The following is a 103,508-nucleotide window of genomic DNA, read 5'->3' on the forward strand; positions in this document are numbered from 1 at the left end:
GCTATTTGTGCGACACAGGCACCGGGTAAAAGAGTTTGCTGAACAAGTCTCCATTTAAACTCCGTTGAAAATCGGTTCCGGCGGGGTTTCTCTGCTTTCACAGGCTGAGTCACGGTCGGGGCTGAAGGGTATCGCCCCGGGAAAAGAGCCCGGGCCAGTTGCCCGCAGGAATATTCACCGGAAAGAGGCCAGTCAGTGAATACCTGGTGAAATAGCCTCACCAGAGAAAAAATGGCGGTTTTGCTGACACCAGTCTGCGCAGAAATGCGCGGGTACGACAGTGACTCGTCAAATCTCAGCTGTAGCACACGCAGGATCAATTCCGGATTATCTGCCAGTACCGCCTTTCGTGCATTCATCTTAAATGTCCTTTTACTGCGAAAATGGACATTTGTATCGGAAACAGGAAAGGGAGGCGAAAGACGGTTTAAATGATGCGCTTACGAAAAATCTCGTCTTAATACAGAAGGTAATATTGTACCGTCATGAATACCTCATTCGCATAGCTAAACTGGAAAGGCCCCTCTGAACAGGCAGAGAAACGGGTGAACAGCGCCCCGGCAGCGTGGCTCATGAACTTACCGGATCTGCAGGTAAAAAATATCCGGATCAACACCTTCGCCACTTCCAGTGTATCCAGCAGGAGGATATGTTTACAGATTACGATCGGCAGTTCAGTGCTTAACGTGAAGGAGAATCGCTGACGAAAATCCACGATGTGTACATCCGTAGCAAAAGTGCAACAGCGGGAAAATAAAATATATCAATGATACCGTACAGCATTGTGAAATTCGCGGATTACCAGAACCAGAACAACTGACTATCAGGCAGGTGTGGCTCAAACCATTACTGGCTTCGCAACATGCGAGGATAGAGAAAAATGCCACACAGTCGAGTAAATTCAGACTGGAAAAAGTGTTCAGCTATGTTCTGAATCAGATGGGCGCACTCAGTTATTACAGTGAGGTCGATCTGGCAGAGACGGATAATAACCATACGGAAAGAGACCTGCGTGCTGTCTGAACGGTGTTGCACAGAAAGCGTATCAGCACCATGTTCTGAGAGTTCTACCAGACAGACTCACCAACCGGGTTGATAAACTCAGTCATAGCACTCATCCACAAATACTGTATCCGGTTAACACGTACGAACTATTTATTACTAATGTGGCTGAGAGCTACAGTTGGATACTTATGCTCGAAAATCAGGAGGGTAAATAGATGATATTTTATGTCCATCAATCAGCGGAAGCGTTCAGGAAGGAGTGATACAGTAAAGAAACCCCATGATTCCAGCATGGGGATAGTTGCCGGAAACCTGACCAGTTTGAACAGACCGAGCATTGTCAGATTTCCGGCGTTGGATTACAGGCAATTCCAGCTTTCAGACCCAGCTAAGTGGGTACCTGCATATACGAAAATAAACAGATAAATATATCTGTTTATTAAACAAGAATACAGGTTATATGATTTTCTATCTATACTGATGGAAATATCATCAGTATTAACAAAACCGAATTATCCAGAAGGGTATTTTCCTTTTATCAGATGAGCACAATGCACTGTATGCCGTGTAAACGGCATGGAAGGCGGCACTCCATTGTTGCATATGATACCGGAGTAAAACCGCCGAAGCCCGGCGTAAGCCGGTACTGATTGATAGATTTCACCTTACCCACCCCCAGTCCTGCTAAGCCATATCCGCTTTCAGCCATGAGAGAGCTTCTGTGCGCGGTCGGAGTGGTCCCGACGAGGGTTTACCCGAAGTCGGGGCGTATCTCCGCGTTAGCGGGCCGTGAGGGCCGCTTACGAGCGTGTACTGGGGACTTTTAGCCAGAACACTAACAGGCACGATGGGATATAGTTACAACATTCATAATTAAAAGCGATGTTGTTCCCGCCCTTCGGGCGGGGGCGGCCTCGCTTTTCAGTTATGAGGGGTGGGCACGGTGCTGCGTTTATGTGGTGTTTTTTATTCTTGATGTTTTCGCGGTGGTTTCAGAACGGTGAGGTTCGGGGCCCGCGCGTTAGCGTGGGAGGTGCTTTTAAATTCTGAGCGGCGCGGCCTTGGCCGCTGCAAGCGAAGACCTCTTTGTATTTGTTCAGAGTGGCCTCAGAGATAAAGATTTTCCCTGCGGCGAAGCAACGCAGGGGATTAAATAATGGGGTTAAGACTATATTGCAGGTTTGCTGTTTTAGGCTTGCAGCTTCTTAAAGTTCTTTGTTTGCGGATTTATGTGGATAACTGAAACGACGTGACCACGTTCTGATGACTGATGCGTGGTTTTATGGGCATATATGCCCCTCTGAGGGGATTTAAGGTGACTACTACGGATTTTGGGCTGAGCGATACCTGCGCCGAAAGCCCCGAAGGGGCTGGCGATGATTCAGTGCTGAAGGAATGGTGCTGTCTAGTGCGGCGGTGGCGCAGCCAGCGTCAGTTCAAGCTGACGCAACTCCCTGATGGCCAGTCGCTTCAGATGGTCATCGGAACAAAAATAGGCTTCATCCGGCGGCAGACGCTTCCTGAGATACTCTGCCATCTCATGAATCTGCTGGTCGGCAGGCAGTTTCTTCAGGCGTCTGGCGCGCTTACTGGCTGCCGCTTTTGCACGACGGTGTTTCAGTGCATCCTGGCTGCGCTGCAGATACCAGCGTTTTCTGGCCGCATGTACGGAGATATCTTCATCCTCACGCAGAACACCTTCCCGAATGAGCTGCTGGCGGATTTCACTTTCACGCAGTCGTTTCTGCTGCTGTTCGTGAAGTTTTACCATGTCGACACCCAGCATCTGCCAGCCTGCCGGTGTTATCCAGACGTAACGTGGCAGACGCTGGCGGGTTTCACGGTCCCACAGGGTTTCCTCTGAAACACCCAGCACACCAAAACGTACCTGTTCGGCCAGCAAACGGGAAAGGCGGGAGACCGTCACTTCCAGTTCCGGAATAACCTTCCCCTTGCTGTCTTTCGGGCTGATTTCTCTGGCCAGACGGGAAACACTCATGCCTACGGTATGTGTGCCCGCATCACTGAAGCTGACCAGAACCGGCCAGATGGCATCGAGGAGGCGTTGTTTTTCCGGACGGAAAGCATATTTGCGACCGGCATACGTTCGTTTCTGCACGTAAAAAGGATGCAGAGACATGTGCATGCGCAGGCTCTGCTCGCCGGTCACCGGGTCCTTTTTCACCAGACGGTTGTAGGCGTGCCCGAGCTGCCCGCTCAGCGCCTTATAGCGCTCAGGACGATACCAGGACGGATTTTCGCATTTGGGTTTGGTGGAGTGCTCACCGCGACGGCGCTTCGTGCGCTTCCTTTCCGGTTCAACCAGGAAAGTGGTCGCCCTTCCCGCTTCATAGTCTTCCCAGAAACGGATCTGCTCTTCGGGTGCTAACTGACTCCAGTGTACTGCGTTATATGGAGTATTCTTCAGACCTGCCACAAGCTGTCGCTTATGGCGGAGCGATTGTGCCGTGTATTTATACACTGCACAGGGTTGAATCTCTGGTACGGTTTCATTATACTTTACCCGTATTCTGTGAGGCCCCCACTATCTTTCTGCGTCCCGCCAAGTTCGTCGAAAGATTGTGGGGGTTTTCCTTTTATGGCTTCCGGAACATCTTCAGTCTTCTGACTTACTGTCCGTACATGCCATCTCTCCTGAATGCCTTATGGCGCATTCTGCCGTCCGGCTTTCGCCGCTTGCTCCACAGAGTGCCACCCTCTGCACAGCTAATAACAGCCGAAATATACCCGCTTTACGTTAATTTGAAAAGCATTACAACGATCTCTTCTCTTCCAGTGCCTCCTCACTGATACCTCTAATGAGTTAATCTTGACCTGCGTCAAAAAAACAAAATCTATTTTTAAAAGCAGATTTTTCTGCTTTAGATCCTTCTTTTGGATTAAAAGATCGACTTTTGTCCTACTCACGATCATTTATCTTACAACCGATCCACCCAACAGAATAATATTCTGTTTTAAGGCAATTAAACGATCTAAAAAACCTTTAAAAAATCATTTTGTAGATCATTCGATCGTAAATAGAATGATTCTTAGATAATAAAACCATTTGTTACACAGCCCGCCAATTGTGTAACAACAGCCTCTACAAGAGCATATTTGTTCATATGTTCGTCAGAACTGCGGATTGTCTGGACGAGGGTCAGACACCGTTTCGTGCATATGGACCAGCATGTTCGAACGCCACAAAGCAGAAGCATCATGCCTGGATCGCTTCGGCGCGGAGCGTTAAGTTTTGACGCTTTTTTGTATATTTTTTAAGCTGTTAGTTGACTCGGTAAGTTATACTAAGTACCCTTTACTGGTCACAGGCAAAACTGTGATCGGGCGTAGGAACCCGCGTAGTCATCGTCGGCGCAGAAGTTAATTTCTTCATTTGGCGTCGTTTTTTGCCATACCATAAAGACAGGAATTCGTATTTCTTGTCGTCTTCTATGGTAGCTCAGGCGGGGCAGGCATTAGCCTGGCCGGTTTCCGATGACGCCGGTATTCCTACCCCCGTCTGGGCTATCACCAATGAGCGTAGGAACTCGGTGATAGCGTTTTTAGTTGTCATCGGAGACTGTTGCTATGTCACCTCAAATGATACAGAAACTCCCGGCCATCACTCTGTTGGAAGGCATGTTTCCCGAGCTATCAACAAACCAGCTTAAAGTCTGCGTTTTTTACGCAATGGGTGTTCCTTACGACGCCATTGCTCAGAACTGTCGGCTTTCTCCCGAAACGGTACGAACCTACCTGAAGCGAAGCCTGAAGAATTTAAATCTGGAAGGATATGATGCACTTCGCTCTGCTGTGCTGATGCGAACTTTCGTTTTCATGATTAGCAATACAGCTAAAGAAAACGAAAAAATGTGAACAGGTGTCCCCATTAAAGGGGACACTTTCATGGAAATTGCATTTTGCACTTTACAGGCGATCCCAAATTGATAAACATAAACACCAAGCACAAGTTACTTTAATAAAGCAAATCACTTCAGACGGTGTCCCAGTTATTTGTATCTGGCTCATGCCCGATATATGGCGACCTTACTCTGAACTGACGTGCTGATGTTTTATTTCGCGTATCACAATACTGTGCCACTGTATTGCTGATATTAGTGCTTAGCCGTTCTTTATCTGTGAGTTCGCCAAATCACCGATACAGAACGTACTAGAGTCTGCTGGTTATATGCCTGTCAGAACTGCAGTTTATCCAGATATGGGCTGGACACTGCTTCAGACATATGATTTAGCATATTCGCCTGACATCGCAAAATCGTCCATCATGGATCGGTTTTGCGCGGAGCGTTGAACTTCGTGAATATAGAACACCTGAATAACCGGAACTGGTATCTTGCGCAATATAATACAGCCGGCAAAAACAGAGAATCTTTATTCTCATGGCTGAATGAGCAAAACGTCGTACCATGGACTCCATTAATAACAAGAAAGATAAGACGGGCAGACTCCAGGTGCTGTTACCGTGAAAGAATATTCGCTATTTTTCCAGGGTACTTTTTTATTCTGGCTAATTTTGACATTCACCCAGTATCAGCATTACGTCGACATAGCGCCTTCATTGATTTCGTGAAGTTTGGCGGTGAAATAAAACCCGTCAATAAAGATATTGTTGATGGATTAATGAAGATTTACCCGGACCCTGTGCTAAATCCGGGAGCCAGGGAAGAGCTGAATGCGGCTTCCAGCATATGGCTGACAAAAGCACAATATCAGTATCTCCTCAGAATGGAAAATACTCTCCAGCCTGAGTCGAGGATATCCCTGCTCCTGGAACTGGTATCAAATGCCGAACATCACGGCTTTATGGAGCGCCTTGTAAACATCCCATAGCCAGTATTTCCCGGCCTTCGGGCCGGGCTTTTTTCAATTCAAGAGAATATTCCGGAGTGAAGCCTGCACGAAGCCATCCCCACCATGGACTCCCCCTGTCTTTTGATGGAACCGTGTATTTCTTAATGGCGAAAGAAATAAAAGGCTTCACCCCAGAGTATTGATTCGTTTTATCAAAGGCCGGCCCGTGCCATCACGTGTGGCGGAGAGAACGGATACCGGTCTTCTTTTCATCTCACAGTAGGACATTCGCATGACCACGACAGAACATCCCGTGCGCCAGTTGCTCTGGTGTGCACTGAATGCCCTGAAAACGGCACAGGAAAACCACAATATAACCAGTGAAACCGGATTACGGCATTACCTGCTTGAATGGCTTTCTGGTGCCAGCAGACATCCTGAGTTCCGTAGTCTCCCTGGCGAAATCATGGCGTTAAAAGCATTGACCGAAAAAGATCGCAATATTCCCATCATCGGAACGCTGAATACGCTCTTTCTCAGCTCTGCCACTGTCGGGGAATGTCCGTTGTTTCGTTTTCGGGCTGCACTGGGTAAATTACAGAAAGCAGGCTGGCGCACATATGTCTGCCCATGGCCTGAGAGGGTGTTCAATGAATCCATTGAACGGGCCTGTTCCGGGAAACGTCATCTGCTACAACTAAGTCGCACCGAAGAGTGTTTTCTACCGACAGGCGATATGAGGGCACCAGTTACGTTGCAGCTGATCACTCCACTACACCGCAAAACTATGCAGCTTCTGGAAACGGCAGAGTTAATATTCTCCGACGAAGGATTTCAGGTGGTGAGAGGATACGAACATCAATTCGGGATCGAACGCAGAGAAACCCTCTTTCACACCCTATTTATCGGGCTGCCCAGCCTGCCAGAAGATGTCTGGGGTGCAACACAGGAGCAGACGACTATCACATTACACTGAGGAAGAGCAATACATGAAACTCCAATATCGTATTCCATTAGCTATGTATAGCGTCTGGTGCATTATAGCGATTTTGCTCTGCAAGGATGGCTTGTACCAGATGAACATATGGACGCTAGTAGAGATATTGGGGATGATAGCTCTCCCGCTGTTAGTCCGTCCGTTTTTCATTCTGCTTAGAATAATATTTAGGAAAAATAGTTTTAAAACCAAAGACATGTCTGACAATCACACAGTATGTGTTTTCCTGAGCGCACTCGCAGATACTTCCTCAAAGAAGGCGATAAAAAAACACTTCAAGCAATTACTCGAAAAGCTGCCCCCCTTATTACGCCAGAAGAAACGTATCTACATGAAATCCCATCTTCTGACTGAAGCCAGGACACAAAAGCTGATTTGCTCTCTGCGCCGAAAAGGGCTGGATGTAACCGTGGAACGAAGGGAATCCGCCATGAATAGCGTCATGTTCCGCATCCTCATCGTCAGCAGAATCTTATCTCAGTGGAAAGTGCCTCACATAAATCCCCGCTGTGGTATCGTCATTCTGACCCTGAAAAACGATTCTGGAAACAGGGAATAACAGTTATAAGAGCAACACGATTTCCGACAGGAAAACATCCATGAAAATCAACGTAGATGACGCTGGCAAAAAGAGCGTCACTCTCATCACGCCTCACATGCGTTAATTCCCGACACACCCCGTGACCCGTCTTCGCAGCCTGTACCACCCTTTCTGCCGTTCCCGGGATTCTTTCTGTCACTACTCGCTTGTGCCGTTTTTTCGCAACCGGTACGTGCAGTTACGACGGTACAGCTGCTTCTTTTCCCGTTCCGAAAGGAGTCTTTGATGCCACAGCAACATCCCGGACGACTACAGGTACTGGTCGTCGACACGCACTGCAAACGCAAGCTGTTTTCAACGAAAACACAGACAGATCCCGATGAGCTTGCCCGACGCTTCTGCACGCCGGATAACTGCCTTGTGGTGGTACTATGCAACAACCGATTTCTGTTCCGCCTGGAACGTGCACCCGGTAGCCACTGCCGCTGGCGCAAGGGTAGCCGCTCCCGCCATCAGCACCTGCAGGACTGGCTGTCGTAAAAACAACAAAAACAAAAGACCTCGTCAAAACAGGAGGGGACCATGCCGTTTTTATTTAAATTAACCATCGCGATTTTGATTGTCTTTGCAATCCTTTTTCCGATTTTAATTTCATCAGATAACAAACTGTCCGCACTTTTTTGGAAGATACCAAAAGACTTCTGGGTTTTCCTGATTTTCATGTACGGGGCAATCATCACGTTGGTGTTCATAGAAAGCAGTGAACAGGCACGCATCCGCCGCCAACAATATTTGCAACAGTACAAAATGCCAAATGAGATACATGAAAATGTGGTGATAGAAAACAGTATGATTTCAAGAGAAACAACAGATGACGAATCTGACATTAACACCCTGTACCTTGATTCATTTAAAAGTAAAAACAACTGCAAATCTTTTGAAACCAATCCAAATTTACTGGATAAAAATGGTAAGCCAGTGGAAATAATGGTGTGTGATGTTCAGGAACTGCATTTTTTCGTTCCAAAGAATTAAACAGTTAATCCCCCTTACTCTGTTATCTTAGTCGCCGGCATCAACTAACATGAAAAATAATAACGTACCATTATATCTATGGTTACTTTGGTGTACGTTTTGCCTGTACATCACTACCCCGTGGCAATACTTCCGTTATCTATACACTGACCACATATCACTATCTTATATATTATATTTCTGTATAGTGGTTATTATTTGCTTTTCCCCACTACTTTTCAGATGCGTGCTTCTTATCGTAAGGTCTGTATCTAAATACAACTTCACATTCTTTGCAAAAAAAAAGGCAGTAAAGAATCAAGCATACATCTTAGCCCCTATGCCGATACACGTTGTCCGGAGTCAATGAGGAAACACTGGGATGTGTTACTTTCTCTGATATCAAAAGCAATTAATAATGATGAAACCATTGTTATGCATTCACATCTCTTTACTCCTGCAAGAATAAATAAACTTATAAAGAGACTGGAATCTTATGGTTTGAATTTCTCTGTTATTACATGCCCACGGAAAACAAGTCTGTATGAAAAATTATCAATTCCTTTTGTATATCTCTTATTTCAGTGGTCTCTCCCGCATTTGCATTCGGACGGAATGACAGTCGTCATTCGTCCTCTCCAGCCGCCTCACACCAATTAACAAACACGTATATACGAACACGGAGTCTCCGTTATGAAAAAAAACTGTCTGACACTTATACTGCCGTCATTATTGTCCGGCTGTGCCGGAATTTCCGGCAGCAATAACGTGGCACCATCAGATACGCCTGCTCTGGTTTTTGTTGACGGACAAATCAGTGAAAGTGCTGGCGTTCTGGCACTTACGCAACAACGTCTTTCTCCACCTAAAATAACTCCCCCCCCGAGAGTCAGCGTGCCAGAGACAGTAAAAACAGCACAGCCTGTTAGCGAATCCCGACCGTTACCTTCACCAACAATAAGTCAGAATTTCTCCCGGTTAATCATTACAGGCAAGCCTGGTAGCGCCCCTGTAACACTATCGCCGACGGCCCGTAACCGGACCGTCAGTCAGTGGATAAAAACATTACTACCGGAAGGATGGAAATTCAGACAAGAGAATGCAGCCACGCCCAAGCTGAATACCAAACTGGTTTCATGGTCTGCCAATGATCAGTGGACCCGTTCTCTGAATCGGTTGCTGGAAGAACAACACCTATGGGGCCATCTGGACTGGGATAATAAAACGTTGACCGTCACAACATCAGCTGCTGCACCGGCACAGGACACGGCAACCACTATCTCGCCAGCAGCCATGGTAACCACATCCACTTCCCCTGAATCTCCAACAACAGCAAATAGCCAGAATAAACCACGAAATCCATTCAGAGGAAACAGCGTATCTTCGTCAACCCCCGCCGCCCCCCCGACTCCAACCGGCTCCACAGTCAAGTCTATCCCGCTCATGACCGGGACGCCTGTCAAACCGGTATCTCAGGGTAAAGAGTGGCGTGCGCCGGCAGGCACCACATTAAGAGAGAACATTATTAAGTGGGCAGAAGAAACAAAATGCGAAAGCATGGCATCAACGCACTGGATGGTCATATGGCCACTTTCTGTAACCGATTACCGTCTGGATGCGCCTTTAATGTTCCGGGGATCATTTGAATCAGCCATGGAGCAGGTATTTGAGTTATATCGGACTGCGCAAAAACCTTTATACGCACAGGCTTCTCGCATGCAGTGCATCATTACAGTTTCTGATACAAGGGATGGTCGCTAATGGGATGGCTGGTCATGGCCGTCGGCCTGACCATTCTGATTATCACTGGTAGCTACCAGAATCAGAAGATGTCTGAAACCACAAACGCCCAGCAATATGCAAGTGCGTCTGTATGGGCAAGTCAGATACTAATGATTGCTAACAGAATCAATGATATCAGATACGTATCAGGCCAGCAGGACGGAGTAATTTCCTCAGATAAACTGGCTCTCCCTGTCACTCCGGACTCCCGAATTAAACATCAGTTACAACAGGGGCGTCTGTGGGTATGGATGCCTGAACAACCAGGACTTGTTGAAACTTTGCGTTCAAAAAGTCGTGGTTCTGCACTAATAGGGATCTTCCAAAACGGGCAACTCACCTGGCTATCAGGAACTGCAACCGGTCTGACACCCCCGGCAGGCATTACTGCTGGTTCTGTCGTCTACGTTAACTAATCTGGATATATTCATGAAAAAATCACACCAGCGTTCAATGAAGCTGGCGGTGCTCCCCTGCATGATCGCCGTCGCTCTTTCCATCTCCGGATGTACTTTCAGCGAAATCAACAAAATGCAGAAAAAAGCACAGGAAGACTCAGCACATGCACGGGAAAAGGTATCAGCCCTTTCGGCCCGTAAATCGCAGGCTCTCACCTGGCTCGATAATCAATGGATAAACCCTGTTCCGGTCGCTCAGGTATCAAGAGAGAAAAAACAAACAGCTCCGGCCTGCTACATCACGCAGGCAAGAAAAGGAGAGATCACTCTGCAGGAACTGGGGCAACGTATTACTGCCGTATGCGGCATCCCTGTGATCATCACGCCTGACGCAGCCAATTCAACTCTTGAAGGAGGCGCTACCCGCCAGATGACAGGAACACTACCAGCACCAGATGAAAATGGACGTCTACCGTTAAGCAGCCTGGGCAGCACAACAATGACTACCTCCACTCAGCCATTAACGCTGAATAACCTCATGTGGCAGGGAGATATCAATGGTCTTCTGGATCTGATGGCCAGCCGGAGTGGTCTGTACTGGCGCATGGATAATGGTCGGATTGTATTCTACCTGACTGAAACCAGAACGTATCCACTTCATATGCTGAACACCAAAACCAGCAGCAGTTCCAGTGTCAGCTCTGGCTCAACAAGCACAATGGGGGCAACAGGAGGCCAGGATAACTCAGCATCCGGTGATGCAACATCCTCTCAGAGCACAACCGTTGGTCAGGAATACGATCTGTATGAAGATATCCGGAAAACTATTGAAGCAATGCTGACACCAGAAAAAGGCCGTTACTGGTTATCTGCATCGAGCTCAACGCTGACTGTCACTGATACTCCAGCTGTCCAGGAAGCCGTCGCACGATATGTGGACGAACAAAACAGTATTATGAACCGCCAGGTAGCCCTGAACGTACAGGTTCTGAGCGTCAGCAATACCAGAAACGAACAGTTCGGTCTGGACTGGAACCTTGTTTATAAATCGCTACATTCCGCCGGAGCAACGTTGAACAATGCAAGCGGAGATTTTACAGGCGCTACATCTGCAGGCGTATCAATTCTGGATACGGCAACAGGGAATGCCGCCAAATTCAGCGGTTCCAGTCTTCTGATTAAAGCGCTGAGTGAACAGGGCGATGTCAGTGTTGTGACTTCACAAGAAAGCACTGTCACAAACCTGACGCCGGTACCTATCCAGATGGCAGATCAGACGGTTTACGTCGCCCAGTCAGCAACAACAACGACTACGGATGTAGGAGCAACAACAACATTAACGCCGGGCATGATCACCACCGGATTCAATATGACCCTGCTACCTTTAATTCAGAAAACGGGCAATCTCCAGTTGCAGATGAATTTTAATCTGTCAGATCCCCCAACAATCCGTAGCTTTACGTCAAAAGACGGAAACAGTTACATCGAAATGCCGTATACCAAACTGCGTTCACTGAGCCAGAAGGTCAATCTGAAAGAAGGGCAATCACTTGTCGTTACTGGTTTCGATCAGAACAATACGACGACAAGTAAAGCCGGTACGTTTACGCCAGCAAATCCATTATTTGGTGGTTCACAAACCGGGAAAAATGAACGCAGCACGCTTGTAATCATCATTACCCCGACTTTCCCGTCAGGAGGCAACAATGGCTGATGAAGATATCAACCCGGTTGTGCTTCTCGCAGATCCTAAAGTAAATCATCGCGTGTGGGCAGCCTGTCTTAAATGGAGTCCTGTCGTAAAAAAACAGCGAGTCCCTTCTCATCAGAAACACAAGCCCCATGTAAAATCCAGACGGCTTACCTCTCTGAAAGTGACTGTAGGCAGCAGAAATTCCCGTGGAAAGATCAGCCGCCTTACCGGCACAGGAATACTGACCAGGCCAGAATGCAATCATTATTTTTCCCTGGCACTGGCTTTCTGCTCATGGGTCAGAAATGGATACGGTGTCTTCCGGTACAGCGATAAGGAGCTCTTATTCCTTGCTTCCATTAATGGCCAGCCTGCCGTTATGGCTGACTTATCAGGAAATGATGCCGACGTTGCCCAAAAGGTCAGCCTTTTTCTGGCGATGAACGAAGAGCCCCCCGAAAAATGGCAGGTTGTATCGTCTCTGGAACATCCTGATAACTGGGAAAGTATTATTACCCGGTTATCATCAGCAGACCTCCGCCGTTGCAAACTTACTGTCGGCAATCGCAGCAAATTCACACTGCCTGCCGTACTGTTTTTAGTAGCAGCCGGCGCAGGCACTGTATTCTGGATGACTCAGCCAGAGCCAGATGTCGTACCGACGCCCGAGGAGATAGCTGCACGGGCAAGATTACAGTTTAAAAAGCCCGAACCACCACCGGAGCTCCCGCATCCATGGGCTTCACAACCTGTAATCAGTGATTTTCTGAAAGCCTGCGCGGACCTTCGAAAACCATCACCGGTCGCACTGGAAGGCTGGAAACTTACCGGTGGAACATGTACTCCCGAGACATTCACACTGATTTACGAACGACAGCCAGGAGGAACTATTGAAGGCTTTCTGGCAAGAAGCAAAGAAATCTTTCATGTTATTCCTGACTTTAACCTTAAAGATGGTGCACGCCTGGCTTCTGTAACCCGGCCACTGCCTTCCCTGCCCCGCAGGGATGAGGCAGTCCCTGCCCCCTCAGAACAACTGATGCGGGTGTTCACGTGGTTTCAGAAAAAACAGTTAACGCCGGCCATTAATGAAATAGCCATACCGGAACCATTACCAGGTAACGATGGTGAACCAGCCCCTGTTCAGAAATGGAAAGAATATCAGTTCAGTTTATCAACGCCTGTAAATCCTGATGAGTTGTTCCCTTTATTTCAGGATACCGGCGTTCGTCTGAGCAATATCCATTTTGAATTAAACGGCGGTACTTTCAGTTATTCCTCAGAAGGTCATATTTATGCGTCCAGGTAAATTACTCATTATTCCATCCATATTTTTCTTCTCCGGTTTTTCATTTGCAACAACACAACCTCTTGTCACAATAGGAGAACTTGAAGCACAACAAAACCGGAATATTCTTTTACAGGCAAAAGTTCAGGGCGCACAGCTACAGAAACAACTCGAAGAATCAGATGTTAATCTGTCATCTGAAACTATTTCAGGTTTCTCTGGTGTGACTGCCTCTTTGCCATCAGTTTCAGAGCAGCCGACATCTAAAAACAGAAAGGAATTGCCCGTTATTATGGAAATAAACGGCAAAGATAAACGTCTTCATGCCGTTCTTCGCATGGCTGATGGACGTCAGACAAGCGTCACCACTGGCAGCCAGCTTCCGGGTACATCCGTCACGGTGAAGTCGATCTCATTGTCTGGCGTCACGTTAAGTGATGGCACCACCCTTACTTTCTGAGTGATGTGATATGGATAAATATAATCTGAAGGATGCTCTCCTTTTTATATCCCGGGGAGACACCCATGAAATTCTTATAGAAACAAACCAGCGAACAAGGCCTGACGTACAAAGTAATCTCCAGGAGCTGCTAAAATTATATCCGGATATCAACCCAAAAGTAGTTTCGTTGTCGGAGTTACAGGAGGCTGGTCAGGATGAGAAAAACAGAGGCCCGAAAGAACGAATTATTCATCTGAAAGACCTTGCTGATGTCAGTGAAAGTGAGAAGAAAGTTCTATCTTATTTTGAAACGGCCAGAAAACTTGGTGCTTCAGATATTCATTTCTTAATTTCAGAGTCTATTTTCAAAGTTCGCATGAGAATATTCGGTGAACTGCAGACTGTAGATGAAGATCAACCAGCACTGGGCTATTCACTTTGCGCAACAGCCATTCTGTCAATGGCTGATGTCACTGAAACCAGTTTCTTCCCTCAAAGGGAACAGGATGCGCGCCTGTCCCCACAATTAATGCGAAAAATAGGAATATTTGGTGCACGCTACAGTCACAGACCTACGGGAGACGGTCTGATTGCAGTTATGCGCCTGATACCCGATGACGGAGATAAAGTTCCCACGTTTAAACAACTGGGCTTTATCCCGGAACAAATCCGGTTGCTGAACATAATGCTGCGCCGCCCGGAAGGAAAAATAGTCCTGTCAGGTCCAACCGGTTCCGGTAAATCGACAACGTTACGCAGCGCCTGCCGTGTATATCTTGACGATAATCAGGGGCGACACCTGCTAACAATCGAAGATCCGCTGGAAGGACAGATACTGGGAGCAACACAGACTCCGATTATCTGCGACAAATCCGACGAAGATGCCGTCAAACTGGCATGGAGTCGGGCTATTTCATCGGCAATGCGACTTGACCCTGATGCCATCATGGAAGGGGAAATGCGCGATCTTATCTCGATGATGTCAACCACCTACGCGGCACAGACCGGGCACATAGTTCTGACGACATTACATACAAACTCAGCTCTGGGTATACCGGAGCGGATGATTACGATGGGTATGAATGCCGATCTTATTTGCGATGCGCAATTACTGATTGGGATGATCAGCCAGCGCCTTGTACCAACTCTGTGTCCCTCCTGCCGTATTCCATGGGAAACGCGAGCACCTGAACTTAGCGACGACGAGCGTGATTACCTTGAGCGGCACTGCAATAAAGATTCACTCTGCAGTACAGATAATATCTGGTTCCGAAATCCTCACGGATGCTCTGAATGTAATCACGACGTAATCATTAACGGCAGAAAGCGCGGTGAAATAGGTAAAGGCCTCACCGGCAGGACTGTAATTGCTGAGGTGATAGAACCTGATAACCGCTTATTTCAGATTCTGAAAACACGCGGCAAAGTTGCAGCACGTAAATACTGGCTGGAAAACATGAAAGGCATCAGTCGTGTAGAGCATCTTCTTCGCCGTATCAATGAAGGTCTGGTAGACCCTCTTGAAGCCGACAGAATCATCCCTCTGGACGAAGACGAGCGCCTCAGCATCGATGATGTCTAACAGGAGAACAACATGCGTGAAATGAATTTCAGTCAACGGCTGAGGCGTTTCATTGTCAGAAAAACGTTCAGCGCCCCCTACAGGGTGCAGTTTTACGAAGCCCTGCGTTTTCTGCTGGAAAATAAACAGCCATTAAAGACCGCACTGGAACAGATGCGGGATGCCTGGACAGACTTTGGACGAAAATGGCATCCCTTTGCTGAACTGGCCACAGACTGCATTGAGTCTCTTCGTGAAAACAGTGGCGAAAACTCTCTGGAATATACTCTTAGTTTATGGGTTCCTCAGGAAGAGGCCGCAGTAATCAGCGCCGGGATAAGAAGTGGTTCAATTGTGGATGCACTGCAATTCGCCACCACTCTTACAGATGCAAAAGAACAAATCCATCAGGCTATATGGCAAATGGCTATTTATCCGGTGGGATTGTTAATCATGATGACGGGGACATTATATGTTCTGAATACAGAGCTAATACCTGAACTGAGCAAAATAAGTTCCCCCGATTCATGGAGTGGTGCTCTTGGTTTTCTTTATGGATTATCTGTTTTTGTCGATAATTACGGCGCTATATGTGCCGTTCTTTTTGCAGTGATCATAGGTTTAATATCATGGTCTCTGCCAAACTGGAAAAGCCCTGACAGTGTTCGTACTTTTGCCGACAAGATAATGCCATGGAGTATTTATCAGGATATACAGGGAGCAACATTTCTCCTGAATATGGCTGCACTTCTGAAAGCCAAAATGACGACGCTCAACTCACTAAACATTCTTCAGGAGTTTGCATCACCATGGTTAAGCACACGTCTTGACAGCATTATTTACCGCGTCCGCCAGGGGGATCATCTTGGACTGGCTTTGCGTCAGTGCGGTTATCAGTTCCCATCCAGGGAAGCAGCCAACTTCCTGTCTTTATTACAGGGAGATGGCGCAACAGAGCTAATCAGCAATTATGGTCAACGATGGCTTAGTCAAACACTTCAACGTGTAAAGAAACGGGCAAACGTGATTCGTTTAATTATGCTGATATTTCTTGTCATGTCTCTCATGTTACTGGTTTTTGCCATTATGGATATTCAGTCTATTAGTGACAACAGCATGGGTAACTTTTAAACAAAACGAGGATATTTATGTTAGTAGAAAATATTAATGCCACTTTAACTGGAAATAATAAGAAGAATGAGCCTCATGATAAAGGATGGGGAATTTTGGAGCAGGGAACAATAGCGCTCGTTGTTCTTTTTGTTATAGTCGTTGTTCTGGGTAGTTTGTATGCGTTACGTACAAGAACCAATGTGGCAACTGAAACCGCAAATATACAAACAATTATCACAAGTGCCCAGAGCCTGCTAAAAGGTAGCGATGGATATACATTTACCAGCAGTGCCAAAATGACAGGTGCCCTCATTCAGATGGGGGCCGTTCCCTCTGGGATGACAGTACAGGGCGACAAAACATCTGGTACAGCAACGCTCTATAACGCATGGGGCGGTGCTGTAACTGTTGCCCCGGCTTCAACATCAGGGTTCAACAACGGTTTTACCGTTACCTATGATAAAGTCCCACAGGATGCCTGTATCCAGATTGCCACACGGATCAGTAAAACTGGTTTAACTAACGGCATTACCCTGAACAGTACTGCTCACAGTGATGGAAAAGTCACTACTGAAGAAGCCAGTACGCAATGCAAGGCAGATAATGGCAGCACTGGTACAAACAAACTTATCTTCACCATCAATGGTTAAGGAGTTTTAATGTCAGGGGGTACAGTACCCCTCAGACTTATTTCATTAATCCTGCTTTTTTCTCTTATTCCACCCGCCCGAGCTTCATACGTAGCCCCCAAACAGATCTGGACCAACAAGTGGGACAATTGCTTTGCCGCTGCCGGCGCGCGCTATCAAATTGAACCATTATTATTGAAGGCTATTTCTGCCGGGGAATCTTCGTTGAGGCCGGGCGCAATTAATATAAATAAGGACAAAAAAACAGGTAAAGCCAGTAGCACGGATTATGGGTTGATGCAAATAAACTCAACCCATATTCCAAAGCTGATAAATATGGGCGTAATAAAAAAGTATGAGGATTTAATCACCAAACCATGCCTTAATATCCATATAGGAAGCTGGATACTGGCAAGACATTTTCAGATATGTGGCGTCAGCTGGAATTGCCTTGGGTCATACAATGCCGGATTCCGTAAGGACAGACATGAAACAAGAGAGCAATATGCCAATAAAATATGGAGAATTTATCGTGACATGAAAGGGATATGTCTTCCCGGACAGGGAGGCAGGCAATGCAGACAATCGTAGGCATAAGTCTATCCCCTGTTTATATACTGCCATTGATGTTCACATTTTCCATTATTGGACGAACTCTGCTATTCAGAGTTCGTTATTTTTTATCTGATACGGGACATCTCTGGTATAAGACACACCCTGCTGTTCTGTCAGGAATATGGCTATACAGTATAGCTGTGGCGTTAATTATTTTATCATCATCACCACTGCTCTACCGTATTCATGCTGTCCTTATTCTTTCGTTCATACTGCAAATGGCGGTAACGGATGCACTGACAGGTTTATTACCAGGAACATTCACCCGGCGTTTTTTAATTGCAGGAATGCTATCACAAATCACGACTGATATATGGTGGTTCCGTACAACAGAATTTGCCACTGCTGCAATTGTCTTATTCTGCCTTCATAAATTAGTTAACCGCCATCGTCTTAATATTGGCACTGGAGACCTGTGGCTTATTGCAGGTATTACCGCATGGTCAGGGTTATATAACGCCATATGGTGTGTGTTGCTGGGCACAGGAGGATTTGTCTTATGGCATTCAACATGGTGCATAAAAGGGCATAAAGAAGGCCCTCTGGGTCCATGGCTATGTTTTGGCCATGTCCTTTTGCTGCTGGATAATCTTTATCAACCACTATGGGTAATCTGATGAAAAAATATGACCGAGGCTGGGCATCGCTGGAAACTGGCGCGGCTTTACTGATTGTTATGCTCCTGATTGCCTGGGGAGCGGGCATATGGCAGGACTATATTCAAACAAAAGGATGGCAAACTGAAGCACGTCTTGTCAGCAACTGGACCAGTGCGGCCCGCTCTTATATAGGGAAAAACTACACGACTCTCCAGGGCAGTAGTACCACAACAACTCCTGCCGTTATCACGACAACCATGCTGAAAAATACCGGCTTTTTGTCCAGCGGGTTTACTGAGACAAACAGCGAGGGGCAGCGGTTACAGGCATATGTGGTTCGAAACGCCCAAAACCCGGAATTACTACAGGCAATGGTTGTATCCAGTGGTGGCACACCTTATCCAGTGAAAGCACTTATCCAGATGGCTAAGGATATTACCACTGGTCTTGGTGGATATATCCAGGACGGCAAAACAGCCACAGGTGCATTACGTTCCTGGTCAGTAGCTTTAAGTAATTATGGTGCCAAAAGCGGTAACGGGCATATTGCCGTATTGTTATCGACAGATGAACTTAGTGGTGCAGCTGAGGACACTGATCGTCTTTACAGATTCCAGGTCAATGGTCGCCCTGACTTAAACAAAATGCACACGGCCATTGATATGGGATCAAATAACCTGAATAACGTTGGGGCAGTAAATGCCCAGACAGGTAATTTCAGCGGCAATGTGAATGGTGTAAATGGCACTTTCAGCGGTCAGGTAAAAGGCAATAGCGGAAACTTTGACGTAAATGTCACCGCTGGCGGTGATATCAGAAGTAATAATGGTTGGTTAATTACTCGTAACAGTAAAGGCTGGCTCAATGAAACTCACGGTGGCGGATTTTATATGTCCGATGGATCATGGGTTCGAAGTGTAAACAACAAGGGCATCTATACCGGCGGTCAGGTGAAAGGCGGTACTGTTCGGGCTGATGGTCGCCTTTATACTGGTGAATACTTACAACTGGAAAGAACTGCCGTTGCTGGCGCATCATGTTCGCCTAACGGCCTTGTAGGCCGCGATAATACAGGGGCAATACTTTCGTGCCAATCCGGTACGTGGGGGACAATAGGTGGAAAACTCAAAGTTACTCAGCTTTCCACCACAGGTTATCTGGGGCAATTCGACTTCTGTGCCATTGCCAGAATGGGCAACGCAGAGGATGCCCACTACTGCCAGGTAGTTGAGAGCCCAGCAGGTTCACGCAAATGGTACAAATACGAGCATAAGACAGGTTGTATTGCGTCGTGTGTAACGCTCAATTAAGTTTGATATCCAAATACAGAAAATACCCCGGCACCACATGATGTATTTTCTGTTGGATAGGATGTTATCTGATAGGAAGTACCTGCAGGTACAGCAAAGCTGATAAAGGCTGTTTTTCCATATGCAGGGTTATTGCTGGCATTCACGCTAATTAGCGTCCCACCAACATATCCCTGCAGTCGGGATGTATTTGCACATGCACCTCCGGCAGATCCTCCATTACCTCCAGATGCATAAATAAACAATGTACTGCCCCCTGAATTCCGCCCTGAGAATGAACCTCTATGTGAACCTAAGTTTGTGTAAGAACCATTGAGCGAACCTGAAGTCTTCCACGTACCGGATTGGCACTTGCAGAGAATGATTGTTGGCATTATTTTTTGCCTCTTTTGAGGTTAGCATGCCGTCTCCACGCATCCGTAAAATGTCCCTGTCACGCGCACTGGATAAGTACCTGAAAACAGTTTCTGTTCACAAGAAAGGGCATCAACAGGAGTTTTACCGGAGCAATGTTATCAAGCGATATCCCATTGCCCTTCGGAATATGGACGAAATAACAACCGTTGATATTGCTACATACAGAGACGTTCGTTTAGCAGAAATCACCCCCCGAACGGGTAAAGCCATTACAGGTAATACTGTACGTCTTGAACTCGCCCTTCTGTCATCTCTGTTCAATATTGCTCGTGTTGAATGGGGAACCTGTCGTACTAACCCGGTTGAACTGGTTCGCAAGCCGAAAGTATCCTCCGGACGAGATCGCCGGCTAACGTCTTCAGAAGAACGTCGCCTTTCTCGCTATTTCCGCGAAAAAAATCTGATGTTGTATGTCATTTTCCATCTTGCCCTTGAAACAGCCATGCGGCAGGGCGAAATACTGGCCTTACGTTGGGAGCACATTGATTTGCGCCACGGTGTGGCTCATTTACCTGAAACCAAAAACGGTCACTCACGGGATGTTCCTCTGTCCAGACGTGCCCGTAACTTTCTTCAGATGATGCCCGTTAATCTCCACGGCAATGTTTTTGATTACACCGCATCCGGCTTTAAAAATGCCTGGAGAATAGCCACACAACGACTTCGCATCGAGGACCTGCATTTTCACGATCTACGGCATGAAGCAATAAGCCGCTTCTTCGAACTGGGTAGCCTGAATGTAATGGAGATTGCTGCAATATCAGGACATCGTTCCATGAATATGCTGAAACGGTATACTCATCTTCGTGCATGGCAACTGGTCAGTAAGCTTGATGCCCGCCGGCGGCAGACACAAAAAGTGGCAGCATGGTTTGTGCCGTATCCTGCCCATATCACGACCATCGATGAAGAAAATGGGCAGAAAGCGCATCGTATTGAGATCGGTGATTTTGATAACCTTCACGTCACTGCCACAACGAAAGAGGAAGCAGTTCACCGCGCCAGTGAAGTTTTGTTGCGTACACTGGCCATTGCAGCACAGAAAGGCGAACGTGTCCCATCTCCCGGAGCGTTACCTGTTAACGACCCTGACTACATTATGATTTGCCCTCTGAACCCGGGCAGCACCCCGCCGTAAACATCATTCAAAACACATACAGAAAAGCGAGTTGCAACAACTCGCCAAACACATTCGATCTGCATGATCGAAATTATTCGTTTCACCAGAAAAAACACCGAAGATACAATAACCACATGAGCTGAAAAGACTTTTTCAGTCGGAGGAACAATGAGACTGAATACGACCGGTATTGCGGCCCGAATGATGCTCTCGCTGGACAAAAAAGCAATCGGCGAAAAACTCATCAACGGTCGTCAGATAAACCCGACACCTCTGCAGGTCCGTTACCCACAAGGGGTAAGAGAAGTTCTGGGGATAATGAGCGAACAATTAGCCATATCCACCGCTGATTTAACCCGAATCCTGCTTGAGGATGCTCTTCATAATATGTTTATGCCTGCGGATAACACCACAGGAAACATAATAAGCAGAATTGAATACATCATGCTGTCGCATGATATAAATGCGCCATTACTGGCAACATTGCTGTCGCCATGGAATATCCGCTCCACGGTTATACAGGACCCGGCCAGACTTGCAGACTATCTTTCAGCTGACGCTCTCGAACATCTTGCTGAATGTTTTAATCTCAATCCGGACTGGCTGAATGGCCATGAAAACTATCCGATAGCGTTGTCCGGTGAATGGCCAGATACTGCTGATAATTTCAGAATGCTTATTAATGATAGCAGCAACACTGAAGTTATTTTCTGGCATAGTTTCCCCTTCGCAGGAAACACGAAAAGAGAATATTGCGGGGTAATATTGAGACAGAAAAAAGAAATAAATGGCTCTGTAATATATCCAGCACTATCATTATCACCAACACTTCTGAACGATGAAAAAAGAAAATGGTTAACTGAATATACAACCAGGCAGAATACAACAATGTCTTTGCGACGTGTTACGTTGAGACCTGGCCTTGCCGGGAACCTTATTACAGGGCAAATACTACCTGTTAGCTTATTTAATACGTCTTTATTACCCTGGTAAATACCAGATAGTACCAAAGTAAAAATTTACGGCACATCCGTGTCATAGCGTTGTTTTGTCTAAATTCTGATAAACAGGAAATTAAATGATGAAGAAAAATCATATTACCCGCACCATCATTGCATCTGCTGTATTATTTTCCTTTAACGCTGCAGCAGCGACGTCATATTTTGAAGCACGTAACGATGCAATGGGTGGCACCGGAGTAGCATCTTCCCATTATGGTGTGGCACCTCTGGCAAACCCGGCTTTACTGACAAAGCACAACAGCAATGATGATTTCAGCCTTCTTCTGCCGTCTGTTGGGGCACAAGTTGCTGATCCTGATGATGTATCAAATAAAGCTGATGATGTTAAAGATGACTGGGATTTGTTTGATAGTGCTGTAGATAACCAGCATGGCGTACAACAGGCAGCAGCAAATCTTAAACATCGTCTGCAGGAATTCCGCAATATCAATGCAGATGCTCAGGTAGGTGTATCAGCTGTAGCAGCCATGGCAAATGACACTCTGCCGTTTGCCCTTATGGTCAAGTCTTACGGAACTGTCAGCGTAAACGGAAAAGTAAACGATGCAGACCTGGATTATCTGGACAAAGTTGCCAATGGAACAATTACCGACGTCGATAAGAATGCCCTGACCTCACGCGCATTCGGGCGTGCAGCTGTAATTACCGACGTCGGAATTTCATTTGCCAAAGAACTGGAAACGGCCGGACAAAAATGGTCTCTTGGCGTCACACCAAAATATCAGCGTGTGGACCTGTTTAACTACAACGTAACGGTTCGTGATTACGACAAAGACGATTTTGACGGTGACAAGTACCACAACACGAAAAACGGATTCAACGCCGATATTGGTGCTTATACAGACCTGAATGACAACTGGACTGTCGGTCTTGTTGCCCAGAACATCATTCCACGCAGTATTGATACAAAAGTCGTCAATGGCTTTAAAGAAACCTTCAAAGTTCGTCCACAGGCAACCGCCGGTGTATCCTGGCATAATGACCTGTTTACCACTGCTCTTGACGTTGATCTGACTCCTGCCAGTGGCTTCACTTCTGACAGCAAACGTCAGTTTGCAAGTGTTGGTGCTGAATTTAACGCATGGAAATGGGCGCAATTGCGTGCCGGTTATCGTCAGAACATGGCATCAAACTCCGGAAGCGCCTTCACCGCTGGCGTTGGTATCTCTCCATTTGACGTCGTACATATCGATGTTTCCGGCCTGGTAGGAACTGACCACGATTACGGTGCAATGGCACAACTTCAGTTCACTTTCTGATTACTGTCCCCGCCCCCGGCACTAAACCCGGGGGTATTTTTATATTCAGTTTAAATAACATGATGAAACCACGTTCTTCTTATTCAAAGACAGCATTCATTCTTTTATTTTCTGTTTTCCTGGTAGCTGCAGTGACAAAAGCAAAAAGCTCGCTTCCCGATATCACCCTGGAACAGGCAAAAGAAATTAATGCTGATAACACCGTTATTTTCCTTTTCCGCCATGGAGAACGTTGCGACCGTTCAGATATGCCCTGCTATTCGGATAAGAGCGGAATCACTATTACCGGTACAGAGAAAGCACAGCAGGAAGGTATTAAGTTCGCAACAATCTTCAGTGAATATGATATTTACTCCAGCAATGCAGTAAGAACCATACAAACTGCAAAATTCTTCTCCGGTAAAGAACCCGTCGTTATGGACAGTTTATCAGACTGCAATAATGATCTTTATAAGACGCTTGAATCAATCGCAAGAGAATCTCATAAAAGGAACATAGTAATAATGACACATAATCATTGTTTATCATTTCTGGCCAGAGATAGGCTCGGCAAGAAATTCAAACCGGCGTACCTTGATGCCCTGATCATGCATTACGATGGTACCCGGCTCATACTTGACGGAAAATACAACAAAGAGGCATAGAGGATATTTGAATTTACATAAATTCTGATATACTCAGTAAGATACAAGAGTGTACGGGCACATGTGCCTGTCTGAATTGCAGGTTATCCGGACGAGGGCCGGGAACTGTTTCAGGGACAAGCGCCGGTACATTCGATTCATAAATCGTCGAGTCATCCATCATGGATCGATTCGGCGCGGAGCGTTAAAGATTACGCTCATATTCGTTTTATGTCTGACGACACATCAACCAGCCAGTATCAGGAATAATCACCTTCAGTAAACTATGAGGCTATTTACCTGGCCACACTGGCATTTATTTCCGGTAACGCAAGTATAGCCGGAAACAAACATCATCCTGTCTGTACCGGAGCACCGGTATATCCCATTCTGATTTAACTGCTCAGGAATTATTATGAACCGTATTATACCTGCGGGGTGTCTTGCCGCCCTTTTTCTGGCTGGCTGCAACTCCCCTTCTCAGCATACTCCTGTTCCGCGTAACTACGGTGCTGCCTCTGATGTGGCGGTTACCCGGCACACTCAGTACACATTATGGGACAAAGGTGTGTTTTCCGATCAACTTCCGGTTTCAACGGGGTCTCATCTTCTGACAGCTAACAGCGATCGCCTTTCCTTTGACTGGGAAGGTGATGCGATTGAATTACTGAACGAACTGGCCAGAGTCAGGGGGATGCAGTTTAACTACAATGGTGTCCGCCTGCCGTTACCAGTCAACCTTCACGTCCGGGATATGACGTTTTCCAATACGTTGAGACTTATTGAAGCCCAGACAGCCTGGAGAGCAACAATCCATCAATATCCGGGCCTGTTACAGGTCAGCTTCATGCAGCCGGAGAACCGGAAAAAATGAAAGCACTCACCTCTCTCATTTTGCCAGTAATACTGCTTACTGGTTGTTCTTCTTCCCCCACCATCTCGCCAGGTGGTGTCAATACGCCACCACCTGACATTAATGCATGGCTTAAACCACGAAGTGAAAAGCCGGATAGTCTGTCAGAAACCCGCTGGAAAATGCTGACCGACGCGGGTAAAACGCTTGGATTTCGTGGTGGCAAGGCTCAGCGTTCATGGGAGCTGATTCAGGCACTCAACGCCCGGGAAAGCACACTTAATGCCTTATACGATTTCCGGCCACTGATTAGCCCGGAAGGCTGGCTACCACCGGTTATTGATGAAGCACAGGACGTTGCTCATATCACGCCAGATCAAATCCGGACCTCTTCCCGGGTCTGGACCATCATTCGCCCTGAACGCTTTGTCAGCAATCCACCGGGCTGGCGTGACTGGCTTCTCCGGGGGCTTTCAACAACAGCCACTCCGGGTACAGAAGGCAGCGTCGTTCCAGAAGACAGCGTGCAACGAAAAGTGTGGGAAACCGCATTACGGCAGGGATGGCAGGAAGGAAGACAAAACGCCGACCTGACGCTTGAAGCCAACCAGAAAACCCTCACCCGTGATTACCGGGGCATGATGCTGTACTCACTTCTCTGGCGTCAGGGCATGATCACCCGTCCGGATGTTTCTGATCAAATGCAAACCGTTACAGGTGACGGGAAAAAACTGGTCACTGGAGATCGTGTTCGTCGCCTTAAAAATCATGCGGAATTCAATCTTCAGAAATCTCACTGGCGTCCGCTTATAGGCACTGAAGGAGGCTCCCGATGAATATTCCTGATGAGTTTGGTCTTTTTCCGTTTCAGCGTTTCACTGCAGATGAACTACGGCATTTCTTTGTCTGGTGTGCCGCACATAAAGTCAGTGATGTGGATCTGACCGGTGGGTCACCTGTATCTGTCAGTCGCTTTGGCCGACGGGTGCGTTGTTCCAGTGCAACGTTACCAACCACACTCATGTCCTCCCTGATTGATGAACTGTTCGGTCGGGAAGTCATTCCCCGCGTTCTGGCAGGCAATCCGGTTGACAGGACGATACAGATTAACGGGGATGCATCCGGGCGCTATGGTCTTAAACGCGGAGAACGCATCCGGTTACGCTCTCACCTCATTCAGGGCACATCTGGTGCGGAGGAGAAAGCAATCTCAATAACCATGCGTGTCATCCCGACAGAAATACCGGACATTCTCTCCATGAACATTGAACCAGACCTGCTTGAAGCAATGGTCTGCAAAAGCGGTCTGGGATTTGTATGTGGTGAAACCGGGTCAGGAAAATCAACGCTGTGTTCAGCACTGTACCGTTACATTATGGACAATTTCCCCGACGCCAAAATCGTGACATATGAAGACCCGGTGGAATATATCCTGGGAAATGAAAACGATCTGCTCCCACCGCATCAGGCAGAAATCGGGCGTGATGTGGTCAGTTTTGCTGCCGGACTGCGTTCTGCTGTACGACGTAATCCCGAAATTATCGGTGTTGGTGAGATCAGGGATAACGAAACCGCCGACGCAGCGGTACAGGCAGGCAACACCGGGCATTACTGCCTGAGCACCATGCATACGAAATCTCCTGGTGAAACGCTGGCACGTCTTCTTGGGCTGTTTCCCCCTGTCATCAGGGATTCGATGGCCTGGGCTGTCCTGTCACTGTTGCAGTTCATTCTGGTTCAGGTTCTGGTCAGAACAAATGACGGTGGTCGTAAAGCCGTCCGGGAATATATCGTCATTAACGATGAGCTTCGCGACAATCTTTCCGGAATGCCACATGCAGAGTGGGGGCATCACATTGATGCCATAATCCGGCAGGAGAAGCGCCGTATCCGGGACCAGATTCTGGAAATGTATATCCGGAATGAAGTTGACCGAAGAGAAGCGATTCTTTTTATCCCGTCAGGGGAGTTACGGTCATGAAAAGAGAAGGTTTCTGGCGATATGCAACACCGCCAGTCAACATCCAGGGCGTACCTCTGCCGTTCACCATGATTTATCTGTTTATATGCCCCTTTCCCTCCAAAACAACCTTCTGGATTTGCACCGGCATCATTTTATTTTTCGTTATTCTCGACCGTTCAGGCTGGACTGTCAGGACTATCTGTACACGCATTTTCAGCATTCTGAGAGGGGCCATCGCCTCCGGTCGTCCATGGTGGTATCGCCACCATACGGAATCACCACGAGACTGGACTGGCCTCGATTAAATTCTGGAGTCTTTATGTCAGGTAAAAAAACTATCGTTACTCTGCTCCGGGTATCGCTACTGGCATGCCCGTTACTGTTCACGACACCATCGTTTGCAATGATCGACACGCCATCCGTGAAGGTCGGCTTTTCTCCTGAAGGAAGCGCATCCGCTCTGGTGCTTGACACAATCAACAGTGCGGAAAGCTCCATCAGGATGATGGCATATTCCTTCACCGACCCGGATGTAATGCATGCGCTGGCAAAAGCGAAAAAACGCGGAGTGGACGTCCGTATTGTTGTTGATGACAAGGGGAATACGAACCGGGCAAGTCAGGAAGCGATGAAATATATCAACCTGCTGGACATTCCTCTGCGGACTGTAGATACCTTCCCCATCCATCACGACAAAGTCATCATTGTTGACGGAAACACGGTTGAAACCGGCTCCTATAACTTCTCTCGTGCTGCTGCACGCAAGAATTCAGAGAATGTCGTTGTGCTCAAGAATATGCCGGATGTAGCCGCACAATATCTTGAACACTGGCAGGATCGCTGGAATAAGGGTACAGACTGGAGACCCTGACAAACATTTCTCCCCCGATTTTCTATCCCCCCAGCCCCCCCCGGCTTCCGGCGGTGGTTTTTTTCCGTCTTTTTTCAGGAGAAGCACTCATGCCGTCTGTATCCCGCTACCGCACCTGGCTTGCCGTGCCTGCAGATGAAATAGAAGATCTCAAAAAAGCACATCCCCCGATGAACGGGCACACGCCCGTCATCTGGGACAAGGAGCACAAACTCTGGTTCGCCCGCCCGGGGGCAGACCTGTCCAGGCTGGACCGCTGGCTGCCCCGGCCACAGGACGTCTCCATGAACGGCAGTGATCCGGTCACCGAGTTTGCCCAGGTTCTGGAGAATGCCGGACTGGTTCTGAAAGAACTGCCGGTCATGGACGGGAAAATCCACCGTGTCCCGACCGCCGATGACAAAAAAGGACAAAAAAGTGGCGCATATCGCGGCTTCCTGGACGGCAGACCTGCCGGCTGGTACAGGGATTATCGCAGCGCGGATGATTCGCCGATCACCTGGACCTTCTCCGGCGGAGAACAGACAGATCCCCGCGCAAGACTCCACCTGAAAGCGCATTCAATGCAACGCAGGGAGGACGCGGAGCGGGAACTGAAAGCACAGTACAACCGACAGGCCGCGTATGCCCGCCGCTATGTCAACAAATGGCCGCAGGCCACAGCACATGAATACCTGACCCGGAAAGGCATTCAGGCTGCACCGGGGGTGCGGGTAAACAACAAAAATGAACTGGTTATTCCCTTCAGTAACCGTAACGGCGCGATACGCTCTTACCAGCGTATTCCGGTCACCGGGGGGAAAGATGCCCGCATCCTGATAGATTCGGAGAAAACCGGTAACTGGTTTGCGCTGGGCACACCGCGCAACGGTCAGCCGGTACTGTTTGCCGAGGGCTATGCCACTGCGGCCTCCCTGCACGAAGCCACGGGCCTTCCGGTACTGATGACGGTGGATGGAGGCAACATGATTGCCGTTGCCGAAAATGCCCGGCAAAAGTGGACGCAAAGCCCCTTTATCTTCTGTGCCGACAACGATCATGCAATCCGGGTTAACAAAGGTATCGTCAGTGCAACAAAAGCCGCAGAACTGACAGGAGGAACGGTCATCTTTCCTGTGTTCACCGATGCCGAAAAAGCGCAGGGGCTGACCGATTTCAATGACCTGGACGCCAGCCGGGGACGGGCCGCTTTTCAGCATGTCATCAACGCCCAGTTAGAACATATCGGGGTTTCCACCCCCAACAGTAACACCCCGGAAATCCGGGAGGCACTGGTGATCGGCAACCTCGTTTTTACACCGGTCCACACTGAGGAAAAAACCATGACTCCGACAGAATATCCTGAAACATCACCCGATACAGGGCACAGCCATGACCAGGGACCTTCTCTGCCGTCCGCCACGCAGCAGGAACAACCAGCTGCTTCCAGCAGTAACATTGCTGATGAAACACAGTCATTTACCAGTCACGCCACTGAAAATAACGGCAAAGATGAGCGGCACGCTGATAACGTTCAGGCGCAAACGGAAAGCTCTGTAGTTCAGGACTCCCCTGCAGAATCACCGGCGTCCCCGGAAAGTACAACGGCGTCTGCCCCTGATGAACCCGCTCATCCGGCGGAACCTCCGGAAAAAGTTGTCTCGGTGGCCACAGATAAAGACTGGCGTGAATTTGAAGCCGAACTGTCACAACCGGAAAAAAACGAGTCACAACAGGAATCCGGCACTTCACCTGAAATACCGGCCCCTGCTGCCGCCCCCGCATCCCCTGAAGACAGTCCCTCATCTGAAACCATGAATGAATCAGCCGAGCCATCACCTTCCCCTGATGCAGTCAAAGAGGAAATGACCGTGATGACGGAGCCTGATGACAAACAAAGCACCGGAATATCCCCGGATACTCCCCGGGAAAAGGCGGTCAGCCATGTAACTGAAGACATTCCCCTTCAGCCAGAGCCGTTGATTCCTGAGTCAGATGGCCCTGAAGTATACGAAGACTACAGCGCATATCAGGAACTGATGAACAATGAAAATCCTGAGCATCTGCAGGAAAACAGTGATATGCCGTCGCAACCGGACACAGGCCACGTTCAGGCTGATGAGTCAGAACTTCAGGCCACAACAGATACAGTAGAACCGGCTGTCCGGGATGATCCCACTCCACAGCAACCTGTTCAGAGCACATCATCTTCTGATAATACTTCATCGTTTCTCGACAAAGCGCGTGGTTTTTTTACGCGTAAAAAAACGGATTCACAGGCGCATGAATACAGTGATTCCACCTCCTCACCGGAAACCACGACGACCACACCGGCACCTGACAGTATTGTCTACGCCCCGGAACGCCCTGATGCACCGATATCGCTCAATCTGGACGAAATCATTAAATCGCTGGAAGGTGAAGAACGAGCAGACAGAACCGTCCTGTACAAACTGGATGGCAAACCTGCCTTCATTGACCGGGTAAACCGGCTGGAAATGGTCAACGGTGCCAGCAATGACGATCGCAGTGTTCTGGCTGCACTTGCTGTGGCCACTGATTTCTATGGTGGTGTCATTGAGCTGACGGGCAGTGATGCCTTTAAGCAAAAAGCGATGCAGTTGATCATCGAGCACAACATCAAAGTGCGCATGAAATTCCCGGATCAGCGAGCGGCGCTCGAAAAATTACGCAAGGAAATGGCTGTCGGTAAGGATACTGTTGTCACCCATAAGCCAACGCCGGAACTTAACCGGAATACCCCTGAACAACCAGCAGTCCCAGACCCTGTTCAGGAAAAAGAAGCCACACAATCCCCGGCGTCCCCTGCTGCCCCTGAAGCATCAACCGTCAGCACCGCTCCTGCATCATCACCGACTGAACCAGGCAAAACGGCAGATGCAGCACCAGGTGAAGAACCACCAGGAAAACTTCGCCCGGGAGAGAGCGTGACTGCCGTACTGCACAATTTTGGTCGTGCTGAATATGCACCCGGCAAAGGAGAAAGTTTCTTTGTTGAGCTTAAAAACCGCAGTGGCAGCAAACTCTACTGGGGGGAACAACTGGAAAGTCTGGTCAAAAACCATCAGAAAGGTGACGTGGTGACACTGACACTTCAGAACCGCGAACAATTCATCCTCCCGGGAGAGAAAAAAGCACGTTTCCGGAATAAGTGGTCCATGGAGTCAGTTACCAACGGGATCTCGGTATCACATGATAATCCGGATAAAGGTCAGCGTATTCAGGCGATTCCGGTCGAAACCTTTATGAAAGTGGCTGCGCAAATCAGCCAGGGATGGCCGGAAGAGATGAAAGCGTTACGTATGCCAGAAAACGTCAGCTCACATCTGTTTATCGGTGAAGACCGACATCCGGTCTCCGCGCCACAGAACGCGAATCAGGTAACAGAAATAACCAGCGCAGCCCCTGACAAGCTGACACCTGTTCTGGGATCAGTGGATAAGGATACGCGTGAACTCAACCTGTTACTTGTCCAGAGTGCCGATGAACATCTGCAGGGTGTGGTCCGGCTGAACGGCACATTGTATCCGGCACTGGCCACCCCATCGGCCGACAACAGTCAGCTGGTTATCAATGCGCTGACCGACAAAGGTTTACGCTTTGCAGGTTATGGTGAAGCGGTAAACCACGATGCTGACAGCACGAATCGCCCCGCACCGGAGCTTATGCAGTTTCATCTGAAAACCCGGGAAGAACCGCTTTTTGCTGCTGTCTACACGCCGGAAAAACAACCTGATGCGTTGTACCGGAACCTGGGCTTCGAGCAGTCATGGCAGCAGTGGTCCAACAGCCAAAAGCCGGAGGACAGGCAGGAAAAAACTCTGCATCAGGATCTCTCCCACAGCCCCGGCCGATGAGCCGGTAAGGAAGCCATATGAACATGCATAAGTCTCTGGTTGCCGTGCTCGGCCTTATCCTGATTTCATCCACGGCAAGTGCTGCAACCTGTCGTGCGGGTAGCGCGGCACAGGCCGGTAGTAATACAGGATATGAGCGAGCACGTGCAGCTGCGGATGCATGGTCACAACGTGAAAACGATGTTTCCTCATCCCTGCAGTCCTGTCTGTCACGAATCAAAAAAATCAGCATAAACCTCCCCCAGTTCCCCAGCCTTGACGACATTCTGTCGCAGCTGGAAAACCAGGTCTGCGACGCGGTCGTGGACAAGGTGAATGAAAAGCTGCCGGGGAATATTGATCCCTGGAAGGACTACAACCTATGACCGAAAATACCGAGCCATCCTCGCCATCACATCCGGCACCTGACCCGGAAATACTGAAGAGCACAATCAGGGCTATGAAGCAGTCAGAACAGCGGGCAAATAATGTCCCTGCGCTGATAAAAGCGCTTTTATGTACGGGCACATGTCTTCTTGTCAGTATTACTGGTAACGCCATTCAGTACTGGCACTCAACGAATGTGGAGCGCGAATATTTCGCTACAGACAATGGTCGTCTGGTCAGGCTGGCACCAACAAGTCAGCCAGCATGGAGTCAGAATGATGCAATGGCCTTTGGCAGCCAGGCACTGGCGACCGCATTCAACCTGGATTTTGTGCACTATCGTTCACAGATCTCCTCCCTGTCTCCGCGTTTTTCTGACGAAGGTTTTGTCGGATATGTGAATGCATTACAGGCATCTAACATTCTGGAGACGATCAAGAAAGAGAAGATGAATCTGACCGCCACGACAGGTGCTGGCGTTCTGGTACGACAGGGACAAATGTCCGACGGCGTATGGTTCTGGACATTCCAGTATCCTGTCCGTATGCGTCTGGTAGGCCAGACAACCAGCAAGCCAGAACAGTCTTTTGTTTTCGAAATCACCATCCAGCGTGTTGACCCCAGACTGAAACCATCCGGTATGGAAATCCGGCAGATGATCTCCCGTAACGCCGGACCGAACTCCTGAGATAAGTAATATGCAATCACGTTATTTACTGAGCACACTGCTCCTGGTGTGCAGCGCCGCCACGTCTGCAGATAACGCAGGATGGCAGAACGCACGCACACCACAAACGACAAATTCTGCCAGCGATCACGTTCAGAACGCCACCCAAAACACCGGAGGTGTTCCGGCTACACTGGTAAAAGGTGAGCTGCCTGCCCCCGGGCAGGCCAGCCCGCTGGTACAGGATGCGGCAAGGCTTGATTCTGAGCTCTCCGCCGATGAGATTCGCTCACTACGCAGTCTCATGGCGGATAACGAGCGGGCCATCAATGCGCCCATCACCAGTGTTGTACCCCGTATCAGCTCTCTGACAGTTAATCTGTCCCCCGGTGCCAGCCTTCCTCTTGTTCGCACAGCCATGAACAACCTGAGCGTGGTGACATTTACCGATATCAACGGTTCACCATGGCCACAATCCGATCCTCCTTATAACGCGGCACCAAAACTCTTTGATGTGCAGTACAACGAGAACATGGTGACAATCACACCATTGCGGCCATGGGCATCCGGAAACATTTCTGTCTACCTGAAAGGTCTGTCGGTACCGGTCATCCTGAACGTAACCAGTGGCGAAACAGATACGCCGTCATCCAGTCAGGAAATGGACAGTCGTCTGGATCTGCGAATACCACGGCAGGGACCAACCAGCCCGGTTGTCTCCATCCCGACGGATAAGATCGCCCTGCATGATGCAACATTACAGGCATTTCTGGATGGTATTCCTCCCCGGGACCCTTCAGTTAAGAGGCTGAAATTCACAGGTAATGTCCCGGATACAACGATCTGGCAACACGGCGATGACCTTCTGGTTCGTTCCCGGGCGATGTTGCGCGATGAATTTGAACAGACCTTGTCCTCTGCCGACGGAACTCATCTCTGGAAGCTTCCCGTCACCCCACTACTGACTTTCTCTGTGAATGGCCAGTCCGTTCACGTGACACCAGAACTGGAGTAATCATGAGTGCTGAACAGGATGCCGGTAAATCCGGAAAGAAACTGGCTGCCCTGCTTGGACTGGGCAGCATCATCTTATTTGGCGGCGGCTATATCGCGTTTTCCAAACTATCAGGGAGTAACAGCGATATGCAGTCAGCCGTGAACATTAACAGTGCAGCAAGCGGCGGAACGCGCAGCGTTACCGAAACGCCTCACTATCGTGAACTGTTAAGAGCGGATAATGAACGAGGGGCCGCAGCTGCAGCCCGCAATAATCAGACGTTCATTGCCAGTCTTCCACAGGAGCTTGATATTCCGGACACTCCGGAAAAGCAACAACAGCCTGCAGCAAAACCGGAAAACTATGCTCATCGCCAGGCTTCCGGCACACCCCAGGAGGATCGAGCAGCCAGTGAAAAACGTATGGAGCGGCTGCAAAAGCTGATTGTAAGAATAAAAGATCAGCATCCTGCCGGTAGTACACCAACCATAGCAACGACTATGTGGAATAAATCTCCGGCAGAAACAACAGGGCAGAATGGTACGCAGCAATTCGCATTACAGAATGCCAGCCTGTCCACGCCTGTAGCAGAAAAAGGGATACAACTGATACCTGCTCTGACCCGTATACCGGCATATATTGATACTGCAGTGGATTCTGATAACCCGTCATCCAAGGTTATCGCAACCATTCCCGCTGGCCCCTGGGCAGGGGCAACGCTGTTCAGTCCGGGAGTCAAACTGGTGGGTAACGGCGTGGAGATCCATTTCGACCGGATGAGCTGGAACGGCATGGACCTTAAGGTCAATGCATATGCTCAACGGGAAGACAACCTGATGTCATCCGTGGCCAGCAATGTGAATACACGCTGGTTTAAACATATCATTCTGCCGTCAGTGTTAGGAGGTGTGGGCAGTATTGGCACACTTTATAAAGATGCCAACACGCAGGTTATTCAGGGTAACTATGGCACGGTTACCGGACGCGTGGGAATGCCCAGTGGTGAAGCTGTTGCGGGCGTTATTGCCGGTGGTATGGCGGAAAGAGGAAGTCAGATATTAACCCGCCAGGCAGAAAGTGAGCCCTATAAACAGGTAGAAGTGTATCAGCATGAAGTCGTATCAATTCTGTTTGTTGACCCGGTAATGACAAACGACGCCAGGTCATCTTCCCTTTCCAGTGGCATTTCCCCTTCAGTTAATCGTACATCACAGGCGGAACAACGCTCGCAGGCACGAATGCAGACAGCCATGGAGCAAAGAAAAGCTGTGATGCAACGTCGGTATGATGAACAACCGGAGACACCATAATGAAACCTGAAACAGAAATAGATGAAACCGGCAGCTTCGGTGAACCCGAAGAGAAACCCGCCCCCTTCTGGAAACGTTCCGTCTGGGGGATATCTGTAGCAACATGGGGGCTATGTGCAGTCATGTTGCTCGCAGCCATATGGTATCTGTTCCTGAGAGCGCCATCGGAAACAGGCATGCCTCCGTTTAATGATGCGGATGCTGGCGTACAGACCTGGCAAACCACACAAGAATCATCACCTTCCGTTCAGTCAACTGAGACCATGACTGTCCGGACAGGAGAAGATATGAGCCAGCTTGCCCGGGATGTAAAAACAGAGCTGGATAACCGCGATGAAAAAATTCAGGCAACACTGAATATGCTTCACGACAGCATTAACAAGCTGGGCGAAGCTATAAAAAAGGATGAAGAATACGCACAGGAAACACGCCGTCAGCTGGATGATATCCGGAGCCGCCTGAACGGAATAATGACACAGAAAAGCGTCACTGAATCCTCTTCCACACCGCATCCAGCAAAGAAAAAAACGTCGTCTGTACTTAACGGAATGAAAATCATGTCGATGGAAACTGGTATGGCCTGGATTCGCTGGCAGGGTAGTACCTGGGCTGTCAGAGAAGGTCAGACGCTGGGCAATGTGGTGATCCAGCGGATTGATCCGACTACCCGGACCATCATCACCAGTGCAGGGACGTTACGCTGATGAACATGGATGCCCTGACCGCCATTGAGAACTTTGCCAGCAGTATTTTCAGTGCCGGAATGGATTTCCTGTTTACCTGGGGAGAATTCATCGGGGTGATCAGCATGATTACCCTGTTTGCCCGCGCCCGTTCAGCCGGTCCGGTAAAAATGTCTCCCGGAAAATTTATTGCGGGGATGTTAACCAGCTGCATGCTCGTATCACTCCCGGCAATGATTAACGCCGGAGGCGTACAAATGGGATTCAGGGCTGACTCATTTGGCCCGATTGCATATGTACAACCTCAGACGTTTGGCGCTGCTGCTGGCGCAGCAAATGCAGTTCTGTCGCTGGCCAAGCTGGCCGGTGTTGGATTTGTAATGAACGGGATATCCATCTGGCGCAAGGCCGGACTCGATGGACATACCGCACTGAGTGCCAGTGAATCCGTCAGTAAGGGAAACGTCAAATTTATTGCCGGCGTCCTGCTGGTCTTTATCGATCGTGTCCTCAATGCCCTGCTGGCAAGCATTGGAATCGTCTTCTGATTTTTTTCACCTTCATATAAACCACTGATATATCCATTTAAGGAGAAACTATGTCACGTATTCGTGTCGTAGCGGCCCGTCTGTACGCCGCATTTATCCACGCACAACTGTTTGTAATGTCATGCCGGAGCAAACTGACTAAGTTCCTGCTGCTCATTCCCATGATGTTGCTGCCCAAAGCCGTTCTTGCCGATGGAGATCTTGCCGATATGGTTCGCAATGTCGAACAAGGTGCCAAAACAGCACAGTCATCATCACTGACTATTGCGCAGTTCATCGGCGTAATTCTGTTTCTCGGGGGCCTGATTGGCCTGAAAAAAGTTGGGAAACAAGGGGGGATGGGACTGGCTAGTTGCATTGTATCTATCGTCATTGGGGCGGTACTTGTCGCCGGACCTGAAATGATGAGTCGCAGCCAGAAACAGTTGGGGATTTCCTCAATTTCCATTGGCTAATCTTGTCCAGGGCACTGGCATTTATCCGGTGCCCTTCCTATTCGGCAATACAAGGAGGCACATATGTCTGCCTGGAGCCCGGAGCACATAACGTTACGACGAACAGAAAACGGCAATGTGATTGCCCACGACAGTCGGGACGATCAGGAATTCATTTTTGCAGAATGCTGTTCCGATGAAATCGCAAACATCATTCTGGAAGCCGTGAAACGTTACACCAGTACGGAGCCTGCTCATGCAACACAGCATTAAAGACTTGTGGTTGTATCCCTTTCCAGAAATTGATGTGGTTCATACACAGGAGCCACTGTTACCGGAACCGGAATTAACAACGCCCGGTCGATGTATCTGCTGCCGGCAAAACGTCAGGCACCGTTTCAGACTGGATGACTCATGGCCACTCAGACAGCTTACCGACACAATCAGTGACACACGAGTTCGTCTTAATAAGGCCACAGAACATCTGGATAAGTTAAAAAAGCGTGGTGAACCAGTCGCAACCGGCGAAAAGGAAAAGTACAACACGGCAGTAAAAGCCGCTGAACGGGCGCTTGAGCAGGCCCGTCTGTCTGCCAGACGTCTTTCACTCCGCCATGTACAGAAAGCTGAAATCACCAGTACAGAGTCGTTGTCAGAGAAAGAGCAGGAACTGTTTCATGAAGACGGCCCGCCTTACAGCTTATGTGCTTTCTGCCACGCCTGGCATTCACTGAATGGTTATGCCGCAGCACAGGGCGTTATGGTGTGGCTACCCGACCTTCATCCATCCACGGTCGTGGCCCTTAACCGTCGTTCATTACAGGAAGTTTTCAGTAATGATAAGTTCCGGGTCCGGCGGGGACGGGAAGCGCTCTCTGCACTGATGCAAAACAGACTGGCGGTTGAGGATAAATTCCGCAGTTTCCGCCCGGCCGATTTCGCTGACGTTTTTCGTCGCTATCCACCTTCCGGTCGTTCGCCCCTGCGTGAAAAAATGAACGGGATTGCCCTGATTCTGACACCAGATTCATTCATCAAAAAAGAATACGTTGATTGATTTTTCTTCATGCCACTCCAGCGCGGGGTGGCATTAAAAAAATCAAACTGCACAAACCTCCCTCCTGTAAGTCCGGAGTTCCCTCACCTATGAACATAAACCGTTTAATCTTCACTATCGAAGACTGTCTGAACACGCTATCCCGTTTCTCTGTCGCAAGCAGTTTTGTTGAGTATTGCGATTTACGTACTGTAATTGGTCTGGACAGACAGGATCGTGAACGTCGCCCATGGCTGAATTCGCCCTATATTGCAGCCACAAAGCGTGGAGAATATCTCTCTGTCTTTGAAGTCAGCGGTGCTTTCAGGGAAATGGATGAAGCATCCGACCAGACTGGCCCAGGTTCACTGGAATCGCTGATCACCAGCATGAGTGACAGCCTGAATACGGCATATAAAAACAGCGGTCATAAAATCAGCTTCGTTTTTGAGCGTGATCCTGACATGGGGAAAGAAGAAATCGAAGACATGGTCGCCCCACAAAAGCGCTCACTGGCTAATACAGGTATCCAGTTACAGGATGTGGTCGATGAGAAAGTCACAACACTGTCCCCATGGCTGGTCCGGGAGCGTTGCTGGCTGGCGATCTGGAGTGGACCCGACCTTATCAGCAACAGCGATCGCACCGCCCATGATGAGCTTGTCAGAAGACTGGCTGAACGGGTACCGAAAGCACGCTTTGCCCAGTCCCCCTGGCAGTGGACCTTATCTGCACTGAAAATCCGCCACGAAGCTTTTCTTGATAATGTGGAACAGGCACTGAGACATTCATCTGATGGCCTGATTCTCCGGCTACTGGATATACACGAGGTCGGGCGTGAAATACGTCGTCAGACAGAACGGCACAGCACACCGCGTAACTGGCAACCCCACCTGCCTGAAGATGCCCAGCCAGCGGGATATCGCTGGACTGACGATGAATCCGTACTACATGCTCCTTCATTGCATTTGCAGTTATTCAACACTCAGGTGACCACACAGGGCAACCTGGTTCAGGCGGGCGGACTCTGGCACGGAATGGTATCGATTACTTTACCTCCGCAAAATCTGCAGACGTTTAACGAACTGGTCCGTGCCATCCCCCGCGCAGTCCCCTGGCGCATCAGAATGGATCTGATGCCCGGCGGGATGAAGGCTCTTAATCTGAAGAAAACGCTTCTGACTTACAGCAGCTTCATTTCTGCCGTTCGTCCAATGTATGAATCCGTTATGACCCTGGCGGCAACGGATGAAAAAGAACCTGTCTGCATAATGACCATCATGGCCTCCACGTGGGGAAAAACACGTGAAATATGCACACGAAACCAGGCCATTCTGAAATCGGCCATTGAAGGCTGGGGCGTATGTGGCACCACAACAACATTTGGCGATCCCCGACGCGCTTGGGTGAATACCATTCTCGCGGCATCCGGAGGCTCCGGCCCGGTTCCCCTGTATCCCCCGTTGTCACATGCCATCTCGCTTTTCCCGCTTAACAGGGCAGGCTCTGTCTGGCGAGGTAAAGGGAATCTTATGTTACATACAGAAGACGGTTCCGCATTTGAGGTTGGTCTGGCGTCATCCCAACAAAATAAACATACAGAACTGGCACCAGGCGATCCGGGACTGGGTAAATCAGTTCTGATTAATACGTTGTCGGAAATACAGATATCATCTGCTCAGAAAAACCTGCCCTTCATTGCCTATATCGATAAGGGATACAGTGCTCAGGGACTGGTTCAGCTTATTCGCGACAGTCTTCCTCCGGAAAGAAAAGACGAAGCTGTCGGTATTATTCTGAGCAATGATCCGGAATACACCCGTAACCTTTTTGACGTGATGTACGGCGCTAAAAAGCCTATTACGCCGGAAAAGAATTTCATGTCATCGGTGCTGTGTGCTCTCTGTGTCGATACCGGTACCGGTCAACCCTGTAACCCCGGAGACACCCGACAAATTATCAACCAGCTTATCGAGCTGGCTTTTAAAGAGTACGGTGAAAATAATCCGCGACTTTATCGCGCTTCAACGGAAGAACTGGTGGATTCAGCACTGCAGGACTCGGGACTGTATGAAAAACATGATGCAGCCTGGTGGGCCAGATCAACCTGGTTCGAAGTCCGGGATATGCTCCACAATGCCGGGTATATCATGGCGGCTCAGCGGGCTCATTATCAGGCAATGCCCCAGCTTCCCGAAGTGTCCTCGATGCTGGGCCATACCAGTCTCAGGGATGTTTTCGGTACTGTTCAGCGTAATGGTTCAAACGAGCTTCTGCTGGACTACATCCGCCGCGCCCTGGAGCAGGGACATAACGACTACCCCATGATATCCGGGTATACCCGGTTTATGATCAACCCGGAAACCCGGGTCATCGCTGTCGATCTGAATAATGTTGCCGGTGACAAAACGCCTGCAGGCAGGCTTAAAACCGGCATCATGTACCTGCTTGCAGGTCAGATCGCCGGTGGTGACTTCACCCTGCCACAATACAGGGATGAAGTGTTAAAGCAGCTTCCACGGGAATACCATGAAATCGCTCTTAAACGTATTAACCAACTTGATCAGGAGGTTAAGACAAAAGTTTATGATGAACTGCATAACGCCCGGGGCATTGACTTCATCTGGGAAAATCTGGATACCCAGGAGCGCGAACAACGCAAGTTTGCTATCCGCACGGTTCTGAGTACGCAGTATCTGAGGGACTACCCGGAAAGCGTTCTTAAGTCAGCAAATACTCTCTGGTTAGTACGCTACAAACCCGAAGATATTCCTGTTCTGAGAGATAACTTCAACGTGCCTGAATTTATGCTGAAACGCTTCCTGAAAATGCCGGAAGGCCCGGCACCGGATGGTAGTGGTGTTTCTGTTCTGGGAGTATTCAGGGTAAAAAGTGGCACGCTTGCGAGAATACTCAAATTTACCGTCGGTCCACTGGAGCTATGGGCGCTGAACTCATCGCCAAAAGACAGTGCCCTGCGTAAAACGCTGACAAATAAGTTAGGTTCAGTTCGGGCACGTAAGATTCTGGCCGAAAACTTCCCCAGAGGTTCTGCAACGTCATTAATTGAGCACCGGGCGGGCCAACATAACAGTGACAATGTTATTGAAGATCTGGCCTCGGAGCTCATCCGAAAACAGGGATACAATCTCTGATGTGTACAATTCATATCACCCCACGCTGCCGGAGACCTGCCAGAGGGCAGGTATTTCTTAAAAAACTTGAGGTAAAAGGTGACAGTTTCTCATTCACTCTGCCGTCACGTCTCTTCAGGTTACATCCGGCCCCCAATCCCAGAGTGATATACGCCTCGGATGCCAGAACACAGGGAAAGGTTACAGGCATGCGGCTGTTGTTGCCGTCCAGCACAGATGAGCTGATAACAACGGCAATATGGCAGGTTTCTGTCCCGGATGAAGCACCATTCGACGTTCAGCATGTCATCCAGTGGATACTCCCTTCACCGCTGGCTTCGCTGATGTCCGATGATACCTGGTTATGGCCATCCGTTCCCGGAACGCCGGCACTGAGTGCCGGTGACTGGCCTGTCATGGATACTGACCCGTCCACCTTACGGCGCGTCAGACGTCGTTCTTTCAGCATCATCGATAACCGGAACAGGAAAGGTTATATCACCAGGCGATATCAGTGTTTCCCACTGGCCCCACTACCTGAAGACAGAAAATACGACAGCCTTCCTGACCTTGTGCTCCACCCCGAGCAGGAGACAATAAAATGCAAAGAAAAACATTACTCGCAGCCCTTATAGCCATCCTGAGTAGAACGGCATGCCAGGCTCATGCTTATTCAGTCACCGTCGTCGCCAGCCGCCCCGTTGAACAGCAGGTCGTCCCCAGAATGGAGGCCATCAAAGGTGTGCTGAGTGACATACTGAGTACCCAGACAGCCACGGGTACCGCTATCAATCAGAACTCTGAAAAGCTGGCAAGTGTCATTGCCCAGAACGGACAGGCGACACGTCAGCAGATGATTTTCAGTAATGAAACTCAGCGCCTCGAGGAGGCACGGAAAAGCTTCACCGTGCCAGACTCCATCTGCAGTGAATCCGCATCAGGGATTGCAACAGAAAGCAAAAGTGCCTCAGCATCCGCAGCCTCAAAACTCAGTAAAGGTGGCGGTGTGAGCAACCGTAGCATCCGCGACCGTCTGGCCAGCGCAGCAAACTCTCCCGTGCGGGAAGCTTATGATGGCGCGGCCATACACGCCAGTTACTGTACAGAAGCAGAATATGCACGTTTTGGAGGAACCGCCGTTTGTCCTTCTGTGGGCGAAATACCAGGTGGAGACAGTCAGGTACGCTCGATTTACCACGGCGCAGGTACAGCGGACACACCTGCGGCACTGACATGGGATCAGAAGCAAATAGATGCAGCGACGGCTTACATGAAAAACACTTCCCGCCCCTCTGCCGGTCGTGCTCTGGGTAAAGGAGAAGTGAATACCCAGAGTGGGCGAACCTACGTCGGACTCCAGAACGAATACAACGGCATCATTGATTCTGCGTCGAATCCCCAACTGACGTTGATTGCTGACAGCACGCCTAATGAAAGCACACGTAAAGCACTGGCTGAAACACTGCAGTCAGACTCAGCGGCCGCTTACTTCGACCAGGTGGCTTCACCAGAAGCAAAAGCACGGGGATATATGAGTACCCGTGAGTTTGAAGCTTTTGAGGCTGGCCGGCGCTACGCCAACACAGCATACCTGGTGGATTTACAGGAAATGCAGGGGGATAACCTGCTCCGTGAACTGGTAAGAATCACTGCGCAAATGAACTGGCAGCTGAACGATCTGAAAGAACAGATCCGCCAGGGTAATGTTATCTCTGGCCAGCAACTGGCTCTGACTGCCCGCCAGTATTATGAAAAACAACTCGGTAGCCTTGAGAAAACAATCAATCAGGCAAACGCACGTTGAAAGCTGACGTCAGAACAGGACTGAAAAAATGAATAAGTTACCGGAAAATTCAGACCAGACGAAAAACGTCAAAAAATCACCATCCATAACCCGCATAGCCACCCGGAGGATTATTAACATTTTTGTTCCGCTGATGGAGACTCGCCTGATAACGAATTCTGTACAGCATATGCTAAAGCAACAAAAAAGCAGGCTGGAAAAATTCCGTCAGGTAAATAATAAAAAGGCGCAACTCTGCCTCTCGTGGGAAGAAGCTCTGCTGGCCAGCCATATGTCAGTAGACGATCTGGATCGCCGTTTCCGTCGGCGCAGAACAGCATGGCGGTTATGCTGCTGGAGTCTGCTGGCCATCGCTTTATTCCTCAGCGGTATGCTCTTTGCCGCCTCCTCATTACCTTTGATGACACTGGTACGCGCCATCAGCACTCTTATGTTGATACTGTCAGGCGTCGCTCTTTGTGCTTCCAGAGCTCTGATAGTTACATACCGCCTCTGGCAGTTGCATGAACGAAAAGTCAGCGAACCCGAGCAGGGGACTTTCCGTGATTTTCTGAACGACCGCAATGGCTGGCGCAATGCCACATTAATTGCCGTAACCAGTAAACAATACTGATCACGTCCAGATGCCAGTACCACTGGCATGTCGCCATCCCCCTTAATTAAATCCTGTGTGGCCTTTGCCCATACGCAATTCTATTCCGGAGTTACTGTGAAAATTTTACTTCGCGCACTCTGTGCAGGCCTTGCTATATCCTCACTGCCGGCAATGGCTTCAGTGACCTATCAGGATATTGTGTCTGCCGCCACCAATCCTGACGATCTGTCCCGCCAGGCGCTGGTCACGATATTCGGTGATGTGGTCACCAATCCACTGTCAACCAGCGACCCCACCCTGATCGGAAGCATGTTCTGGGTGTTCAACAATATCATTGCCGTACTTGCTATCGTCTGGTGTATCTTCATTAGTATCCGCCATGTTGTGCGTTCGGGGCATCAGGGACAGGTATTCAGCGTCGGGCGCGATATTGTCGGCATACTGAGTTTCGTCGCAGGTTTTCTGATGATCGTTCCTACCGGAAATGGCTGGAGTCTCGCTCAGCTCATTATGTTATGGGGCGCATCGATAATGGGGGTTGGGTCCGCCAATGTGATGGTGCAAGTTGCCGCTGATAATATCGCAAATGGTTATTCAATGACTGTACAGCCAGTTCAAGCATCCACACGAACAGCAGCGCGTGGCATTTTTGAAATGGAACTGTGTAAGTATGCGGTTAACGCAGGGCTAAATGATTTTAATCAGACGGCCAAATCCTCGACTTCACTGATGACAGAATCAGCTAAAACCGCCAGTGGTAATTACACTGTCACAGTATCCAATGGCAGCGGTATCTGTGGTACTGCCAGCCTGTCAGTAGAAGGGAACGGAACAACAGATCAGTCGACGATTGGAAAATTCTTTAATCCCTTCAGTAAAAACGAATACAGCGGTGTTATCTCAGCACAACGTGCAGCCATGGATAATATGATTAGCGACATGGACAACGCTGCCAGTGAGTTTGTGACAACATTTCTGGAAAAAAGAAATTCTGGCAACGGAACACTGCCGGATATCGAGACACGAATTCAGAAAGCAGCCGACGAATACGAACGTGCTGTGCAAAAATCGCTACCCACTGATAACGGAGAGCAATCCAGAAAAGAGGCTCTTAAATCTTATCTCACAACCTACGGGTGGATAACGCTTGGCGCGTGGTATCAGACCTTTGCGACAGCTAACCAACGTCTGGCAGAGCTGGCTGACAGAGCTCCAGCTGTAACCTCAATGTCATCACTGGGAGAAGTTGGTGATACTGACTTATTCAGTGCAGTCATGAGTGCCTATAGGACGCAACTGCAGAATTCCTCATATACGCCACCGCTGGGCACAGTAGTATCATCCAGTGAACAACGCATGGCAAATGCACAAGATCCGAAATCAGCCTTGTCTGAAATTATGGGCCCCCTTGTTAGCCTCACTAACAGGATTGCAACGGAAACAAGTGGCACAGGCACAACCAGTACTCAAATTAATCCTCTGATAAAAATGAAAAATATCGGAGATATAACAATGGTCAGTGCAGAAGGAATCTGGACTATATATACAACGGCCAGAGTTGTCGTTGCCGGTGGCCAAGATTCAATTCTTGTAAAATTCTTTAACTCACTAACAGGTGCCGCTTCGATGCTTACCGCGCTATTTGAAGCACTTGCACCACCTGTTTATTTTCTTTTGTTCCTGATGTTCTGCGCTGGATTTTCCTTATCAATTTACTTGCCATTTATTCCGTTTATTTTCTGGATGACAGGCATCGGGAACTGGATAGTCAGCGTATTAATAGGATGTACCGCCGGGCCTCTGTGGGCTGCAACACATCTCGGGACATCAGAAGACAGAGGAAGTCGGGCAGCCTACGGTTATATATACTTAATTGATAGTATGATAAGGCCGCCCATCATGGTCTTCGGTTTTTTCTTTGCTTCTGTAGCCATCATCGCCGTAGGCACAATACTGAATGCATTATTTGCCGCGGCCCTGGTTAACGTACAGTTCAATTCGCTGACCGGTATTTTCAGTCTTGCTGGTTTCCTGCTGATATACGCCAGAATTTGTACAACCACTGTAGCCGCCATGTTTGCCCTTCAGGCTTACCTACCGGATCATGTTATTAACTTCCTGGGGGGACGTGATGGAGCCAACACGCTTGGCAGCATGGCAAATTCTGTTAAAGAAATATTTATTGGAGGAAGTCGCAATATCCGGCATGCTCCCGGAATGAAAAATGAACGCCTTAAAGATTTAACAAAAGAGAAAGACGAAAAAGATGGAATAAAAGGATAATACAATATAAATATTGCACTACCTCCCCATCGGCATTAAAATAATAGATAGTACGAGGGGAGGCATTATATGAAAGCTAAAAAAGAAACAACAGACAGATTTCCAACCTGGTGGCTATTTTATTATTTATTAAGGAAAGCTTATTTCTTTCTTGGAATACCTTTTTTTCTATTCTGCGCATTAGGCTTTACCGAAATGCTATGTTCTGATCGTTATTTCGGAAATAAGGTCGAAGATTATGTTGTCACTTTTGGTAGCTGGTTCTTATTACTTGCACCAGGTATATGGATGTATTCACGTGCAAAAACAAGGAGAGAAAAGATAAGAAAAGTTGTACAAAAAATAAAAGAGTCAGGCTTCTACTCTCCAGAGAAGGGGTATGAAGGATTATCTTTAACTCAGGGAGCTTATTTTGGTATTGACCTTAAAAATGGCACAATGTTGTATGTCCGTATCTATCCAGGCAACATTATGGATGTTATCGGTTTTGACATTCATAATTTCACTCGTACTGTAACAGACGACAAAACACTGGAAATTCATACGAAATACATCAATCTGCCAATGGTTCCTATTCCATCATGGTGTACTCATCCAGAAACCGCATCAAACACCATGCACGCTATGGCAAGTCGAGGATATGATTACCCTGTCGACTTTCCTCGTCTGATTCAGGAAAAGCGTAAGGAGTGGGAGCAGATTGCAGGCGTGCCTGTAGCCGAAGTATTTTAAGATAAGCTCCCCCCATAACAGCCGGTTCAAATGAGCCGGCTTTTGTTCATTACAACAGATAACTTATGCCGTTACCGATAAATTCGACCAAGTGCTTTAATCGCAGCAATTTTTATTTCCATATCATCACTTTGACTCAATCTATGTAATTCACGCGTAATGTTCTCCGCCTGACATCGGCCTTCACCTAATGCATAGATCGCAGCAAGTGTAACGTCTTTTGATTTACTCTTCATCATTTCAAACAAGAAAGTATTAGCTATCGCAGGAGGCATGCTCATAATCAATCCTCTTCATGAAATAAACAATGGCACTCACTTACAAACAGGAGTCCACTATCGCAAGCGACTCAACTTAGTAATATCTCTCAATTTGAATGAAAAAACCAGATGGCATGTGGCAGGGAACCGTCCGCATGATGTCCGTGACCATTTAACCCCATAAGCTGATAAAACATGAATACCGGTATCTCAATGCGAAGAAATAATCTCCGTAGAATCCCCCATGAGAAAAATATCATATGGGAGAAAATCGCAATTATCACAGCCAGTGCATTCATTATTTTCGCTGTGCTCTGGCATTAATTATTTTCAACACAAAAAGGAAAAAACAATGAATCTGGTAGACGCCTTTGTCAAAAAAGTAATATCCGGGCCATATGAAGAATATGGAAAATGGTGGATAGATGTCGAATACATTTCATGGGGTGTTCCCGGGAAAACAAGACTGATGTTTGACTCAAAGGAGCAGACACTGGAAGTTAAGGAAGGGTACAAATTTTTAACGTGAGATCTCTTTTTGTTAAAGGGCAGGAAGCGGTAACTCCCTGCCCTTAGTTACGTTTCCAGGCTTATCAGTCGACAAGTTCCCGGATCAGTTCCAGAACAGCAATCAGCGCGTTTGCAACGGCAACTACTGCCCTGAGAACGATGATTAACAGATTAATCATCCGTTTTCCCTTGATAAGGGAGCAAAACACTGCAGCTTACTCATGGGCTGCCTGTCACTACGGTTGCCTCTATTGTTAGATACAGACTGCCTCACTCCGACCAGAGCACCGGAAGCAGCACCACCTGTTATTCCGACCAGGACTTAACAAATCCGTCAGTTGTCGAACTCAGACAATCAGTAGAGCTAACATTTTGTATACTACTTGATTAGCAGGATTTTTGACATAGTGTGGGACAAAGCATAGAATTGATTATGTTAGATACAGACTGTCTTTTCCCGTCCAGAGCAACCAACTCTGTAGCGGAACAGTAAAAAAGCCGACCTCTCCAGTCGGTTTTTTTACATCTGTTGTTTCTGCAAATCCGCCCCACCATGCCTGTTATACCGGGAAGACTCATGTTCTGGTTACCGTCATCACGACAGAAGTGTCGCCAGACAGTGCTAACCTGCGGATTACAAGGGTGGTTGTTATCAAATGAACAGAACACTATTATAAGAACGTTAGCTGAAAAGAGATTTCCTCCAGTCAGGGCCACCAACTCTGTAACGGAACAGTAAGAAAACCGACCTCATCAGTCGGTTTTTTTACATTTATTACTTCTGAGTAACGACAAGCTGTACGTAGCAAGCCCCCTCTGGCGTGGAGGACGTCAGCGGGCTACTATAATGTTGTCTAGGCATTACAGTAGAGCCCTTGGTTGATTGATAGAACAATCTCCCGGGGCTTTCACAAACGCTTTCAGCTTTCAGCTTACAGCCTCAAGCTCCCCACCGCGATTTTGACGACTTTCGTATTTTGCAACAATATCAGGTGGTCAGCTTTTCCCGTAAACTTATGGCATGTTGCATTAATCAGGTAGAACAAATTATCATTTTTAGCGTCAGTTATAGACAGCTCTTTTCTGGTCAGAGTCATCAACTTTGTAGCGGAACAGTAAAAAAGCCGGCCTCACCAGTCGGTTTTTTTACGTCTTTTGTATCTGCAAAATCCGCCCCGCCATGCCCGTCACACCGGGGAAACTCATACTCTGCACCTGAACCAGCCATCTTAACTTCCAAAGGGTACTCCCGCCGACATAAGGCGGGAGGGGAATTTGGACGGGCCTGAAAAGCCCGAAGGGTGATCAGCCACGCTGATGTTGAATGTATTGCTTCACAACTTCCAGCGGCGCACCTCCGCAGGAGCCAGCAAAGTATGACCTCGACCAGAGCACGGCTTTTCCGTATGCCCCCCGCAAATCAAGAAATTCGTTTCGCAGACGGCGGGATGTCACTGCTTTCAGTGAGTTAACCAGTACCGAAAGCTGCACTGTTGGTGGGTATTCGATCAGCATGTGGACATGATCGACGTCTCCGTTACTTTCTTTAAGTTCTGCCCCAAAATCACGGCAGACTTCTGCTGCATACTGATGGAATGCTGCACAGTGTAACTCTCCCAGTATCTTGCGACGGTATTTTGTTACAAAGACAAGATGAACATGCAAAAGGAAGGCTGCATGTCTTGAACGATTGATTTTATATTTTTGCATTGAGGTTGGTCGTAAAAGCAGTAATATTGCAAGAAAATCTACTACACACTGAATGATGATGCTAATCCTGAAAGCCTACAAATTCAGACTGGAACCAACGCATGAGCAGTCGCAGCGTTTGCGGCAGTTATGTGGTTGCGCCCGTTTTGTCTGGAATTTAGGTCTTGCGGAGACAAAGCGCCTACTTGGCTCAGGCGAAAAGTTACCTTCGGCTTTCGAGTTGAATCGGATGATTACAGTGTGGAAAAAAATGCCGGAATACATCTTCTTACAGGATGCTTATACCGACAATCTGCAACAAAAGCTGAAAGACCTGCATACCGCATGGAAACGTTGTTTTGATAAAAAGATCGCAGCTAAGGCTCCGGTATGGAAACGAAAAAATGAGGGCAGAGACTCAATCCGTTTTGTGAACTTTGAGAAATATTGCTGCCTTGAAAATCGCAGAGTGAAGCTACCGTCAGGTCTTGGGTGGGTAAAATTCCGGCAATCTCAACGTGTGAACGGTAAAATCAAAAATGCGACAATCAATCAGTTAGCGGGACAGTGGTATATCTCGTTTCAGGTTGAAATTGAAACGGCAGAACCAAATCACACAAGCACAACGATAGTCGGTCTGGATGCTGGCGTAGCTAAACTCGCCACGCTGTCAGATGGCACAGTCTTTAAACCTGTAAACAGTTTTCAGAAAAACCAGAAGAAGCTGGCGAGACTTCAGCGACAGTTAAGCCGCAAGGTCAAATTCAGCAACAACTGGCAGAAGCAGAAACGCAAAATACAGTGTCTGCATTCCCGTATCGCAAATATCCGCAGGGACTACCTTCATAAAGTCACAACGATCATCAGCAAAAACCACGCAATGATAGTCATTGAGGATTTGAAGGTCAGCAACATGTCAAAGTCAGCAGCGGGTACGGTCAGCCAGCCGGGGCGCAATGTTCGGGCAAAATCAGGTTTAAACCGTTCGATACTGGATCAGGGCTGGTATGAAATGCGCCGCCAGCTTGAGTACAAGCAGCTCTGGCGTGGTGGTCAGGTGCTTGCTGTTCCGCCAGCGTACACAAGCCAGCGTTGCGCATGCTGTGGTCATACAACGAAAGAAAACCGCCTGACGCAAAGTAAATTCGTGTGTCGGGCTTGTGGATATACAGCGAACGCCGATGTAAACGGCGCTCGCAACATTTTAGCGGCGGGGCACGCCGTACTTGCCTGTGGAGGGACGGTGCAGTCAGACCGCCCGTTGAAGCAGGAACCAGACGCTGAGCAATCAGCCGTCACCCACTAATGGGAATTCCCCTCCTGATTCACGAAGTGCGAAGGTGGGGGAGGATGTCAACTCAACTTTGCCGTCTTCTGAAAAAACTGGCACATTCAGTTCGATAACTACCCATAAATACAGAGAGTAAATCCGATGTCAGAAAAGTGGAGTAAAGAATTCGACTCTTGCTTTCAGGTGGGGAGCATAGAAGAAATTGCCGATGCTCTCGAGAAACGCAGCGGAAGCGAGGAAAATGCGTTAGCCATGCTGGCAATGACAGCCTTCACACTCATGACCCGACGTGGTATCTGCGAAATGCAGAACGTGGCCCCCCGATGGCAAAGGCATTCGGCTGGAGCTAATCGGCTTCAGAGGAAATGAAACAATACCGGATACGCTTCATTGAAGAAGAAAGGGCGCAATGAGGTCAGCCTTCGCAACAAAGCGGCGGCAGAAAACCTGCCGCCGTGTTGCCCGTTAACGTTTAACTTCGTAGGCTAACGTTGCCACAAGCACTGTGTTTCCCTGCTGGAGCCGGAATCCGCAAAGCGAATCCCTCACCATCCAGACAAAACACAGAATCGTCACACAGACGACGATTAACATCATTAAAAACGTTCGCTGTGGCATCATAGCCCCTCCATTGCCTTCCGGCGGTTATCGGGCTACTATAATGTTGTCGAAGCATTACAGTAGAGCCCCTGGTTGATTGATAAAAAAATCGCCTGGGGCTTTCTGCTGTATACCGTCCACAAAACGCTTTCGGCATACAGCCTCAAGCGCCCGCAGCTATTCTAATGACTTTCGTATCTGCAACAATCCTTTTATCGCACGGCTAACTCCTCTGGTTAGCACTTATCACCTGAAAATAAATTTTTAACCTTTCCGTTCGATTTAAATTCCAGAAATGGAGACTTTGTCATGTCTTACAATCGACAGCCTGTCGCAGAAGATCCTATGCAGATATGGGGCGCTGTTGGTGTCCTTCTTATCCTGCTGCTATTCGTCATATGGTTATTCTTGCCGGAAGTGGTTTACGCCAGCTGCCTGATTCTTCATACCTTATGGGGACTGGTCGACTGGGGACCATTTCATAACTATGCAGCACCACGATACAACCTGCTTGCCATGACCGGTAACAACGCCGCCAACATAAGCTATAGCCAGTGGGTTAACGTCATGGAGCAGACCATAGGTATTCTGTGGATGTACCTCTTACCTGTGACACTCTGGTGTTTGTGGGAGTGGTATCAACATCCGGGACAAAGTCGTTTCACCCGCAGACCAGTAGATATTACCCGACTGCCACACATCTTTGCTTCGTTGTCCCCTGCTATCGCCCCTGTACTGGCAGATGGTGATCCGGAAAAACTCTTTCATGGTGGCAAACGACCTGAACGGCGGGTTGCTCTCACCCCGGAAGCATTTGTCGAACAGCATACTCTCATCACCAATATGCAGCTCGATGTTGCAGCTGCAAGACGATGTTTCATGGCCCAGTTGGGTAAACCTTTAACGTCCTGGAAAGACATGGCACCACATGAAAAAGCGCTCTTTGCCATATTTGGCCTTCAGTATTTCCTGGATGATCGTAAGGCAGCATTAAAGCTCATGGATACACTGAACCTCTCATGCAGAATTAAAAGCAAACGGGACAGCGGGAAATTCTGTACCCCTGTTTATTCACTGGCCAAATCTGCATTCAAAAGAGTGATTAAAAGCGACGGAGCACAGCAATGGCTGAAGCAACATCGCTACGTCCGCAGTGGGCTGGTCTGGCTGTATGCACATGACCTGCGGCTTACGCCACCCAACTGGATTTGGCTGAAAGGCGTGGACAGAACGCTGTTTTATGCATTACACCGCGCCAATACCACGAAAGGATTTATTGAAGGCGCTGGCGTGGTGGCCGTTGCACGTGCAGAGGCCGAAGCCATGCGTTTTGGCCTTCCCTGCCCTGCCCCCTGTGTTGATGAAGCGGTGGAGGGCTTACGGCGGGATATGCTCAGTCTCGGCCTTATCTGGGATGAACCACAACCAGATCGCGACCGGAAACGCCGCATTCTGACCAACTGGTCCCTCACCGACGACATCCTGCCCCGCACACCTGCTACAGACAACGAATTCTGATTATCCGGAGAACTGAAAATGACAATCGAGTACTTTGCAACACGCATTGCAAAACATATTTCCGTGCAGGCAATCTGGCCGGATGGCAGGACAGAAATTATTGCCGTCCTTCCACGGGATGCCCTGTCAGGGCTGGTAACACGAAATAATCAACTGATTCATATAGCCTTTGACGCCATGGGCACCCGTAACAGAGAAACCGTCCTGATTGATAAACAGGAGCATAACGCTGACCAGATACTTACAGCTATTGATTCCTGCCTGCGTCTTGAATACCTGATGGAACGCCGCTTCAGCAGAACACCTTTGTTCCGTGGCATAATCGCCAGCGTTGTGCTGTTCGTAATGGCAACGATTGGCTTCTCTCTGTTCCGCTATGTTGATCGTGTATTCTGGGATGATACAACGCCTGAAGCAGTACAGACAGCAGGTGAGCCACGACTGCTTCCCCCTCACCTGAATCACACTGTGCCATTAAATGAAGGCATTCAACTCCCGGTTCCCCCGAAAAAAGACGTCCAGGTACCGGAGAAAACACTCACAAGCAAAAATCCGGAAGCCGCAGCTGCGCGACATAATCTGGCTACTGTTCTGAAGCGGAACGCCGATCGGGGCATGTTTACCATCAACCTGTCATCCAGTCATGAACGAACCCTGTACGCATTTCTCGATCCTGCCTGTCCTAACTGCAGACTTCTGGAGCCGGCCTTAAAACGCCTGGCCAGCGACTTCAATGTCGTTATCTACCCGGTTTCAGTTATTGGTGGAGAGGAATCCACCGACCGTGTAGCACCACTGCTGTGTGAAAAAGATGCTCAGAAACGTGCTGCCGGCTGGCACCGACTGTATTCCGCAGATAACGGAATGATGACGCCATCAGAAGAAACAACGCCTGCAGATGAAACATGCCTGAAAGCGGCCAGAGCTGCGATTGATGTTAACAATGTCGCCTTCCGTAAGTTCGGATTTGCCGGTACCCCATGGGTGCTGTCCGACACCGGCTGGCATCTGCCTACAGGAATTCTGCAGGAAACTGGCACGCTTAATTTATTCCTGAAAACCACCGACAGCGAGTCTGGCCATGAGTGAACATCGCGTTAACCCCGAGCTTTTACACCGTACAGTCTGGGGAAATCCTGTCTGGAATGCACTCCAGAGTCTCAATATCTATGGCTTTTGCCTGGTGGCAAGTCTTGTGGCCAGTTTTATCTGGCCACTTGCATTACCGGCATGTCTGTTGTTCACACTGATAACGATGCTGGTATTTAGTCTGCAGCGATGGCGCTGCCCTCTTCGTATGCCCATGACGCTGGAATGTGCTGACCCGTCACAGGACAGAATGATTAAAAGAAGCCTTTTCAGCTTCTGGCCAACTCTGTTTCAGTATGAGGTCATCCTGGAGTCACCGGCCAGCGGCATATTTTATGTTGGTTATCAACGCGTCAGGGATATAGGTCGGGAGTTGTGGCTGAGTATGGACGATCTGACCCGCCATATAATGTTTTTCGCCACCACCGGTGGTGGTAAAACGGAAACCATCTTTGCCTGGGCGATTAACCCGCTTTGCTGGGCAAGAGGATTCACCCTTGTCGATGGCAAGGCACAGAATGATACGGCAAGAACGATCTGGTATCTGGCCAGACGCTTTGGCCGTGAAGACGATGTGGAGGTCATCAACTTCATGAACGGAGGAAAATCGCGCAGTGAAATCATTCTGAGTGGTGAAAAAACACGACCTCAGTCAAATACCTGGAATCCCTTCTGTTACAGCACTGAGGCATTCACAGCGGAGACAATGCAGTCAATGCTGCCCCAGAACGTCCAGGGGGGCGAATGGCAGTCCCGGGCCATTGCCATGAATAAGGCACTGGTATTTGGTACTAAATTCTGGTGTGTGCGCGAAGGCAAAACAATGTCGCTGCAGATGCTCCGTGAACATATGACTCTCGAAGGGATGGCCAAACTTTACTGTCGTGGCCTCGATGATCAGTGGCCGGAAGAAGCTATCGCACCGTTACGTAACTACCTTCAGGACGTTCCCGGTTTCGACCTGTCGCTGGTCAGGACACCATCAGCCTGGACGGAAGAACCCAGAAAACAACATGCTTATCTCTCCGGGCAGTTTTCTGAAACTTTCAGCACATTCACGGAAGCATTCGGGGATATTTTTGCTGAAGATTCCGGTGATATCGATATCCGTGACAGCATTCACAGCGACAGGATTCTGATGGTAATGATCCCCGCTCTGGATACATCAGCGCATACAACGTCTGCTCTTGGACGAATGTTTATCACCCAGAAAAGTATGATTCTCGCCCGTGATTTGGGCTACCGCCTCGAAGGAACTGATTCCGATGCACTGGAAGTCAAAAAATATAAGGGGCGTTTCCCTTATCTGTGTTTCCTTGATGAAGTAGGGGCATACTATACGGACCGTATTGCTGTGGAAGCCACTCAGGTGCGTTCACTGGATTTTGCTCTGATTTTGATGGCACAGGACCAGGAACGTATAGAAGGACAGACAACAGCCACGAATACTGCAACACTGATGCAGAACACGGGGACAAAATTTGCCGGCAGGATTGTCAGCGAGGGTAGTACGGCCAGAACGCTGAAAAGCGCCGCCGGTGAAGAAGCCAGGGCGAGAATGAACAACCTGCAGCGTCAGGACGGCATATTTGGTGAATCATGGATTGACAGCCCACAAATCAGCATCCTGATGGAAAGCAAGATAAATGTTCAGGAGTTGATTGAACTTCATCCTGGCGAGTTCTTTTCTATTTTCCGGGGAGAAACCGTACCATCAGCATCATTCTTCATCCCTGACGATGAGAAAAGCTGCAGCAGCGATCCCGTTGTTATAAACAGGTATATCAGCGTGGATGCGCCACGCCTGGACCGTCTCCGCCGTCTTGTTCCCCGTACTACTCAACGTCGAATACCGTCACCGGAAAATGTCAGTGCCATCATTGGCGTCCTGACTGCAAAACCCTCCAGAAAAAGACGAAAAATTCGCACAGAGCCGCACACGATCGTGGATACATTCCAGCAACGCATTGCAGGACGTCAGGCGGCTATGGCAATGCTGGAAGAGTACGACACAGATATCAACGCACGTGAAAGTGCCTTGTGGGAAACAGCGGTGAATACGCTTAAAACGACCACACGGGAAGAGCGACGAATTCGCTATATCACGCTGAACAGACCAGAACTACCTGAAACAAAAGAGGAAAATCAGATATCAGTGAGAGCAGAAAGAGCAGGTATAAACCTGTTAACGCTTCCACAGGACAATAACCACCCGACAGGGCGTCCTGTAAACGGGTTTCATCATAAAAAAACCAACCGTCCGGACTGGGACGGAATGTACTGAACAGTGGCCGCGCCGGATTCTGGCGCGGCCTTTTTTTTAACCTGGAGAAGGCGGTTCCCAGCGTTTATCCTGCTCCGGCGGAGGCAGTGATGCGTCATCGTTGCTGTTCGCCGCGATATAATCGCGGTAGTAGCGTTCACTTCCTTCACGGTGATGATCCACGTCCGGTCGCGTAATCCTGTAGTCTTCGTGACCGGTACGGCCTGTCACATTATGCCAGGCAACCATTTCAGCAAAGACCTGGTTAAATTGTTTGTCGTTTCCTTCTGGTTCAAACCCCATGCGTGGATCACGCCCGAATAATACCGGTGCAATCAAATCCAGTTTATCTGCCAGCGCATTGCGGTCATGGTGATTACGGAAAACAACTCTGTCACCATAATCCGTACAGACAAACTCTCCCGTCCGACGGTCACGGAAACGAACACTCCCGTTCTTCTGCAGACGGGCCTCGAGATCACCGGTATTACCGTATACCGGCGTTCCGCCCGGTTCACAAAGCACGACACAGCGGTCTGTCGTCGTTGTGCGTGACTTGTCTTTACGGCGATCGCGATAATCCCAGCCTCTCAACTGCGATACAGCAGCCCTGTCTCCCTGAGCAGCCTGAATTTCGACCCACTGACGGTAAGAGGGTGGATACCACTTCCCGTCAGCAATAAGTTTCTGTCGCTCATCCCTGATGTCTTCTTTCAGCCTGATCAATGCCTGCATTCGCTGAACTTCTGCAATGTGATAATGCAGCTTACGTAATGCCGGATCATCGTACTGCGCACGAATGTGTGACTTCCGCAGACGGCATGCCTGATGAATTTCCCGACAACGTTCCCCATAACGCAGATCCGGTTTACGCCATTGTTCACGCCATGCCAGATAGCGGGCACGCAGGTCAGCACGGGCCTCAGCCCTGGCTTCACGTCGCTGCCGGCGCAGCATTGGGTCACGTTTACTGCTGACCCCGTACCTGTCACTGACAGCCAGCTCCGGGTTATAGCGATTTTCAGGTTGCACCCTGTCAAACAAATCTGCTGGAGCACTCACAAAAGGTCCGGCCTGTGGCTCCGCACGCCCCAGTGTCAGATCAGGATGAATGCTGCTGGCTTTCACCGGCGTTTGCTCATGATTAAAAGCATCAACGACAACAAGCCCGTGATGTTGTTTCTGTAGCATCAGTCCCTGTTGTGCAAACAACTCATGACAACGCTGCCAGGTAAACTCACCCTGTGTGATCATTTCTTCAATCTGAGGGCTACAATGGCTGATGCTGTATCCCCACAGACTTTCTTTGTCAGAAAACAGTTCGCGTTTGATAGCCCCCTGCGGCCCCGTACCTGTACGCATACGGTGCCATTCTTTATCGGTCGCAGGACAGCTCTCCATACGACGACCACGGAAGCGTTCTGTTGGCGTAACCTGGCGGAAAATATCTGTTGGTACAGGCTGCCAGCCACCATCGAGTTGATTCACATTGTCGAGCGTCAGCAGTGACCATACGCTGTCAGCACGAACGGGAGTCTGGTTATGATCATAACCGTCACAGATAACCAGGTGACCATGCTGAACACGCATCCATAATCCCGCTTCAGCCAGTGTGCGGTGAATAGCCAGGCAGTTTTCCAGCCGTCCTTCCCGTGCCATTTCCGGCAGACGTTCTCCAAGATGACGACAGGCATACTGCTGCAGACTTTCTGTTTCAGCGATTTTTTCCGGGCGAACATCAGCTGCAATGAAGTCCGGATTATAGCGTCCTGGTGCTTCCACCTGGCTGAAAATGTCTTTTGGCACTGGCGTGTAGTCACCCATTTTTTTCATGAGTTTTTCTGCACACCAGGAGGGACCAAACGAGTCAAGCTGTACACCTTCCCTGTTGCGATCCCAGCCATCCATCACCAGAAATTTTCCGTCCATCTGAGACAGGTACAGACCATCTTCCGCAAGACGACGATGCAGGGATAACCAGTCATGTACAGGTTCACTGCGTAAACCAGCGACCGCTGTCTGCGCAACATACTCACGAAAAGTTTGTTTTTTTCCGCGTGTCCAAGCGTTCTGGCGATCACGTTCAACGGCAGTTTTGCGAACGATACGATTTCCCGGCGCATGAACCCAGCAACCGTTATCCGGAGCAAAACCATGCTTCAGTTCAAGCTCACGGCAGGCACGACTGAGTTTTTCCTGACTCCATGATAACCGGTTCAGATAACCCGTTTCAGGGTGTACCCGGTTAACAGCCACATGGACGTGCAGATTATCTGTATCAGTATGCACGGCAGAGACATACTGATGGTCGGCAAGGCCGAGTGATTTCAGCGTATGACGTACACTGTCATAAATCTGTTCCGGACGCGGGCTTTCATGTGACTGCCAGGAAAGGATGTAGTGAAAAACAGGGTCAGTGTCATCTTTTGCATAGTGTGCCTGCCGGGCAATGTACTCCATATCTGCAGCGGCAGTTTCAAGAGAAGTACAGTTATGAAAGCAGGTGACACCATAAAAGTTGACCCATTCGCAGCCGTCCTTCATGACATCAACCAGCGCCACGAATGACTCATTTCGAAGACGTGTCGCATAATCAACAAGGCGACTGAAACGGCTTCGGTGCGGTTGTTCAGCCTGCGAAGAAGAAGATAAATCCAGTTCCTCATCGGTCATGTCAACCCGGACAGAGACGTAGGATACCAGGTCTTCGAACGAAGACTTGCCGTCCCTTCTCTTTTTCGGAATGACTGCATTCACCGGAGAATCCTCAACCTTCCATTAACTGTTTACGCAATGTATTTGTAAGTTCGGTTATGGCAACAAGCACTTCTGCGTATTCCTTGTCACCGGTTCTTTTTCCCTGAACAAACAGATGCTTCTGCATCCTTCCCAGTCTCATTAACTCCTTCAGAAAAGCATCATCTGTACGGGAGTTAATTCGCTTATTCAGTGCTGCATTTCGGATGTAAGCAGATACAGTAAGTCCGGAATCTTCAGCTTTTTTCCTGATGGTTTCATCCTCAACAGGAGAGAATCTGAGTGTCCTGACAACTGTCTTTTGCCGTACATCACTTTTCTTTCTTACCGCACTATCACTCACTTCAAGCTCCTTACGGGGTGTCGGGGCGAAGCCCTGACCAGATGGCAATTGTAATAGCGTCGCGTGTGACGGTATTACAATTGCACATCCTGTCCCGTTTTTCAGACCATTATAGCCTGTTATTTTTGTGCATCATAGTCTTATGCAGACGGCAGAGGCAGGGCGCAGCCATGCCAGGAGTCAGTTTTTGATGATAAAATCAGGCTTCAACATGAAACGGAGAGAAAGTGCCAATGGCTTCTAAAAAATTTTACTCAGATGATGACATCCAGCTGGCAAAAGCTGCTTTATCAGAATTGCCGGACCTCACCGCTCAACGGAAAACATTGCGTGATTTTCTTGATGCCATTCGTGATGACATCATTGTCCTGGTAAGGACAAAGGGTTATACACTGGCAGATGTTCGTGACACGCTCAAAAATGCAGGGTATGAAGTAGGAGAGAAGGCACTTCGTGACATTATTCGGGAAGCAGAATCGAAAAAACCATCCCGCCGTTCTTCCTCTAAAACAGCACCTAAAAAGACAGATTCAGGCAGGAAAGATGGCATCGATATGAACAACAATTGATGTGACAATGTCACATCGTGTTCTGAGATTATGATGATTACAGAAAAAAAAGCCCCGGCATAAATACCAGGGCTTTTCTGTTTAATCAGACTCGTGGCGGCAATGCACCTGGATAATGCCGTGCAATAATATCATTCAGTTTTTCAACAAGGTCAGAACGCTTAAAGACAATGTGTACGGTCCCTTTCTGGTAGCCACGCACCGTAAAATATTCCCCTTCTAACAGCTTACCGACATTGTCGCCGTTCCCGAGAAATTCACCATACTGCGCCCCGATGCTGTTCCTGAAGTCAGGAACGTTGCGCCCCTCCAGCAGATAAAACGGACGTACCAGGTCATCCAGTGCCTCCCGTCCGCTGCAGTCCAGCGTCACACGCCCGTTACTCCAGCGGTACAGCAGGTTTTCAATAATGATTTTCTTACCCAGACGGCAGGGATTATTGGTTCTGTAATCCCATGACAATTTCCGGTAGACATCAATCAGCCCCTGTTCAAACGTCTGCATCTTGCTGGCATTAAGATGGCGGAATGTTGCCAGTACATTGTCCAGGGTGATTTCAGGACAGGTGTCGCTCATCAGCTGGCTGTTCCACTCATCACGCTGGCATGAACTCATGAAGGTGTACATGCCCGTATCTGTCATCAGGCGGTCCCAGATTTTCCGGTCGGCAAGACGGGTGATATTCCTTTTCGCTTCTTCCGGCTTATCCATGCGACGAACGGAATCAGTCACGCAGTCTTCAAACCCGTAAAGAAAAATATCACCTGACGCATCGAGCAGAATCTTGCGCGCTGTCGCCAGGCATTCCATCGCCTGCATGAACAGTGCAATACCTTCGTTACGCTGCGCGATGATGCGGTCGATAGCCACAGACGGAATAACATCTGTCGTGCCGGCAGTATTCAGGTCAGCAGTGGGTAAAGTCTGATTCATCACATTGTCTCCTCATCGTCACGACTGCCGGGTCAGCCAGGTCATTTCCCGGAGGAGCGAAGCTCCTTCTGCCGTCCGGGTCTTAGGGTATTTCCCCGCAGTGGACCTTTCCGACGGGGGACGCTCACCACGTCACGGGGCAGTTGTCCGGGGGCAGACGCAAAAGTTTTTGACGCCAGCGGCAAAAAGTTTTGTGGCTGGTACATCTCTCCCCTGGACGACTGAAACGGGATGTGGTCGTGTATGTACCCCCGGAAAGTCCGTCTGCGGAGAATAGGCCGCAGTGCGGCGGCAGACAGGCAGAGACAGCAGCGCCATCAGGCGCAGTGGCCTTACACACAGTCAGATGTGCAGGGAGCGCCGCATCCGGCGCGACCGGAGAAAACCGACGGCACAACAACGGCATGCGGTGGTCACTGGTACACCACTCCCGCACAGGTGAAAACAGAGAAAACAGCACGACATCCACAATCAAAAAGTGAAATTTCTTCACTTTTTCACACTTATTTTTCGCGCTGATTTGGTGATTATGGTGATAAAATAAAGTGAAGTTTTTTCACTTTTTCAAAGGTATTTTATGACCGGCTGGGAACTGCGAATCTGGCGAAAAAGCATGCTCTGGTCACGCGAAAAAGCGGCCAGAGAATTTGGCGTGACACAGAGAACATGGCACGCCTGGGAAAATGCGGAGCAGGTGGATGTCACCGTCTGGAGGACCACCCAGGCACTTTCAGTCCGTGACCTGCTGCCTCACATGCAGGGGATGCGCAAGGCAGATATCATCAGGCGACTGGAAAATGAACTGGGGGAAACGGCAGAGGATGTGTGAGCGTAATTCACAGCCTGGCTGAATGCCAGGCTACTGCTCATCAGGAAACAGTTTTTTCAGTTCTTCACCGGAAAGTCCGGTCGCCTCCTGAATCCGTTCCGGCGGCCAGCCCATATCCCGCAGCCGGCAGGCTATTTCCCGCGCCACTTCAAGAGCGCCTTTTTGAATAAGACGTTCTGCAATCGTCATGCTGTTTGCTCTGCTCCTGCTGGCAAAAAAGCCCGGGATTTTGCCGGGCTTTGCGGTTCTCATCAGTGAGTTATTTTCTTCAGTTCGTCATCGGAAAGTCCGGTAGCCTGCTTAATCTGCTCCGGCGTCATCCCCATTTTCTGAAGCTGGCACGCAATAGCCAGGGCTTTTTCAAGCGCTCCTTCCATGCGTCCTTCCATCCTGCCTTCCTGGCGACCTTTTTGCTCAAGACGTTCTGCGATAGTCATCAGTTTATCCTCATGCTGCGGCAGACGCTCAGCCAGCGCCCGCATAAATTCCGGTGATACAGAGTCCCCTGCGTTAACGATGTAATGAATCAGAACACGCACCTGCTCGTCTGAAATTTCCACCATGACCTGCGGGAGTTTGTCCAGCAGCTCCATCATGTCACGATGGCGGATATGCTTCATCAGCAGCGTCAGTGCGGCCATCCGGCGATGGTTCATGATTTCATTGTCATCAACGACAGTGATATCAACCAGCGGAAACGGCTTTGTGTATATTTTAGCCGCAAGTGCCGGATTCTCAAAACAGTCCAGCCAGTTCATGCTGTACGGATACGGGCTGCGCTCACCATGATAGAACAGCACCGGAATCACCAGTGGCAACGTTTTGTGCTGCTCCAGATGTCTCTGCATCGCCGCCACACTGTAACGTAACATGCGGAAAGGCATGTACAGATTTTCGGTGCTCTGGTGCTCGATGAGCGTATAAACATAGCCATCTTCACCCCCGGTGGTTTTCACGCTCCAGAGGATATCGCTGGCGTACTGATGCAGGTCCGGCTCAACAAAGGTGGCGGGTTCCAGCTTCATCGTGGACAGGTCGCACAACTGCCGGTACTCCGCCGGAAGATGCAGTTCCAGAAAATCTCTGGCGACGTCGGGATTCGCCAGGAACGACCGGAACGCGGCATCATGCGGCGTGGGCGTTGTGGTGTTTTTCTTCTTACTCACGGTTCCTCCTGGTGAGATGTCTGAACGTATCCTGCCGCCTGCACAGGCAGACGGCAAGGGTTAATCAGTGGCAGACCCGCTCAATTTCAAGCGCGCGGAGCAGGTGGCCCCATTCGCTGACTTTCATAGCGGGGATACGCACCCGCTTCTGCTCACTGCAGCGTCTGGCGATATGGCCGCTCATCGCCAGGACGTCCGGGTTAATCTCATCCTGTGCCAGCTCCTGACGTCTGAAGCGGGTATGGCGGTGCAGGGGTTTATTCTCCCGCAGGCACTCTTCACGCAGACGCTTTACATACTCGGCGGTTGCGAAGATAATTGATGGTCTCATGGCATAATCTCCATAGATAGTGATTGAGATGCCGGACTTCCTGGCGGGGAAGCGCCGGCGGAGAGAGGCAGGGTTTATCGCCCTGCCTTTTTTTCATTTCGGACAGCGACGCAGTGCCAGCGCGAGCGCTTTCATCTTCCAGCCTTCCGGCGTGCGGTACATCACCTTCCAGTAGCCGTCGATGAACACATAATGGAAGCGCACCTCTTCAGTGCTTTCAGTGGCAATAGCCTCCATGAAAGAACGGTACTCACGCGCCTCACTGTCCATCCGGAAACCACTGTCACGTCCGTAATAAGCCGTCACACCGTCCACCGGGTTCTGAAGCGTATGCCCGGCGGGTTTGTCACAACGGGGACCGAGGCAACGGATATCACCGTGTTCAACCAGGGCTTCGGCCTGCTGACCGGTGGCATAGTGGGTATGCAGGATGCGACCGTTCCAGGTCGGCTCACCGTGCAGGTGGCAGTAAACGGTACGGAACACCCCGTCGCGGCAAAAAACGGAAATCGTGCTGCTGACAGTCATGAAAACGTCTCCTTCTGCTGAATCAGGTCGCCGGGCCGACCGGTTGCTCCCCGGAGGGGCGAAAGCCCCTTCTGCCGTCCACTTCTTCGGGGTTTCTCCCCGCAGTGGACCTTTCCGATGGGGCGTCCGTCACCACGTCACGGGGCAGCTGTCCGGGGGCGGACGCAAAATTTTTTGCCGGGTTTATGGCTAAAAATTTTGTGGACGGTATATCTTCCCCTGGACTGCTGAAACGGGATGTGGTTACTCCAGCCCCCGGAAAGTCCACAGCGGGAAACAGGCCGCAGGGGTGGCGGCGGAAGGGTTGACTGCGCCATCAGGCGCAGTGGCCTTACACACCGTCAGGTGTGCAGGGAGCGCCGTTTCCGGCGCGACAGGGGCGGCGCGACCGGAACGGTCGCTGCAAGCCTGGTTTTTCAGACATCGGACCGTAGCGGCAGCCCGAAACCGCGCCAGCGGGTTCGGCGGAGACTGGCGGGTGCGCCAGCAGCTGCCTGTCGGAGTCGGGCCTGACGACCGGATGCCGCCAGGCAGCCGGGAGCCGAAGGTGTCCCCGCCTCCGGAAATCAGAACAACAGAAACGACATAACAGAAAAATGCCTCACACCATGACGGGCAGGAAGGGCAGCGCCGCAGGCGCGGCCCTCCTGCATTTCAGGCAGGCGTAAGCCTGCCAGGGTTTTCCGGCGGCCTGGCAGGCCATACCCCCGCCGGAGCGGGGGAGTAAATCACCGACGGAACACATGACCGTCAATAAAGGTGAAGGAGTCCAGGAATAAATCCCGCGCATACGCCTCATAGTCAAAATAGAGCGCCACCGTCTCCGGCACGTCAGCCAGCAGGCCGGTATCACTGGCGAACTCAACCGCAAAAGCCTCCTCACTGTCAGCCTCGCCCCACCAGGCATCGCGGAAGGTGTCAAAATCCGTCTCACCGGTATCATCCACCCAGAGACGATAAGCCTCTTCGCAGCCTTCATCCCGTGCCTGGCGGAAGCCTTCAACCCAGGCCCAGTTGATATGGCATTCAGAGGCCATATTCCCCGGGAATCCCTCATAATCCTGAAACATCAGTTCAGGATCGGCTTCATCCTGGTGAAGAGCACGGCAGGCGGCGAAAAAGTCGCGCTCATCATCAAACGTGGTCAGGTCAAACCAGCGTCCGGCGATGCTTCCACAGTTGTATTTGTGCCAGGTTCCAACGTATACAGCAGGTGCAACAACAGACATTCCCGAATCCTCCATAGTCACATGTTCTGCGGCACCGGGCGGTGCCGTGCCTCCATAAAAGCCGGGCGATAAGGCGGGGATGCACAGGGCGCAAGGGAAGCCGCAGCCTGACGCACACGGCTGGCGGGAGTTGCAGGGTGAGGCCGCGAAACCTGAGCGGGCGAACGACCGGAAAATCACGGCAGACGGGAAGGAGGGACCGGGTGACCGCAGCGGCGAAGCGTACCCTTGCATCAACGCCAGCCCGGCTACGATGGAGGCACGGCACAGCCCGCACACGACGCTGAGGCCACATAGCTGAAAACCCACAAGGCCATGCCCCGCATGGCCGGGTAAAAGCGGAGCCGCCGGCGACTTCCTTATTCCGGCGAGTGCAGAGGACACGCCGCATGACCTCCAGACCCCCCCTGATATGAAACGATCATGATCGGCGTGTCCCTGCGTAAAATATACATGCCTGGTTCACCGGAGAATATCTGTGATATCCACAAGTTTTCTGTCGCACAGCCAGTCCTGCGCTTCACGCACCACGCTACTGTCGGGTTTCACCGCTTTCAGCGATGATGCCAGTCGCTTGATCAACATAACCAGTTCCCGTATCTGTATGTCCGGCATTGTCTCCGGCGGAGCAGAGGGACTCTCATTTCCGACGCCCATCCCATGCGCTTCCAGTGTGGCACGGACAAACCAGGCGGCATCGATCAGTTGCTGGCGAATCCAGGTCAGATCGGCATTTCTGTCACGGGCTGCCATTCGCTCACCCGACAGCGCCTTGCTGATATGGCTGCGCACCAGATTATCCAGGAGTTCCTGCGCTTCTTCCGGTGAAAAGCCACCTGGTATCTCTGTGCGCAACAGTCCTTTCCTGTACAGTAGCTGCAGCAGATCAATCTGCGACCGCACTGCAACTATCAGTACATAACGGACAATATTCGCACTGGCGGTGGTTTCTGTATCATTCAGCAGTTCCTCCGGATCATTACCACCGGTATTGCAGAGCAACGGCAACAGAGGTCGCATCCACACGGGAACCTGATATTGTTCGTCTGATTTCATCATATTGCGTTCTCCAGCTTGTTCGGGATCATCCACTGCTCAAGTGCACGTACCTGTACCGGTGCACCACGACCGGCCTCACCGGCTTCAAAAATCAGCCGCCAGAGTGGTTCCTCCTGCCAGAAAAACCGGTCAAATGATGACAGTGATGGAAAACGCCCGCACCACCCCCAGAAAATCGTTTCCAGATCATGCTCCTCAACAACACCAGACCAGCGGGACAACCAGCTTCCGACCGTGGCGGGAGTATGAAACGCAAGGTCAATCTGCGCCTGAGCAAAACATGTCTGGTATTCCAGTTCCCGTCGTTCTGCCTCACGTTCCCGCTGGCGGCTGTATTTCTGCTCTGTCAGCGTGGTTTTCTGACGACGCCGCTCACCTTCACGAAAAGGAACGGACGGGAACAGACGATGCCCCGCATCGGATGGCAGGGGAAGAACACAGACTTCACCAAAACTTTCAATCAGTTTATCCACGGCAGCCAGCCACAGGAGACGGTTGCCATGAAATTCCTCCTTCGTCAGCGCAGGAGCAAAAAAGCGGAGATCGGTCAGCGAAATCCGGCGACTGCCATTCAGGCAGCGAAAGAAAGCGCTGGCATAAGGCCATGCTGAAAGTGTGCGTCCCTGACGACGACGTTGTTCGGTGACAGCCACAGCCTGCATGGCGGCCTGTTGCTCTGCGCTGAGGGGGATCAGTGCCCGTGAACGTGCGCTCATGCCTGACCTCCTTCTGCCATCAGGATATGGATGATGTCGTTAACACTGTACCCCTGCGCATCAAGTGTCGCGGCAAGCGCCAGCGTGTGACTGATAGCGACAGGCGTGAAGATATGTTGCACCTGAACGACGGCGAAAGGCTGTCCACCACAATTCACCAGAACCAGCATCCAGAGCTGAGAGACGTCTCCCGGCGAACATAATGCCAGGTGGAAACGTTCGTGGGCTGGCGTGAAACGAACCTGGACGGGGAAAAAGCCCCCGAACTCACTGCCATACTCGCCATTCATCATCCAGTTAGCCGGTGCGTCCACTTCACGCATCACCTCGTGAGTGAGATTACGGCGCATATCGCTTCCCGCAGCACGGATATCTTCATATTCCTGTGCGTTCATGGACTGCAGGGCATTCAGGGTCAGTTCAGTTTTCATCACGGTATCTCCCTTGCTGCCGCCCCGTCTCCGGCGGGGCGGTGTGGTTGTTCATCAGGCGGCATCAGCCAGGTTATCGGTGCGTTCAGTGGCATCTGTCTGTGGATGTGGTGCACACATCCAGCCTGGAACCCAGCGGTTGTCTTTCATATGGTGCTCTGCATGTTCAGCCGCATCACCTTTCTTCATCTTCTCCACGTCCCGTGCGGCACCGGACAGTCCTGCCTCATTCAGGGCTGTGATAATCTGCGGCTTTTTCAGGTGTCCGAAAAAGTTTGCTTTTGTCGGCTGCCACCAGTCGCGCATGTGAAAACCGATGGCGCTCTCCAGCGTGTCCAGCGGGCTGCGTGACGTGTGACCACACTCGCGGGTCTGAACGCCGTGGATGCTGCACGCGGTGCAGAAACTGAGCAGGGATAACAGCACCTCCTGACTGAGTGACAGGAACGTCGTCATGTCCCGTGACCATCCCTCCGGTAACAGGGCCGCAAGACGGGCTTTTTCTGCCATCATCGCCATGAACGCGGCACCTTCCTTCCCTGACGGCGCATCGCTGGTCAGCGAATAATGTTTACATTCCAGGCTGATTTGTGCTGGTTTACTGTACGCTCCGCTGCCAAACACATTCAGGCAGAGCGTCCATGCCAGCAGTGTCAGGGATTTGTCCGGTTGCTGCATGAGTGCCGCCTGGACTGCCAGCGTGCGTTCGGAAGACATTTTCGTCAGCAGTGGCAGACTGATTTCCTCCACTGATGCTTTCTCCTGCACCTGTTCCGTGCGGTCAGCGTCATCAGTCGCGTCATCTTCACTGCGCAACTGCACACCACGCTGGACACATACGTTTCCATAACGCCAGGACACCACCACGCCACTTCCGGCACGCATCTCCGGCGTCCACGCCCTGACCTTCGCCATGCAGTCAATCAGCTTCATTTCTGCTTCCAGCAGGTCAGATTCCTCACACTGGTTTTCCAGCGCGTCGTAACGTGCCATCAGTTCGTTCAGGCGTTCTTCTTCTGCCTCCGTCAGCACCGCTTCCGGCTCCGGCAGACTGCGGTATGTTCCGGCATCCTCACGGCAGGAACCAACAGGCTCCATACGTCCGGCGCACCATTCCCAGCCTTCTGCTTCCCGAAGGTGTTCAGCGACAGCCTGGAGTTTTTCCAGCAGGGCAGCATCGAGCGCAACACAGTCCACATAGCCACCCTCGTCGTCGCTGAACAAATCGGTGCGCAGTTCATCTGGCGAGAAGGCATCAGCCCCCACAAAGCGGAATTTAGTGTTCCCCGCCACCGCCACTTCACTTTCGGTCACCAGACGACGAATGGTCTGTACTTCCGGTTTACCGCCCCATCCCGACTGACAGGCGGCTTCAAACACCTGCACCTGACGCGCGGTGTCGTTCTCCAGCGCCAGCGCCTGACAGTGCTCTGTGGTGATGCGGTCTTCTGCCAGCGCATCGAGGATGACAGGCGCAAGGTCTGCCAGTTTCAGCATTCGCTGAACGTGGCGGGGCGAATAACCCAGCAAATCACCGATTTGTGCCGGTGTTTTGCCTTCCTGCGCCATTGCGCGGAATCCGGCAATCTGTTCGGCAGGGTGCATATCCCGACGCTGACCGTTTTCAGTCATTGATGCGGCAGTCGCCAGTTCCTGCGGAATAACCTTCACGCGTACAGGACAGTCAGCCGTAAGGATGTTGCGCTCTGCCAGCATGTTGAGTGCTGCCAGTCGGCGACCGCCTGCGGCGACACCGTAACGGTCACCTGGCAGGGCATGAACAACCAGATTCTGTAACAGGCCGACACCTTTAATGGAGTCCGCCAGTTCGCTGACGGACTCCGCAGAATACGGCACCGTGCGCACATTCAGCGGTGACTTAATCAGCGAGGCCAGCGGCACGCTCACTTCCTCCGTCTGCGCCAGCAGGGCAGACAGGACTGTTTCCTGCGTTTTTGCATATTTACGGCTTGCTTTGCGGGTGGTTTCTGGTTCACACTTCGTTACAGGCATAATCATCCCCTTATAATTGCTTATGTCCTGCCGGACGTTCGCGCGTCCGGCACCTCTCTTACTTAAGAATCCCGAAATCCCTGATGGCATGATTCATCCAGTACCCGGCACCGTCCTCAAAATTCCAGGTACGCCAGACCAGGGCACCGTTATTGCGGACAACCAGGCGAAAATGTTCCCCGTGGTCATCCTCGATAAAGACGTTCCGGTACTGTGCGGCAACGGCTTCCGCCTGTTCGCGGGTAAAGGAGCCGTCCGGCAGCCCCTGAAGTATTCTGAAATATTCGCTCATCCTCATATCTCCGGTGATGCCCCGCGCAGGGCGGGGCGGTTATCACAGTCAGGCCAGTCAGAACGGGATATCGTCTGAAAACCCGTAATCCTCCCCCTCCGGCGGTTGCGGCTGAGGCTCGGGCTGCGCGGCCTTACGTCCACGGCCTTTCGTTTTCGCGCCACCTTTTTTCGTCGCGTCAGCACTCTGTGGCTGCCCATTCTGCTGAGGCTTCGGTTGCGCCTGAGCGTTCTGCTGTGGTGCACTCCCCAGCATCTGCATGGTGCCCGTGGTCTTAACAAGAATTTCAGTGACGTAACGGGTGATACCGTTATCTTCCCAGCTACGGGTACGGAGTTGCCCCTCGATGTAGACCTGCGCGCCCTTGCGCAGATATTCACCGGCCACTTCCGCGAGCTTGCCGAACAGCACCACGCGGTGCCATTCCGTCTGCTCCCGCATCTCCCCCGTCTGTTTGTCGCGCCAGCTTTCTGACGTAGCCACCTGCAGGTTTGCCACTGCGCCCCCGTTGGGGATGTAACGGACTTCCGGATCATTGCCCAGACGCCCGACGAGGATGACCTTGTTGATACCACGTGCACTCATAAGAACCTCCTGACTGAAAGATGTGAGATAAACCGGATACCGGCGACGGGACGTTCATGTGCCCCTTCAGAGGAGCGAAAGCTCCTCCTGCCGTCCACTTCACAGGGGTTTCTCCCCGCAGTGGACCTTTCCGATGGGGGCCCGTTTACCGCCTCACGGGACAGCTGTCCGGGGGCGGACGCAAAATTTTTTGCCGGGTTCATGGCTAAAAATTTTGTGGCCGGTGCATCTCACCCTGGACAGATGGAACGGGAGGGGGTTACGTCTGCCCCCCGGAAAGTCCACAGCGGGAAACAGGCCGCAGAGGTGGCGGCAGGAGGGAGGACTGCTGCGCCATCAGGCGCAGTTTCCTCACACACCGTCAGGTGTGCAGGGAGCGCAGGTCACGGCGCGACAGGGGCGGCGCGACCGGAACGGTCGCTGCAAGCCCGGGTTTTCACGCATCGGACCGTAGCGACAGCCCGAAACCGCGCCAGCGGGTTCGGCGGAGACTGGCGGGTGCGCAAGCAGCTGCCTGTCGGAGTCGGGCCTGACGACCGGATGCCGCCAGGCAGCCGGGAGCCGAAGTGGGCGCAATAAAAGACAGCCAGAAACGGTGACAGTGTCACGGAATATCACACCTGTTCCCTGCATACAGCCATACACTACCTTCTGACCGGAAAGCCGGGCCGGCAGCGCCGCAGGCGCTGCACCCCGCATTTCCGGCAGGCGTCAGCCTGCCAGGGGTTTTCGCGCGGGCTGACAGGCGGCCTCCACCGCCTGCCCCTGTATCACCTGTTTCTGCTGCCCTGAAGAATGTAGTGACCACCGAGGAAAACCGCCTGCTGATTCGCCACAAAATCGCAGATTTCATCAACAATCTGTGCGGTGGTGAGCGGTTTCTGCCCCATCTCACGACGTCGCGCATTAATCACGGCTTTGTAATTACGCAGAATTTCGCGGGTTTCCGTGCTGATATTCATGACATGTGCTCCCCGTCCAGCGCCTGTAACACAACGTTCATTGCTTCGCGTTCCTCCCTGACGAACGCATCACCGTCGCCCCCGTTCTCACTCCCGACGGCATACAGGCGCTTCATTTCACTGCCTGCCAGCGCCATCACTTTTTCCAGCATCACCGCCGGAACTGTCACCTGACGGCTGGCGCGCTTTTCTTCCATCAGCTCACGAACAACGTCGTGAACAATGCTGACATCCGCACCATATTCAAAGGCATCGTCCAGCCGCTGCATGACGGTTTCCAGCTCATCGTCTGTCAGACTCCAGTCCTGGGCTATGTGACGCACATCCCCACGGGTCAGCACCACGGCAAAAACGCATTCACTGTACGGCACGTCTGTATCCAGTACATCGCGGATAATTTCTTTAACAGTACAGTACATGTTCTCGTCTCCTTTACAGGGGCGTCATTGCCGCCCCGTCCGTTAATCAGTCCAGTGCTGCGTAAATCGCGTTGCATTCAGGGTGAAATTCGATGTGACGCCACAACTGCGCATCGCGCATCCGGTAAAGCTGGGTCAGTCCTGCATCCCCGCTGTCGTGGTACAGCCACAACTGGCGGTTAATCACAAGGGAGGTAAGGATGATGCCTGCGGCATCAGCACTCACGGTACGGTCAAACCAGTTTGCACCGTTCACCATGTGGAAACGGTCGCCATCCGGCATCATGTAGCCGCCACCGTCCGGCAGGCGGATGAAGTGCCAGAATCCGCCTTCGTATTCCGGCATCATTTTTTTCGCCAGCGCGTACACAGACGCCTCGACATACAGAAAATCCTGGCCAAACAGGTAAGGCAGAAAGAAGAGGCGGTCGCATTCTTCAACATTCAGAGTGACAGGTTTCGCATATTGCATGATGTTTTCCTCCGTTGTTCACATATTCCGCGACACCGGGCGGTGCCGTGCCTCCATAAAAGCCGGGCGAACAGGCGGGGATGCAGGGGCGCAAGGGAAGCCGCAGCCTGACGCACACGGCTGACGGGAGTTGCAGGGTGAGGCCGCGAAACCTGAGCGGGCGAACGACCGGAAAATCACGGCAGACGGGAAGGAGGGACCGGGTGACCGCAGCGGCGAAGCGTACCCTTGCATCAACGCCAGCCCGGCTAAGATGGAGGCACGGCACAGCCCGCACACGACGCTGAGGCCACATAACTGAAAAACCACAAGGCCATGCCCTGCATGGCCGGGTAAAGCGGAGCCGGCGGCGACTTCCTTTGTGCTCTTTCCGGTGACCGGCAGGAAAAAGGCGGGGATTTTCCCCGCCATCGTCATCATTTCCGGATTTTTGCCAGGGCATCCGCCATGCTGCGAATTTCAGCCCGGGCTTCCCGGACCACCTCCCGCAGAACACCACGGTCAAACCAGCGGCGGGGCGGTTCATCCGGTATACGCAGCACATCGCAGGCCAGCCCACTGGACAGGATATGCTCAATACAATCGCTGACCAGGTACATTTCCACCGACGAAAAACGTGCTCCCCGGTTCACGATGGCATCGAGCACCACGGGCAGGTTTTCGTCATCTTCATCGAGCCAGCAGGGGTGATCGCTTTCCTTCACGACCAGGCGAAAGCGGCGCGTCTGGCGGGTCAGCAACGTCTGACCGGTGGTGGTCAGCGCCGCACGGATACGCCGCGCATCTTCTGCCACCTGGTAACAGATGCTTCGTACCGCATCGTGCACCGCATCAAGAACAGCCCTGATTTCGTCTTCGGTCAGCCATTCTCCGGCATACGGGAAAGACACCTGCGTTCCGTCTGCCGGAAGTACCGGCAGCGATTGCCACTGACTGCCGGACAGTACCAGTTCCGCCCCGGTTCCGGTCAGTCTCTGAATGGCGGAGGCCAGGAGCGGCGGCAGTACGCCGCCGTGACGGTTGATAAGTAACGTCGCCAGCCGGGGCGCATCCAGCCGCACGTAAATGCTGATCCAGCCCGGATACTTCGGGTTACGCTGGTCAACATCCGTCTCTTCCGGCCAGCCCTGCGCCAGCAGCAGGTTACGGGCGTGACGACAAACCAGTGCATTCAGCGTTTTGTTCATGATTAAGCGTTCTCCCTGTATCGCCGCCCGCAGGGCAGGCGGCGATAACATCAGTTGTTTTCGTGTGTGTTGTTTTTCAGCAGGGTGCGGGCCTGATTAATCACTGCCTGACGGCGGGTAACACATTCCGGGACGGCAAGGCCGTTATCACGGGCGGCCCATTCACGTTTCCACAGTGCCTGTTCAGCGGTCTGAATCAGGGACGCCAGCAGTTCAGCAGAGACGGTCACCAGGCGGTTTTCGCTCACGTTGCTGATAATCTCCATCGCAGCGGCGGAAGAAATACCGGACTCCATCCGCTGGTCTTCCGGGATGTCCTCCAGGTGCGCCAGGACAGTCCTGATTTCATGATCGGTCAGAGAAATTTCCATACCGTCGGCCAGTGCCTGAATCTCTTCCGGGGACCAGATAAGCAGCATCAGCGGCGTGTTTCCCGGATACTTTGCTGCCAGCTCACGGCAGAGCGTTTCGCATGTTCCGTACATTTCGTCTCCTCCTTAATCTTTGAAGCACGCATCCAGTTCAAGAATTTCGGTATATGCCTCCATCAGGAGGCGGTTTGCGCGAAACAACGTCTGACGCACCAGACGTTCCGGCAGGGTGTCAGCATTAAAGCTGTACCGCCGCTCCATCTCATTCATGGTTGTACGCAGGTCGCACATGGCATTGGCCACCTCCGCCACTTCGGCGCGAAGTTTTTCGTGTCCGGCATAGTTCATTTACGCAGCCTCCGGCATAAACCAGTCATCATTCGCGGCCCCCTGCTGCATGGCCCGTTGTACGGCAGCCAGTCGTTGCTGTCCGGCACGGTGATACTGCTCAAGCAGCTCGATACCGATATACCGGCGTCCGGACTGGAGGGCGGCAACGCAGGTTGAGCCGCTGCCTGCAAACGGGTCCAGCACAATTGCGTTCGGGTGTGTGAAGCTCTCAATCAGTGGTTGCAGGCTGGTAACGGGCTTTTCCGTCGGGTGATGACGATTGCCTGAATATTTCCAGCCCAGCACGTCGGGTAATGGCTTCTGAGGCAGCGCCGGACGGCCTTTTGCCAGGATATAGGCGCATTCGTGACGGTACGCGACATACGCAGATTTGGATGTGTAGTTTTTGGTGAACACAAGGTGCCCTACCACGCTGAATCCGGCGCGTTTCCAGGCCGCCATAAAGCGGTCAATACGGTTCCAGCCGTAGAAGCTCACCATCAGCGCATCTTTTTTCAGCACGCGGTACATCTCATTGCTGGCAGGTTGCAGCCAGTCATCATTAACGTCACCGGCAATGGTGCGCCCGGAACGGTCACGGAAACCGACGAGATATGGCGGGTCGGTTAAGATGAAATCAATGGCGTTATCAGGAATCGTGGCCATAACATCGATGCAGTTACCGAGGACAAAACGGGACATACAAAACTCCTTCTCTTACAGAGGGCACCGGGAGGGCACCCCTGTGGTGCCCGTTCCCCGCTGCCTGTGGGCTGTTCACCGCGTCCGGTAACGGGTCAGGCCGACCGTGGAATACCGCAGCCGTCGTCTTTTTGACGGCAAGGTTATGCCGCGAAAGCGGCTTGAAGGGCGTTCATCAGAAAAGGGCGACTGGCTGGCGTACACTGTCACCGACGCCAGCCGGGAGCGGTAAAAGCGCCCGTCCCGTGCCCGGCCGGACGCGGGACACTGACCACAGGCAGCGTTTATGCCGCGCCGCATCAGCCGGCGCAGTAAAAAGAGGAGCACAGCGACATCCTTTACCGGAAAAGAAACGGGCGGTTGCCCGCCCGTCTCCGTCATACTTCATCCGCCATAATGCGCCACCTTGTCGACTATCCACACAGGTCCGGTGACTTCCGGCAGCTCATCATCATCTGTCGGATGTGACCATTCCAGTTCCCCCCACAGCACATCAACGAGCTCTCCGCGCTCATACAACTGCCAGCCACAGAAATCACAGCCCTGTTCGGCATACCAGTGCTCCAGCGTGCAGCTGAAACGGCGGCTTAATTCTGCAATAACGTCGCTTTCCGGCTGACACCACGGCGTGTCGAAATCCACCTTAATGAAGTTGTCTCCCTGACTGCTGATATTCACCTCATACCCACAAGGCCACTTCACGCCATACTGTTCCGTATACCAGTGATATGCAGAAGGAACACCGTTCAGAACACCACCGTTAAAGCCATTCACTTCAACATCCAGGCGGGTGGGCAGAACCGTCAGCAGGTCAAACGGCATGGTTTTTTCCGGCAGTACGTTGTCACACAGACGGTTCCACCACACCGATACAGCCTCGTTACTCCAGAAGCCACACCAGTCACCTCTTTTTGCGGTGAAAAGTGCGGTGATGGTATCCCTGACATCGTCCGGTAATCCTTCCCAGCGACGCTGGCCAGTACCGCTCTGCAGCCAGAGTTCATGCAGCATCAGGCAGTTTTGCTCATCCAGCAGTACACCGTTCTGCAGGTATGTCAGCCAGCGGGTGAACGCGATATTCTCCGGCGATACAACGCCACGCCCGGCAGCCGTCAGTCCGGGGCATGGTTCAAACCGCACATCTTCAGTGGTCTGCAGAAGTCCGGCACTTCCGGCCAGAAACAGCTGAATACCTTCATTTGTGGCGCGGCGATAAAACGGTGTGACTGCACCGCTGGCCAGTCGTTTAATCTCAGCAATCTGTGCCGGTTCACCAGAAAAATGCATACGATTTGAGCACCAGTTTGGCATGGGAATTCTCCTCTCACATGCGGCCTCCATCAGGCCGTGCCGCACCTGTAACCGGGCGACCGCATACGAATGCAGGTGCGGCCCCGAAGCCGCAGCGCGTGGAGGAGGAACGACGAAACGTGACCGGGTGAGGAGGCCGGCGACAGCGACACACTTGCATCGGATGCAGCCCGGTTAACGTGCCGGCACGGCCTGGGTGACCAGGTATTTTGTCCACAGAACCGTGCACAAAATGCTGTGGATAAGCTGGACACAGCAGTCCACAGCAGGCATACAGCCACACCCTCAGAGAATTGAGCGTTTTTTAGTCACAATATGACATTTGACTGTGTGTGGATTCAGTTATTAGAATACTGTATATATATACAGCAAAAGAAAAGGGAGATGAGAACATGATCCGCATTGAAATTCTTTTCGACCGCCAGAGCACAAAAAACCTCAAATCAGGCACACTTCAGGCGCTACAGAATGAAATCGAACAACGTCTGAAACCACACTACCCGGAAATCTGGCTGCGTATAGACCAGGGCAGCGCCCCGTCTGTATCTGTCACTGGAGCCCGCAACGACAAGGATAAAGAACGTATCCTGTCTCTGCTGGAAGAAATCTGGCAGGACGACAGCTGGCTGCCTGCAGCATGAGTACCGTTTATCACCGTCCGGCTGACCCTTCAGGCAATGACAGTTACGTGCGACCGTTGTTTGCCGATCGTTGCCAGGCCGGTTTTCCTTCGCCTGCCACTGATTATGCTGAGCAGGAACTGGATCTGAACAGCTATTGCATCAGCAGACCTGCAGCCACCTTCTTTCTGCGCGCCAGCGGTGAATCGATGAACCAGGCTGGCGTGCAGAATGGTGATCTGCTGGTAGTGGACAGGGCCGAAAGACCACAACACGGGGACATCGTTATCGCTGAGATCGACGGGGAGTTCACCGTCAAACGACTGCTGTTGCGCCCACGCCCGGCACTGGAGCCGGTTTCAGACAGCCCGGAGTTCCGCACACTGTATCCGGAAAACATCTGTATTTTTGGTGTTGTCACTCACGTGATACACAGGACGCGGGAGTTACGCTGATGTTTGCACTGGCTGATATCAACAGTTTCTACGCCTCATGTGAAAAAGTTTTCCGCCCGGACCTTCGCAACGAACCGGTCATCGTACTCAGCAATAACGATGGCTGTGTGATCGCGCGCAGCCCGGAGGCAAAAGCCCTTGGCATCAGAATGGGGCAGCCCTGGTTTCAGGTGAGACAGATGCGCCTGGAGAAGAAAATACATGTATTTTCCAGCAATTATGCGCTGTACCACAGCATGAGCCAACGGGTCATGGCTGTTCTGGAGTCGCTTTCTCCCGCAGTTGAGTCCTACTCAATTGATGAAATGTTCATTGATTTGCGGGGGATAAATCATTGCATCTCTCCGGAGTTTTTTGGTCATCAGCTCAGGGAACAGGTAAAGAGCTGGACAGGACTCACCATGGGGGTGGGCATTGCGCCTACAAAAACGCTGGCTAAAAGTGCACAGTGGGCAACAAAGCAATGGCCACAGTTTTCCGGTGTGGTCGCGCTGACGGCAGAAAACCGTAATCGGATCTTGAAGCTACTGGGGCTGCAGCCAGTTGGTGAGGTCTGGGGAGTAGGACGCAGACTGACGGAAAAGCTGAATGCGCTGGGTATTAACACAGCACTGCAGCTGGCGCAGGCTAACACGGCATTCATCCGGAAAAACTTCAGCGTCATTCTTGAGCGTACGGTACGCGAACTCAACGGCGAGTCCTGCATATCCCTGGAAGAAGCACCACCGGCAAAACAGCAGATTGTCTGTAGTCGCAGTTTTGGTGAACGAATCACAGACAAAGATGCCATGCACCAGGCTGTTGTTCAGTATGCAGAGCGGGCCGCAGAGAAACTACGTGGGGAGCGTCAGTATTGCCGGCAGGTGACGACATTTGTACGGACATCCCCCTTTGCAGTAAAAGAACCCTGTTACAGCAATGCCGCTGTGGAAAAGCTTCCATTGCCTACACAGGACAGCCGGGACATTATTGCCGCAGCATGCAGAGCGTTAAACCATGTCTGGCGTGAAGGGTACCGCTATATGAAGGCAGGAGTCATGCTGGCTGATTTCACACCATCGGGTATAGCGCAGCCGGGATTATTTGATGAGATCCAGCCCCGTAAAAACAGCGAAAAGTTAATGAAAACACTCGATGAACTGAACCAGTCGGGAAAAGGGAAAGTGTGGTTTGCGGGGCGAGGAACCGCCCCTGAATGGCAAATGAAACGGGAAATGTTGAGTCAGTGTTATACAACTAAATGGCGAGATATTCCCCTGGCCAGGCTGGGTTAGTTCAGTCATCTCCGAACATATTTTCAGCGTTTCTTCTGGTCTGGTCTTCACCGTCATTTCTCGACAGACTCTGCTCTGTAAGAGGAGTACTGCAATCCACAAACGTATGGAGACCAGATTGTTTTTCCAGTAATTCAAGCAATTTCTTTTCAACCGAAAAAGCACCTGGTATTACGCTGGAAATCACCTTATTAATATCATCCAGAGTCGTATTTTCTGTCAGTAACTCCGATATCAGCAAAGGAAGACGTTTATCTATAGCTGCAAACGCCGCACCAGTAACTAACATCGCGCGCATGAAACGTCCCCGCTCCTTCAGTTTTTCATTTGCAATGAGCTCATCTGCTATCTTATCTCCTGTCCGTTCATCCGGGAAAAGTTCAAATGAGCAGCGTCTGGATTTATTTTCATCACTCATTAGTCACACCACCTTTCATTTTTATCATTCCCATGACTAAATCAAACTGCGGGGATGAGCTCAGATAAAAGCGCTCATCAGGAACCTTAGTCAGGTTCTTCACAGCCTCGGCCACAATTTCAGCCCCACCACCAACACACATTACATGTGTATAGTCGGTGAAACGGCTGATGACATCATTAACTCGTTTAATAAGCAACTTCTGCCGTTCATTGATAACATTAATGATAGACTCACGCTGTTCAGCATTATAAATGCGACGGGAAAGGTAGTCAGGTTCATTACGGTGCACAATGATATTGTCAGCCTGGAATGAGCTCACTCTTGTATTAGCATGTACAGCCATCTGTTCCTTAACCCCGGATGTAATCAGGGACACGCCGATATTCGGATCACACCAGGTTTTTGTAATCCCTGTCATTTTGCTACGAACATGCGACACATCAAGAGTTGTACCACCGAGATCTACGATCAAAAGGGATTCATCATCCTCAAGCCCCGCAAGAACACTGAAACCAGCGGGAATACTTTCAGGAAGAACGGAAACACTGCGAATAACAAATGCATCACTCCCCTGCACCCGTACTTCACGCATCACATTTTTTTTCTTTCTTTCAATGTTTTGCTTATTTTTCTGATTGTTGGCGTCAAGGTATTCAGAGATCGGCAATGTGACGATGACATCAACAGGCTGCGCTTTCAGGCCGGTCTGCTGTAGCGCATGCTGAATGGCCACAACATTCACATCACTGTACTGATAGCGTGTTTCAGTCGTTACGACAGCATCAGCACTTAATGGATCAAATGAAAACTTCTCGCCGTCGATCTCGTAATTAGCCGGGGCAGCATCATCCAGTAAACTAAAAGACCATTCCGGTTTAAAGCTGTTAGGGCTGATTAACGTTTTCACGTCACCATCCTCCAACCAGGCAAGTTTAATGTTGGTAGAACCATCATCAATAAAGATTTTCATAACCAGTCTCCGTTGCTCATAAACAAATAGAAAAAACAAACATGCTTCATACATACAATGTATATTCAATTATAATGAAAAAATAGTCTTTCTGAAAGGACAAAAGCAACATAAAAACACGATAAACTGCATGTACATTGTACATATAACTTTAAGACCAGAGAAAATCATATATACAAAAACATTATGAAGGTTATATGTGATACATAAATGCAATATAAAAACATCTTTGACATCATGGTTCAGGTTAAGGGAAAAGGAATGAAATGGTGAAACTGAGAGGAAAGGAAAGCGGTGACGAATCATGTCACCATAAACAGAAAGATGTCTAATGGGGACTCTTTAGGTACGTGAAGAATCCCCATAACGCATTTAAAAGACATACATCAGATACCCTTAAGGTATCCGATAGTTTATTGACCTATTGCACCATCACGTTCAAGCTTCTCTCTTATAGCCTCAATAATATATGAGCTAAAATCCAGAGATGTTTTACTGGTCGCTTTAAGTTCCGCATGAGCTTCAAAATACGACAGCGGTATGGCCTTAAGATTCTTAGCCTTCGTCCTGGCAGCCACGGGACGACCTGAAACTTCCTCTGCACCTTCATTTGGCTGAGACGGGGCTGTTGCTGTTACGGCAGAAGAAGAAGTTTGTAATCTGGCAGAATCCACCAGGTTTTTCAGTTTTTCAGCCTGTGCACTAAATTTCGCTTTGCTCATGAGATAACCAAGGATGTTTGTTAGATACTTAAAAGATATCCATTAAAAGCCCCAAGGATACTATATGGATACCCAATAGATACACCTTACTGTTTGTTATTTTCAATCAGATGATTGATTTCTTCGATCAGGGCAATAACTTCCTTACCTCCTGCCGAATAGCGCCCATGAACAGACTCAGTGATTCCCATCCCAGTCTCAATGACATCCTCAAATTCTGCACGAGCAGAAATGCGGCTCTTCATCAGCTTCAGATGTTTGAACGATGGCAGGATTGCATCAAGCTTAGGGAATTTCTTCTTGTTAGGATTAACTTTACAGAGATACAGGTGAGCAGTTATATCGGTCCCCATGATAGAGCTGATTTCGTCCAGTACTCCATCAAAATGCATCAGACCAATACGTTCAGTCAGGGAGTCTTTTGAAGGGACAATAACGCAGTCTGCAAAGGCAATCGCAGTACGGGTAAGATCTGAGTCAAATCCCCCACAGTCAATAAGTAACGTCTTATCGCTGTTCTTGTAGGGAGTCATAATTTCGATTAACTCATCCACTGTTTTGGGTACTTTCACGGAAATTTCTTTTCCTTCAGGTCTCAGCCCCAGAATGATAGAAAGCCCGGTATGAGTATCCAGATCAACTGTATCAGACTTCATTTCACCAACAATGTTTACGGATGAAGTTGTCTTACCCACACCACCTTTGGGATGCGTATTAGCAATAACAGGCATAGTGTATCTCCAGAATCCACATGTAATACCCATAAAGACCCCCTAAGACACCTTTCGGATATCCAAGAGGTACTCAATAGATGTTTTTTTACTCTATACCGGTCCTGCATGTCAACAGAATATGAAATACCGATAATATATCCATGAGATATCCGAAAGGGATTTAAAAAAGTCAGAGCTTATGGAATTCTTTTGAGCATAGACACCGCATCGGACTCAGGCATCGAAAACTGCACCCGGTGCCGTGCAGCCACATCCAGCGCAAACACCTTCGTGTAGACCTCCGTTGAGCTGATGGACTTATGCCCCATCAGGCTCTGCAGGACCTTCAGCGGTATACCGGCATACAGCATGTGCATCGCATAGGAATGGCGGAACGTATGTGGCGTGACCGGGACAGAGAACGTCACACCGTCAGCGGCAGCAGCGGCAACCGCCTCCCCAATCCAGGTCCTGACCGTTCTGTCCGTCACTTCCCAGATCCGCGCTTTCTCTGTCCTGCCTGTTCGTTTATTACGCCGTTCCATGGGGATTTTCAGTGTGGCCACCATCGTCTGCAGCTGGCTGACGTACCAGGCGTCGGAGAGCGGAACCAGCCGGTGAGTCTGCTGACCGGCGGGCATTCTTCCTGCCGTCCTGGCGGCTTTTTCGGTCCGCTGCTTCAGAGTGGCCAGCTGCACAAACGGATACGGAGGCGTGAGCGAAAAATCCCCCCGCGTCAGCGCCAGTGCTTCATTAATGCGCGCACCGGTGTTCCACAGTGTGGCCAGCAGCATCTTGCGGCGCAGATCCGGGACGTAATGGAGCAGGGCGCTCACTTCAGGGGCCAGCAGGTATTTTGGCAGTTCATCATGAACCATCGACATCTGGCGGAGTGCCAGCGCTGCCGGATAATCGATGGCAACAGGAAGCTGAGCAGCATCCCGGGCATGGTGGATCGGTGCCGGCAGGTGCTGCATATCAGTGTTCACTCCACGGGGAAACGTCGGGCAGGTTTTCCACAACCCGGTACTTTCCCGGATAACGGAGCTGGTTACCGCCACGCGTCCAGACGGTGACAACAAAACCCCCTCCCTGGTTGTTTTCGGGGAGCAGGCGATCGCACTGCTCACTCAGCATGTGGATCACAAACGGCGCATCGCTGCCGTCTTCAAATACCAGTTCCAGCGCATCGCGGCCATGCAGCGTTCCCTTACTGATGATGACGTACTCAGCCCCCCGCATCTCCCTGAGTAAATGTTTTGCCGCATCCGGGACAAGCAGCCTGGCTGCGCCGGCATTCCAGCTGAGGTAGACATATCCGGCCTGCGCCTGTACAGACTGCCAGTAATCCGTTCCGGCGACAGCCTGACCTTCATTCTCAATAAAAAACATGGGTGACTCCTTTTTTCTTTTCCGGGCAGGGACGGTCATGCGATAACGTCATCCATCATCACTGCCCTTACCGTCACGCCGTCAGATAACATCATGCCGTTATCATCATCACCATGATAACAAGCATCCATATAACCACGCCGTTAAATTACCGGAGAGCCGTTTCCGTCAGATCCGACTTTCCGGAATATCACAACTTTCCGGAAGTGTACCACGCTGAGGAAATCATCATATCGCTGTTTTCCGCCCCTGCGCGGCGCATCACAGGTCAGGGAGATGACACAACATATAGTGTCATCAGCAGCTGAATCCGGCACCACATGTTGTGCTGACGGGAGGTGGCGTTGTGTGGGGGGAGAAGAAGATCCGTGACCACCAGAAATCGGATCTGCGCGGGGAAAGAGAGAAAATCACATAGGCTGAACATATCCATATGCCTGACATCTGCATATTCGTGGCATACGCATACCCTCACCATCTGCATATGCTGAATCTATACATATGCTGAACATCTGCCTATACTAAATATATGCACACACCCGGTGCAATGAACATCATTCCGGATATGCATCACATATCCACACTTACCCGGGAGAGAATCATGAGAACCGTATCCATTTTTAAAAACGGCAACAACCGCGCCATCCGCCTTCCACGCGATCTGGATTTTGAGGGGGTGAGCGAGCTGGAGATCGTCCGGGAAGGGGACAGCATCATTCTGCGCCCCGTCCGGCCGACCTGGGGCTCATTCCTGGAGCTCGAAAAGGCAAACCCGGACTTTATGGCGGAGCGCGAGGATGTTGTCACCGATGAAGGACGATTTAACCTGTGAAGAAAATGTATATGCTCGACACGAACATCTGCTCGTTCATCATGCGCGAGCAGCCCGAAGCGGTGCTGAAGCGCCTGGAGCAGGCGGTGCTGCGCGGCCACCGTATCGTGGTCTCGGCCATCACTTACTCCGAGATGCGCTTCGGTGCCGCCGGCCCGAAGGCCTCGCCACGCCACGTGCAGCTGGTTGACGCGTTCTGCGCCCGCCTCGATGCCGTCCTGCCCTGGGACCGCGCCGCGGTGGATGCGACCACGGAGATTAAGGTGGCACTGCGCCTCGCCGGGACGCCGATCGGTCCGAACGACACGGCGATAGCCGGACACGCCATCGCTGCCGGCGCCATTCTGGTGACGAATAATGTGAGGGAGTTTGAGCGGGTACCGGGTCTTGTGCTGGAAGACTGGGTAAGATAACGCTGTAAAACAAAACAGGCGGTCAGGCGCGGCCGGCCGCTCTTTCAGGCAGCGGTATATAAAGGAATAAAAAAATGCCCCTGATCACGCGGCTTATGCTGCAAAACTTCAAAAAGTTTCCGGAACTGGACCTGCGCTTCAGCAACGATCGTAACATTCTGGTTGGGGACAATGAGTCCGGGAAAAGCACTATTCTGCTGGCTCTTGACCTTGTGCTGAGTGACAGCAGGCATCGGGTTGAGGCGCTGGGGGTGGAATCGCTCCTGTCACAGTCAGCAGTCAGGCATTTTCAGGAAGGTGAGCGCCGTGCCGATCAGTTACCCGTGCTGACCGCTGACGTTTTCCTGAGTAATGGGGGAGAGCCTGACCTGAACGGCAGGCAAAATCTGGCGGGTATCGATGCGGATGGTCTCAGAATGCGCATTGCTCCCATGATGGAGGAATACGGTCAGGATATACACCATGTTTTGCAGCAGGATCCTGATAATTTTCCCTATGAATACTATTCCGTGCAGTTCAGCACATTCTCCGGTGGTCATTTCGCAGGCTTCAGACGCTATCTGCGCCATCTGTTCTTAGACAGTGCACGCATTGATAACGAGCATGCCGCACAGGAGTATACGCGCACAGTTTACAGCGTCAATGTGCCGGTGGCCGATCGGTACCGGCTTGAAAACAGTTACCGGCAACAGAAAATGCACTTCTGCGCCCGGCATCTGTCCGCCATAAACGACACGCTGAAAACGTATCAGTTTGGCGTGCGTTCCGGCGCTAAATCAGGTCTTGAGGCGAACCTGGACATTACTGAGGACGGTATTTCCATTCGTCACCGCGGAAAAGGAAGGCAGTGTTTCATCAAAACGGAGTTTGCGCTGCAGCGGCATCAGCAGCAGGGGGGAGAGATCCACGCGCTGTTGCTTGAGGAGCCGGAGAATCATCTCAGCCATGTCAGTATGAAGAGGCTGGTTAATCAGCTTGCCACGGAACGGCAGACGCAGGTGTTTATTGCCACACACAGTAGCCATATCTCCTCCCGCCTCGACCTACGTAAGGCTATTCTCCTCGGAGCTACCCGGCCGGTACTGATGAATGAACTTTCCGCTGAGACTGCCGCCTTCTTCATGAAAGCACCGGATAATAACGTGCTGGAATTTGCGCTGGCCAGACGCGTGCTGCTCGTGGAGGGGGATGCTGAGTTTATTCTGATCGAGGCCTTTTATCACCGCCTGTATGGCAGGGCACCGGAGGATGACGGGGTTCACATCATCGCTATCGGCGGAACGAGTTTCCGTCGTTATCTTGAACTGGCCCGTCTTCTGGAAAATCGTGTCGCGGCCCTTCGCGACAATGACGGCAACTATCAGCAAAATTGCGATGAACGCTATGCTGACGTGCTTTGTTCCCGCTCCCGGGTATTTGCTGACCACGACAACAGCCGCTCCACATTTGAAATCTGCCTGTATCAGGATAATGCCGACCTGTGTGATGCGCTTTTCCGCGGAACCCGCCGGACACTCACGGTTCAGGATTACATGCTGGCCAATAAGGCAGAAGCAGCATTCCAGCTGTTACAGTTGCACGCCGAAAAGCTGACCGTTCCTGATTATATCCAAGAGGCACTGGCATGGATAAGAGAGTGATATTTGCGGTTGCCGGCTCGGGTAAAACCACGCTGCTGATACGTCGGTTAAGAGAGGACCGGCGGACGCTGATCCTGACCTTCACCGTAAATAATGAAGCACATCTGCGGGCGCAGATTATCAGACGCTTTGGCTACATACCGTACGGGATCCGTGTGATGACCTGGTTTGAGTTTCTGCACGGTTTCTGTTTTCGCCCTTTCCTGCAGGAGCAACTGTCATCGCGTGGTCTGAGCTTCAACCAGCCCCCTTCCAGAATACCGCGCACGAATATCCGGCATTATCAGGATCCCGCCGGACGGCTGTATCACCGGCGGCTCGCACACCTGCTGACAGCCCGGGGGTTGCTGCCAGATATCCGTACCCGACTTGCCCGTTACTACGATGAGTTGTTCGTTGATGAAGTCCAGGACTTTGCCGGCCATGACTTTAATTTTCTGCTGGAGCTATGCCGCGCGGAAATCTCAGTGCTGTGCTGCGGGGATTTTTATCAGCATACCTTTGACACAAGCCGCGACGGTAACGTCAATGCTACGCTGCATGAAGACATAACCCGATACGAGGCTCGCTTCAGGGCTGCGGGTATCATGGTGGATTGTGAGACGCTCAGCCGGACATGGCGCTGTTCAGCTACAGTGTGTGAGTTCATTACCGGACAACTGAACATTCGCATTTCGGCTCATGGAACACATACCACCCAGATTGAAATCGTCACGGATGAAGCGCGTTCAGCGGCCCTGCACGCGGACAACACGATGATCAAGCTCTTCTATCGCGAACATCACCGTTACGGATGCCACTCAATGAACTGGGGGGGCAGTAAAGGACTCGACCACTTTCAGGACGTCTGCATCGTGATGGGGGCCAACCACTGGATGCGCCTTATCCAACAGAAGCTGGCAGCACTTCCACCATCATCCCGTAACAGGCTATACGTGGCCTGCTCACGGGCGCGGGGCAACATCTATTTTATTCCGGAAAGCCATCTTCGGAGATTCAGAAACTAAGTCAGCGGCTTCTCAACTGGGCACAAGCCGGTAAAAAGTGGTCAACGACAAAACTTCAGGCCGAAAAATGAGGCTCCGGTTTCGCCGGAAACCGGACCTGCGTGGAGGGAAACCCGCAGATGATATGATATTTATCATTAATCGCATAATAAATCCTGGCCTGATATTTACAGGCAGAGAAATAAATCATTCGATATATGATTTTATCGTCATCAGCCATTAACCCCCCAGGAAGCGCAACATGACCAGTACCGGGCCGACACTGAATCTCAACTATGACCAGCTGCTTGACGAAATCAAAGGCATCCTTCGCGTACTCTGCCGACACAACAGTAATCCCCAGGATTACGCTTCCCTCACGGATGCCTATGACAGAGGCTGCCGCCACGGTGCCATTGCGCTCTGGTATTCACTGGCATTATCAATGAGAGCGCCAGGACGGGACTGTGAGGAGGACCGCAAACATCTTAAGCTCATGGCCGGTCTGACCCGCGAAAACCAGGAGCCGTCTGCCGACGTCCGTCACCACTGCAGCGGCGGGTGCTGATTGTGCTGGCTGCCCTTGATGAAAAACGACCGGGCCCCGTGCTGACGCGGGACATAGAGCGGGTGCTGGAGCGAAGCGGGGAAGCCACGGTCTACGGGCCAAATCTGCGCGCCTCCTGCCGTCGCCTGGAGGATGCCGGCTGGCTTCGGACCCTGCGTGCGCCTGATCTGCGACTGGCCGTGGCACAGCCTCTGCTGCAGGCTGAACAGGATCGCCTCCGGGAAGAAGGCGGAAATCGTCGTTCTGCCGCTGGTCCCGGTATCAGGTCTGTCCGCAGACTGCACTTCTGCCACAGACCTGCCGGTGGAGCTGGGCGGCATGACGTATCAGGCCTGCCGTGGGGATTTTGTGGTGCGTCTCGACGGCAGCACCTGTCTGCAGTTATGGAATAAAGAAGGCAGGGTGGTACGCCGGGAGGGCGATCCGCTGGAAGTGGCGCAGTGGCTGCAGGCCTGTCACAATGCAGGAATGGAGGTTCGTGTGCAGGTTAATGAAAGCGTCGCCCCGCAAGAACTGGCCTGATAATGGTCGCTCGTGTAACCCGGTTCATTCCGCATTTCACTGTTTTCTCAAACAGGGCAATGCTTTCCACATCAATAGCTGATTTCCGTTCCTGCACATCAGCGTATTCGTAGCTGCCAACAATACGCTCTGTCATGTCGGTGCCAACTTCATTACCAGACCCCCTGTCAGCACAGGCAAGCGCCAGTGCTTCCCGAAATTTTTCTATTGTGCCAGGCAACTCATCGGCAATAGTAACAGACGGTCTCGCTTGACTTGTGAGCCAGCGACGAATCGTTGACTTGTTAATTTCAAACATACGCGTGACAGGCGTGATCCAGTTTGGGCCGAATAATTCATGTCCGATTGTTTCCAGTTTTTTGATATTTGTCATTTGCCCCCCCTTATACCCCGGCGAGTCGTGGCGTTCATGATTATTCGATATCTGTTCCAATACCCTGTTGCCGAGTCGCTTGCTCCCTTCGCCAGTTCACACCAGCAGTCTTCACAGGCGTTACAAAATTTACAACGTCAACTGGGATTAATAGCCGGAGGTGAGGCTGGAAAACAGGCAGCAACGGCAGTGGGTCTCCGTTGCAGTGCTGATACTCTTCTTCGCAGGGTTATCAATCCCCCGGAGACGAAACAGTCATGCACGCTTCATGTCGGTATTGATGAGTGGGCGTGGCATCGGGGCCACCGTTACGGTACGCTAATAGTCAATCTTGATACTCACCGTCCCCTCGTCCTGCTTCCCGGCCGTGATCAGCGTACGCTGGCGACCTGGTTCAGAAAATATCCGGAAATACAGGTTGTCTCGCGTGATCGCAGTGGAGTCTATGCGACGGCAGCGCGTGAAGGTGCACCTCAGGCCAGACAGGTGGCCGATCGATGGCACCTGCTAAAAAATATTGGCGATGCGCCTGAACGAATGATGTACAGACATATACCTCTGATACGTCTTGTTGCCAGTGAGTTGTCACCAAAGAAATCACCTGAGTCAGAACTGTCTGTGCCTGCAGCATCGCTCCGTCGTCCGGAACGCCTTAAACAGCAAACCCGCAAAAAACGGCATCAGCGTTGGACAGAGGTTATAGCCCTGCATAACAAGGGATGTAGTTTCAGGGAAATATCCCGTATTTCAGGCCTGTCGCGAGTGACAGTCAGTCGCTGGGTGGGTTCAGGAACATTCCCTGAAATGTCAGCCCGGCCTCCAAAGCGAGGGCTTCTGGACCCATGGAGGGAGTGGTTAAAAGAGCAACGAGAAAGTGGTAATTATAACGCCAGCCGGATATGGCGGGAAATGGTGGCCCGGGGGTTTACAGGCAGTGAAACCATCGTCAGGGATGCTGTTACCAAATGGCGTAAAGGCTGGATCCCACCGGTTACTACTGCCGCCAGACTTCCTTCAGTGTCCCGGGTAAGCCGCTGGTTGATGCCCTGGAGAATAATCAGGGATGAAGAAAATTATGCTTCCCGATTTATTAGTCTGATGTGTGAAAAAGAACCTGAGCTGAAAATAGCGCAGCAACTGGCACTCGAGTTCTACCGTATTCTGAAAAACCAAAATAAATCAAAGCTAAGCAGCTGGTTCACTCGAGTCCACGAAAGCGGTTCAGCAGAATTTCGGCGCGTGGCGGCGGGGATGGAAGCTGATGCTGCAGCTATATGTGAGGCAATCAGTAGTCGCTGGAGTAATGGTGTTGTCGAAGGTCATGTAAATCGCCTGAAGATGCTAAAACGCCAGATGTATGGTCGAGCCGGATTTGAACTACTCAGGCAGAGGGTCATGAGTCCACTGGCATGAAAATCTCCACCCAAATTGCGGAAGAACCACTTTTCATCCGTCGTTGACACCGAACTGCAGATTGTGTATCGATGCGTGCCCCACCGATCGGGATGTACGGAGTGTTCCCATTATGCCGATGAAATCTGGATTACAACAGTAAGCCGCCTTAACGGCGGCCTGGATTGTGTAGTTTATCGGACTAAGTGAAGGAAGTGCAGATGCTTTTCATATTGGTCAAGTATATCATTGATAATCTGTTCCTGGTTCCACCCCATCACATCGTAATTCTGACCACCTTCTTTCAGGTAGACTTCAGCACGATAATATCGATGTTGCTCTGCCAGCTGCTCATCATTATCAATTGAAGTCAAAGCAAAGGTGGGCGAGTTATATCCGCGAAGTCTGATTTCATAAATAAAATTTAACTCATTGCCTAAATCTACTTCAAATATAATACGATCATCACTGGTATCATTTATATGGCTAACCGTTCCCTGTTTGTTAAGTTCATCCTGAACTAACGACATGGCTGGCTGAATAACGTCGTCCATAAAACGTTTCACAAGAGAGCGTTTCGGTAAATAAGCAATATTGCGTAAGCGTCTTTGCCATGGTATTGGATTACGTGCTGCTGTTGGAGCAATGGTTGCCATGCTCAGGCTTTCACGTTTTGTCAGATCCCGACGAAGAGCTTTTAATAATCCATATATTGATATCAATAAGATAACAGAAAAAGGTAATGCGCTTGCTATTGTTACAGTTTGCAATGCACCCAGCCCCCCGGCAATCAGAAGAGCAACAGCAACAATCCCCATGAGCGAGGCCCAAAAGATTCTTTGCCAGACAGGAGTGTTAACAATTCCACCTGAAGCCAGGGTATCAACAACCATTGCCCCGGAGTCAGCAGAAGTGACAAAGAATACGATAACCATCGCTATTGCAATGAAAGACAATACTGATGAAAATGGGAAATGTTCCAGAAAATTAAACAGCGCCACTGCAACATCCTGCTGAACAGTATTTGCCAGCTCATCAGCCCCCTTGTTCATTATGAGATAGATAGCGCTGTTACCAAATACCGTCATCCACATAAGTGTAAAACCAGCCGGAACAAACAGCACTCCAGTGACAAACTCACGAATTGTCCTGCCCCGGGATACTCGCGCGATGAACATGCCAACAAACGGCGACCACGACAGCCACCACCCCCAGTATAATAATGTCCAGCCACCAAGCCAGTTGCTTGATTTTGGTTCATAAGCGTAAAGATTGAAAGTTTTACTCACTAATTCTGAAAGATACCCCCCTGTATTTTCAACAAATGATTTCAGCAGAAGCACTGTCGGCCCCAGACATAAAACCAGGGACAGGAGTAAAACAGCCAGACCAAGGTTGAGTTCTGACAGGATGCGAATTCCCTTGTCCAGACCGGAAATTACCGAGAGCGTCGCCAGGCCAGTGATGGTCACGATCAGAGTGACCTGTACCATTTCATTCACTGGCACCCCGAAAAGATGGTTCAGGCCCGCATTAACCTGCAAAACACCATATCCCAGCGATGTGGCGACGCCAAAAACAGTACCTGTGACGGCGAAAATATCGACAGCATGTCCAACAGGGCCATAGATACGATCACCTATGATGGGATAAAGTGCGGAGCGAAGTGTTAAAGGGAGACCGTGACGGTAACTGAAAAATGCCAGGATTAACGCCACAATTGCATAAATTGCCCATGCATGAAGCCCCCAGTGAAAGAACGTCAGGCGCATTGCTTCTTTTGCCGCTGTCACTGTTTCAGGGGTACCAACTGGTGGAGAGAGATAGTGCATGACAGGTTCAGCTACACCAAAAAACATCAGGCCGATCCCCATTCCTGCAGAAAAAAGCATCGCAAACCAGGAATGATAGCTGAAATCTGGTTGAGAATGGTCAGGCCCAAGCTTTATATCTCCGTAACGGGAAAGCCCCAGAAAAGCGACACTCAGTAAAATCAGGGCGACAGCAAGGATATAAAACCAACTTGCATTCGTAAAAATCTGTTGCTGAAGTAATTTAAAATTCCTGTCTGCCATATCCGGAAATACAGCAGCAAAAGCAACAAGCAGGAAAATCAACAAAGCAGATGTACAGAATACAGCTTTGTTTATCTGGTTTTCAGTTTTCTTCTGGGAAGTATCATGTTCACTCATCATTATTTATTCCATTAATTTATATGCTCTCTGGATTAGAAAAATTGCCCGCTTGTAGAGTAGCAAAAATCACCCCAGAGTGGGCTCTTGTATCCTGAAATTTAGGCTGTTCGTTGAAGAACAGGTGATTGATGTCATGAAGTCTACTGCGGGACACCGTACAGGTGAAAATCGCTATTTTTCAACAGAATTTTGAACACGAAAGGCGTGGTCGGGGGTGTGGGTGGCCGAAAATGAAAGCGTGAAGTACCGGATTAATGTGCTGACAGAACTTTGTTATCTGTTTTTGTGAACGTCAGGACGGTCACCTCTGCATCTCCGGCGATGTGGAATTATAGAAAATAAGTTCTTGCTGAATTGATCAGAGAATGCCCCAGAAAACATTTACCGGAAACCTAAAATCACTGTTTCAGCAAGATTACTTTATGAGTCCTGTCTAAATGTGTGTTTAAAAGACCCGCCCGAAGGGCGGGAAACGGAAGAGTAACGACTTATCGTATTTTATTGATAGCGATTATTATAAATGTGAACGTAAAGCATGTGAATAAGTTTTTCAGGATATTGTCCTCCATTGATAGATATGAATGGTATTATGATAGACGTTTATCTTCCATCCAGACTCTAATACGGACAGGTGCTTTCCGTGGGGGGACTTTAACCAGCGTGATATTTCCATACGTGACATATATAACATTATATTTCTTTTTGAAAAAAGCATAAATCATTGCAGACAGCAAGCAATACAAAGAGCATGTCCAAACAAATATCTGAAAAATAAATTATTGCAAATGATAATTCTTATCGGTTGTATTTGTGTGATTTTAAAAGAACTCTCACGGTATATTCCAATCCTTCAGGTGTTAATATCAGTCTGGATAAATTTAATGATAATTTGCTTTTATGTGTTATTATTGCTCCAGGTAGTATATATCCTTTTTTTATAAACATATGAATATTTAGCAAAAGCTTCTGTTCATTATACTTCGCAAGTCTGATGAAATAGTCACCACCGGTTGGGGGATTGGGATAAGAGAACAGTAGCGTTTTAAGTAAATCATATTGAATTTTTTCTGAATTGTTGTTGTTTTTCATCAGGTATTACTGGAAATGATTACGGTATAATGTATTTAAGCAGTATGATATGGTAATTATTTTGTGATATACAACACACTTTATGTGTACATAAAGTGTGTTGCTGAATAATTATTTATTTCAGTGACAAACACTCATAATGCTTGTCGCTGGTATCTATACGCAGAATTTTCTTAAGGTACAGCGTTTCGTCATAAGTCACCGCTCTGCCATGTTCTTGATGGCCAGTGTTCTTAACAAGTAAAGATACATAAATGCCAGAAAGACTATTATCATACGCATGCTGACTATAATATTTCTGAAGTGTCTTCAGGTTTGCTTCATCTGCATGCAGCCAGTATATTTTTCTTGAATGACATGGGCGAAATGCACTGATCTCATCAGTCTGAAAGTAAAAACCATCAACGATTTGTATTTTATCTGCAGGAGGTGTGGCAGCACATCCGGAAAGTGATAATAACGTAATGAAAATTGTCAATAATCTGTATAGGTTCATGATTGTGTTACCTCGATTTCCTTCCGTATTTTATTACTTTATTCATCGCAGAGAATTCATTTACCTGTTTTTAACAGCCTGTTTGTCGGGGCAGGCCTCAATCACAGAACGGTAGATCCAGCATGGTCGAGCTGTTTTTATGATTGTAACTAATTGTATCCGATCAAAACCGTAATCAGAATTGATATTCCTCAACAGCGAGATTCAAAAAATTACTTTTATTACAGTTGACAATAAATTAAAAACGGGCCTGGCAGATCTTATGTCCAGACGTTACGGTATCATGCCTCTGATTTCCGGAGGATCTCCTTCCCAGTGCATTACCCAGTGCGCCGTAAAGCCCCTTTCTTCAAATCGGGGTATAAGGCGCGGTTTTTCACCTAACAGGAATCCACGTTCTTTAGGGCGTGGAGGATGTCTACTGACTGAATAGCTGTGGAAGCTCGGTTTTTCATAATAGTTTCCCTGTTGAAGTTCTACCTCCAACATAGTACAGGAATGGTAAACAGGCTTGGCGTAAGGAAAATTGCTTTTGACAAGAGCAGATAAAAGATTTCTTACTGATGGCCTGAGCATTATCCTGTGTCCCCACACTGGTCGCACTCTTTTCTATCTGGAATATCAGACATTCATTTTATCATTGCTGACTTTGCTATTTTTACCCCATATTCAGTTTATCGGAATAAAGAGCGAGCATGTGGTTATGCCATCTTTATGATGAAACATTAGTAAATCTGCTCCTGACCCTCTGATCACGCCATGTTCTGACAGCACATTCAGATAAATATATTGTGTACGTGTTGTATGTGTTTCCCGTGTTGTTTCAAAATTTACTTTCATATATCTTCCGGCAGGCCATGAAAATGACTTTCCTTTTTTTTTTGCCGGTATCCCTATAGCTCCTGAGACTTTATAGTGAAACCTGTTGTGATTTACTGGGCTGGTTTGAGCCACAACCCAGAGTTTATCCTTACCATGGCTGAATACGGAGTCAAGATAAGCTTTTGCGAGATAGTTATTCTCAGGTTCGGCTATCGTACCGTAGAACTGAAACTCCTTACCTGTTATCATTCCGGCCTGAAGAAGTACTATTTCAGGCCCGGACACTTCATATGTGACGTTTATTTTTCCACATAAGGGAGAAAGCACCCATTCAGCGCCAAAGCGGTACTGCGTAGGTGTCAGATTTGTACTTTTCTTAAATGTCCGGTTCATTGACTGTTGGCTATCAAACCCTACACTTAATGCTATATCCCTGAATGAGCGACGGGATAATCTGAGCAGCAGAGCTGTATGGCTCAGTCGACGTCGTCGGATGTATTCCCCAAGGGGTATGCCTGTTTCCTGTATGAACATACGCTGCAGATGTCTCAGGCTGTAGCCTGATCTGTCAGCCATTTCCTTGACGGATATGCGATATCCACATTCAATATCTCTGTCAATATGCTCTGATATTATTTCCGTTGTGATTTTCTGCATATATTTCATTATTTTACACTCTTTTTTCTCTTTATTAGTTCAGCTGATGCATTGCTGAATGATATGGAGAGAAAATTATCAGCGAATGAGTACTTGTTCTTACAGGAAGTATTATGACATTTTGGGGATCGATAAATAAATGATCATTACAAATATTGGGTTGCAAATGATAACAATGATTATCATTTTATTTTGTGCGTTATCTCTTCTGGCGGGGAAATGACAGATAATTAGTCGATTATATGATATATCACATGATGGTTTTTCGTATTATTTTTAACCGAAAAAAGAGTGTGGGTTGCCCCCTGAATCTCCAGACAACCAGTATCACTTATTTAAGTGATACTGGTTGTCTGGAGATTCAGGGGGCCAGTCTACAAGTGTTCTGCAGAGTTTTAAACCATAGAGATATTTTGATGAGGTGCCGGGTGCCTCCCGGAAACTTCCTGTAAAAGAGAGTTTGATGATTTACCGCTAAACAATTTCAAATCATCCCTCGCACTGAGGAACACCTCAAATATTGTACAACAATAAGTAGATGATAATATTTTCTGAATATTAACATATCATATTTATAATGGCTTTGCTTTTTATGACATTGGCCGTATAACATGGTAAACGCCAGACAGCTGCCGTAGTTAAGATAATGTTTAACGGCAACCTGTTTTTGCACATCTGAGTAACGGGGCTTATGACGAATGGATTCTCTTGCGCCACCACCTGCTTCCCATGAGAGGATCCAACGCCGCAGATTTCTTTTCTAAGGGTAGCCCAGGTCGCGTACGACGGAAGCCAGCTTCTTACCATATTTGAAATAAAGCTCAATGGCACGGATTTTTTGTTCTCCAGTAAACATGTTTCATCACCTGCATATTCCGACATAATCGATCACTTATTCGCGGCGTTTTTCAAGGTAGTTGTCGCTTTTTGTAATAAAATTACGTTATGCAGCCTCTTTTTCTGGATTCAGGTAGACTTCTGATATGTAGTCCCAGTTACGTAGATGCTTGCCCCAACGCTCAGGATGCTGTTCGCGTGCTAGCTGGTATACTGCTTTTCTGACTGCCAGTATTTTCATGTCATTACCTTGATGACGTTCGGCTGGCGTGACGTATTTGATCCCGCTGTGCTTATGTTCAAAGTTGTACCAGTTTACAAAACGGTTTACCCATACTCTGGCATCATCAATAGAGCGAAAACCGTTCTCAGGCCACCAGGGACAATATTTGAGAGTCCGGAACAAAGATTCTGAGTAAGGATTATCATTGCTGACTCTTGGCCGGGAATAAGAACTTAGCACACCAAGCGCATACATTTTCGCCAACAACGTGTAACTGCGCATGGGACCACCATTATCAGAATGGAGTATCAGATTGTTGGATGAACATTTTTCATTCCATACTGCACGCTGGAGTAGTTCTGCTGCATGTTTTCCAGATTCGCTGGCAAATACCTCAGCAGCAATAATTTTGCGACTGTAAATATCGACGATCATATAGAGGTAAAAATACACCTACAAGCCTGACTTTTCCGGGCGCCGTTGGCGACAGCCTCGCGGACAAGAGCAATAATTTTACGCCGCTCCGGGAGAGGAGTCAGTCTTCCTCGCTGTTGTCCCAGAGGGCATTGAACTTTTCCCTTAATATAAGCAGGGCCGCAGCTTCCGCCAGAGCTTTATCTTTGCGCTTAAACTCTTTCTCCAGTTCTCGTAACTTATTTTTTGCGTCACGCAATGCCCTGTCTGTTCGAATATTTTCCGTCAATTTTTTTCATGCGCCTGAATTGAGATAGCCCGCCATTCTTTAACCTGTTCAACAAACAATCCCATGCGTCGGCAATAATCAGCAAGCTCCATTTCTGACAGCGTAGCCGTCTCAAGAACAACTGAGAATCGACGCTCCGGTGTCCAGTCTTCAACATCAACGGAGGTAATCTTTTCATTTTCAGGTAAAAGTCCTTGCTCCACTAACTCACATCTCCATTTTGACACAACAGAGGCACTGATCTTCAGCTTACGGGCTATCTGACGATGTGACCAGCAGTATGGTGGTAAAAGCCATATCAGTCCTTTCTCTCTGAGTTAACTTGGTATTGGTTGTCCTGGCATTGTTATCTCCTTAAAAAATTGAGGCGACAACTATGCTGACACAGGGGGCGAATCGGTGATCGATTCAGATGCGATTATGCAACCAGGTATTATGCTGCCATTCAACGGTTTGCCGCATTTACGGATACAAAGCAAAACAGGCTTGCTGTGGTCGAGATCCTACTTAGCCGGAAACCGGATCTGCGCGGCGGGAAACCAGCAACCAATATGATAATTAAGCAAAACACATGAAACCATATCTGATATGATGTTTACAGGCGCAGAAATAAATAATTCCAGATATGATTTATTTCTTAACAGGACATTATCAGATGGAGTGTGAAGGATGGATGAAGAACGGGTGTTTTCACTCAGCTATGAACAACTGACCCGGTTTGCGGAACGACGCATCCGGGAATGCAATCTGGACAGCCTGGGCGCAATTTATCTCTGCGAGTCAGCCAAAGCCGGAGCCGTGCTGATCTTCTGGCATGAACTGGCCATAAATGGCTATGCCTCAATGAATGCCATAAAGAGACAGGAGCTCATTGACGCCGACTTTCAGCGCCTCAGAAAGCTCATCTGGCCGGAGGATGACAGGTAATGACCCAGAGCCGCCGACCGTCGCCACTGCAGCGGAGAGTGCTGATTGTGCTGGCTGCCCTTGATGAAAAACGGCCGGGCCCCGTGCTGACGAGGGACATAGAACGGGTGCTGGAGCGAAGCGGGGAAGCCCCGGTCTACGGGCCAAACCTGCGCGCCTCCTGCCGTCGTCTGGAGGATGCCGGCTGGCTGCGTACCCTGCGCGCTCCGAACCTGCAGCTGGCAGTGGAGCTTACAGACGCCGGCCGGGCCGTGGCACAGCCTCTGCTGCAGGCAGAACAGGACCGCCTCCGGGCAGAACAGCGTGCGGCAGAAGTCGTCGTACTGCCGCTGGTCCCGGCAGCAGGTCTGCCCGCAGACGGCACTTTTGCCACTGATCTGGCGGTGGAGCTGAACGGCATAACGTATCAGGCCTGCCGTGGGGATTTTGTGGTGCGTCTCGACGGCAGCACCTGTCTGCAGTTATGGAATAAAGAAGGCAGGGTGATACGCCGGGAGGGCGATCCGCTGGAAGTGGCGCAGTGGCTGCAGGCCTGTCACGATGCAGGAATGGAGGTTCGTGTGCAGGTTAATGAAAGCATCGCCCCGTAAAAACATGCCTGCACGGTTTACACATCATCCCATGGTGGCAGCCGGTTAACTTTCCTGCGCCACCAGTGGAAAGAGGCCATGCACAGTCCGGACAAAAAACCACTCGTGATACTTATAATAATGCCCTCACCTGCCACCATTCCTGACGGCCCCCAGTAGATAAACCACATTGCACATCCCCAGGAAATGCCCCATAAGCCTCCCGTCAGCACCGTGACCTGCCAGAACGTCATAAAGGGTAATGGCGGGAGCCGGATACCCAGCCGCCAGAAAATACGCAGAAGAGGAGGGGCATAATTACTCCGCCACATCTTTTTGCTGTCCATCAGAGCAATAGCCCGGGCTTTTTTCTGCTCAAAGGTCACAGGAGCACCTCCGTTCCATGATGTAAACGTGATACATCTATGTTATCACGCACCGGTAAAGCTTGATGATATTCTTTGCATTAGGATACCTTGCAGAGCTTGCTTCTGGCGTGAAACGAACATTCTCATTTAGAGAAAAGGTATTGATTCCTCCCTGCATATCCTTATCTTTTCCATAAAAATTGCCTGATATTTGTCACTTTTAATCAGCACATAAGCTGGATTAATACTTATTATTTCTCCTGTGTGTTCAGGATTGATTGTTACTCCTGCTGACCAGTCTTTTCTTACTTGCAGGGTGGGAATTCCTGCCGGGAGTTATTTATTCTTCCAAAGCGCATGTAACGAACAAAGTTCAGACATCCGCGTATTGCTCTCGATTATATCAAGTAATTTCAAATTAGATGGATTTATCCAATAGATTACTTTTAGACATCTATCATAGTGTTCAATTACTTTATTTATCACATCTTCAACTTGGTATGCTTTCTTGTTACGCCATAATGGCTCATGATGAGAGAGTTGTAATAGCCCCCAACCGGACACTTCACCAGTAAGACATAGTCATAGAGCTATGTTTAAGGAGTGTCCTGTGCAAAGAATCGAAGTGATCACTGGCGAGCAAAAGCGCCGCCGTTATACTCCCGAAGAGAAAGCCCGTTTTGTTGCGCTCGCCATGCAGCCCGGCTACACCGTCTCACTTGTTGCCCGGCAATATGGCATCACACCCAGTCTTCTTTTTAAGTGGAAACGGCTCATGAACGATGGTGGGAAGTCTGCGATCGCCGCAGGCGATGAGGTAGTCAGCGTCTCCGAGTTCAAAGCGCTGGAGAAAAAAGTCAAACAGCTTGAGCAGATGCTGGGACGCAAAACGATGGAAGCCGAAATCCTTCGCGACGCGCTTGAGATAGCCCAGGCAAAAAAGTTGATACCGCGCATGCCATTACTGCCACCGGACGATATCCCCTCATCCGAATAGCAGAAGTGCTCTGTGTATCGCGTTCGAATCTGTATGACCGGTTGCAGGACAAACGCCAGCACCGGTCAGCCCGCTACAGCAAAGACGATGACGCCCGACTGTTACCGCTTATCCGCCAGATATGCAGCGAACGGGCAACAAACGGCTATCGTCGCGTGACTGCGCACCTCAATCGCGTACTGAAGGAAGAGAACTGGCCGGTTAACCCCAAACGTATTTACCGGATCATGCAGGCGAATAACCTTTTACTGCCAAAATCTGGCCATAAAAAGCCAGTTACGAAGCGAAATTTCAATGATTTGAAGTGCTGGTAGAAAAGCACTGGCAAGTTGCTTATTCCAAAGATAGATTCCAAGGCATTGCTCTGGCGAAGCCCCGCCCAGTAGTTGGTATGTTGAGAACCTAGCTGTAGAAAGAGACTCTGTAATCGCTTGAATTGTCATTGTTCTGATCCTGCGTGGACGGCAGGCCCGTGGCAGGCAATCAATGTAAAAGTCCTCTCTGCTCAGCATGTTGATGGCCTTTCTGGTGTGGAACCTTAAGGAAACAACATGTTGGGTGGAGTGGACAATCCAAATGGTGAATTACCGTCTTATATCATTGGCGCAGACAGTTGCTAATGTGCACCTTTTAAGAAAAGGTGCCAACTTTCGGCATAACCGAGGAATAGAATAGCGTCGGAGAATCGAAGTCAGCTATGATTGCCTGTGCCTGTTATATAAAACTGGAAGACATCCATCCCCTTTCCCGACATATTATCTCTTTAAACTCTCCGCCTCCATGCAAGATATTAATAAAAGGAAATTTTTTATTTTATGTCTGGCGAGTCAAAAAACACCTACATCAAACATTGTTAATTAATTGTAATCACAGATGTTTTTAATATATACAATTCACACATAATTAATATATTTATACAGCCCATTCTGACAAAAAACCCTCAAATGAGTTGTCAGTCAGATTATAATAAATAAAATATTAGACCTTCTTTCATTATAGCAAATATTTTCACTCATACTGAAAGCTATCCAGCCTTTAAGGCTAGAGAATAATAATTAATAATACAAAATAACAACAAAAAAGTAATACTTTCATATATTATGCATGACAATTAGCTCTCTGGTTTTGTACGAGCAGCTGCGAAATGGCCCTGCTGGATGTGATGCCAGAAAGAGCAGCAACTGTACGCGAGCTGTATTAAGTTGTTTAATTTGTTATAGGAGTCAGCTATATGCAAAAAAGTAAGATATCAAAAAGAATAAAGCCTCTTTGCTTAATAGTTCCTTTGCTGTTATCAGCATCATGCCACAATATTACGCCCCCCTCTAAATTAACCAACTATATAGACAAAACAAAATCACTATTTCCAATAGAAAATTATCCTCAATCTGTCGATAACTGGTTCCCTTCCGGCCCAGAGAGGCATATTTCCGTCATAGATAAAACAGCACAGTCACGCCATTTTTCTAACCTGAAATCGCACTATTTTGGAATGAAAGCAGGCGAAAAATCTCCATGGAACATGTTTTATATAGCATCCGTCCTTAACCAGGGGGTTGAAGCAGATCGTGATGCTAATATAAAAAAGTATCTAGGAGAGAAAAGTGTTTTCTGGGGGGCAAATTTTAGAGTCCACACGAACACATGGAAACAGCAGATAAGGGATAACGCGACGACCAACATTGACCGGACTTATGACCCGTCAAGACGGGGAATTACCATTAGAGAAACCCTGGTCAGACTTCTTCCGACTCTCGACCCGGCTTATGGTAATCCAGGTCAGGCTGGGCAAGGCTATCCTTTTGATAATTTACAGGAATCATCAATCCGTCCCGGCACCCCTGTATTTGTCTTATCGACAAGCAACGACGGTCGCTGGAAATATGTTTTATCTCCCACTGTCAAGGGTTGGATATATAGTGAAGATATAGCAATGGTAGATCCACAGTTTGTTACTGAATGGCTGACTCTGGCTAATAAAAATCTAGGTGCGTTTATAAAAAAATCATACTCCGTTCATGAAAAAGAACTCTACTATTTTACGGCCCTCCCAGGAACTATCCTGCCATTCAGGAATAAACGCAACGGAGTTTTTGTGGTTGCAGTGCCTGTACGCAACTATGATGGGCGCGCACAAATTCGCTACGTCGAACTCAAGGAAGATGAGTTTGTTGCTATGCCATGGAAAATGACTCCCAATAATATAGCTATACTGATGAAAGCAGTGATCGGTAGACCCTATGGCTGGGGAAATTATAACTATTACAATGACTGCTCTGCCGAAATACAAAATCTTATGATTGCATTTGGGATATTGCTTCCCAGAAATTCTGCAGCACAAATACAGACGGCTTCCCGGCTTGTCAATCTCAGTCAAGCGAACATCAATACAAGACTGCGTTACCTCATGGATCATGGCAGACCTTTCACCACTCTTGTATACATCCAAGGACACATCATGCTGTATATAGGTAATGCTGTAATCAATGGGCAGCATGTACCAATGACATATCAGAATATATGGGGTTTGCGTCCGGTGGATTCCAGTAGCCGAAGCATTATTGGCGGTGCCGTTTTTTTCCCACTACTGGCCTCTTACCCGGAAACTCCAAGCCTGGAACCTCTGGCTGGCAAGGCGCTATTTAAATTGGGCTTTATTGAATAAATTTTGTTATATTTTTAACAAAACCATAAAGTTCATGAAGTAAAATGGGAATATCGGATAACCTCAGGCTCTAACAATGGTCAGGCCTCCTGACCATTAACCATTATGGCAGACGTAAAAGTCTTTCACACCTGGCAAGTTGCTATTTAGTCTTGATAATTCGGTCTTCTTCATGTTATGTGTATGGTTTATCGCAAAATGTCATGGACAGCACATACAATCATCTACATTAATAAAAAAATCAACAAGAGGAGGAATCAATATTAAACATGTCTCAGCGAAAATTATAAGCACCAAAACAACACAGAATTTTAAATTTGTGCGCATAAAGCTTTTGAGACACTTAAAGAAGTATCTACGTTGCATTAAGTATTTGTTATCAGCCAGCCATCCACGGACAACAATTACGTTTTTTAAAAAATCGAGGCTAAAAATATAAAGAACAAGCAATAATATCAAGCGAACAAGATGTAATACATTAAACAACTCACCACTATCACCACCACACATTTTGAGCAAACTCCTGACGACGAGACAAACAGGAGCCATTATAACAACCACAAGCCAGCAGCAAACACAATAGTCAATTATTAATCATTATTAACACCCCATACAACAAGCATATCGGAAGGATTACTATACTGCTAATGCAACAGAGGGACTGGTGTTCCTGTAGCCCGGCACACATCCGCTATCAAAGTATAAGCGATCAAATGCGTAAAACTATACTCCTCCCCGGCAACAAAAAAGCATGACTTCAGCAAACAGCATTAACCACTAATAGTCAGATAATAATAAACAACTTTACAGTAACGGCAATAAATAACAAATAATAATGCACGCATAAAAAAAACTATCTGGACATAAAAATTCTTAATCTCTATATTTTCGCCTTCAAAAAAGGAGAAAGGCCTGATCAGCATGAAAACGCATAACGTTATTCTTGACGTATTAAGAAATGCAATAATAATAGATGGGGAATCTAATCCTCTTTCAAAAAACGAATGTTTTTTAATCAAATATCTTTATGAAAGACAAGGAACCTCAATATCAAGGGATGAGTTAACACAACATTGCTGGCCAGGAAGGGTAGTATCTGCAACATCGCTCCCTGTAGCAATAAAACACATAAGAGATGTTTTAAGGAAAATAAAAAATGAAGAAATAATAAAAACTCACAAAGGTGAAGGATACTCTTTTCTTCCCGGAATAATTGAAATAAAAATTATCGATTCTTCTCCCGGGGACAAAACAATGAACACAAAACACACGGTAAAAACAGGACATCACAAACTACAAATTCGAAATTTCTTAACTGCAATAACAATAGGAATAAGTGTGTTTTTTTGGGGGGCGCTCAGCTTCGTTATATATACGAGATACGCTAATAATATAAAGCACTGGCACACAAATAGTGGTTCACTGATAATTTCTACATCAGAAACAATGAGTGAATTAATAGATGACGCACACGAAGGAGACACTATCTTTATTGATGATATGGAGTCAACACTTATCTGTGATAAACAAACATGCAACTTTATAAAATGAAAACTTCATTTGTAATAACTTCCATCATTGCGATTTTTGCCACATTACTAATCATTAGTAATAACAACGACATAACATTTTTCTCTGAGAGAACATACAAAAGCATAACAGAACACACAGATATAAAAAAAAATGGGATTGGGTTTAACATTCTGCATTACATGTCAGATGACAATGCAAAACTAATTATTTCAGAAACACTTTCTGGAATAGCTATAAGAACAAGCTTACACGGATATCTGTTAATACCAACTCATAAATATAAAACATCCAGCTCAGGCTCATTTCAATCTATAGGCTCAGTGTTATCTCTATGCTCCTACCACGCCAGCAATCATGACATTATATTTTTTGATGGAAGCAGAGGTGTATTAGAAAATCATAATCAACTGATACCATTGCCAACTATATTTTTAGGGCAGAAGAATCACAGCAAGCATCCCAAAAATATAGCTCAAGAAAGAAACATAGAACATAACAATGAAGAAAACAACAATTATCAAGAACTGACAACAATCAATTACTAATATTACGAGAAGCGGTGTAACAAAGGATGTTCACCGCAAAAATCATTAATTTAAAACTGAGCTGGCCCCTGAAATACCAGACAGTAGATGTATTTTAAAATAAGAGATAGGCTTGGATATATGTCTAACACTAGTTCTAATTTTGAGATGGCTGGCGTTTTGTTAGGAAAAGAGGTGCGTAAACGTAAAACACCTCAGGAAACCCACGTGGCGCGTTTGCATGGAATTCAGCCCAGTCCGTTGTTTAAGTGGAAGAAACAATACCAGAAAGGAAGCCTCACTGCTGTGGCTGCCGATGAAGACGTTGTTCATGCTTCTGAACTGGCCGCTGCAATAAAGCAGATTAATCAGCTTCAGCGTTTACTGGGTAAGAAAACCATGGAAGTTGAGATCCTCAAAGAAGCGAATGGAGACTTGTTCAGCAAACTCTTTTACCCGGTGCCTGTGTCGCACAAATAGC

The 103,508-nt window shown here is 49.4% G+C and carries 105 protein-coding genes and 10 pseudogenes; 70 read left to right on the top strand and 45 right to left on the bottom strand.

What is annotated here, in order from left to right; genetic code table 11:
- Positions 1-359: pseudogene (locus tag HEM79_RS14875) on the bottom strand (IS66-like element accessory protein TnpA); the annotation flags it as partial.
- A 430-nt stretch (positions 360-789) separates the two neighbouring features.
- Between HEM79_RS14875 and HEM79_RS23050 the strand changes: the two are divergent.
- Positions 790-1,023 carry an IS66 family transposase gene (locus HEM79_RS23050; protein WP_367227034.1) on the top strand — a complete coding sequence of 78 codons (234 nt, stop codon included), beginning with the start codon at positions 790-792 and terminating at the stop codon, positions 1,021-1,023.
- 1,387 nt (positions 1,024-2,410) lie between these two features.
- Here HEM79_RS23050 and repA read toward each other — a convergent pair.
- The gene (repA, locus tag HEM79_RS14885) at positions 2,411-3,442 is read right to left on the bottom strand and encodes a plasmid replication initiator RepA (protein WP_000907867.1); all 1,032 of its coding nucleotides are present in this window, start codon (positions 3,440-3,442) and stop codon (positions 2,411-2,413) included.
- A 1,003-nt stretch (positions 3,443-4,445) separates the two neighbouring features.
- Here repA and HEM79_RS23055 point away from each other — a divergent pair.
- The 19 genes and pseudogenes from HEM79_RS23055 to HEM79_RS14975 all read left to right on the top strand — a co-directional run bounded on the left by HEM79_RS23055 (position 4,446) and on the right by HEM79_RS14975 (position 19,799).
- Positions 4,446-4,676: an ash family protein gene (locus HEM79_RS23055; protein WP_235658126.1), complete on the top strand. Its 231-nt coding sequence runs from the start codon at positions 4,446-4,448 to the stop codon at positions 4,674-4,676.
- The gene (locus tag HEM79_RS14895; protein WP_000074855.1) at positions 4,594-4,881 is read left to right on the top strand and encodes a helix-turn-helix transcriptional regulator; all 288 of its coding nucleotides are present in this window, start codon (positions 4,594-4,596) and stop codon (positions 4,879-4,881) included. The genes HEM79_RS23055 and HEM79_RS14895 overlap by 83 nt, the downstream gene beginning before the upstream one ends.
- A gap of 441 nt (positions 4,882-5,322) precedes the next feature.
- Positions 5,323-5,856, top strand: a complete 534-nt coding sequence (locus HEM79_RS14900; RefSeq protein WP_001303319.1) for a transcription termination/antitermination NusG family protein — start codon at positions 5,323-5,325, stop codon at positions 5,854-5,856.
- A gap of 253 nt (positions 5,857-6,109) precedes the next feature.
- The gene (locus tag HEM79_RS14905) at positions 6,110-6,793 is read left to right on the top strand and encodes a conjugal transfer protein TraC (RefSeq protein WP_000213859.1); all 684 of its coding nucleotides are present in this window, start codon (positions 6,110-6,112) and stop codon (positions 6,791-6,793) included.
- Between the two features lie 13 nt (positions 6,794-6,806).
- Positions 6,807-7,373 carry a protein TraD gene (traD, locus tag HEM79_RS14910; RefSeq protein WP_000776429.1) on the top strand — a complete coding sequence of 189 codons (567 nt, stop codon included), beginning with the start codon at positions 6,807-6,809 and terminating at the stop codon, positions 7,371-7,373.
- A gap of 267 nt (positions 7,374-7,640) precedes the next feature.
- The gene (locus HEM79_RS14915) at positions 7,641-7,895 is read left to right on the top strand and encodes a PilI type IV pilus biogenesis protein (protein ID WP_001136192.1); all 255 of its coding nucleotides are present in this window, start codon (positions 7,641-7,643) and stop codon (positions 7,893-7,895) included.
- Between the two features lie 42 nt (positions 7,896-7,937).
- Positions 7,938-8,390: a hypothetical protein gene (locus tag HEM79_RS14920; protein WP_001116157.1), complete on the top strand. Its 453-nt coding sequence runs from the start codon at positions 7,938-7,940 to the stop codon at positions 8,388-8,390.
- A gap of 49 nt (positions 8,391-8,439) precedes the next feature.
- Positions 8,440-9,029: pseudogene (locus HEM79_RS22910) on the top strand (pili assembly chaperone).
- Between the two features lie 33 nt (positions 9,030-9,062).
- Complete coding sequence (pilL, locus tag HEM79_RS14925) at positions 9,063-10,130, top strand: type IV pilus biogenesis lipoprotein PilL (protein ID WP_069896523.1); 1,068 nt, start codon at positions 9,063-9,065, stop codon at positions 10,128-10,130.
- Complete coding sequence (pilM, locus tag HEM79_RS14930) at positions 10,130-10,567, top strand: type IV pilus biogenesis protein PilM (protein ID WP_000539807.1); 438 nt, start codon at positions 10,130-10,132, stop codon at positions 10,565-10,567. Before pilL ends, pilM begins: the two co-directional genes overlap by 1 nt.
- A 13-nt stretch (positions 10,568-10,580) precedes the next feature.
- Positions 10,581-12,263: a PilN family type IVB pilus formation outer membrane protein gene (gene pilN, locus HEM79_RS14935; protein ID WP_000748143.1), complete on the top strand. Its 1,683-nt coding sequence runs from the start codon at positions 10,581-10,583 to the stop codon at positions 12,261-12,263.
- Complete coding sequence (gene pilO2 / locus HEM79_RS14940) at positions 12,256-13,551, top strand: type 4b pilus protein PilO2 (RefSeq protein WP_000752770.1); 1,296 nt, start codon at positions 12,256-12,258, stop codon at positions 13,549-13,551. Before pilN ends, pilO2 begins: the two co-directional genes overlap by 8 nt.
- On the top strand, positions 13,538-13,990 hold the full coding sequence (pilP, locus tag HEM79_RS14945; protein ID WP_001247330.1) for a type IV pilus biogenesis protein PilP: 453 nt from the start codon (positions 13,538-13,540) through the stop codon (positions 13,988-13,990). Before pilO2 ends, pilP begins: the two co-directional genes overlap by 14 nt.
- A 10-nt stretch (positions 13,991-14,000) precedes the next feature.
- The gene (locus HEM79_RS14950; protein WP_023166903.1) at positions 14,001-15,554 is read left to right on the top strand and encodes a GspE/PulE family protein; all 1,554 of its coding nucleotides are present in this window, start codon (positions 14,001-14,003) and stop codon (positions 15,552-15,554) included.
- Positions 15,555-15,566: 12 nt separating this feature from the next.
- Complete coding sequence (locus HEM79_RS14955; protein WP_024247703.1) at positions 15,567-16,664, top strand: type II secretion system F family protein; 1,098 nt, start codon at positions 15,567-15,569, stop codon at positions 16,662-16,664.
- Between the two features lie 17 nt (positions 16,665-16,681).
- Positions 16,682-17,296, top strand: a complete 615-nt coding sequence (locus HEM79_RS14960; RefSeq protein WP_001542527.1) for a type 4 pilus major pilin — start codon at positions 16,682-16,684, stop codon at positions 17,294-17,296.
- Between the two features lie 9 nt (positions 17,297-17,305).
- A complete protein-coding gene (locus HEM79_RS14965) occupies positions 17,306-17,866 on the top strand; it encodes a lytic transglycosylase domain-containing protein (RefSeq protein WP_176241303.1) in 561 nt (186 codons plus the stop codon).
- Positions 17,851-18,507, top strand: coding sequence for a prepilin peptidase (locus tag HEM79_RS14970; protein WP_001193553.1), 657 nt, complete (start codon positions 17,851-17,853; stop codon positions 18,505-18,507). The genes HEM79_RS14965 and HEM79_RS14970 overlap by 16 nt, the downstream gene beginning before the upstream one ends.
- Positions 18,507-19,799 (top strand): shufflon system plasmid conjugative transfer pilus tip adhesin PilV, encoded by a 1,293-nt coding sequence (locus HEM79_RS14975; protein ID WP_001417545.1) that lies wholly within the window; start codon positions 18,507-18,509, stop codon positions 19,797-19,799. Before HEM79_RS14970 ends, HEM79_RS14975 begins: the two co-directional genes overlap by 1 nt.
- On the opposite strand, the gene HEM79_RS14980 is transcribed toward HEM79_RS14975, so the two are convergent.
- Positions 19,796-20,173: a prepilin, shufflon protein A gene (locus HEM79_RS14980; RefSeq protein ID WP_244571763.1), complete on the bottom strand. Its 378-nt coding sequence runs from the start codon at positions 20,171-20,173 to the stop codon at positions 19,796-19,798. The two genes, HEM79_RS14975 and HEM79_RS14980, sit on opposite strands and share 4 nt — an antisense overlap.
- A 26-nt stretch (positions 20,174-20,199) precedes the next feature.
- Here HEM79_RS14980 and HEM79_RS14990 point away from each other — a divergent pair, with 26 nt between their 5' ends.
- From HEM79_RS14990 to excA, 25 genes are all read left to right on the top strand, one after another.
- On the top strand, positions 20,200-21,354 hold the full coding sequence (locus tag HEM79_RS14990; RefSeq protein ID WP_176241926.1) for a tyrosine-type recombinase/integrase: 1,155 nt from the start codon (positions 20,200-20,202) through the stop codon (positions 21,352-21,354).
- Positions 21,355-21,504: 150 nt separating this feature from the next.
- Positions 21,505-22,329 carry a conjugal transfer protein TraE gene (gene traE / locus HEM79_RS14995; RefSeq protein WP_022630873.1) on the top strand — a complete coding sequence of 275 codons (825 nt, stop codon included), beginning with the start codon at positions 21,505-21,507 and terminating at the stop codon, positions 22,327-22,329.
- Positions 22,330-22,414: 85 nt separating this feature from the next.
- The gene (locus HEM79_RS15000) at positions 22,415-23,617 is read left to right on the top strand and encodes a conjugal transfer protein TraF (RefSeq protein WP_000976353.1); all 1,203 of its coding nucleotides are present in this window, start codon (positions 22,415-22,417) and stop codon (positions 23,615-23,617) included.
- A gap of 59 nt (positions 23,618-23,676) precedes the next feature.
- Entirely contained in the window at positions 23,677-24,261 is a 585-nt protein-coding gene (locus tag HEM79_RS15005; protein ID WP_000977522.1) for a histidine phosphatase family protein, read from the top strand.
- A 394-nt stretch (positions 24,262-24,655) separates the two neighbouring features.
- Entirely contained in the window at positions 24,656-25,114 is a 459-nt protein-coding gene (traH, locus tag HEM79_RS15010; RefSeq protein WP_089558180.1) for an IncI1-type conjugal transfer lipoprotein TraH, read from the top strand.
- On the top strand, positions 25,111-25,929 hold the full coding sequence (gene traI, locus HEM79_RS15015) for an IncI1-type conjugal transfer lipoprotein TraI (protein WP_000646097.1): 819 nt from the start codon (positions 25,111-25,113) through the stop codon (positions 25,927-25,929). The genes traH and traI overlap by 4 nt, the downstream gene beginning before the upstream one ends.
- A complete protein-coding gene (gene traJ, locus HEM79_RS15020) occupies positions 25,926-27,074 on the top strand; it encodes a plasmid transfer ATPase TraJ (RefSeq protein ID WP_089558179.1) in 1,149 nt (382 codons plus the stop codon). Before traI ends, traJ begins: the two co-directional genes overlap by 4 nt.
- Positions 27,071-27,361, top strand: coding sequence for a hypothetical protein (locus tag HEM79_RS15025; RefSeq protein ID WP_001299214.1), 291 nt, complete (start codon positions 27,071-27,073; stop codon positions 27,359-27,361). The genes traJ and HEM79_RS15025 overlap by 4 nt, the downstream gene beginning before the upstream one ends.
- 14 nt (positions 27,362-27,375) lie before the next feature.
- Positions 27,376-27,927, top strand: a complete 552-nt coding sequence (locus HEM79_RS15030; protein WP_089558178.1) for a phospholipase D family nuclease — start codon at positions 27,376-27,378, stop codon at positions 27,925-27,927.
- A gap of 89 nt (positions 27,928-28,016) precedes the next feature.
- Complete coding sequence (locus HEM79_RS15035) at positions 28,017-31,784, top strand: LPD7 domain-containing protein (protein WP_089580850.1); 3,768 nt, start codon at positions 28,017-28,019, stop codon at positions 31,782-31,784.
- Positions 31,785-31,801: 17 nt separating this feature from the next.
- Positions 31,802-32,149: a conjugal transfer protein gene (locus HEM79_RS15040; protein WP_001055900.1), complete on the top strand. Its 348-nt coding sequence runs from the start codon at positions 31,802-31,804 to the stop codon at positions 32,147-32,149.
- Positions 32,146-32,838 carry a DotI/IcmL family type IV secretion protein gene (locus tag HEM79_RS15045; RefSeq protein ID WP_024247581.1) on the top strand — a complete coding sequence of 231 codons (693 nt, stop codon included), beginning with the start codon at positions 32,146-32,148 and terminating at the stop codon, positions 32,836-32,838. The genes HEM79_RS15040 and HEM79_RS15045 overlap by 4 nt, the downstream gene beginning before the upstream one ends.
- 10 nt (positions 32,839-32,848) lie before the next feature.
- Positions 32,849-33,832: an IncI1-type conjugal transfer protein TraN gene (gene traN / locus HEM79_RS15050; protein WP_089558134.1), complete on the top strand. Its 984-nt coding sequence runs from the start codon at positions 32,849-32,851 to the stop codon at positions 33,830-33,832.
- Between the two features lie 2 nt (positions 33,833-33,834).
- A complete protein-coding gene (gene traO / locus HEM79_RS15055) occupies positions 33,835-35,124 on the top strand; it encodes a conjugal transfer protein TraO (protein ID WP_089558133.1) in 1,290 nt (429 codons plus the stop codon).
- The gene (gene traP / locus HEM79_RS15060; RefSeq protein ID WP_032072195.1) at positions 35,124-35,828 is read left to right on the top strand and encodes an IncI1-type conjugal transfer protein TraP; all 705 of its coding nucleotides are present in this window, start codon (positions 35,124-35,126) and stop codon (positions 35,826-35,828) included. The genes traO and traP overlap by 1 nt, the downstream gene beginning before the upstream one ends.
- Positions 35,828-36,355: a conjugal transfer protein TraQ gene (traQ, locus tag HEM79_RS15065; RefSeq protein WP_001055569.1), complete on the top strand. Its 528-nt coding sequence runs from the start codon at positions 35,828-35,830 to the stop codon at positions 36,353-36,355. The genes traP and traQ overlap by 1 nt, the downstream gene beginning before the upstream one ends.
- Before the next feature lie 50 nt (positions 36,356-36,405).
- Positions 36,406-36,810, top strand: a complete 405-nt coding sequence (gene traR, locus HEM79_RS15070; RefSeq protein WP_000086960.1) for an IncI1-type conjugal transfer protein TraR — start codon at positions 36,406-36,408, stop codon at positions 36,808-36,810.
- A gap of 63 nt (positions 36,811-36,873) precedes the next feature.
- On the top strand, positions 36,874-37,062 hold the full coding sequence (gene traS / locus HEM79_RS15075; protein WP_001277255.1) for a putative conjugal transfer protein TraS: 189 nt from the start codon (positions 36,874-36,876) through the stop codon (positions 37,060-37,062).
- Positions 37,046-37,846, top strand: a complete 801-nt coding sequence (traT, locus tag HEM79_RS15080; RefSeq protein WP_001164788.1) for an IncI1-type conjugal transfer protein TraT — start codon at positions 37,046-37,048, stop codon at positions 37,844-37,846. Before traS ends, traT begins: the two co-directional genes overlap by 17 nt.
- 89 nt (positions 37,847-37,935) lie before the next feature.
- Positions 37,936-40,980, top strand: coding sequence for an IncI1-type conjugal transfer protein TraU (gene traU, locus HEM79_RS15085; protein ID WP_089558132.1), 3,045 nt, complete (start codon positions 37,936-37,938; stop codon positions 40,978-40,980).
- A complete protein-coding gene (gene traV, locus HEM79_RS15090; RefSeq protein WP_000337394.1) occupies positions 40,980-41,594 on the top strand; it encodes an IncI1-type conjugal transfer protein TraV in 615 nt (204 codons plus the stop codon). The genes traU and traV overlap by 1 nt, the downstream gene beginning before the upstream one ends.
- Complete coding sequence (gene traW / locus HEM79_RS15095) at positions 41,561-42,763, top strand: IncI1-type conjugal transfer protein TraW (RefSeq protein WP_089558131.1); 1,203 nt, start codon at positions 41,561-41,563, stop codon at positions 42,761-42,763. Before traV ends, traW begins: the two co-directional genes overlap by 34 nt.
- A gap of 28 nt (positions 42,764-42,791) precedes the next feature.
- A complete protein-coding gene (traX, locus tag HEM79_RS15100; RefSeq protein WP_001037998.1) occupies positions 42,792-43,376 on the top strand; it encodes a conjugal transfer protein TraX in 585 nt (194 codons plus the stop codon).
- Between the two features lie 96 nt (positions 43,377-43,472).
- Complete coding sequence (locus HEM79_RS15105; protein WP_089558130.1) at positions 43,473-45,641, top strand: DotA/TraY family protein; 2,169 nt, start codon at positions 43,473-43,475, stop codon at positions 45,639-45,641.
- A 69-nt stretch (positions 45,642-45,710) separates the two neighbouring features.
- Positions 45,711-46,373, top strand: coding sequence for a plasmid IncI1-type surface exclusion protein ExcA (excA, locus tag HEM79_RS15110; RefSeq protein ID WP_089558129.1), 663 nt, complete (start codon positions 45,711-45,713; stop codon positions 46,371-46,373).
- A gap of 71 nt (positions 46,374-46,444) precedes the next feature.
- Here the strand turns inward: excA and HEM79_RS15115 are convergent, their stop codons facing one another.
- Positions 46,445-46,654, bottom strand: coding sequence for a HEAT repeat domain-containing protein (locus HEM79_RS15115; protein ID WP_000062603.1), 210 nt, complete (start codon positions 46,652-46,654; stop codon positions 46,445-46,447).
- A 331-nt stretch (positions 46,655-46,985) separates the two neighbouring features.
- Here HEM79_RS15115 and HEM79_RS15120 point away from each other — a divergent pair, with 331 nt between their 5' ends.
- Entirely contained in the window at positions 46,986-47,162 is a 177-nt protein-coding gene (locus tag HEM79_RS15120; protein WP_172820973.1) for a hypothetical protein, read from the top strand.
- Between the two features lie 64 nt (positions 47,163-47,226).
- Here HEM79_RS15120 and dqlB read toward each other — a convergent pair whose 3' ends face one another.
- The gene (gene dqlB, locus HEM79_RS22660) at positions 47,227-47,322 is read right to left on the bottom strand and encodes a DinQ-like type I toxin DqlB (RefSeq protein WP_001303310.1); all 96 of its coding nucleotides are present in this window, start codon (positions 47,320-47,322) and stop codon (positions 47,227-47,229) included.
- Between the two features lie 1,126 nt (positions 47,323-48,448).
- A complete protein-coding gene (gene tnpA, locus HEM79_RS15125; RefSeq protein ID WP_001175008.1) occupies positions 48,449-48,853 on the bottom strand; it encodes an IS200/IS605 family transposase in 405 nt (134 codons plus the stop codon).
- A 58-nt stretch (positions 48,854-48,911) separates the two neighbouring features.
- Here tnpA and HEM79_RS15130 point away from each other — a divergent pair, with 58 nt between their 5' ends.
- Entirely contained in the window at positions 48,912-50,138 is a 1,227-nt protein-coding gene (locus HEM79_RS15130; protein WP_106372808.1) for an RNA-guided endonuclease InsQ/TnpB family protein, read from the top strand.
- 126 nt (positions 50,139-50,264) lie between these two features.
- Positions 50,265-50,517 (top strand): annotated as a pseudogene (locus tag HEM79_RS22915) (hypothetical protein).
- 71 nt (positions 50,518-50,588) lie between these two features.
- Here HEM79_RS22915 and HEM79_RS15140 read toward each other — a convergent pair.
- Positions 50,589-50,741 (bottom strand): Hok/Gef family protein, encoded by a 153-nt coding sequence (locus tag HEM79_RS15140; protein ID WP_024179514.1) that lies wholly within the window; start codon positions 50,739-50,741, stop codon positions 50,589-50,591.
- Positions 50,742-51,032: 291 nt separating this feature from the next.
- Between HEM79_RS15140 and trbA the strand changes: the two genes are divergently transcribed.
- Genes trbA through trbC form a run of 3 tightly spaced genes read left to right on the top strand, consistent with a single transcriptional unit; the run spans position 51,033 to position 55,614 of the window.
- Complete coding sequence (trbA, locus tag HEM79_RS15145; RefSeq protein WP_001685178.1) at positions 51,033-52,241, top strand: IncI1-type conjugal transfer protein TrbA; 1,209 nt, start codon at positions 51,033-51,035, stop codon at positions 52,239-52,241.
- Positions 52,242-52,259: 18 nt separating this feature from the next.
- A complete protein-coding gene (trbB, locus tag HEM79_RS15150) occupies positions 52,260-53,330 on the top strand; it encodes an IncI1-type conjugal transfer protein TrbB (protein WP_089558128.1) in 1,071 nt (356 codons plus the stop codon).
- Positions 53,323-55,614: an F-type conjugative transfer protein TrbC gene (trbC, locus tag HEM79_RS15155; protein WP_176241924.1), complete on the top strand. Its 2,292-nt coding sequence runs from the start codon at positions 53,323-53,325 to the stop codon at positions 55,612-55,614. Before trbB ends, trbC begins: the two co-directional genes overlap by 8 nt.
- 36 nt (positions 55,615-55,650) lie before the next feature.
- Here trbC and nikB read toward each other — a convergent pair whose 3' ends face one another.
- Positions 55,651-58,350: an IncI1-type relaxase NikB gene (gene nikB / locus HEM79_RS15160; RefSeq protein ID WP_089558127.1), complete on the bottom strand. Its 2,700-nt coding sequence runs from the start codon at positions 58,348-58,350 to the stop codon at positions 55,651-55,653.
- 10 nt (positions 58,351-58,360) lie between these two features.
- A complete protein-coding gene (gene nikA / locus HEM79_RS15165) occupies positions 58,361-58,693 on the bottom strand; it encodes an IncI1-type relaxosome accessory protein NikA (RefSeq protein ID WP_001283946.1) in 333 nt (110 codons plus the stop codon).
- Between the two features lie 233 nt (positions 58,694-58,926).
- Here nikA and HEM79_RS15170 point away from each other — a divergent pair, with 233 nt between their 5' ends.
- The gene (locus tag HEM79_RS15170; protein ID WP_000157095.1) at positions 58,927-59,262 is read left to right on the top strand and encodes a molybdopterin-guanine dinucleotide biosynthesis protein MobC; all 336 of its coding nucleotides are present in this window, start codon (positions 58,927-58,929) and stop codon (positions 59,260-59,262) included.
- Positions 59,263-59,347: 85 nt separating this feature from the next.
- On the opposite strand, the gene HEM79_RS15175 is transcribed toward HEM79_RS15170, so the two are convergent.
- Positions 59,348-60,196, bottom strand: a complete 849-nt coding sequence (locus HEM79_RS15175) for a DUF4942 domain-containing protein (RefSeq protein WP_001599394.1) — start codon at positions 60,194-60,196, stop codon at positions 59,348-59,350.
- Between the two features lie 348 nt (positions 60,197-60,544).
- On the opposite strand from HEM79_RS15175, the pseudogene HEM79_RS22920 reads away from it, so the two are divergent.
- Together HEM79_RS22920 and HEM79_RS15185 are read left to right on the top strand one after the other, a co-directional pair.
- Positions 60,545-60,740: pseudogene (locus tag HEM79_RS22920) on the top strand (hypothetical protein).
- Between the two features lie 33 nt (positions 60,741-60,773).
- A complete protein-coding gene (locus HEM79_RS15185; RefSeq protein ID WP_000148285.1) occupies positions 60,774-61,025 on the top strand; it encodes a helix-turn-helix transcriptional regulator in 252 nt (83 codons plus the stop codon).
- Between the two features lie 30 nt (positions 61,026-61,055).
- Here the strand turns inward: HEM79_RS15185 and HEM79_RS15190 are convergent, their stop codons facing one another.
- From HEM79_RS15190 to HEM79_RS15290, 20 genes are all read right to left on the bottom strand, one after another.
- Complete coding sequence (locus HEM79_RS15190; RefSeq protein ID WP_001604501.1) at positions 61,056-61,277, bottom strand: hypothetical protein; 222 nt, start codon at positions 61,275-61,277, stop codon at positions 61,056-61,058.
- The gene (locus tag HEM79_RS15195) at positions 61,277-62,191 is read right to left on the bottom strand and encodes an Rpn family recombination-promoting nuclease/putative transposase (RefSeq protein ID WP_089558125.1); all 915 of its coding nucleotides are present in this window, start codon (positions 62,189-62,191) and stop codon (positions 61,277-61,279) included. The genes HEM79_RS15190 and HEM79_RS15195 overlap by 1 nt, the downstream gene beginning before the upstream one ends.
- Before the next feature lie 64 nt (positions 62,192-62,255).
- On the bottom strand, positions 62,256-62,522 hold the full coding sequence (locus tag HEM79_RS15200) for a hypothetical protein (RefSeq protein ID WP_001247862.1): 267 nt from the start codon (positions 62,520-62,522) through the stop codon (positions 62,256-62,258).
- A gap of 93 nt (positions 62,523-62,615) precedes the next feature.
- Positions 62,616-63,050 (bottom strand): hypothetical protein, encoded by a 435-nt coding sequence (locus HEM79_RS15205; RefSeq protein ID WP_000218858.1) that lies wholly within the window; start codon positions 63,048-63,050, stop codon positions 62,616-62,618.
- Positions 63,051-63,778: 728 nt separating this feature from the next.
- Positions 63,779-64,279 carry an antirestriction protein ArdA gene (locus HEM79_RS15210; protein WP_000117618.1) on the bottom strand — a complete coding sequence of 167 codons (501 nt, stop codon included), beginning with the start codon at positions 64,277-64,279 and terminating at the stop codon, positions 63,779-63,781.
- A gap of 462 nt (positions 64,280-64,741) precedes the next feature.
- Positions 64,742-65,338: a hypothetical protein gene (locus HEM79_RS15215; protein WP_000978009.1), complete on the bottom strand. Its 597-nt coding sequence runs from the start codon at positions 65,336-65,338 to the stop codon at positions 64,742-64,744.
- Positions 65,335-66,054 (bottom strand): plasmid SOS inhibition protein A, encoded by a 720-nt coding sequence (locus HEM79_RS15220; RefSeq protein ID WP_001276261.1) that lies wholly within the window; start codon positions 66,052-66,054, stop codon positions 65,335-65,337. The genes HEM79_RS15215 and HEM79_RS15220 overlap by 4 nt, the downstream gene beginning before the upstream one ends.
- A complete protein-coding gene (psiB, locus tag HEM79_RS15225; protein WP_000845897.1) occupies positions 66,051-66,485 on the bottom strand; it encodes a conjugation system SOS inhibitor PsiB in 435 nt (144 codons plus the stop codon). The genes HEM79_RS15220 and psiB overlap by 4 nt, the downstream gene beginning before the upstream one ends.
- 54 nt (positions 66,486-66,539) lie before the next feature.
- On the bottom strand, positions 66,540-68,498 hold the full coding sequence (locus HEM79_RS15230; RefSeq protein WP_089558124.1) for a ParB/RepB/Spo0J family partition protein: 1,959 nt from the start codon (positions 68,496-68,498) through the stop codon (positions 66,540-66,542).
- A 58-nt stretch (positions 68,499-68,556) separates the two neighbouring features.
- Positions 68,557-68,790, bottom strand: coding sequence for a DUF905 family protein (locus tag HEM79_RS15235; protein WP_000006012.1), 234 nt, complete (start codon positions 68,788-68,790; stop codon positions 68,557-68,559).
- Between the two features lie 57 nt (positions 68,791-68,847).
- A complete protein-coding gene (locus HEM79_RS15240) occupies positions 68,848-69,375 on the bottom strand; it encodes a single-stranded DNA-binding protein (protein WP_001276114.1) in 528 nt (175 codons plus the stop codon).
- A 770-nt stretch (positions 69,376-70,145) separates the two neighbouring features.
- Positions 70,146-70,337: a hypothetical protein gene (locus HEM79_RS15250; protein WP_001027495.1), complete on the bottom strand. Its 192-nt coding sequence runs from the start codon at positions 70,335-70,337 to the stop codon at positions 70,146-70,148.
- Entirely contained in the window at positions 70,334-70,756 is a 423-nt protein-coding gene (locus HEM79_RS15255; RefSeq protein ID WP_089558123.1) for a DUF1380 family protein, read from the bottom strand. Before HEM79_RS15255 ends, HEM79_RS15250 begins: the two co-directional genes overlap by 4 nt.
- A 46-nt stretch (positions 70,757-70,802) precedes the next feature.
- Positions 70,803-71,228, bottom strand: a complete 426-nt coding sequence (locus tag HEM79_RS15260) for an antirestriction protein (RefSeq protein WP_001198889.1) — start codon at positions 71,226-71,228, stop codon at positions 70,803-70,805.
- Between the two features lie 416 nt (positions 71,229-71,644).
- A complete protein-coding gene (locus HEM79_RS15265) occupies positions 71,645-72,415 on the bottom strand; it encodes a hypothetical protein (RefSeq protein WP_069722655.1) in 771 nt (256 codons plus the stop codon).
- 50 nt (positions 72,416-72,465) lie between these two features.
- Positions 72,466-72,900, bottom strand: coding sequence for a DUF1380 family protein (locus HEM79_RS15270; RefSeq protein ID WP_000274472.1), 435 nt, complete (start codon positions 72,898-72,900; stop codon positions 72,466-72,468).
- A 12-nt stretch (positions 72,901-72,912) separates the two neighbouring features.
- The gene (locus tag HEM79_RS15275) at positions 72,913-73,134 is read right to left on the bottom strand and encodes a hypothetical protein (RefSeq protein WP_001104885.1); all 222 of its coding nucleotides are present in this window, start codon (positions 73,132-73,134) and stop codon (positions 72,913-72,915) included.
- Positions 73,135-73,818, bottom strand: a complete 684-nt coding sequence (locus tag HEM79_RS15280; RefSeq protein ID WP_089558122.1) for a DNA methylase — start codon at positions 73,816-73,818, stop codon at positions 73,135-73,137.
- A 75-nt stretch (positions 73,819-73,893) separates the two neighbouring features.
- The gene (locus HEM79_RS15285; protein WP_089558121.1) at positions 73,894-74,199 is read right to left on the bottom strand and encodes a hypothetical protein; all 306 of its coding nucleotides are present in this window, start codon (positions 74,197-74,199) and stop codon (positions 73,894-73,896) included.
- A 3-nt stretch (positions 74,200-74,202) separates the two neighbouring features.
- The gene (locus HEM79_RS15290; RefSeq protein WP_089558136.1) at positions 74,203-75,105 is read right to left on the bottom strand and encodes a DUF1281 domain-containing protein; all 903 of its coding nucleotides are present in this window, start codon (positions 75,103-75,105) and stop codon (positions 74,203-74,205) included.
- Between the two features lie 416 nt (positions 75,106-75,521).
- Between HEM79_RS15290 and HEM79_RS15295 the strand changes: the two genes are divergently transcribed.
- The 3 genes from HEM79_RS15295 to HEM79_RS15305 are packed head-to-tail and all read left to right on the top strand — an operon-like array spanning position 75,522 to position 77,478.
- Positions 75,522-75,770, top strand: a complete 249-nt coding sequence (locus HEM79_RS15295; protein WP_000618110.1) for a DinI-like family protein — start codon at positions 75,522-75,524, stop codon at positions 75,768-75,770.
- Positions 75,767-76,204, top strand: a complete 438-nt coding sequence (umuD, locus tag HEM79_RS15300) for a translesion error-prone DNA polymerase V autoproteolytic subunit (RefSeq protein WP_089558120.1) — start codon at positions 75,767-75,769, stop codon at positions 76,202-76,204. The genes HEM79_RS15295 and umuD overlap by 4 nt, the downstream gene beginning before the upstream one ends.
- Entirely contained in the window at positions 76,204-77,478 is a 1,275-nt protein-coding gene (locus tag HEM79_RS15305; protein ID WP_089558119.1) for a Y-family DNA polymerase, read from the top strand. The genes umuD and HEM79_RS15305 overlap by 1 nt, the downstream gene beginning before the upstream one ends.
- A gap of 1 nt (position 77,479) precedes the next feature.
- On the opposite strand, the gene HEM79_RS15310 is transcribed toward HEM79_RS15305, so the two are convergent.
- The 6 genes from HEM79_RS15310 to HEM79_RS15335 form a co-directional block, all read right to left on the bottom strand.
- A complete protein-coding gene (locus HEM79_RS15310; protein ID WP_024247687.1) occupies positions 77,480-77,896 on the bottom strand; it encodes a plasmid partitioning/stability family protein in 417 nt (138 codons plus the stop codon).
- Entirely contained in the window at positions 77,889-78,869 is a 981-nt protein-coding gene (locus HEM79_RS15315) for a plasmid segregation protein ParM (protein WP_000688514.1), read from the bottom strand. The genes HEM79_RS15310 and HEM79_RS15315 overlap by 8 nt, the downstream gene beginning before the upstream one ends.
- Before the next feature lie 413 nt (positions 78,870-79,282).
- Positions 79,283-79,591, bottom strand: a complete 309-nt coding sequence (locus tag HEM79_RS15320; protein ID WP_000030199.1) for a hypothetical protein — start codon at positions 79,589-79,591, stop codon at positions 79,283-79,285.
- Positions 79,592-79,677: 86 nt separating this feature from the next.
- Positions 79,678-80,322 carry a ParA family protein gene (locus HEM79_RS15325; RefSeq protein ID WP_001144036.1) on the bottom strand — a complete coding sequence of 215 codons (645 nt, stop codon included), beginning with the start codon at positions 80,320-80,322 and terminating at the stop codon, positions 79,678-79,680.
- A gap of 179 nt (positions 80,323-80,501) precedes the next feature.
- On the bottom strand, positions 80,502-81,281 hold the full coding sequence (locus HEM79_RS15330; RefSeq protein ID WP_001164198.1) for a site-specific integrase: 780 nt from the start codon (positions 81,279-81,281) through the stop codon (positions 80,502-80,504).
- A 1-nt stretch (position 81,282) separates the two neighbouring features.
- Positions 81,283-81,696, bottom strand: a complete 414-nt coding sequence (locus HEM79_RS15335; RefSeq protein ID WP_000465036.1) for a hypothetical protein — start codon at positions 81,694-81,696, stop codon at positions 81,283-81,285.
- Positions 81,697-82,297: 601 nt separating this feature from the next.
- Between HEM79_RS15335 and vapB the strand changes: the two genes are divergently transcribed.
- From vapB to HEM79_RS15360, 5 genes and pseudogenes are all read left to right on the top strand, one after another.
- The gene (gene vapB, locus HEM79_RS15340) at positions 82,298-82,528 is read left to right on the top strand and encodes a type II toxin-antitoxin system VapB family antitoxin (RefSeq protein WP_089558118.1); all 231 of its coding nucleotides are present in this window, start codon (positions 82,298-82,300) and stop codon (positions 82,526-82,528) included.
- The gene (locus tag HEM79_RS15345) at positions 82,525-82,941 is read left to right on the top strand and encodes a type II toxin-antitoxin system VapC family toxin (RefSeq protein ID WP_089558117.1); all 417 of its coding nucleotides are present in this window, start codon (positions 82,525-82,527) and stop codon (positions 82,939-82,941) included. The genes vapB and HEM79_RS15345 overlap by 4 nt, the downstream gene beginning before the upstream one ends.
- A gap of 74 nt (positions 82,942-83,015) precedes the next feature.
- Positions 83,016-84,581, top strand: coding sequence for an ATP-dependent nuclease (locus HEM79_RS15350; protein WP_001128474.1), 1,566 nt, complete (start codon positions 83,016-83,018; stop codon positions 84,579-84,581).
- Positions 84,566-85,588: a helicase UvrD gene (locus HEM79_RS15355; RefSeq protein ID WP_000361402.1), complete on the top strand. Its 1,023-nt coding sequence runs from the start codon at positions 84,566-84,568 to the stop codon at positions 85,586-85,588. Before HEM79_RS15350 ends, HEM79_RS15355 begins: the two co-directional genes overlap by 16 nt.
- A 540-nt stretch (positions 85,589-86,128) precedes the next feature.
- A pseudogene (locus HEM79_RS15360) lies at positions 86,129-86,657 on the top strand (hypothetical protein).
- On the opposite strand, the gene HEM79_RS15365 reads toward HEM79_RS15360, so the two are convergent.
- A complete protein-coding gene (locus HEM79_RS15365) occupies positions 86,623-87,030 on the bottom strand; it encodes a hypothetical protein (protein WP_024214828.1) in 408 nt (135 codons plus the stop codon). The pseudogene HEM79_RS15360 and the gene HEM79_RS15365 overlap by 35 nt on opposite strands.
- A gap of 69 nt (positions 87,031-87,099) precedes the next feature.
- On the opposite strand from HEM79_RS15365, the pseudogene HEM79_RS15370 reads away from it, so the two are divergent.
- Positions 87,100-88,443 (top strand): annotated as a pseudogene (locus HEM79_RS15370) (ISL3 family transposase); the annotation flags it as partial.
- Between the two features lie 173 nt (positions 88,444-88,616).
- Here the strand turns inward: HEM79_RS15370 and HEM79_RS15375 are convergent.
- The 7 genes and pseudogenes from HEM79_RS15375 to HEM79_RS23060 form a co-directional block, all read right to left on the bottom strand.
- Entirely contained in the window at positions 88,617-90,614 is a 1,998-nt protein-coding gene (locus HEM79_RS15375) for a BCCT family transporter (protein WP_039520234.1), read from the bottom strand.
- A 1,207-nt stretch (positions 90,615-91,821) separates the two neighbouring features.
- Complete coding sequence (locus HEM79_RS15380) at positions 91,822-92,202, bottom strand: hypothetical protein (protein ID WP_089558116.1); 381 nt, start codon at positions 92,200-92,202, stop codon at positions 91,822-91,824.
- A gap of 669 nt (positions 92,203-92,871) precedes the next feature.
- Complete coding sequence (locus tag HEM79_RS15385; RefSeq protein ID WP_089558115.1) at positions 92,872-93,690, bottom strand: helix-turn-helix domain-containing protein; 819 nt, start codon at positions 93,688-93,690, stop codon at positions 92,872-92,874.
- Between the two features lie 604 nt (positions 93,691-94,294).
- A pseudogene (locus tag HEM79_RS15390) lies at positions 94,295-94,537 on the bottom strand (transposase); the annotation flags it as partial.
- A gap of 87 nt (positions 94,538-94,624) precedes the next feature.
- Positions 94,625-95,191: pseudogene (locus tag HEM79_RS15395) on the bottom strand (transposase); the annotation flags it as partial.
- Between the two features lie 85 nt (positions 95,192-95,276).
- The gene (locus HEM79_RS23175) at positions 95,277-95,444 is read right to left on the bottom strand and encodes a hypothetical protein (protein ID WP_373371591.1); all 168 of its coding nucleotides are present in this window, start codon (positions 95,442-95,444) and stop codon (positions 95,277-95,279) included.
- Entirely contained in the window at positions 95,441-95,647 is a 207-nt protein-coding gene (locus HEM79_RS23060; protein ID WP_001420039.1) for a hypothetical protein, read from the bottom strand. Before HEM79_RS23060 ends, HEM79_RS23175 begins: the two co-directional genes overlap by 4 nt.
- 466 nt (positions 95,648-96,113) lie before the next feature.
- Between HEM79_RS23060 and HEM79_RS15400 the strand changes: the two genes are divergently transcribed.
- Both HEM79_RS15400 and HEM79_RS15405 read left to right on the top strand, forming a co-directional pair.
- A complete protein-coding gene (locus HEM79_RS15400) occupies positions 96,114-96,371 on the top strand; it encodes a hypothetical protein (RefSeq protein WP_000343098.1) in 258 nt (85 codons plus the stop codon).
- Positions 96,371-96,961: a hypothetical protein gene (locus tag HEM79_RS15405; RefSeq protein ID WP_000194562.1), complete on the top strand. Its 591-nt coding sequence runs from the start codon at positions 96,371-96,373 to the stop codon at positions 96,959-96,961. The genes HEM79_RS15400 and HEM79_RS15405 overlap by 1 nt, the downstream gene beginning before the upstream one ends.
- Before the next feature lie 17 nt (positions 96,962-96,978).
- Here the strand turns inward: HEM79_RS15405 and HEM79_RS15410 are convergent, their stop codons facing one another.
- Positions 96,979-97,326, bottom strand: a complete 348-nt coding sequence (locus HEM79_RS15410) for a DUF6404 family protein (RefSeq protein ID WP_089558114.1) — start codon at positions 97,324-97,326, stop codon at positions 96,979-96,981.
- Positions 97,327-97,918: 592 nt separating this feature from the next.
- Between HEM79_RS15410 and HEM79_RS22670 the strand changes: the two are divergent.
- The 5 genes and pseudogenes from HEM79_RS22670 to HEM79_RS15440 all read left to right on the top strand — a co-directional run.
- A pseudogene (locus HEM79_RS22670) lies at positions 97,919-98,562 on the top strand (transposase); the annotation flags it as partial.
- 974 nt (positions 98,563-99,536) lie between these two features.
- Positions 99,537-100,970 carry an SH3 domain-containing protein gene (locus HEM79_RS15425; RefSeq protein WP_032335289.1) on the top strand — a complete coding sequence of 478 codons (1,434 nt, stop codon included), beginning with the start codon at positions 99,537-99,539 and terminating at the stop codon, positions 100,968-100,970.
- A gap of 921 nt (positions 100,971-101,891) precedes the next feature.
- Positions 101,892-102,521, top strand: coding sequence for a winged helix-turn-helix domain-containing protein (locus HEM79_RS15430; protein ID WP_000848139.1), 630 nt, complete (start codon positions 101,892-101,894; stop codon positions 102,519-102,521).
- Positions 102,518-103,048, top strand: a complete 531-nt coding sequence (locus HEM79_RS15435; protein WP_000858085.1) for a PsaF/MyfF family fimbrial adhesin regulatory protein — start codon at positions 102,518-102,520, stop codon at positions 103,046-103,048. Before HEM79_RS15430 ends, HEM79_RS15435 begins: the two co-directional genes overlap by 4 nt.
- 147 nt (positions 103,049-103,195) lie before the next feature.
- A pseudogene (locus HEM79_RS15440) lies at positions 103,196-103,453 on the top strand (transposase); the annotation flags it as partial.
- Positions 103,454-103,508: the final 55 nt, after the last annotated feature.

The organism is Escherichia sp. 93.0816 (genome assembly GCF_013368855.2).
In the GTDB taxonomy this organism is placed as follows: Bacteria; Pseudomonadota; Gammaproteobacteria; order Enterobacterales; family Enterobacteriaceae; genus Escherichia; species Escherichia ruysiae.

Bases quoted from the DNA above. Each gene is read 5' to 3' on its own strand.
- HEM79_RS15355 (WP_000361402.1), top strand. From the start codon at position 84,566: ATGGATAAGAGAGTGATATTTGCGGTTGCCGGCTCGGGTAAAACCACG.
- trbC (WP_176241924.1), top strand. From the start codon at position 53,323: ATGAGTGAACATCGCGTTAACCCCGAGCTTTTACACCGTACAGTCTGG.
- HEM79_RS14970 (WP_001193553.1), top strand. From the start codon at position 17,851: ATGCAGACAATCGTAGGCATAAGTCTATCCCCTGTTTATATACTGCCA.
- tnpA (WP_001175008.1), bottom strand. From the start codon at position 48,853: ATGCAAAAATATAAAATCAATCGTTCAAGACATGCAGCCTTCCTTTTG.
- HEM79_RS15295 (WP_000618110.1), top strand. From the start codon at position 75,522: ATGATCCGCATTGAAATTCTTTTCGACCGCCAGAGCACAAAAAACCTC.
- HEM79_RS15140 (WP_024179514.1), bottom strand. From the start codon at position 50,741: ATGCCACAGCGAACGTTTTTAATGATGTTAATCGTCGTCTGTGTGACG.
- HEM79_RS15235 (WP_000006012.1), bottom strand. From the start codon at position 68,790: ATGAGCGAATATTTCAGAATACTTCAGGGGCTGCCGGACGGCTCCTTT.
- HEM79_RS15215 (WP_000978009.1), bottom strand. From the start codon at position 65,338: ATGATGAAATCAGACGAACAATATCAGGTTCCCGTGTGGATGCGACCT.
- HEM79_RS15435 (WP_000858085.1), top strand. From the start codon at position 102,518: ATGAAAACTTCATTTGTAATAACTTCCATCATTGCGATTTTTGCCACA.
- traD (WP_000776429.1), top strand. From the start codon at position 6,807: ATGAAACTCCAATATCGTATTCCATTAGCTATGTATAGCGTCTGGTGC.
- HEM79_RS15040 (WP_001055900.1), top strand. From the start codon at position 31,802: ATGAACATGCATAAGTCTCTGGTTGCCGTGCTCGGCCTTATCCTGATT.
- pilP (WP_001247330.1), top strand. From the start codon at position 13,538: ATGCGTCCAGGTAAATTACTCATTATTCCATCCATATTTTTCTTCTCC.
- HEM79_RS15310 (WP_024247687.1), bottom strand. From the start codon at position 77,896: ATGAGTGATGAAAATAAATCCAGACGCTGCTCATTTGAACTTTTCCCG.
- HEM79_RS15365 (WP_024214828.1), bottom strand. From the start codon at position 87,030: ATGACAAATATCAAAAAACTGGAAACAATCGGACATGAATTATTCGGC.
- HEM79_RS14990 (WP_176241926.1), top strand. From the start codon at position 20,200: ATGCCGTCTCCACGCATCCGTAAAATGTCCCTGTCACGCGCACTGGAT.
- traS (WP_001277255.1), top strand. From the start codon at position 36,874: ATGTCTGCCTGGAGCCCGGAGCACATAACGTTACGACGAACAGAAAAC.
- HEM79_RS15320 (WP_000030199.1), bottom strand. From the start codon at position 79,591: ATGAGCAAAGCGAAATTTAGTGCACAGGCTGAAAAACTGAAAAACCTG.
- HEM79_RS15190 (WP_001604501.1), bottom strand. From the start codon at position 61,277: ATGAGAACCGCAAAGCCCGGCAAAATCCCGGGCTTTTTTGCCAGCAGG.
- excA (WP_089558129.1), top strand. From the start codon at position 45,711: ATGAAAGCTAAAAAAGAAACAACAGACAGATTTCCAACCTGGTGGCTA.
- traN (WP_089558134.1), top strand. From the start codon at position 32,849: ATGCAATCACGTTATTTACTGAGCACACTGCTCCTGGTGTGCAGCGCC.
- HEM79_RS15185 (WP_000148285.1), top strand. From the start codon at position 60,774: ATGACCGGCTGGGAACTGCGAATCTGGCGAAAAAGCATGCTCTGGTCA.
- HEM79_RS15045 (WP_024247581.1), top strand. From the start codon at position 32,146: ATGACCGAAAATACCGAGCCATCCTCGCCATCACATCCGGCACCTGAC.
- traU (WP_089558132.1), top strand. From the start codon at position 37,936: ATGAACATAAACCGTTTAATCTTCACTATCGAAGACTGTCTGAACACG.
- HEM79_RS15430 (WP_000848139.1), top strand. From the start codon at position 101,892: ATGAAAACGCATAACGTTATTCTTGACGTATTAAGAAATGCAATAATA.
- traT (WP_001164788.1), top strand. From the start codon at position 37,046: ATGCAACACAGCATTAAAGACTTGTGGTTGTATCCCTTTCCAGAAATT.
- HEM79_RS15315 (WP_000688514.1), bottom strand. From the start codon at position 78,869: ATGAAAATCTTTATTGATGATGGTTCTACCAACATTAAACTTGCCTGG.
- HEM79_RS15265 (WP_069722655.1), bottom strand. From the start codon at position 72,415: ATGAACAAAACGCTGAATGCACTGGTTTGTCGTCACGCCCGTAACCTG.
- dqlB (WP_001303310.1), bottom strand. From the start codon at position 47,322: ATGATTAATCTGTTAATCATCGTTCTCAGGGCAGTAGTTGCCGTTGCA.
- HEM79_RS15380 (WP_089558116.1), bottom strand. From the start codon at position 92,202: ATGAACCTATACAGATTATTGACAATTTTCATTACGTTATTATCACTT.
- HEM79_RS15375 (WP_039520234.1), bottom strand. From the start codon at position 90,614: ATGAGTGAACATGATACTTCCCAGAAGAAAACTGAAAACCAGATAAAC.
- HEM79_RS14975 (WP_001417545.1), top strand. From the start codon at position 18,507: ATGAAAAAATATGACCGAGGCTGGGCATCGCTGGAAACTGGCGCGGCT.
- HEM79_RS14980 (WP_244571763.1), bottom strand. From the start codon at position 20,173: ATGCCAACAATCATTCTCTGCAAGTGCCAATCCGGTACGTGGAAGACT.
- HEM79_RS15200 (WP_001247862.1), bottom strand. From the start codon at position 62,522: ATGAGACCATCAATTATCTTCGCAACCGCCGAGTATGTAAAGCGTCTG.
- HEM79_RS15205 (WP_000218858.1), bottom strand. From the start codon at position 63,050: ATGACTGTCAGCAGCACGATTTCCGTTTTTTGCCGCGACGGGGTGTTC.
- HEM79_RS14965 (WP_176241303.1), top strand. From the start codon at position 17,306: ATGTCAGGGGGTACAGTACCCCTCAGACTTATTTCATTAATCCTGCTT.
- HEM79_RS15350 (WP_001128474.1), top strand. From the start codon at position 83,016: ATGCCCCTGATCACGCGGCTTATGCTGCAAAACTTCAAAAAGTTTCCG.
- traI (WP_000646097.1), top strand. From the start codon at position 25,111: ATGAAAGCACTCACCTCTCTCATTTTGCCAGTAATACTGCTTACTGGT.
- HEM79_RS14955 (WP_024247703.1), top strand. From the start codon at position 15,567: ATGCGTGAAATGAATTTCAGTCAACGGCTGAGGCGTTTCATTGTCAGA.
- traH (WP_089558180.1), top strand. From the start codon at position 24,656: ATGAACCGTATTATACCTGCGGGGTGTCTTGCCGCCCTTTTTCTGGCT.
- HEM79_RS15030 (WP_089558178.1), top strand. From the start codon at position 27,376: ATGTCAGGTAAAAAAACTATCGTTACTCTGCTCCGGGTATCGCTACTG.
- HEM79_RS14905 (WP_000213859.1), top strand. From the start codon at position 6,110: ATGACCACGACAGAACATCCCGTGCGCCAGTTGCTCTGGTGTGCACTG.
- HEM79_RS14895 (WP_000074855.1), top strand. From the start codon at position 4,594: ATGTCACCTCAAATGATACAGAAACTCCCGGCCATCACTCTGTTGGAA.
- HEM79_RS15175 (WP_001599394.1), bottom strand. From the start codon at position 60,196: ATGAATCAGACTTTACCCACTGCTGACCTGAATACTGCCGGCACGACA.
- HEM79_RS15260 (WP_001198889.1), bottom strand. From the start codon at position 71,228: ATGCAATATGCGAAACCTGTCACTCTGAATGTTGAAGAATGCGACCGC.
- HEM79_RS15325 (WP_001144036.1), bottom strand. From the start codon at position 80,322: ATGCCTGTTATTGCTAATACGCATCCCAAAGGTGGTGTGGGTAAGACA.
- HEM79_RS15220 (WP_001276261.1), bottom strand. From the start codon at position 66,054: ATGAGCGCACGTTCACGGGCACTGATCCCCCTCAGCGCAGAGCAACAG.
- trbA (WP_001685178.1), top strand. From the start codon at position 51,033: ATGTCTTACAATCGACAGCCTGTCGCAGAAGATCCTATGCAGATATGG.
- HEM79_RS15385 (WP_089558115.1), bottom strand. From the start codon at position 93,690: ATGAAATATATGCAGAAAATCACAACGGAAATAATATCAGAGCATATT.
- traP (WP_032072195.1), top strand. From the start codon at position 35,124: ATGAAACCTGAAACAGAAATAGATGAAACCGGCAGCTTCGGTGAACCC.
- traE (WP_022630873.1), top strand. From the start codon at position 21,505: ATGAGACTGAATACGACCGGTATTGCGGCCCGAATGATGCTCTCGCTG.
- HEM79_RS15170 (WP_000157095.1), top strand. From the start codon at position 58,927: ATGGCTTCTAAAAAATTTTACTCAGATGATGACATCCAGCTGGCAAAA.
- umuD (WP_089558120.1), top strand. From the start codon at position 75,767: ATGAGTACCGTTTATCACCGTCCGGCTGACCCTTCAGGCAATGACAGT.
- HEM79_RS15035 (WP_089580850.1), top strand. From the start codon at position 28,017: ATGCCGTCTGTATCCCGCTACCGCACCTGGCTTGCCGTGCCTGCAGAT.
- traX (WP_001037998.1), top strand. From the start codon at position 42,792: ATGAATAAGTTACCGGAAAATTCAGACCAGACGAAAAACGTCAAAAAA.
- HEM79_RS14960 (WP_001542527.1), top strand. From the start codon at position 16,682: ATGTTAGTAGAAAATATTAATGCCACTTTAACTGGAAATAATAAGAAG.
- HEM79_RS15400 (WP_000343098.1), top strand. From the start codon at position 96,114: ATGGATGAAGAACGGGTGTTTTCACTCAGCTATGAACAACTGACCCGG.
- traR (WP_000086960.1), top strand. From the start codon at position 36,406: ATGTCACGTATTCGTGTCGTAGCGGCCCGTCTGTACGCCGCATTTATC.
- traO (WP_089558133.1), top strand. From the start codon at position 33,835: ATGAGTGCTGAACAGGATGCCGGTAAATCCGGAAAGAAACTGGCTGCC.
- HEM79_RS15305 (WP_089558119.1), top strand. From the start codon at position 76,204: ATGTTTGCACTGGCTGATATCAACAGTTTCTACGCCTCATGTGAAAAA.
- HEM79_RS14920 (WP_001116157.1), top strand. From the start codon at position 7,938: ATGCCGTTTTTATTTAAATTAACCATCGCGATTTTGATTGTCTTTGCA.
- HEM79_RS15255 (WP_089558123.1), bottom strand. From the start codon at position 70,756: ATGTACTGTACTGTTAAAGAAATTATCCGCGATGTACTGGATACAGAC.
- HEM79_RS15240 (WP_001276114.1), bottom strand. From the start codon at position 69,375: ATGAGTGCACGTGGTATCAACAAGGTCATCCTCGTCGGGCGTCTGGGC.
- psiB (WP_000845897.1), bottom strand. From the start codon at position 66,485: ATGAAAACTGAACTGACCCTGAATGCCCTGCAGTCCATGAACGCACAG.
- HEM79_RS15250 (WP_001027495.1), bottom strand. From the start codon at position 70,337: ATGAATATCAGCACGGAAACCCGCGAAATTCTGCGTAATTACAAAGCC.
- HEM79_RS15335 (WP_000465036.1), bottom strand. From the start codon at position 81,696: ATGTTTTTTATTGAGAATGAAGGTCAGGCTGTCGCCGGAACGGATTAC.
- HEM79_RS15405 (WP_000194562.1), top strand. From the start codon at position 96,371: ATGACCCAGAGCCGCCGACCGTCGCCACTGCAGCGGAGAGTGCTGATT.
- traQ (WP_001055569.1), top strand. From the start codon at position 35,828: ATGAACATGGATGCCCTGACCGCCATTGAGAACTTTGCCAGCAGTATT.
- vapB (WP_089558118.1), top strand. From the start codon at position 82,298: ATGAGAACCGTATCCATTTTTAAAAACGGCAACAACCGCGCCATCCGC.
- HEM79_RS15000 (WP_000976353.1), top strand. From the start codon at position 22,415: ATGATGAAGAAAAATCATATTACCCGCACCATCATTGCATCTGCTGTA.
- pilO2 (WP_000752770.1), top strand. From the start codon at position 12,256: ATGGCTGATGAAGATATCAACCCGGTTGTGCTTCTCGCAGATCCTAAA.
- HEM79_RS15270 (WP_000274472.1), bottom strand. From the start codon at position 72,900: ATGTACGGAACATGCGAAACGCTCTGCCGTGAGCTGGCAGCAAAGTAT.
- trbB (WP_089558128.1), top strand. From the start codon at position 52,260: ATGACAATCGAGTACTTTGCAACACGCATTGCAAAACATATTTCCGTG.
- pilM (WP_000539807.1), top strand. From the start codon at position 10,130: ATGGGATGGCTGGTCATGGCCGTCGGCCTGACCATTCTGATTATCACT.
- HEM79_RS15330 (WP_001164198.1), bottom strand. From the start codon at position 81,281: ATGCAGCACCTGCCGGCACCGATCCACCATGCCCGGGATGCTGCTCAG.
- traJ (WP_089558179.1), top strand. From the start codon at position 25,926: ATGAATATTCCTGATGAGTTTGGTCTTTTTCCGTTTCAGCGTTTCACT.
- HEM79_RS15290 (WP_089558136.1), bottom strand. From the start codon at position 75,105: ATGCATTTTTCTGGTGAACCGGCACAGATTGCTGAGATTAAACGACTG.
- HEM79_RS15285 (WP_089558121.1), bottom strand. From the start codon at position 74,199: ATGACGGAGACGGGCGGGCAACCGCCCGTTTCTTTTCCGGTAAAGGAT.
- HEM79_RS15275 (WP_001104885.1), bottom strand. From the start codon at position 73,134: ATGAACTATGCCGGACACGAAAAACTTCGCGCCGAAGTGGCGGAGGTG.
- pilL (WP_069896523.1), top strand. From the start codon at position 9,063: ATGAAAAAAAACTGTCTGACACTTATACTGCCGTCATTATTGTCCGGC.
- HEM79_RS15120 (WP_172820973.1), top strand. From the start codon at position 46,986: ATGAATCTGGTAGACGCCTTTGTCAAAAAAGTAATATCCGGGCCATAT.
- HEM79_RS14915 (WP_001136192.1), top strand. From the start codon at position 7,641: ATGCCACAGCAACATCCCGGACGACTACAGGTACTGGTCGTCGACACG.
- HEM79_RS15115 (WP_000062603.1), bottom strand. From the start codon at position 46,654: ATGAGCATGCCTCCTGCGATAGCTAATACTTTCTTGTTTGAAATGATG.
- HEM79_RS15210 (WP_000117618.1), bottom strand. From the start codon at position 64,279: ATGTCTGTTGTTGCACCTGCTGTATACGTTGGAACCTGGCACAAATAC.
- HEM79_RS15280 (WP_089558122.1), bottom strand. From the start codon at position 73,818: ATGTCCCGTTTTGTCCTCGGTAACTGCATCGATGTTATGGCCACGATT.
- pilN (WP_000748143.1), top strand. From the start codon at position 10,581: ATGAAAAAATCACACCAGCGTTCAATGAAGCTGGCGGTGCTCCCCTGC.
- HEM79_RS15025 (WP_001299214.1), top strand. From the start codon at position 27,071: ATGAAAAGAGAAGGTTTCTGGCGATATGCAACACCGCCAGTCAACATC.
- HEM79_RS15425 (WP_032335289.1), top strand. From the start codon at position 99,537: ATGCAAAAAAGTAAGATATCAAAAAGAATAAAGCCTCTTTGCTTAATA.
- HEM79_RS14950 (WP_023166903.1), top strand. From the start codon at position 14,001: ATGGATAAATATAATCTGAAGGATGCTCTCCTTTTTATATCCCGGGGA.
- HEM79_RS15230 (WP_089558124.1), bottom strand. From the start codon at position 68,498: ATGCCTGTAACGAAGTGTGAACCAGAAACCACCCGCAAAGCAAGCCGT.
- HEM79_RS15130 (WP_106372808.1), top strand. From the start codon at position 48,912: ATGCTAATCCTGAAAGCCTACAAATTCAGACTGGAACCAACGCATGAG.
- HEM79_RS15005 (WP_000977522.1), top strand. From the start codon at position 23,677: ATGATGAAACCACGTTCTTCTTATTCAAAGACAGCATTCATTCTTTTA.
- traV (WP_000337394.1), top strand. From the start codon at position 40,980: ATGTGTACAATTCATATCACCCCACGCTGCCGGAGACCTGCCAGAGGG.
- traW (WP_089558131.1), top strand. From the start codon at position 41,561: ATGCAAAGAAAAACATTACTCGCAGCCCTTATAGCCATCCTGAGTAGA.